The sequence below is a fragment of the Embleya hyalina genome (assembly GCF_003967355.1).
GTDB lineage: Bacteria > Actinomycetota > Actinomycetes > Streptomycetales > Streptomycetaceae > Embleya > Embleya hyalina.
In genome coordinates, this window is sequence record NZ_BIFH01000015.1 from 357,082 (window position 1) to 471,229 (window position 114,148).

At 71.1% G+C, this 114,148-nt stretch carries 107 protein-coding genes, 1 tRNA gene and 1 riboswitch (2 of these 109 running past the window's edge); of the genes, 43 read left to right on the forward strand and 65 right to left on the reverse strand.

Annotated features, from left to right (window positions below; genetic code table 11):
• Together EMA17_RS09225 and EMA17_RS09230 are read right to left on the reverse strand one after the other, a co-directional pair.
• A protein-coding gene (locus tag EMA17_RS09225) for a YidB family protein (RefSeq protein WP_160161352.1) crosses the window boundary here: on the reverse strand, positions 1-83 show its 5' portion. 1,117 nt of this gene lie to the left of the window's left edge; the window shows 83 of its 1,200 coding nt (coding positions 1-83); it begins with the start codon at positions 81-83; its stop codon lies beyond the left edge, outside the window.
• A gap of 108 nt (positions 84-191) precedes the next feature.
• Entirely contained in the window at positions 192-1,235 is a 1,044-nt protein-coding gene (locus tag EMA17_RS09230) for a zinc-binding dehydrogenase (protein WP_126636425.1), read from the reverse strand.
• A 173-nt stretch (positions 1,236-1,408) separates the two neighbouring features.
• On the opposite strand from EMA17_RS09230, the gene EMA17_RS09235 reads away from it, so the two are divergent.
• Positions 1,409-2,140 (forward strand): acyltransferase, encoded by a 732-nt coding sequence (locus tag EMA17_RS09235; protein WP_126636426.1) that lies wholly within the window; start codon positions 1,409-1,411, stop codon positions 2,138-2,140.
• Positions 2,141-2,306: 166 nt separating this feature from the next.
• Here EMA17_RS09235 and surE read toward each other — a convergent pair whose 3' ends face one another.
• A complete protein-coding gene (surE, locus tag EMA17_RS09240; protein ID WP_126636427.1) occupies positions 2,307-3,260 on the reverse strand; it encodes a 5'/3'-nucleotidase SurE in 954 nt (317 codons plus the stop codon).
• Between the two features lie 697 nt (positions 3,261-3,957).
• Between surE and EMA17_RS09245 the strand changes: the two genes are divergently transcribed.
• The 5 genes from EMA17_RS09245 to EMA17_RS09265 all read left to right on the forward strand — a co-directional run bounded on the left by EMA17_RS09245 (position 3,958) and on the right by EMA17_RS09265 (position 8,852).
• The gene (locus tag EMA17_RS09245; RefSeq protein WP_126636428.1) at positions 3,958-4,761 is read left to right on the forward strand and encodes an HAD family hydrolase; all 804 of its coding nucleotides are present in this window, start codon (positions 3,958-3,960) and stop codon (positions 4,759-4,761) included.
• On the forward strand, positions 4,758-7,142 hold the full coding sequence (locus EMA17_RS09250; protein WP_126636429.1) for a glycoside hydrolase family 65 protein: 2,385 nt from the start codon (positions 4,758-4,760) through the stop codon (positions 7,140-7,142). The genes EMA17_RS09245 and EMA17_RS09250 overlap by 4 nt, the downstream gene beginning before the upstream one ends.
• 88 nt (positions 7,143-7,230) lie before the next feature.
• The gene (locus tag EMA17_RS09255) at positions 7,231-7,731 is read left to right on the forward strand and encodes a MerR family transcriptional regulator (RefSeq protein ID WP_126636430.1); all 501 of its coding nucleotides are present in this window, start codon (positions 7,231-7,233) and stop codon (positions 7,729-7,731) included.
• The gene (locus EMA17_RS09260; protein WP_126636431.1) at positions 7,728-8,075 is read left to right on the forward strand and encodes a thioredoxin family protein; all 348 of its coding nucleotides are present in this window, start codon (positions 7,728-7,730) and stop codon (positions 8,073-8,075) included. Before EMA17_RS09255 ends, EMA17_RS09260 begins: the two co-directional genes overlap by 4 nt.
• 9 nt (positions 8,076-8,084) lie before the next feature.
• The gene (locus EMA17_RS09265) at positions 8,085-8,852 is read left to right on the forward strand and encodes an SAM hydrolase/SAM-dependent halogenase family protein (protein ID WP_126636432.1); all 768 of its coding nucleotides are present in this window, start codon (positions 8,085-8,087) and stop codon (positions 8,850-8,852) included.
• A 7-nt stretch (positions 8,853-8,859) separates the two neighbouring features.
• On the opposite strand, the gene EMA17_RS09270 is transcribed toward EMA17_RS09265, so the two are convergent.
• Both EMA17_RS09270 and EMA17_RS09275 read right to left on the reverse strand, forming a co-directional pair.
• The gene (locus EMA17_RS09270) at positions 8,860-9,588 is read right to left on the reverse strand and encodes a carbohydrate-binding protein (protein WP_160161353.1); all 729 of its coding nucleotides are present in this window, start codon (positions 9,586-9,588) and stop codon (positions 8,860-8,862) included.
• A gap of 492 nt (positions 9,589-10,080) precedes the next feature.
• Positions 10,081-11,700: a sensor domain-containing diguanylate cyclase gene (locus EMA17_RS09275; protein WP_126636434.1), complete on the reverse strand. Its 1,620-nt coding sequence runs from the start codon at positions 11,698-11,700 to the stop codon at positions 10,081-10,083.
• Positions 11,701-12,277: 577 nt separating this feature from the next.
• Here EMA17_RS09275 and EMA17_RS09280 point away from each other — a divergent pair.
• Positions 12,278-12,757 (forward strand): flavin reductase family protein, encoded by a 480-nt coding sequence (locus EMA17_RS09280; protein ID WP_170222145.1) that lies wholly within the window; start codon positions 12,278-12,280, stop codon positions 12,755-12,757.
• A gap of 8 nt (positions 12,758-12,765) precedes the next feature.
• Here EMA17_RS09280 and EMA17_RS09285 read toward each other — a convergent pair whose 3' ends face one another.
• Both EMA17_RS09285 and EMA17_RS09290 read right to left on the reverse strand, forming a co-directional pair.
• Positions 12,766-13,659, reverse strand: coding sequence for an acyl-CoA thioesterase (locus EMA17_RS09285; RefSeq protein WP_246126549.1), 894 nt, complete (start codon positions 13,657-13,659; stop codon positions 12,766-12,768).
• A gap of 57 nt (positions 13,660-13,716) precedes the next feature.
• Entirely contained in the window at positions 13,717-13,980 is a 264-nt protein-coding gene (locus EMA17_RS09290; RefSeq protein WP_126636436.1) for a GlsB/YeaQ/YmgE family stress response membrane protein, read from the reverse strand.
• 172 nt (positions 13,981-14,152) lie between these two features.
• Between EMA17_RS09290 and EMA17_RS09295 the strand changes: the two genes are divergently transcribed.
• Positions 14,153-14,226: transfer RNA gene (locus tag EMA17_RS09295), tRNA-Thr, on the forward strand.
• A 94-nt stretch (positions 14,227-14,320) separates the two neighbouring features.
• Here the strand turns inward: EMA17_RS09295 and EMA17_RS09300 are convergent.
• On the reverse strand, positions 14,321-15,340 hold the full coding sequence (locus EMA17_RS09300; RefSeq protein WP_126636437.1) for a LacI family DNA-binding transcriptional regulator: 1,020 nt from the start codon (positions 15,338-15,340) through the stop codon (positions 14,321-14,323).
• A 233-nt stretch (positions 15,341-15,573) separates the two neighbouring features.
• On the opposite strand from EMA17_RS09300, the gene EMA17_RS09305 reads away from it, so the two are divergent.
• Both EMA17_RS09305 and EMA17_RS09310 read left to right on the forward strand, forming a co-directional pair.
• On the forward strand, positions 15,574-16,683 hold the full coding sequence (locus tag EMA17_RS09305; RefSeq protein ID WP_126636671.1) for an ABC transporter ATP-binding protein: 1,110 nt from the start codon (positions 15,574-15,576) through the stop codon (positions 16,681-16,683).
• 90 nt (positions 16,684-16,773) lie between these two features.
• The gene (locus EMA17_RS09310) at positions 16,774-17,205 is read left to right on the forward strand and encodes a PPOX class F420-dependent oxidoreductase (protein WP_126636438.1); all 432 of its coding nucleotides are present in this window, start codon (positions 16,774-16,776) and stop codon (positions 17,203-17,205) included.
• Between the two features lie 117 nt (positions 17,206-17,322).
• Here EMA17_RS09310 and EMA17_RS09315 read toward each other — a convergent pair whose 3' ends face one another.
• The 6 genes from EMA17_RS09315 to EMA17_RS09340 form a co-directional block, all read right to left on the reverse strand.
• Positions 17,323-18,603: a TQO small subunit DoxD gene (locus EMA17_RS09315; RefSeq protein ID WP_126636439.1), complete on the reverse strand. Its 1,281-nt coding sequence runs from the start codon at positions 18,601-18,603 to the stop codon at positions 17,323-17,325.
• Positions 18,604-19,552: 949 nt separating this feature from the next.
• Positions 19,553-20,533, reverse strand: a complete 981-nt coding sequence (gene rlmB / locus EMA17_RS09320) for a 23S rRNA (guanosine(2251)-2'-O)-methyltransferase RlmB (RefSeq protein WP_126636440.1) — start codon at positions 20,531-20,533, stop codon at positions 19,553-19,555.
• Between the two features lie 154 nt (positions 20,534-20,687).
• Entirely contained in the window at positions 20,688-22,097 is a 1,410-nt protein-coding gene (gene cysS, locus EMA17_RS09325) for a cysteine--tRNA ligase (protein WP_126636441.1), read from the reverse strand.
• Between the two features lie 120 nt (positions 22,098-22,217).
• Entirely contained in the window at positions 22,218-22,721 is a 504-nt protein-coding gene (gene ispF / locus EMA17_RS09330) for a 2-C-methyl-D-erythritol 2,4-cyclodiphosphate synthase (RefSeq protein WP_246126550.1), read from the reverse strand.
• Positions 22,711-23,523: a 2-C-methyl-D-erythritol 4-phosphate cytidylyltransferase gene (gene ispD / locus EMA17_RS09335; protein ID WP_170222134.1), complete on the reverse strand. Its 813-nt coding sequence runs from the start codon at positions 23,521-23,523 to the stop codon at positions 22,711-22,713. The genes ispF and ispD overlap by 11 nt, the downstream gene beginning before the upstream one ends.
• A gap of 57 nt (positions 23,524-23,580) precedes the next feature.
• A complete protein-coding gene (locus EMA17_RS09340) occupies positions 23,581-24,063 on the reverse strand; it encodes a CarD family transcriptional regulator (protein WP_020552233.1) in 483 nt (160 codons plus the stop codon).
• A 385-nt stretch (positions 24,064-24,448) separates the two neighbouring features.
• Here EMA17_RS09340 and EMA17_RS51680 point away from each other — a divergent pair, with 385 nt between their 5' ends.
• Positions 24,449-25,135, forward strand: a complete 687-nt coding sequence (locus tag EMA17_RS51680; RefSeq protein ID WP_160161354.1) for a hypothetical protein — start codon at positions 24,449-24,451, stop codon at positions 25,133-25,135.
• 119 nt (positions 25,136-25,254) lie between these two features.
• On the opposite strand, the gene EMA17_RS09350 is transcribed toward EMA17_RS51680, so the two are convergent.
• The 5 genes from EMA17_RS09350 to mshA all read right to left on the reverse strand — a co-directional run bounded on the left by EMA17_RS09350 (position 25,255) and on the right by mshA (position 30,233).
• On the reverse strand, positions 25,255-25,935 hold the full coding sequence (locus EMA17_RS09350; protein WP_078975976.1) for a response regulator: 681 nt from the start codon (positions 25,933-25,935) through the stop codon (positions 25,255-25,257).
• Positions 25,932-27,122, reverse strand: coding sequence for a sensor histidine kinase (locus EMA17_RS09355; protein WP_170222135.1), 1,191 nt, complete (start codon positions 27,120-27,122; stop codon positions 25,932-25,934). Before EMA17_RS09355 ends, EMA17_RS09350 begins: the two co-directional genes overlap by 4 nt.
• 354 nt (positions 27,123-27,476) lie before the next feature.
• Complete coding sequence (locus tag EMA17_RS09360; RefSeq protein ID WP_126636443.1) at positions 27,477-28,235, reverse strand: phosphoglyceromutase; 759 nt, start codon at positions 28,233-28,235, stop codon at positions 27,477-27,479.
• A 128-nt stretch (positions 28,236-28,363) separates the two neighbouring features.
• Positions 28,364-28,882, reverse strand: coding sequence for a type III secretion system chaperone family protein (locus EMA17_RS09365; RefSeq protein WP_126636444.1), 519 nt, complete (start codon positions 28,880-28,882; stop codon positions 28,364-28,366).
• A gap of 31 nt (positions 28,883-28,913) precedes the next feature.
• Positions 28,914-30,233, reverse strand: coding sequence for a D-inositol-3-phosphate glycosyltransferase (mshA, locus tag EMA17_RS09370; RefSeq protein WP_126636445.1), 1,320 nt, complete (start codon positions 30,231-30,233; stop codon positions 28,914-28,916).
• Positions 30,234-30,443: 210 nt separating this feature from the next.
• Between mshA and EMA17_RS09375 the strand changes: the two genes are divergently transcribed.
• Both EMA17_RS09375 and EMA17_RS09380 read left to right on the forward strand, forming a co-directional pair.
• Entirely contained in the window at positions 30,444-31,301 is an 858-nt protein-coding gene (locus EMA17_RS09375; RefSeq protein WP_126636446.1) for a class I SAM-dependent methyltransferase, read from the forward strand.
• 354 nt (positions 31,302-31,655) lie between these two features.
• Complete coding sequence (locus EMA17_RS09380) at positions 31,656-33,032, forward strand: C40 family peptidase (RefSeq protein WP_160161355.1); 1,377 nt, start codon at positions 31,656-31,658, stop codon at positions 33,030-33,032.
• 193 nt (positions 33,033-33,225) lie between these two features.
• Here EMA17_RS09380 and EMA17_RS09385 read toward each other — a convergent pair whose 3' ends face one another.
• The gene (locus EMA17_RS09385) at positions 33,226-33,741 is read right to left on the reverse strand and encodes an O-acetyl-ADP-ribose deacetylase (protein WP_126636448.1); all 516 of its coding nucleotides are present in this window, start codon (positions 33,739-33,741) and stop codon (positions 33,226-33,228) included.
• A gap of 211 nt (positions 33,742-33,952) precedes the next feature.
• Here EMA17_RS09385 and EMA17_RS09390 point away from each other — a divergent pair, with 211 nt between their 5' ends.
• Both EMA17_RS09390 and EMA17_RS09395 read left to right on the forward strand, forming a co-directional pair.
• A complete protein-coding gene (locus EMA17_RS09390) occupies positions 33,953-35,281 on the forward strand; it encodes a PP2C family protein-serine/threonine phosphatase (RefSeq protein WP_246126551.1) in 1,329 nt (442 codons plus the stop codon).
• Positions 35,282-35,319: 38 nt separating this feature from the next.
• Positions 35,320-36,837, forward strand: a complete 1,518-nt coding sequence (locus tag EMA17_RS09395; RefSeq protein WP_126636450.1) for a sensor histidine kinase — start codon at positions 35,320-35,322, stop codon at positions 36,835-36,837.
• Here the strand turns inward: EMA17_RS09395 and EMA17_RS09400 are convergent.
• The 4 genes from EMA17_RS09400 to EMA17_RS09415 form a co-directional block, all read right to left on the reverse strand.
• Complete coding sequence (locus EMA17_RS09400) at positions 36,822-37,160, reverse strand: DUF2516 family protein (protein ID WP_126636673.1); 339 nt, start codon at positions 37,158-37,160, stop codon at positions 36,822-36,824. The genes EMA17_RS09395 and EMA17_RS09400 overlap by 16 nt on opposite strands.
• 133 nt (positions 37,161-37,293) lie before the next feature.
• On the reverse strand, positions 37,294-37,743 hold the full coding sequence (locus EMA17_RS09405; RefSeq protein WP_126636451.1) for a hypothetical protein: 450 nt from the start codon (positions 37,741-37,743) through the stop codon (positions 37,294-37,296).
• 8 nt (positions 37,744-37,751) lie between these two features.
• Complete coding sequence (locus EMA17_RS09410; RefSeq protein ID WP_126636452.1) at positions 37,752-38,198, reverse strand: helix-turn-helix domain-containing protein; 447 nt, start codon at positions 38,196-38,198, stop codon at positions 37,752-37,754.
• 105 nt (positions 38,199-38,303) lie between these two features.
• Positions 38,304-38,825 carry an RsiG family protein gene (locus tag EMA17_RS09415; protein ID WP_126636453.1) on the reverse strand — a complete coding sequence of 174 codons (522 nt, stop codon included), beginning with the start codon at positions 38,823-38,825 and terminating at the stop codon, positions 38,304-38,306.
• An 82-nt stretch (positions 38,826-38,907) separates the two neighbouring features.
• Here EMA17_RS09415 and dtd point away from each other — a divergent pair, with 82 nt between their 5' ends.
• On the forward strand, positions 38,908-39,333 hold the full coding sequence (gene dtd, locus EMA17_RS09420; RefSeq protein WP_126636454.1) for a D-aminoacyl-tRNA deacylase: 426 nt from the start codon (positions 38,908-38,910) through the stop codon (positions 39,331-39,333).
• Positions 39,334-39,467: 134 nt separating this feature from the next.
• A complete protein-coding gene (locus EMA17_RS09425) occupies positions 39,468-39,656 on the forward strand; it encodes a tail-anchor membrane protein (protein WP_078979320.1) in 189 nt (62 codons plus the stop codon).
• Between the two features lie 42 nt (positions 39,657-39,698).
• Here the strand turns inward: EMA17_RS09425 and ygfZ are convergent, their stop codons facing one another.
• The 3 genes from ygfZ to EMA17_RS09440 are packed head-to-tail and all read right to left on the reverse strand — an operon-like array spanning position 39,699 to position 41,668.
• Positions 39,699-40,643, reverse strand: coding sequence for a CAF17-like 4Fe-4S cluster assembly/insertion protein YgfZ (ygfZ, locus tag EMA17_RS09430; RefSeq protein WP_126636455.1), 945 nt, complete (start codon positions 40,641-40,643; stop codon positions 39,699-39,701).
• Positions 40,644-40,675: 32 nt separating this feature from the next.
• Positions 40,676-41,101 carry a Fur family transcriptional regulator gene (locus tag EMA17_RS09435; protein WP_078975989.1) on the reverse strand — a complete coding sequence of 142 codons (426 nt, stop codon included), beginning with the start codon at positions 41,099-41,101 and terminating at the stop codon, positions 40,676-40,678.
• Between the two features lie 51 nt (positions 41,102-41,152).
• A complete protein-coding gene (locus tag EMA17_RS09440; RefSeq protein WP_126636456.1) occupies positions 41,153-41,668 on the reverse strand; it encodes a heme-binding beta-barrel domain-containing protein in 516 nt (171 codons plus the stop codon).
• Positions 41,669-41,911: 243 nt separating this feature from the next.
• Here EMA17_RS09440 and EMA17_RS09445 point away from each other — a divergent pair, with 243 nt between their 5' ends.
• Complete coding sequence (locus EMA17_RS09445) at positions 41,912-42,274, forward strand: DsrE family protein (RefSeq protein ID WP_170222136.1); 363 nt, start codon at positions 41,912-41,914, stop codon at positions 42,272-42,274.
• A gap of 25 nt (positions 42,275-42,299) precedes the next feature.
• Here EMA17_RS09445 and EMA17_RS09450 read toward each other — a convergent pair whose 3' ends face one another.
• From EMA17_RS09450 to EMA17_RS09485, 8 genes are all read right to left on the reverse strand, one after another.
• Positions 42,300-42,623: a DMT family transporter gene (locus tag EMA17_RS09450; RefSeq protein ID WP_126636457.1), complete on the reverse strand. Its 324-nt coding sequence runs from the start codon at positions 42,621-42,623 to the stop codon at positions 42,300-42,302.
• 229 nt (positions 42,624-42,852) lie between these two features.
• Complete coding sequence (locus tag EMA17_RS09455; protein WP_078975993.1) at positions 42,853-43,146, reverse strand: DUF1416 domain-containing protein; 294 nt, start codon at positions 43,144-43,146, stop codon at positions 42,853-42,855.
• A gap of 39 nt (positions 43,147-43,185) precedes the next feature.
• On the reverse strand, positions 43,186-44,025 hold the full coding sequence (locus EMA17_RS09460; RefSeq protein ID WP_078975994.1) for a sulfurtransferase: 840 nt from the start codon (positions 44,023-44,025) through the stop codon (positions 43,186-43,188).
• Between the two features lie 433 nt (positions 44,026-44,458).
• Positions 44,459-45,310, reverse strand: coding sequence for an anti-sigma factor family protein (locus tag EMA17_RS09465; protein WP_160161356.1), 852 nt, complete (start codon positions 45,308-45,310; stop codon positions 44,459-44,461).
• Positions 45,307-45,957, reverse strand: a complete 651-nt coding sequence (locus tag EMA17_RS09470; RefSeq protein ID WP_281290464.1) for a sigma-70 family RNA polymerase sigma factor — start codon at positions 45,955-45,957, stop codon at positions 45,307-45,309. The genes EMA17_RS09465 and EMA17_RS09470 overlap by 4 nt, the downstream gene beginning before the upstream one ends.
• 116 nt (positions 45,958-46,073) lie before the next feature.
• Entirely contained in the window at positions 46,074-47,606 is a 1,533-nt protein-coding gene (locus EMA17_RS09475; protein ID WP_126636459.1) for a hypothetical protein, read from the reverse strand.
• Positions 47,603-47,863, reverse strand: a complete 261-nt coding sequence (locus EMA17_RS09480; protein ID WP_126636460.1) for a MoaD/ThiS family protein — start codon at positions 47,861-47,863, stop codon at positions 47,603-47,605. Before EMA17_RS09480 ends, EMA17_RS09475 begins: the two co-directional genes overlap by 4 nt.
• Positions 47,864-48,020: 157 nt before the next feature.
• Positions 48,021-48,875: an alpha/beta hydrolase gene (locus EMA17_RS09485; RefSeq protein ID WP_170222137.1), complete on the reverse strand. Its 855-nt coding sequence runs from the start codon at positions 48,873-48,875 to the stop codon at positions 48,021-48,023.
• A 172-nt stretch (positions 48,876-49,047) separates the two neighbouring features.
• Here EMA17_RS09485 and EMA17_RS09490 point away from each other — a divergent pair, with 172 nt between their 5' ends.
• From EMA17_RS09490 to pstB, 10 genes are all read left to right on the forward strand, one after another.
• Positions 49,048-49,761 carry a response regulator transcription factor gene (locus EMA17_RS09490; RefSeq protein WP_078975999.1) on the forward strand — a complete coding sequence of 238 codons (714 nt, stop codon included), beginning with the start codon at positions 49,048-49,050 and terminating at the stop codon, positions 49,759-49,761.
• 232 nt (positions 49,762-49,993) lie between these two features.
• Positions 49,994-51,013: a LacI family DNA-binding transcriptional regulator gene (locus tag EMA17_RS09495; RefSeq protein ID WP_126636461.1), complete on the forward strand. Its 1,020-nt coding sequence runs from the start codon at positions 49,994-49,996 to the stop codon at positions 51,011-51,013.
• A 57-nt stretch (positions 51,014-51,070) separates the two neighbouring features.
• Complete coding sequence (gene mshD / locus EMA17_RS09500; RefSeq protein ID WP_126636462.1) at positions 51,071-52,012, forward strand: mycothiol synthase; 942 nt, start codon at positions 51,071-51,073, stop codon at positions 52,010-52,012.
• Positions 52,013-52,096: 84 nt separating this feature from the next.
• Positions 52,097-54,274, forward strand: a complete 2,178-nt coding sequence (locus EMA17_RS09505; protein WP_126636463.1) for an RNA degradosome polyphosphate kinase — start codon at positions 52,097-52,099, stop codon at positions 54,272-54,274.
• Complete coding sequence (locus EMA17_RS09510; protein ID WP_126636464.1) at positions 54,261-55,253, forward strand: CHAD domain-containing protein; 993 nt, start codon at positions 54,261-54,263, stop codon at positions 55,251-55,253. Before EMA17_RS09505 ends, EMA17_RS09510 begins: the two co-directional genes overlap by 14 nt.
• On the forward strand, positions 55,246-56,058 hold the full coding sequence (locus EMA17_RS53890) for an NUDIX hydrolase (RefSeq protein ID WP_126636465.1): 813 nt from the start codon (positions 55,246-55,248) through the stop codon (positions 56,056-56,058). Before EMA17_RS09510 ends, EMA17_RS53890 begins: the two co-directional genes overlap by 8 nt.
• 289 nt (positions 56,059-56,347) lie before the next feature.
• Positions 56,348-57,493, forward strand: a complete 1,146-nt coding sequence (gene pstS, locus EMA17_RS09520; protein ID WP_126636466.1) for a phosphate ABC transporter substrate-binding protein PstS — start codon at positions 56,348-56,350, stop codon at positions 57,491-57,493.
• A gap of 34 nt (positions 57,494-57,527) precedes the next feature.
• Positions 57,528-58,526 carry a phosphate ABC transporter permease subunit PstC gene (gene pstC, locus EMA17_RS09525; RefSeq protein WP_126636467.1) on the forward strand — a complete coding sequence of 333 codons (999 nt, stop codon included), beginning with the start codon at positions 57,528-57,530 and terminating at the stop codon, positions 58,524-58,526.
• Positions 58,523-59,632: a phosphate ABC transporter permease PstA gene (pstA, locus tag EMA17_RS09530; RefSeq protein WP_126636468.1), complete on the forward strand. Its 1,110-nt coding sequence runs from the start codon at positions 58,523-58,525 to the stop codon at positions 59,630-59,632. Before pstC ends, pstA begins: the two co-directional genes overlap by 4 nt.
• A 65-nt stretch (positions 59,633-59,697) precedes the next feature.
• Positions 59,698-60,474: a phosphate ABC transporter ATP-binding protein PstB gene (gene pstB, locus EMA17_RS09535; protein WP_078976006.1), complete on the forward strand. Its 777-nt coding sequence runs from the start codon at positions 59,698-59,700 to the stop codon at positions 60,472-60,474.
• Between the two features lie 184 nt (positions 60,475-60,658).
• Here pstB and EMA17_RS09540 read toward each other — a convergent pair whose 3' ends face one another.
• Together EMA17_RS09540 and EMA17_RS09545 are read right to left on the reverse strand one after the other, a co-directional pair.
• Positions 60,659-61,654 carry an inorganic phosphate transporter gene (locus EMA17_RS09540; RefSeq protein ID WP_126636469.1) on the reverse strand — a complete coding sequence of 332 codons (996 nt, stop codon included), beginning with the start codon at positions 61,652-61,654 and terminating at the stop codon, positions 60,659-60,661.
• A 4-nt stretch (positions 61,655-61,658) separates the two neighbouring features.
• The gene (locus EMA17_RS09545) at positions 61,659-62,279 is read right to left on the reverse strand and encodes a DUF47 domain-containing protein (RefSeq protein WP_020552276.1); all 621 of its coding nucleotides are present in this window, start codon (positions 62,277-62,279) and stop codon (positions 61,659-61,661) included.
• 386 nt (positions 62,280-62,665) lie between these two features.
• On the opposite strand from EMA17_RS09545, the gene EMA17_RS53255 reads away from it, so the two are divergent.
• Positions 62,666-63,070, forward strand: coding sequence for a metal-sensitive transcriptional regulator (locus EMA17_RS53255; RefSeq protein ID WP_218042739.1), 405 nt, complete (start codon positions 62,666-62,668; stop codon positions 63,068-63,070).
• A gap of 376 nt (positions 63,071-63,446) precedes the next feature.
• Here the strand turns inward: EMA17_RS53255 and EMA17_RS09560 are convergent, their stop codons facing one another.
• The 10 genes from EMA17_RS09560 to EMA17_RS09605 form a co-directional block, all read right to left on the reverse strand.
• Entirely contained in the window at positions 63,447-64,334 is an 888-nt protein-coding gene (locus EMA17_RS09560; RefSeq protein ID WP_126636471.1) for an SCO4651 family lipoprotein, read from the reverse strand.
• Positions 64,335-64,423: 89 nt separating this feature from the next.
• Positions 64,424-65,110 (reverse strand): GntR family transcriptional regulator, encoded by a 687-nt coding sequence (locus EMA17_RS09565; protein ID WP_126636472.1) that lies wholly within the window; start codon positions 65,108-65,110, stop codon positions 64,424-64,426.
• A 28-nt stretch (positions 65,111-65,138) separates the two neighbouring features.
• The gene (locus EMA17_RS09570; RefSeq protein ID WP_246126553.1) at positions 65,139-65,774 is read right to left on the reverse strand and encodes a phosphatase PAP2 family protein; all 636 of its coding nucleotides are present in this window, start codon (positions 65,772-65,774) and stop codon (positions 65,139-65,141) included.
• Between the two features lie 111 nt (positions 65,775-65,885).
• Positions 65,886-66,638 carry an ABC transporter ATP-binding protein gene (locus EMA17_RS09575; protein ID WP_246126578.1) on the reverse strand — a complete coding sequence of 251 codons (753 nt, stop codon included), beginning with the start codon at positions 66,636-66,638 and terminating at the stop codon, positions 65,886-65,888.
• A 103-nt stretch (positions 66,639-66,741) separates the two neighbouring features.
• A complete protein-coding gene (locus EMA17_RS09580; protein ID WP_126636473.1) occupies positions 66,742-67,662 on the reverse strand; it encodes an ABC transporter permease in 921 nt (306 codons plus the stop codon).
• A gap of 58 nt (positions 67,663-67,720) precedes the next feature.
• A complete protein-coding gene (locus EMA17_RS09585) occupies positions 67,721-68,584 on the reverse strand; it encodes a glycosyltransferase family 2 protein (RefSeq protein ID WP_126636679.1) in 864 nt (287 codons plus the stop codon).
• A gap of 71 nt (positions 68,585-68,655) precedes the next feature.
• Positions 68,656-69,438 (reverse strand): CDP-alcohol phosphatidyltransferase family protein, encoded by a 783-nt coding sequence (locus tag EMA17_RS09590; RefSeq protein WP_126636474.1) that lies wholly within the window; start codon positions 69,436-69,438, stop codon positions 68,656-68,658.
• Positions 69,416-70,486: an iron-containing alcohol dehydrogenase family protein gene (locus EMA17_RS09595; RefSeq protein WP_126636475.1), complete on the reverse strand. Its 1,071-nt coding sequence runs from the start codon at positions 70,484-70,486 to the stop codon at positions 69,416-69,418. Before EMA17_RS09595 ends, EMA17_RS09590 begins: the two co-directional genes overlap by 23 nt.
• On the reverse strand, positions 70,474-71,241 hold the full coding sequence (locus tag EMA17_RS09600) for a phosphocholine cytidylyltransferase family protein (protein WP_126636476.1): 768 nt from the start codon (positions 71,239-71,241) through the stop codon (positions 70,474-70,476). Before EMA17_RS09600 ends, EMA17_RS09595 begins: the two co-directional genes overlap by 13 nt.
• Positions 71,238-73,028: a DUF5941 domain-containing protein gene (locus EMA17_RS09605; protein ID WP_371862978.1), complete on the reverse strand. Its 1,791-nt coding sequence runs from the start codon at positions 73,026-73,028 to the stop codon at positions 71,238-71,240. Before EMA17_RS09605 ends, EMA17_RS09600 begins: the two co-directional genes overlap by 4 nt.
• A 432-nt stretch (positions 73,029-73,460) precedes the next feature.
• Here EMA17_RS09605 and EMA17_RS09610 point away from each other — a divergent pair, with 432 nt between their 5' ends.
• Together EMA17_RS09610 and EMA17_RS09615 are read left to right on the forward strand one after the other, a co-directional pair.
• Positions 73,461-76,304, forward strand: coding sequence for a bifunctional glycosyltransferase/CDP-glycerol:glycerophosphate glycerophosphotransferase (locus EMA17_RS09610; RefSeq protein ID WP_126636477.1), 2,844 nt, complete (start codon positions 73,461-73,463; stop codon positions 76,302-76,304).
• The gene (locus EMA17_RS09615; protein ID WP_246126554.1) at positions 76,301-77,467 is read left to right on the forward strand and encodes a glycosyltransferase; all 1,167 of its coding nucleotides are present in this window, start codon (positions 76,301-76,303) and stop codon (positions 77,465-77,467) included. The genes EMA17_RS09610 and EMA17_RS09615 overlap by 4 nt, the downstream gene beginning before the upstream one ends.
• Positions 77,468-77,485: 18 nt before the next feature.
• Here EMA17_RS09615 and EMA17_RS09620 read toward each other — a convergent pair whose 3' ends face one another.
• Positions 77,486-79,120 (reverse strand): glycosyltransferase family 2 protein, encoded by a 1,635-nt coding sequence (locus EMA17_RS09620; RefSeq protein WP_126636478.1) that lies wholly within the window; start codon positions 79,118-79,120, stop codon positions 77,486-77,488.
• On the reverse strand, positions 79,117-81,177 hold the full coding sequence (locus EMA17_RS09625) for a hypothetical protein (protein ID WP_126636479.1): 2,061 nt from the start codon (positions 81,175-81,177) through the stop codon (positions 79,117-79,119). Before EMA17_RS09625 ends, EMA17_RS09620 begins: the two co-directional genes overlap by 4 nt.
• Positions 81,178-81,910: 733 nt before the next feature.
• Between EMA17_RS09625 and EMA17_RS09630 the strand changes: the two genes are divergently transcribed.
• Together EMA17_RS09630 and EMA17_RS09635 are read left to right on the forward strand one after the other, a co-directional pair.
• Positions 81,911-83,464 (forward strand): DUF2142 domain-containing protein, encoded by a 1,554-nt coding sequence (locus tag EMA17_RS09630; protein ID WP_126636480.1) that lies wholly within the window; start codon positions 81,911-81,913, stop codon positions 83,462-83,464.
• Positions 83,465-83,598: 134 nt separating this feature from the next.
• On the forward strand, positions 83,599-85,260 hold the full coding sequence (locus EMA17_RS09635) for a hypothetical protein (RefSeq protein WP_126636481.1): 1,662 nt from the start codon (positions 83,599-83,601) through the stop codon (positions 85,258-85,260).
• 61 nt (positions 85,261-85,321) lie between these two features.
• Here the strand turns inward: EMA17_RS09635 and EMA17_RS09640 are convergent, their stop codons facing one another.
• The 11 genes from EMA17_RS09640 to rfbB form a co-directional block, all read right to left on the reverse strand.
• Positions 85,322-85,714 carry a DUF2304 domain-containing protein gene (locus EMA17_RS09640; RefSeq protein ID WP_126636482.1) on the reverse strand — a complete coding sequence of 131 codons (393 nt, stop codon included), beginning with the start codon at positions 85,712-85,714 and terminating at the stop codon, positions 85,322-85,324.
• A gap of 194 nt (positions 85,715-85,908) precedes the next feature.
• Positions 85,909-87,324, reverse strand: coding sequence for a PIG-L family deacetylase (locus tag EMA17_RS09645; RefSeq protein WP_126636483.1), 1,416 nt, complete (start codon positions 87,322-87,324; stop codon positions 85,909-85,911).
• A 116-nt stretch (positions 87,325-87,440) separates the two neighbouring features.
• Positions 87,441-89,516, reverse strand: coding sequence for a hypothetical protein (locus EMA17_RS09650; protein ID WP_126636484.1), 2,076 nt, complete (start codon positions 89,514-89,516; stop codon positions 87,441-87,443).
• Between the two features lie 6 nt (positions 89,517-89,522).
• Positions 89,523-90,425 (reverse strand): glycosyltransferase family 2 protein, encoded by a 903-nt coding sequence (locus EMA17_RS09655; protein ID WP_126636485.1) that lies wholly within the window; start codon positions 90,423-90,425, stop codon positions 89,523-89,525.
• A 6-nt stretch (positions 90,426-90,431) separates the two neighbouring features.
• On the reverse strand, positions 90,432-90,863 hold the full coding sequence (locus EMA17_RS09660; protein WP_126636486.1) for a DUF2304 domain-containing protein: 432 nt from the start codon (positions 90,861-90,863) through the stop codon (positions 90,432-90,434).
• A 4-nt stretch (positions 90,864-90,867) separates the two neighbouring features.
• Positions 90,868-91,554 carry a glycosyltransferase family 2 protein gene (locus EMA17_RS09665; protein ID WP_126636487.1) on the reverse strand — a complete coding sequence of 229 codons (687 nt, stop codon included), beginning with the start codon at positions 91,552-91,554 and terminating at the stop codon, positions 90,868-90,870.
• A 72-nt stretch (positions 91,555-91,626) separates the two neighbouring features.
• Entirely contained in the window at positions 91,627-92,496 is an 870-nt protein-coding gene (gene rfbD / locus EMA17_RS09670) for a dTDP-4-dehydrorhamnose reductase (protein WP_246126555.1), read from the reverse strand.
• 288 nt (positions 92,497-92,784) lie between these two features.
• Positions 92,785-93,768, reverse strand: coding sequence for an NAD-dependent epimerase/dehydratase family protein (locus EMA17_RS09675; protein WP_126636489.1), 984 nt, complete (start codon positions 93,766-93,768; stop codon positions 92,785-92,787).
• An 82-nt stretch (positions 93,769-93,850) separates the two neighbouring features.
• On the reverse strand, positions 93,851-94,759 hold the full coding sequence (locus EMA17_RS09680) for a glycosyltransferase family 2 protein (protein ID WP_126636490.1): 909 nt from the start codon (positions 94,757-94,759) through the stop codon (positions 93,851-93,853).
• Between the two features lie 63 nt (positions 94,760-94,822).
• Positions 94,823-96,160 carry a lipopolysaccharide biosynthesis protein gene (locus tag EMA17_RS09685; RefSeq protein ID WP_126636491.1) on the reverse strand — a complete coding sequence of 446 codons (1,338 nt, stop codon included), beginning with the start codon at positions 96,158-96,160 and terminating at the stop codon, positions 94,823-94,825.
• 63 nt (positions 96,161-96,223) lie between these two features.
• Entirely contained in the window at positions 96,224-97,207 is a 984-nt protein-coding gene (rfbB, locus tag EMA17_RS09690) for a dTDP-glucose 4,6-dehydratase (RefSeq protein WP_126636492.1), read from the reverse strand.
• Between the two features lie 50 nt (positions 97,208-97,257).
• Between rfbB and rfbA the strand changes: the two genes are divergently transcribed.
• The 4 genes from rfbA (at position 97,258) to EMA17_RS09710 (ending at position 101,977) form a co-directional block, all read left to right on the forward strand.
• The gene (gene rfbA, locus EMA17_RS09695; protein ID WP_126636493.1) at positions 97,258-98,154 is read left to right on the forward strand and encodes a glucose-1-phosphate thymidylyltransferase RfbA; all 897 of its coding nucleotides are present in this window, start codon (positions 97,258-97,260) and stop codon (positions 98,152-98,154) included.
• A 76-nt stretch (positions 98,155-98,230) separates the two neighbouring features.
• Positions 98,231-98,830, forward strand: a complete 600-nt coding sequence (gene rfbC / locus EMA17_RS09700) for a dTDP-4-dehydrorhamnose 3,5-epimerase (protein WP_126636494.1) — start codon at positions 98,231-98,233, stop codon at positions 98,828-98,830.
• Positions 98,831-98,919: 89 nt separating this feature from the next.
• The gene (gene galE, locus EMA17_RS09705) at positions 98,920-99,888 is read left to right on the forward strand and encodes a UDP-glucose 4-epimerase GalE (protein WP_126636495.1); all 969 of its coding nucleotides are present in this window, start codon (positions 98,920-98,922) and stop codon (positions 99,886-99,888) included.
• A 558-nt stretch (positions 99,889-100,446) separates the two neighbouring features.
• Positions 100,447-100,631, forward strand: a riboswitch (cyclic di-AMP (ydaO/yuaA leader).
• A gap of 2 nt (positions 100,632-100,633) precedes the next feature.
• Positions 100,634-101,977 (forward strand): transglycosylase family protein, encoded by a 1,344-nt coding sequence (locus tag EMA17_RS09710; RefSeq protein ID WP_126636496.1) that lies wholly within the window; start codon positions 100,634-100,636, stop codon positions 101,975-101,977.
• Between the two features lie 483 nt (positions 101,978-102,460).
• Here EMA17_RS09710 and EMA17_RS09715 read toward each other — a convergent pair whose 3' ends face one another.
• Complete coding sequence (locus EMA17_RS09715; protein WP_126636497.1) at positions 102,461-104,491, reverse strand: PIG-L family deacetylase; 2,031 nt, start codon at positions 104,489-104,491, stop codon at positions 102,461-102,463.
• A gap of 152 nt (positions 104,492-104,643) precedes the next feature.
• Entirely contained in the window at positions 104,644-105,831 is a 1,188-nt protein-coding gene (locus EMA17_RS09720) for a C40 family peptidase (protein WP_126636498.1), read from the reverse strand.
• 234 nt (positions 105,832-106,065) lie between these two features.
• Here EMA17_RS09720 and EMA17_RS09725 point away from each other — a divergent pair, with 234 nt between their 5' ends.
• The 6 genes from EMA17_RS09725 to EMA17_RS09750 all read left to right on the forward strand — a co-directional run bounded on the left by EMA17_RS09725 (position 106,066) and on the right by EMA17_RS09750 (position 112,225).
• A complete protein-coding gene (locus EMA17_RS09725; RefSeq protein WP_078979333.1) occupies positions 106,066-106,389 on the forward strand; it encodes a DUF8827 family protein in 324 nt (107 codons plus the stop codon).
• Positions 106,390-106,705: 316 nt separating this feature from the next.
• Positions 106,706-107,518 carry a DUF8175 domain-containg protein gene (locus EMA17_RS09730; RefSeq protein WP_126636499.1) on the forward strand — a complete coding sequence of 271 codons (813 nt, stop codon included), beginning with the start codon at positions 106,706-106,708 and terminating at the stop codon, positions 107,516-107,518.
• Complete coding sequence (locus EMA17_RS09735) at positions 107,508-108,851, forward strand: hypothetical protein (protein ID WP_126636500.1); 1,344 nt, start codon at positions 107,508-107,510, stop codon at positions 108,849-108,851. The genes EMA17_RS09730 and EMA17_RS09735 overlap by 11 nt, the downstream gene beginning before the upstream one ends.
• On the forward strand, positions 108,851-110,362 hold the full coding sequence (locus EMA17_RS09740; RefSeq protein ID WP_126636501.1) for an SCO6880 family protein: 1,512 nt from the start codon (positions 108,851-108,853) through the stop codon (positions 110,360-110,362). The genes EMA17_RS09735 and EMA17_RS09740 overlap by 1 nt, the downstream gene beginning before the upstream one ends.
• Before the next feature lie 42 nt (positions 110,363-110,404).
• Positions 110,405-111,760: an ATP-binding protein gene (locus EMA17_RS09745; protein ID WP_126636502.1), complete on the forward strand. Its 1,356-nt coding sequence runs from the start codon at positions 110,405-110,407 to the stop codon at positions 111,758-111,760.
• On the forward strand, positions 111,761-112,225 hold the full coding sequence (locus EMA17_RS09750) for a hypothetical protein (protein WP_126636503.1): 465 nt from the start codon (positions 111,761-111,763) through the stop codon (positions 112,223-112,225).
• A gap of 724 nt (positions 112,226-112,949) precedes the next feature.
• Here EMA17_RS09750 and EMA17_RS09755 read toward each other — a convergent pair.
• The 3 genes from EMA17_RS09755 to EMA17_RS09765 all read right to left on the reverse strand — a co-directional run.
• Positions 112,950-113,216, reverse strand: a complete 267-nt coding sequence (locus EMA17_RS09755; protein ID WP_126636504.1) for a hypothetical protein — start codon at positions 113,214-113,216, stop codon at positions 112,950-112,952.
• A gap of 91 nt (positions 113,217-113,307) precedes the next feature.
• Positions 113,308-113,592 (reverse strand): hypothetical protein, encoded by a 285-nt coding sequence (locus EMA17_RS09760; protein ID WP_126636505.1) that lies wholly within the window; start codon positions 113,590-113,592, stop codon positions 113,308-113,310.
• Positions 113,593-113,640: 48 nt separating this feature from the next.
• A protein-coding gene (locus EMA17_RS09765) for a MarR family winged helix-turn-helix transcriptional regulator (RefSeq protein ID WP_126636506.1) crosses the window boundary here: on the reverse strand, positions 113,641-114,148 show its 3' portion. 47 nt of this gene lie beyond the right edge of the window; the window shows 508 of its 555 coding nt (coding positions 48-555); its start codon lies off the right edge, out of view; it ends in the stop codon at positions 113,641-113,643.

Sequence of the window (114,148 nt, forward strand, 5' to 3'; positions counted from 1 at the left end):
CCGTTCCGACCGCCGCCCGGCCCACCGAGCAGGCCGCCCAGGATGCCGCCGAGTCCGCCGGGGAGGCCCATTCCGCCGCTCATCCGTCTTCTCCCTGCACAGGTAGCCCGATCAGGCTCCCATAGTGGGGTAAATAGGACAGTAGTTCGCGGTGGGCACGTCGGCAGTACGCCCATCGGGCGACGAGTCGATCAGCGGGTCGGGTCGAACAGCACCTTGAGGCAGCCGTCCGTGCGATCCGCGAAGGTGCGGTATCCGGCCGCCGCCTCGCTCAGCGGCATCCGGTGGGTGAACACGTCGACCGGGATCAGCCGGCCGTGCCGGATCAGCGGGATCAGCGTCGGCCAGGTGGCCGCCACCGGGGCCGTGGTGAAGCGCAGCGTGACATTGCGGATCAGCAGCAGCGGCACGGCGATCGGGAACGCGAAGTTCGCGTCCACCCCCACCACCGAGACGGTGCCCGAACTGCGCACCGACGCGATCGCCGCGCTCAGCGTCGCGTCCTGCCCGACCGCCTCGATCACCGCGTCCGCACCGAGCCCGCCGGTGGCCGCCCGCACCTGCTCGGCCACGTCGCCCCGGGTGGCGTCGATCGGCTCCGCGCCGAGGCGTTCGGCCATCGCGAGCCGTTCGGGCACCCGGTCCGCGGCCAGGATCCGCCCCGCGCCGAGCACCTGGGCCGCCTGGAGCGCGTACAGCCCCACCGGCCCGAGACCGATCACCAGCACCGTGGCGCCCGGGGTGATGTCGGCCCGGGTCGCCGCCGTCCAGCCGGTCGGCAGCGCGTCGGTGAGCAGCACCGCGTGGTCCGCGGAGACGTCCTCGGGCACCGGCAGGAGCCACGCGTCGGCGGCCGGCACCGCCACCGCCTCGGCATGCCCGCCCGGCAGCCCGACGTCGCCGCCCAGCACCCGCACACCACCACCCACACAGTCGATCGGATTGCCCGCCCGACACCCCGGACACCGCCCACAGCCGATCACCGGCGACACCAGCACCCGATCACCCACCGCGATCCGGCCCACGTCCGCACCGATCTCGACCACCGTGCCGACCACCTCGTGTCCCGGGCGCAGCCCGACGGCCGGGAACTCGCCCTCGTAGAAGTGCAGATCGGAGCCGCACAGGGCACTCGCGGTCACCTGGACGATCGCCCCGTCCGGACCGGCGAGCACCGGATCCGCGACCTTTTCCACGCTCACGTCCCGGGTTCCGTTGACGACGACGGCACGCATGGCCACTCCCTGGCTGGTTCGAGTACCCGACCTCCGGCGTCACACCCGACGCCCCCGGTAACACTGTTACAGAAGCCGTGTGAAGCCAACCCCCGACGGCCTCGAAACCGCCCGGCGTGACGTTCGTCCCACGGCCCGCCGAGCCGCGCGCGCACGTCGGTACGGTGATCTCCATGTCGCTGTCGCAAGCCCTGCGCGGGCACGCCCGGGGCGCCCTCTCGCGTGCCGCGCACCGAGGCTGGCGGGCGCTGCAGCGGGCGGGCGCGATCACCTCCGAGCAGCCCGGTCCGTACCGCTTCCGGCGACTGGGCGCGGACAGCAAACTGGCCTTCCCGGTCGGCTCGGTGTTCGGCGAGGAGTGGATCGCCGTGGGCGCCGGCTGCATCATCGGCGAGCACGTCACGCTGTCCGCCGGCCTGGCCCCGGGGCACGACCTGGGCAGCGCGGCGGTGGTCACCATCGGCGACCGGTGCACGATCGGGCGCGGAAGCCACATCGTCGGGCATCGCTCGATCACCATCGCCGACGACGTGTGGACCGGGCCGTACATCTACATCACCGACCAGAACCACAGCTACGCCGACCCGGATCGGCCGATCGGCACCCAGTGGCCGATCAACGACACCGTGGAGATCGGCCCGGGCAGTTGGCTGGGCGCGGGCGTGATCATCCTGCCCGGCGCCAAACTCGGCCGGAACGTGGTGGTCGCGGCCGGCTCCGTGGTGCGCGGCACGGTGCCCGACCACAGCGTGATCGCGGGCGTGCCCGCGAAGGTGGTCCGCCGGCGCACCGAAACCGGCTGGGACCCGCCGCTGCGGCACACCCCCACGCCGCTCCCGGACGGAATCACCCACGACGAGCTGGTCGCGCTGCTCACCGAGTACGACGCCTCCGGCGGCCAGTAGGCCCCGCCGGCCGATCCGCCGGTGGACCCACCGGGTTCCACGTGAAACCGCCGACCCGGGCCGGACGTACCGCGCCGGCGTGCGGGATCGACCACACGATCCGACCCCGCACGCCCGGCCCGACCCGGGTCACCCGGTCACGGGCTCACGAACTCGAAAACCCCGTTCACGCCTTCAGCCCCGACAACCGCAGCTGCACGCCCACCGCGTCCAGCACCCGTGACTGCTGCCCCCGCTGCCAACCCGGCACCGTCCAGTCGGCGTCGAGCATCGAGATCGACACCGACCCCTTGCCGATCGCGGTGGTGTCCGCGTTCCGCACCGGCTCGTTCACGTTCGGCGCCAGGCCCAGATCCAGCTTGTAGCAGGTGTCGCAGGACGGGTCCTTGACGTAGCTCACCGCCAGGAACTCGGCCTCGCCCACGTTCGTCATCTCCACCCGACCGGTCGGCTTCGCCGGGTAGTTCACGTTGAGCGTGGTGTGCGCGGGCAGCAGCGGGCCGTTCCCGCGCGCGGTGGCCGCCAGTCGGTTCACCAACTGCGTCGCGAAGGCCGTCGCCTGCGGCATCTGCGGGAACGGGTTGTGCGGATCGGCGGTGCTGTACTCGGCGCTGAACGCCACCGCCGGAATCCCCTTCTCCGCGGCGGTGATCGACGCGCCGACCGTGCCCGAGTGGTTCGTGGTGGCGCCGATGTTCTGCCCGGGGTTGATCCCGGTGACCACCAGGTCCGGCTTGCGGTCGCGGAAGACGTTCGCAAGCCCGAACGAGACCGAGTCGGCGGGCGTACCCGCGACCGACCAGATGCCGGGCTCCACCTCGGCCGCCTTGACGATCGAGCCCGGCGTGGCGTTGATCCCGGTGCCCTTGCCGGACTGGTCCGTGGCGGGCGCGACGATCACCGCGTCGTGCCCGGCCGCGCGCAGCGCCTTCTGCAGGGCCCGGATGAACGGACCCTGGTGCCCGTCGTCGTTGCTCATCAGGATGCTGAGCTTGCGGGGGGTCTGCGCACCACGCGCGTCGTCGCTCGCGACCGCCACGGGCGCGCTCGCCGCGAGCAGCGCGGCGGCGGTCGCCCCCACCGCGAGGGTCACCACACGTTTTCCACCGAATATGGCCATCTCGTCCTCCGTAGGCAAGAAGGTCTGCACGCGCCGAACCGCCCCGCACGACCGACGGGATCGGTGTCGCGGGTTCCCCGTGCGCAACGCGGAACGGCTGGGCGAAACCCGTGTCGACCCAACCTGGAACGGTGGGCGAAGTACGGGTCGCACGACGTGTACGGAGGGGTGAATCGGACGGAATGCACCCTGCGATTCGACACGTGTCAGCCGGCGGATAGCGAAAATAGGGTCATCGGTCGGACATTGCAATGGGCACGGGCGGGCGATTCGGCCCACCTTGCGCTTGGGGGCCGGACCGGCCGGGCCCGGCCGAAGTCCCGGCGAACCCGAGTGATCCGACGCCGCGTCAGCCGCGTCGGCCGACCGACGGGCCGACCGGACCCCGAGCGCACCCGCGCGCGCCGGGTCCGGCCGGCCCGTCGGCGTCGACGGTCCGGCCCGAAACGGTCACCGGCGCCGACGCCGACGTCCTCCTCCGCTCGGACCACGCCGAGGCCGGCACCGGCCGAATGCCTCCGGTCGATGCGGGCCGGGTGGTCCGGTAGCCGCCCCACGCGTGCCACTTCCGGAATTCAACATCATTTCGGTCAAAACGTGCTCAAGCACCACACGTGACACGCCATCTCGTCCCAGGTGTCATCCGAAAAGATCACCGCACGGATAACACCCCGGTATCGGGGGCAGTAAACCCGCCATGTTGGGGCTGCCGAACACCATCCACGCGCTTCTCTTCGACCTCGACGGGGTCCTCACCCAGACCGCCAAGGTGCACGGCGTCGCCTGGAAGGAGACCTTCGACCGCTTCCTGCGCGAACGCGACGGCGTCGGCTTCACCCCGTTCGATCCCAGACGCGACTACGACACGTTCGTGGACGGCAAGCCGCGCCTGGACGGCACCCGTTCCTTCCTGGAGTCGCGCGGCATCGAACTGCCCACGGGCGACGAGGGCGACCCGCCGGGAACCGCCACGGTGTACGGGATCAGCAACGCCAAGAACGATCTGGTGTTGCGGCTGATCCACGACGGGGGCGTGGAGGTCTATCCCGGCTCGGTGCGCTACGTGCACGCCGCCCGCGCCGCGAAGCTGCCGTGCGCCGTGGTGTCCTCCAGTGCCAACTGCGAGGACGTGCTGCGCGCCGCGGGCATCCACCACCTGTTCGACACGATCGTCGACGGCCTGGTGGCCAAGCGCGACCACCTCGAGGGCAAACCCGCGCCCGACACCTTCCTGGCCGGCGCGAAGGCGCTGGGCGTGGCCCCCGCGCACGCGGCCGTGTTCGAGGACGCGCTGGCCGGGGTCGCGGCGGGCCGGGCCGGCGATTTCGGCCACGTGGTGGGTGTGGATCGGGTCGGACAGGCCGAGGAACTGCGCGGGCACGGCGCGGACGTGGTGGTATCGGATCTCGACGAACTCCTCGACGACCCGAGCGGCGACACCGCCGGCGACCGAAGCGGTGACCCGGCGACCGGGCGACCCTCGGCGGAAGGCACGGCATGAGCACCGAACACCCCTACACCGTCGAGCCGTGGGGCATCACCGAACAGACCCTGGACCCGGACCACCTGCCCCAGTCCGAGTCGGTGTTCGCGCTCTCCAACGGCCACATCGGACTGCGCGCCAACCTCGACGAGGGCGAACCGCACGGCCTGCCCGGCACCTACCTCAACGGCGTCTTCGAACTGCGCCCGCTGCCCTACGCGGAGGCCGGATACGGCTACCCCGAGTCCGGCCAGAGCGTCATCAACGTCACCAACGGCAAGATCATCCGGCTCCTGGTCGACGACGAGCCGTTCGACCTGCGCTACGGGCAGATCCAGGACCACGAGCGCTCGATCGACTTCCGCGAGGGTGTGCTGCACCGCCGCGCGTTGTGGACCTCGCCCGCGGGCCGCACCGTCCGGGTCACCTCCAAACGACTGGTCTCGCTCACCCAGCGCTCGATCGCCGCGATCGAGTACGAGATCGAACCGATAGACGGCCCGGCCCGGATCGTGCTCCAGTCGGAACTGGTCACCAACGAGGAACTGCCGCTGCCGAACGCCGATCCGCGCGCCGCCGCCGTCCTGGAGGCGCCACTGCGCCCCGAGGAGCACACGCACAACGGCGGCAAGGCGATCCTGGTGCACCGCACCGAGCACAGCGGGTTGCGCGTCGCGGTCGGCATGGACCACGAGATCGACGGTCCCGAGGGCATGTACATGGAGACCGAGAGCGCCGCCGACCTGGCCCGGTTCAGCGTGACCACGGTGCTCGACCGGGGCGCCAAGCTGCGGATCGTCAAGTACATCGCCTACGGCTGGTCCTCCACCCGCTCGCTGCCCGCGCTGCGCGACCAGGTGGCCGCCGCGCTGACCGCCGCCCGCTACACCGGATGGGCCGGCCTGGTCGCCGAACAGTGCGGCTACCTCAAGGAGTTCTGGGACAACTCCGACATCGAGGTCGAGGGCGACGTCGAACTGCAGCAGGCGGTGCGCTTCGCCATGTTCCACGTGCTCCAGGCGGGCGCCCGGGCCGAGGAGCGGGCCATCCCGGCGAAGGGGCTGACCGGACCGGGCTACGACGGCCACTGCTTCTGGGACACCGAGGTGTTCGTCCTGCCCGTGCTCACGTACGGCCTCCCGCACGCGGTCGCCCAGGCACTGCGCTGGCGGCACTCGACACTGCCGCTGGCCCGCGAGCGCGCCGCCCAACTGGGCCTGCGGGGCGCGCTGTTCCCCTGGCGGACGATCCGCGGCGAGGAGTGCTCGGGCTACTGGCCCGCGGGCACCGCCGCGTTCCACATCGGCGCGGACATCGCGGTCGCCGTCGCGCGCTACGTCCGGGCCACCGGCGACCGGGACTTCGAGCGCGACTTCGGCTTGGAGATCCTGGTCGAGACCGCGCGGATGTGGCGCTCGCTGGGCCACCACGACGCGGAGGGCCGATTCCGGATCAACGGGGTCACCGGCCCGGACGAGTACAGCGCGCTCGCCGACAACAACGTCTACACCAACCTCATGGCCCAGTCGAACCTGCTCGCCGCGGCCGACTCGGTGGGACGCCACCCGCACGAGGCCCGCGCCCTGGAGGTGAACACCGAGGAGGCGGCGAGTTGGCGCGACGCGGCCGGCGCGATGTACATCCCCTACGACGAGGACCTGGGGGTGCACCCGCAGGCCGACGGCTTCACCAAGCACCGCGTCTGGGACTTCGAGAAGACCCCGCCGGACCACTACCCGCTGATGCTGCACTACCCGTACTTCGACATCTACCGCAAGCAGGTGGTCAAGCAGGCCGACCTGGTACTGGCCATGCAGGTGCGCGGGGACGCGTTCACCGACGAGCAAAAACGCCGCAACTTCGACTACTACGAGGCGCTGACGGTGCGCGACTCGTCCCTGTCGGCCTGCACCCAGGCGGTCATGGCGGCCGAGGTCGGCCATCTCGAACTGGCCTTGGACTACACCGCCGAAGCGGCCCTGATGGACCTGCACGACCTGGCCAAGAACACCAAGGACGGCCTGCACATGGCTTCCCTGGCGGGCACCTGCGTGGCGCTGGTCGCGGGCTTCGGCGGGCTGCGCGACCACGGCGAGTGCATGTCCTTCAAGCCGCGCCTTCCGGTCGGGCTGACCGCGCTGCGCTTCTCGTTGTCGGTGCGCGGCGCGCGGCTGCGGGTGGAGACCACTCACGAGCGCACCACGTACACGCTGCGCGAGGGCGCCGAGATCCCGTTCCTGCATCACGGCGAGGAGCACACGCTGATCCCCGGCAAGCCGATAACGCTCGACATCCCGGAGCTCACCCGCGACACCCCGCCGGGACAGCCCGCGGGTCGGGCCCCGGTGCGCCGCCAGGGCGTCCCGGACGCCCACCCCACCGGGCCCAGCCCGGGCTGATCGGGCCGGGGCCGGGACTCCGGCCGCGCCGGTCTCCACGCGCGCACCTCTGGCCTTGACGTCCGCGTCAAGGTCTACCGTTTCGAACATGCGCATCGGAGAACTGGCTGAGCGCGCGGGGACCAGCACGCGGGCCCTGCGCTACTACGAGCAACGCGGCCTGCTGTCGGCCCGTCGGACCAGCAGCGGCTATCGCGACTACGACGAGGACGACGCCCGACAGGTGCGCGAGATCCGCGCGCTCCTGGGCATCGGCTTCGACCTGGAGGAGACCCGGCCGTTCGTGGAGTGCCTGCGCGCCGGGCACGACGCGGGCGACGAGTGCCCGGCGTCGCTGGCGGTATACCGCCGCAAACTGGCCGAACTCGACGCGTGCATCGACCGCATGCAGGCCATCCGGGCGCACCTGGCCGGCCAACTCGAACAGACCGAGCGGGCGCACGCCGGCGGCTCCGCCGAGCGGGCGCCCGGGCCGGCCACGCCGGCGGTCACCGCCGCCGCGACGCTGCCCGAACCGCCGGAACCCCGCTGCGCGCTGACCTCCGGGCCGCCCGCCGCGCCCGCCGCATCCACCAAGGAGTCCCGATGAGTGCTCACGTCCCCGACGTCCAGGACGCCGACTTCGACACCGCCGTGCTGCGCGCCGACCGGCCGACCCTGGTCGAGTTCACCGCCGACTGGTGCCCGCCGTGCCGCCAGATGGCGCCGGTGCTCGAACAGATCGCGATCGAGCGGCCGAACCTGGGCGTGGTCAAGCTCGACGTCGACCGCAATCCGGCCACCGCGGCCCGCTACGGCGTGTTGTCCATGCCGACGTTCCTGCTCTTTCGCGACGGGGAGCCGGTGAAGCAGTTCGTCGGGGCCCGCCCCAAGCGCTGGATCCTGGCCGAACTCGCCGACGTGATCGACGCCGGGCCCGCCCGCGCCCGGTAGATTCCGAGGATGGCCGGCGCCCCCAGGATCACCTTCACCACCGACTACGGCCTCGCCGACGGTTTCGTGGCCGCGTGCCACGGGGTGATCGCCGGCATCGCGCCGGCCGTACCGGTGGTGGACGTGACCCACCAGGTGCCGCCCGGCGACATCCGGCGCGGCGCGCTGGTGCTGGCCCAGACGGTGCCGTGGTTCCCGGTGGGCAGCGTGCACCTCGCGGTGGTCGACCCCGGGGTGGGCACCGCCCGACGGGCGATCGTGCTGCGAGCGGGCGGGCACCTGCTGGTCGGACCGGACAACGGGCTGCTGATGTGGGCCGCGCGCGAACTCGGCGGGCCGACGGAGATCCGCGAGATCGCCGCCCCCGCGCTCACCCTGGCCCGGATCTCGCGCACCTTCCACGGCCGGGACGTGTTCGCGCCCGTCGCCGCCCACCTCGCGGCGGGCACCCCGTTCGCCGAGGTCGGGCCGGCCCTGACCGACCCGACCCGACCGGCCGAGCCCGTGCCGGGCGAGGTGTTGACCGTGGACCACTTCGGCAACGTGCAACTCGCGCATTCGACGGCCGAGTTCGCCGGCGCCGACACGTTGCGGATCGAGGTCGGCGGGCGCGTGCTCACGGTCCCCCTGCGCGGCACCTTCGGCGAGGTGGCCGCAGGGGAACTCGTCGCGTACGCGGACTCCGCCGGCTTCCTGGCGATCTCGCTCAACCGGGGCGACGCGGCGACCCTGCTCGGGGTCCGCGCCGGCGACCGGATCGACGTCCGTTCCGGGTGAGGTCCGCCTACTTCAGGCTGGGCTGCTGGTTCTCGAACCAGACCTGGTCCAGGGCCGCCTTGCAGCTCTCCCCGGGGGCACAGGTGAGCGCGACGTCGTTGGAACCCTCGTTGAGCTGCACCATGTTCCAGGTGCCGGTGACGGTGTTCGTGCCGTAGTTCTTGAGCCTGGCCTTGTTCGTCGTGTCCTTGCCGTTGACCAGGATCGACAGGTTCTGCTGCTCGGAGGTCGTGTTGAGGAACTTCACCGCCAGGTAGTAGGTGCCCTTCTTCGGCACCTCCACCTTCCAGGTGATCGTCGACCCGGGGGCGGACATGTCGATCAGGCCCTTGCCCGAGGACGACGCCACACCGGCCACCGCGACCGCCCCGCCTGAGGGCGAGGCGTCCTCCGCCTCCACCATCGCGAACTTGCCGCCGGGCGCGGTGGAGGGAGCCGAGGACGGCGACGAGGTCTGCGACGGGCCCGCGGTGGTCTGCGTGCCGGCGGTCGTGGCCGGCGTCTTCGCCTTGTCGCCCTTGTCGTTGTCGCGGGTCAGCAGCAGGCCGGCGACCACTCCGATCACCACCAGGACCGCCACCGCCGCGCCGATCATCACGCCGCGACCACCACCACCGCCGCCGCTGCCGCCGTGCGATTGCCGGGGCTGCTGCGGCGGCTGCGCGCCGCCCTGCTCGTGCTGGGCCGGGATCGCCGCCTGCGGCTGGGTGTGCGCGGGCGGCTGGGCGTAATTCATCTGCCCGACCTGCACATATTGCGGCATCATCCGATTGGCGGAAGAACCGTACGCACCGGTCGTCCCTGTCCCGTCGCCCGCTTCCTCACCCGGCGCCGGCCGATAGAGGTACCCGTACGGGTCTTCAGGTTCACCGTTGGTACCCGCCGTCATCGGGTAGTCCTCCCTACGTGCGCCAGGCCAAGCTTTGTCAATACCAGGCATCACACTAACGGGCGACGGGTGCGACAAGTGGTGTTGTCCGCGTGACGGGACTGTCACGAAAACGCCCTACTGAGGCGTACGGCAGCCGCCCGCCCCAAGAACACGGCGAAGCCACCGAACTCACGAAACCCACCCATCAGGTGACCGAATTCACCCATGATGACCAAAATCGCAAGGAAGTGAACGGCCCCGGCGGGTACGCCCGACGCCACGGACGGGGCGGGCGGGCACACCACATCGAGCCACCCGAAGCGCACCCGCGTCCCGCCCGGGCGACGAACGCCGTCCCTAACCGGCCCGCCGCTGCGCACGATCGCGCCGACGCTTGTTCGCGTACATGTGTTCATCGGCGATCCGCAGCAAGTCCTCGGGCTCGGCCGCCTCCTCGGCCCAGCCGATCCCGAAGCTGGCCCCCTCCAGCGGCACCGCCAACCCCTCGGCCGGAATCGGTACGGACAACGCCCGGCGCAACCGCACCGCCATCTCCTCCGCCTCTTCCCGCCCGATCCCATCGGCCAGCACCACGAACTCGTCGCCGCCGAGCCGGGCCACCGTGTCCCCCTCGCGCACCGCGGCCGTCAGCCGCTCGGCGACCGCCTTGAGCACCACGTCGCCGATGTGGTGGCCGAAGTTGTCGTTGATGTGCTTGAACCCGTCCAGGTCGCAGAACAGCAGCGCGACGCCGCGACGCTCGGCGGCCGGCGGCTCGTCGACGACCACCACCGCGCCCTCGGGCATGCTCAGGATCGCGCCGGTGGGCACGGCCCACTCGTCCGCGTACGGCTCGTGCATGTCGCCGCCCGGACCGGCGGCCGGGAGCCCGGCCTTGAGGCCGAACCGGGCGGCGAGCCGGGCCCGCAGCTCGCGCCCGTTCGGCAGCCCGGTGAGCGGATCGTGGCTGGCCTCGTGCACCAGCGCCTGCTCGCGCTGCTTGCGGTCCTCGATGTCCTCCACGTGGGTCAGCCCGAACCGCAGGTCGCCGAGCCCGTCGGCGACCTGGGAGGTGCGCAGCGAAACCCACCGGTACGTTCCGTCGCTGCGGGCCAGCCGCAGCTCGGTACAGCCCGCCACCGGCACCGTCCCGCCCAGGTGCCCGCCGAGCAGCGGCCGATCCTCCGGGTGCGCCAACGCGCCGAGCCCGAGCCGCTTGAGCACCGGCGCCGGGTAGCCCAGCATCCGGCACAGCGCGTCGTTGGCGCGCAGCAGCTGGCCCTGCTCGTGGCCGCGCACGCCGGTCATCACCATGCCGCTGGGCGCGTATTCGAAGGCCTGCCGAAAACTCTCCTCGCTGGCCCGCAGCGCGAGCTGCTCGCGCTCCAGGCGGGCCACCGCGCGCTGCATGTCGCTGCGCAGACGCGCGTTGTCCACCGCGATCGCCGCCTGCGCGGCGAACATGCCCAGCACCTCGCGCCGCCACGGGGCGGGCCGCAGACCGTCCACCGGCAGGTCCACCGACAACACGCCGACCAGGTCGCCCTCGGGCGTGTGCAGCGGCGCGAGCAGCGCGTCGCGCGGATGCCACGCCTCGGGGTGGTCGGCGATCGGCAGGTCGGGTATCCAGCTCGGGATGTCGCCCACGTCGGCCTGCCCCGAGCGGTGCCCGAGGAAGCGCAGCGGCCCCCAGGGCTCGGCGGCGGCCAGGATGCGGTCCCAGCCCTCGCGCGAGCCGATCTGGCCGGCCATCGCCTTGCGCAACTCGTCGTTGCCGGCCACCGCGGCGACCTCCAGATCGGCGTCGGCGCGGACGAGATTGACCGCTGCCACGCCGAACCCCAGGCCCGAGACCACGCCGTCGACGACGGCCTGCAGGGTGTCCTTGAGGTCACGCGTGGCGTTGAGGTCGGCGACGACGCGGTTCAAAAGGCGCAAAGTCGCCAACCGGACGTGGGTCTCCGTCTCGGCTGTCATGGGTCTCCCCCAGGGGTCGACGCCGGTGTCTTCTGAACAGATATCGTCCGTTTACCAGAGAAACTGAATCACAGCGGGCTTCGCGTTGGCGACGTTCCGTCATCGATCAGACTGTCACTGTGAGCCACCTCACGCTTCATACCGTATCGAGTCGGACCCCCGAGCCGCCCCGGAATCGCATCCTCCGCCGGCATCCATGGCGCATCGTACGAGGCCGGCGCCCATTTACGGGAAATAACCCCAGGGTTCGCGGGATATACCTGACGACCAATCAGAAACCAATCGGAAACCGATCGGGCGCTCGGGTGTGCGTCAGCACATTGATGCACAGCACATCCGGGGCGCACCCTCGAGGGACCTACCGCACGGGACCTCGCGAGGCGCCCGGCGAGCCGCCCGCGGCCCGGACCGCCGAGGCCGCCGGGACCGCCCGGGGGGAAACGCCCGGCCCGCCGGCGGGCACGCGCGGACCGCGCCGCGACGGCGCGCGGGTCGGGCCCGGTCCGACGCCGCATACCCTTGACCCGTGTCCCCGCCACTCCCGCCCCCCGTCGATCCGGCCGACTTCAAGGCCGCGATGTCCCGATTCGCCGCCGGCGTGGTGCTGATCACCGCGATCGAGGGCGACCCCGACGACGGCGGGCCCGTCGACGACGTGGGGATGACCGCGACCGCGTTCATGTCGGTGTCCCTGGAACCCCCACTGGTGCTGATCAGCCTGCGCCGCGAGGCGCGGATGCGCGACGTGCTGGACGAACAACCGCTGTGGGCGGTGTCCCTGCTCTCGCAGAGCCAGCGCCATGTCGCCGGCCGCTTCGCCATCCCCGGCCGGATCAGCGACCGGCTGATGTTCGCCGACATCCCGCACCGCCGCGGCCCGGTGTCCGGCGCGGCCCTGGTCGGCGGCGCGCTGGCGACCCTGGAGTGCCGCACCGACCAGGTCGTCGAGGCGGGCGATCACATCCTGTACGTCGGCGAGGTGCTGCGCGTGGACCTGCCCAGCCCCGAGGGCCTGCCCCTGGCGCACTTCCGGGGCCGCTACCGAAGCCTGGGCTGACCGCGCCGCTACGCGCCCGGTCGCGGCCCCGGGCGCATCAGCCCGTCGGCGCTCACCGAGGCGACCGGTCGGCCGGCGCGGGTGAACACCCGGATCCGCCCGTGCATGCGCCCGTCGCCCGCGTACTCGCTCGCGCAGCGCAGCAGCAGCCACTCGTGCGCCGAGAACGGCTCGTGGAAGGTGATGTTCTGGGACAGCGCCACCGACATCGACCGCCCGCCGCGCCGCTCCAGTTCGGCGCGCGAGTACGGCCGCAGCGCGACCGGGCCCAGGAAGCCCTCGGTGGACCAGGCCAGGATCGCCCGGGCGGCGGTCGCGGTGTCCGGGACCGCCGTACAGCGCGTCCACAGGTCCAGGCGCGGCGGCCCCACCGCGTCCGGGGACAGTGCCGCCGCGCCGCCGGCCGTACGCGTCTCCCACGGCAACATCGGCACCGACACCTCGGCGCACTCCTCCGGCCCGGGCACCCCGGCCGGCAACGCATCGGCGTGCCGCACCAGTTCGGGGCCGGCCACGCCCAGCGTCACGAACGCCCGGTAGTGCTCGGCGGCGCCCTGCCGGAAACCCACCTGGAGGATCGCCGCCGACCGCCCCTCGTGCAGCCGCTCGACCCGTACGTCCACCGGCGCGGTCGGATCCCCGGCCCGGGGGAAGACTCCCTGGAGGGTCTGCACCGCCATGTGCGGGACCACCCGCTCGGCGGCCACCACCGTCTGCGCGAGCACCTGCGCGCCGAGCGTGCGCGGGATCGGGGTCACCAGGTTGCGCGCCCGGAACCGGGTGATCGCCGCGTCCGGGTCGGCGGAATCCGCCGGATCCGCCGCCGTGGGGCGCTCCAGGTCCAGCACGTCCACCAGGTCGGCCGCCGCGATCGTCGGCCATGTCGCCACTCCACCGGTCATCCGCGCATGATCGCAGTCCGCGGCCGGATCTGATAGACCGTCAGCTGCGCTGAACGATCACCGCGTGGCGCCCTTCCCGGTGAACTTGACCACCAGCGAGACCAGGAACGCCGAGACCGCGATGCTGATGATCCAGCGGAGCCAGTCGATCCCCCTGGTCTCCTCCACGCCGAGCGCGGCCGCGATGCCGTAGCCGATCAGGGTGCCCACGATGCCGACCGCCATCGTGGCCAGGAAGCCGATCTTCTGTTTGCCCGGCAGAAACAACCGGCCCAGCGCGCCGATGATGATGCCGGCGATGATCAGACCTACGAACGTCATGGGATTCCTCCAGCCGCCGGCAGTCGTACAAAGTACGACGACCCGGACTTTTCCGGGCAGGTGTCTCCTGTTCCCCACGTTCCCCGCGCGTTAACGCGAACGCACCCACGTCACAAAGCTCTAAGGTGGTTGCGTCCGCCGGGTGGCCACGGTGCAAAATGGTCCGGTACACGCCCCGATAGCTCAGTTGGCCAGAGCACGCGCCTTGTAAGCGCGGGGTCGTCGGTTCGAACCCGACTCGGGGCTCCCAGGGGCCGTCATCCGCGCGATCGCCGGATGGCGGCCCGCTCTCGTGGGCCCGGTGGGTGCGACGGGGCCGTTCGGCGGTCGGCGGCGGGGCTCAGCGGCGGCGGTCCGGCGCCGGACCGGTCGAGCCGCGGACCACCAGTTCGGGACGGTAGATCAACTCGGTACGCGGTGCCCGCCCGCCGCCGATCTCGTCGAGCAACGCGCGCACCGCCGCCGCGCCCATCGCCTGTACCGCCTGGCGCACCGTGGTCAGCGGCGGATCGGTGAAGGCCACCAGCGGCGAGTCGTCGTAGCCCACCACGGAGACGTCCTGCGGCACCCGCAACCCCCGCTCGCGCGCGGCCCGTACCGCGCCGAGCGCCATCAGGTCGCTGCCGCACACGACCGCGGTCGCCCCCCGGTCCAGCAGCGCGCCCGCCGCCGCCTGGCCGCCCTCCACCGAGAACAACGACCGCTCGATCCAACCGTCGGCCTCCGTGACCCCGAACCGCTCGGCGAGCCCGCGCCGAAAACCCGCGATCTTGCGCGCGGTGGGCACATACCGCTCGGGTCCGACCGCGAGCCCGATCGCGGTGTGCCGCAGGGAGGCCAGGTGCCCTATCGCCAACTCCACCGCGACCGCCTCGTCGCTGGAGATGAACGGCGCGTCCACGCCCGGCGCGAAGCCGTTGACGAACACCATCGGCAGGCCGCGCTCGACCAGTCGCAGGTAGCGCGACATGTCCGCGCCCGAGTCCGAGTGCAGGCTGGAGACGAAGACGATGCCCGACACCCCCCGTTCCAGGAGCAGTTCGGTGTAGTCGTCCTCGGTGACCCCGCCCGGGGTCTGGGTGCACAACACCGGGGTGTACCCGTGATGGGCCAGCGCCCGCTCGATGACCTGCGCGAACGCCGGGAAGATCGGGTTGTCCAACTCCGGGAGCAGCAGCCCCACCAGGCCCGCGCTGCGCCGGCGCAGCCGGGCGGGCCGCTCGTATCCGAGCACGTCGAGAGCGGTCAGGACGGCCCGCCGAGTATCGTCCGCAACCCCGGGTTTGCTGTTCAGAACCCGGCTCACGGTCGCCTCGCTGACCCCTGCCTGCGTTGCGATGTCCGCCAGCCGAGCCTTCATACGCAGAGCCTAGTGACAGTTTCAGCAGGATTTCGCAGGGCTTTGCGGGTCCCGCAAAACATTTCGGGCGAAGCCGACTGCTGACAGATCACGTGCGCCCGGGTACGGTGAAGCGCAGTCCGTCCTTGAATGGACTAGACCACTGTCCGCCGTCACGGACAGGCACCGCACGGGTACTTCACCCTCCACTCGGATCGTCCGGCACGTTCCTGCCGGTGGAAGGACACATCACCATGGCCACGGTCAGCTACAAGCAGGCGACCTGTACCTACAAGGGCGCCGAGCGCCCGTCCGTCAACGCGCTCGACCTGGAGATCGCGGACGGCGAGTTCCTGGTCCTGGTCGGCCCCTCCGGTTGCGGCAAGTCCACCTCCCTGCGCATGCTCGCGGGTCTCGAGGAGGTCACCGGGGGCTCGATCCACATCGGCGACCGCGAGGTCACCAACCTGGAGCCCAAGGACCGCGACATCGCGATGGTGTTCCAGAACTACGCGCTCTACCCGCACATGACGGTCGCCGAGAACATGGGCTTCGCGCTGAAGATCGCGGGCGTCGACAAGAAGCAGATCCGGGCCAAGGTCGAAGAGGCCGCGAAGATCCTGGACCTCACCGAATACCTGGACCGCAAGCCGAAGGCCCTGTCCGGCGGTCAGCGCCAGCGTGTCGCGATGGGCCGCGCGATCGTCCGCGAGCCCCAGGTCTTCCTGATGGACGAGCCGCTGTCCAACCTCGACGCCAAGCTCCGCGTCCAGACCCGCACCCAGATCGCCGGCCTCCAGCGCCGCCTGGGCATCACCACCGTCTACGTCACGCACGACCAGGTCGAGGCGATGACCATGGGCGACCGCGTCGCGGTGCTCAAGGACGGCCTGCTCCAGCAGGTGGACACCCCGCGCAACATGTACGACCGCCCGGCCAACGTGTTCGTGGCCGGCTTCATCGGCTCGCCCGCGATGAACCTGATCGAGGTCGACCTGACCGAGGACGGCATCCGCTTCGGCGACGCGGTCGTCCCGGTCTCGCGCGAGGCCCGCGAGGCGGCGGTGGCCGAGGGCACGGGCAAGGTGACCCTGGGCGTGCGCCCCGAGCACCTGAAGATCGACTCGGCCGAGGGGCTGAGCAAGGAGGGCAAGGGCCTCGCGGTCTCCGTCGACGTGGTCGAGGAACTCGGCTCCGACGCCTTCGTCTACGGCTCGGTCACCCTCGACGGCGAGGACAAGCCCCTGGTGGTCCGCGTCCCGGGCCGCAGCGTTCCGGAAAAGGGCTCGGTCCTGCACGTGGTCCCGACGGTGGGCGAGACCCACCTGTTCTCCACGAAGAGCGGCGAGCGACTGCACGACTGACCGACCCGGCACGATCGCCGGCGGCGCCCGACGGGGCCGCCGGCGAGTGTCGTCCCGGGCCGGCGGGCCGTCAGGGGTGAGACTCGGTCCATGGAGCGTATGACCGAGACCGAATGGCGGGGCTTTCTGTTGGCGGGGCCGCCGCGCACCGGAAAACTTGCCACCGTACGTCCCGACGGTCGGCCGCACGTGGCGCCGGTCTGGTTCGACCTGGACGATCGCGGCGACACGGTGGAGTTGGTGTTCACCACGTTCGCGTCCTCGGTCAAGGGGCGCAACCTCGCCAACGATCCGCGCGTGAGCCTGTGTGTGGACGACGAACGGCCGCCGTACGCCTACGTGGTGATCGAGGGCGAGGCCCGACTCTCGGTCGACCCGGTCGACCTGCGCGTCTGGCCGAGCCGGATCGCCGCCCGCTACATGGGCGCCGACAAGGTGGTCGAGCGCGAGCCCGTGGAGGGCGAGCAGGTGGTGCACGTACACATCCACCACGTGGTGGCGGACCGGAACATCACGGGCTGAGCCGTCCGTTCGCGCATCCCCCCGGGGGCGCGCGCATCTCGTCTCGCACGCCACAGGACCCGCACGTGTCGTGCGGGTCCTGTGGGTGGGGGTGGGCTCCCGATGCCCGGGGGGCGGTCAGCCCAGCAGGCCGCCCAGGGGCTTGGCACCGCTCCCGCCGGATTTGGGGGCGCCGCCGGAGCCGCCGGTGTTCGAACCGACCGAGCCGGTGGAGCCGGACGCGCTCGGGGCCGAGGCCGAGGTCGGCTTCCGGTCCGTGGCGTCGGCCGGGGTGGACTTGGCCGCGCCGATGTGGGCGCTCGGCTGCGGCGTGGTCGCCGCGCGCGGGGTGGCCTGCACGGCGGTGCCCTCCTTGACCGGGCCGGCCGGCGCCGAGGGTTCGACCATCGGCGGACGGGGTTGACCGGCCACCGCTCCGGACGGTTGTCCGGCGGCGGGGACGACCGGGGCCGCGGATCCGGCGGGGCGATCCGGCTCGCCGCTCCGGCCGGTGTCCGACTCGTCGGGGTGCCGGTGGCCGCCGCCGAGCAGGGAGCCCGCGAGCAGCGTCGCGCCGACGCCGGCGAACGCCAGCATCGAGCCGTAGCCGAGCTTGCGCCGCCGGGCCCGGACGGGGGTGACGATCGGACCGCGCCAGGTCCGCAACGACAACCACGCGTCCGCCGAGTACATCGGCGCGCCCGCGAGCGCCAGCGGGCTGAACGCGGCCAGGAAGACCAGGTAGGGCGCGTGGTACGGCGAGGACCCGGTGCCCACCGCGATCAGCACGCCGAGCGAGAGCAACATCCCGAGCAGCCCGGCCAGCCGGGTCCACAGCCCGAGCACCACCGCGAAGCCGACCACCACCTGGCCGAAGGCGAACAGCAGGCCCGCCCCGATCGCGTGGTCGGCGGCCAGATCCATCACCGACGGCGACAGACTGCCGTCCCGCAGCACGCCGATGCGATGCCCGAACGAAGCGCTCGACCCCGGATCCAGGAAGCCCGGCGCATAGAGCTTGCGCAGCCCCTCGACCAGGAACGCCCCGCCCAGGAACAGCCGCAACGGCAACAACACGGTGCCGGCCTGCACACTCCCCCGGCGCGCGTGCGTGGGCGCCGCGGCGGTCCCGTCCCGCTCACGCACACCCGCCCCCGAGCCACGCCGGGCAGGCTGCACCCGCCGCCGGGGCCCGTCGTCACGAATCACCGGGAGTCGTGTGGTGGCGTCGTCGTCCGCCCGGCCACGCGGCCCGGGCACAGGATTGGGGGCGGTGCCGATCCGGGGGCCGGCGATCACCACCCGCAGGGTCTTCGTGGGGGTGGCGACCGCCGCCGGATCGCCGGGGTCGCGCACCGCCGCGGGCGAGGGCAACAGCCCGACAGCACCGCCGAAGCTGCCTTCCGATCTGGTGTCCACGCACCACTAACCGCCCAAGGTCCCCCAAGGATGCGGCCCACCACGTATTACCCCATGCAACCCCCAAACCCCCAAACCTCCCACTACACTCCGCCCCGCAAAACGACTCGACAGAGCAGTCAGGGCACGTACGACCCCCCAAGCCGAAGACTTCCACCGAGACGAACACACCACCCGGCGGGAAACCCGGCGCGTGGGGGCGGGGTGGGGGCAGGGATGGGTCGAGTCCGGTGGGCGCGTTCCCGGGTGGGTCGGGTGTTTCCGGCGGACGTTGCGCTTTCGGCTGCGGGGGTGGCGGGTGCGGGGCCGGTCCGGGTCGTGGGGTGGGCCGCCGCCGGCGTGCGGGGCTCGGGGGCGGTGGGCTTGCGGCGAGACGGGGGTGTTGGTCGGCGAAAACCGGCCTGCAGCGGCGGACGGGGTGGGTGGTCGGGTCGAGTCTGCCGGGCGTGCCTTCCCGGGTGGGCCGGCTTGGGGGCGGCGAGAGTTGCGCTTTCGGCTGCGGGCCGGCCGGTGCGGGGCCGGTCCGGCACGCGTGGTGGGCCGCCGCCGGCGTGCGGGGCTCCGAGACGGGAGCTTCCGGCGAGACGAGGGTGTTGCTTGGCGAAAACCGGCCTGCAGCGGCGGACCGGGAGGGCGGTCCGGTCGAGTCTGCCGGGCGTGCCTTCCCGAGTGGGCCGGCTTGGGGGCGGCGAGAGTTGCGCTTTCGGCTGCGGGCCGGCCGGTGCGGGGCCGGTTTTCGCCGACCGACACCCCCGTCTCGCCGCAAGCCCGACGTCTCGGAGCCCCCGCACGCCGGCGGCGGCCCACCACGCGTGCCGGACAGGCCCCGCACCGGCCGGCCCGCAGCCGAAAGCGCAACGCCCGCCGGAAGCAGCAGCCCACCCGGCCCGGCTGGCCCCGGCGCTTCCGAGCCGCCGGGCCGAACCGCCTTGCCCGTCTGCTCTCCCGCCTACTCCGCTCCCCGCCGGCGGGCCACCTCGTACAGCACGATGCTTGCGGCCACTCCCGCGTTCAGGGACTCGTTGCCGCCGGCCATCGGGATTCGGACCGTGATGTCGCAGGTTTCCTGGACCAGGCGGCCCAGGCCCTTGCCCTCGGAGCCGACGACCACCACCAGCGGCTCGGTTGCCGCGACCAGTTCGTCCAGGGTGATGTCGCCGTCGGCGGCCAGGCCGACCACGGTCAGGCCCGCCTTCTTGTAGGCCTCGAGGGCTCGGGTGAGGTTGGCCGCCCGGGCCACCGGCATGCGGGAGGCCGCGCCTGCCGAGGACTTCCAGGCGCCGGCGGTCATTCCGGCCGCGCGGCGCTCGGGGACGACCACGCCGTGTCCGCCGAAGGCCGCCGCGGAGCGGATCACCGCGCCGAGGTTGCGCGGGTCGGTGACGCTGTCGAGCGCGACGACGAGGGGCGTTTCGGCGCGGTCGTGCGCCTCCACCACGAGGTCGTCCGGGTGGGCGTACTCGTACGGCGGCATCTGGAGCACCAGGCCCTGGTGGATCGCGCCGTCGGTCATCCGGTCCAGTTCGGGGCGCGGGATCTCCATCAGCGGGATGCCCCGCGTGTTGGCGATCTTCATCGCCTCGCGCACCCGGTCGTCGCTGTCGATGTACTGCGCGATGAACAACGACGTGGCCGGCGCGGCCGCGCGCAGCACCTCGAGCACCGAGTTGCGGCCCGCGACCAGCTCGGACGCGCTCTTCCCACCGCGTCCGGGACGCCCGCCCGCGGGACGCCGGGCCGCGGGCGCGGCGGCCTTGCGCTTGGCCGCGGCGTTGGCGGCGCGCTGCTTCGCGTGCCCCTTGCGCATCTCCGCGGGCGGCGTCGGCCCCTTGCCCTTCAGCGCCCGGCGGCTGTGCCCACCAGTACCGACCGAGGGCCCCTTCTTGCTTCCCTCGTTGCGCTTGTTACGGCGCTCCGTGTTGCCGGCCATGACGGGTACATCCCTTCGATTGCTTCATGTTGCGATCCCCGGTCGCCCGAGGGGCAACCGCTCCAGCCGTTACAACCGTACGGCCGGTCCGCCACCTCGTGGCGTTCCGGCCGTACGGCACGTTCTCGTCGGGCCCTGCCGGGCCCTTGTCGCCTCAGTCCCGGTGCAGCGTCCACCGGGGGCCGTGCGGCGTGTCCTCCACCACGATCCCGGCCGCCGTGAGGCTGTCCCGGACCGCGTCGGCGGCCGCGTAGTCCTTGCGTGCCCGGGCCGCCTCGCGCTGCCCGAGGGCGAGCTTGACCAGGTGGTCGACCACCCCGCGCAGCTCGTCGGAGCGACCGGTGGAGGCGCCCGCCGTCCACTGCTCCGACAGCGGGTCCATGCCGAGCACGCCCAGCATCGCCCGCACGTCGGCCGCGTGCCGTACGACCGCGTCCTTGTCGCCCGCCGCCAGCGCGGTGTTGCCGTCGCGCACGGTGTTGTGCACGACCGCCATCGCCTGCGGCACGCCCAGGTCGTCGTCCATCGCGGCGGCGAACACCGCCGGCACGTCGGCCGTCGGTTCGATCGCCCCGGTCTGTTCGCCGGCCCGCTCCAGGAAGCCCTCGATCCGCCCGAAGGAGACCTCGGCCTCGCGCAGCGCCTCCTCGCTGTACTCGATCATCGACCGGTAGTGCGGGGTGGCCAGGTAGTAGCGCAGGACCAGCGGCGACCAGCGCTTGAGCATCTCGGAGACGAGCACCGAGTTGCCGAGCGACTTGCTCATCTTCTCACCGCTGAGGGTGACCCAGGCGTTGTGCATCCAGTAGCCGGCGAACGCGTCGCCCGCCGCCTTGGACTGGGCGATCTCGTTCTCGTGGTGCGGGAACACCAGATCCAGCCCGCCGCCGTGGATGTCGAACGCCGCGCCCAGGTACTTGTGCGCCATCGCGGAGCACTCCAGATGCCACCCCGGACGACCGTGTCCCCACGGCGTCTCCCACGACGGCTCGCCGGGCTTGGCCGCCTTCCACAGCGCGAAGTCGCGCCGGTCCCGCTTGCCCGCCGCGCCCGTGCCCGCGTCCTCCGCCTCGCGCATCGCGTCGGGCTTCTGGCCGGACAGCGCGCCGTAGGCCGGGAACGAGGAGACGTCGAAGTACACGTCGCCGCCGGACGGATAGGCGTGCCCCGTGGCGATCAGCCGATCCATCATCGCGACCATCTCGGGGATGTGCCCGGTCGCCCGGGGCTCCACGGTCGACGGCAGGCAGCCGAGCGCGGTGTACGCGTCGGCGAAGGCCCGCTCGTTGGTCTGCGAGACCTGCCACCACGGCACGCCCTCGGTACGGGACTTGGCGATGATCTTGTCGTCGATGTCGGTGACGTTGCGGCAGAACACGACGTCGTTGCCGCGGTGGGCGAACCACCGGCGCAGCACGTCGAAGTTCAGCCCCGATCGGATGTGCCCGATGTGCGGAGGTGCCTGCACGGTGGCACCACACAAGTAGATCGAGACCTGTCCCTCGACAAGCGGCACGAAGTCCCGGACCGTGCGGGTGCTGGTGTCGTACAGGCGCATGCTCACACGCGCAAGCTTAGAGCGTCGGGACGGCGCGGCGTGCGCCGTTATCCCTCGGTTCCACCGGGGATCGCCGCCCGGTCACCACCCGAACGCCACACCCACCGCCGCCCGATCGGCCGGCGATCACGGCCCGACCGGCACCACGAGCGCGGTGGCGATCGCGGCCACTCCCTCGGCCCGGCCGGTCAGCCCCAGACCGTCGGTGGTGGTCCCGGACACCGACACCGGCGCGCCGGCCGCGGCCGACAGCGCGGCCTCCGCCTCGGCCCGCCGCCGCCCGACCTTCGGCCGCACCCCGATCACCTGCACCGCGATGTTGCCGATCTCGAATCCGGCCGCGCGCACCAGCCGCGCGGCCTCGGTCAGCAGGGTCACCCCCGACGCCCCGGACCACTGCGGCCGCGAGGTGCCGAAGTGTGCGCCCAGATCGCCGATGCCCGCCGCCGAGAACAACGCGTCGCACGCGGCGTGCGCGACCACGTCGGCGTCGGAGTGCCCGGCCAACCCGGTCTCCCCGGGCCAGAACAACCCGGCCACCCACAACTCGCGCCCCGCCTCGAAGGCGTGGACGTCCACACCGATTCCGGTACGGGGCAGGACCACCCGAGCCGCGTGCTCACCGGACAACGTCGGTCTCCGTACTCTCCGCGGCGGCATCCGCCCCGTCGGCGCGCGACCGCGCCGCCCGCTCCGCTCGACGCTCCAAAAGCGCGCGGGCGAGCAGCAGGTCGAACGGTCGGGTCACCTTGAACGCCTCTTCGGAACCGGGCACCACCACGACCGTGCCGCCGGTGCGCTCGACCATCCCGGCGTCGTCGGTCGCGCCCTCCGCGCCGAACCCGCCGGCCTCGGCGTGGGCGCGCGCCAACACCGCCCGCCGAAAGCCCTGAGGGGTCTGTACGGCGCGCAACAACGATCGATCGACCGTGCGCACCACGGTCTCCGCGCCGTTCGCCGCGGCGACCTCCTTGACCGTGTCGACCACGGGCAACGCGGGCACCACCGCGTCGGCCCCGTCGGCGACGGCGGCGATCACCGCCTCGACCACATGGGCCGGCACGAACGGACGCGCGGCATCGTGCACGAGCACGATGTCGTGATCGGCCGGCACCGCCGCGAGAGCGAGCCGCACCGATTCCTGGCGTGTCGCACCGCCCGCGACCACCCACACGGGTGATTCCGCGGACAATTGCGCACGCAAAAGATCCCGGACACCGGCGACACCGTCCGGCGGTGCCGCGACCACGACCGCGGTTACCCCGCGGGCGGCCAACAGCGACCGGACGGCGTGCACCAGCATCGGGATGTCCCCAAGCTCACGCAACGCCTTGGGCGCACCGGGACCGAGCCGTTCACCACGCCCTGCAGCGGGCACAAGGACCGCAGTGTTCAACGAAGTCCCCTCAAACCACCCGGGCGCCGACGCCACATGGCGCCGACACCGCACCGGCGGATCCGTCCGTCATCGACGGGCGGATCCTACGGCTCAGGAAGCCAGGACCTCGTCGAGGATGGCCTCGGCCTTGTCCTCGTTCGTGTTCTCGGCGAGCGCCAACTCGCTCACCAAGATCTGCCGAGCCTTCGCCAGCATGCGCTTTTCGCCTGCCGACAGGCCGCGGTCACGCTCGCGGCGCCATAGATCGCGCACGACCTCCGCGACCTTGATAACGTCACCGGAGGCGAGCTTTTCCAAGTTCGCCTTGTAACGTCGTGACCAGTTCGTCGGTTCTTCGGTGTGCGGAGCACGCAGTACCTCGAAGACGCGGTCGAGCCCTTCCTGGCCCACCACGTCCCGGACACCGACGAATTCCGCGTTGTCCGCAGGCACGCGGACGGTCAAATCACCCTGGGCGACCTTCAACACCAAATAGGTCTTGTCCACACCCTTGATCGTGCGCTGCTCGATCGCCTCGATCAGCGCGGCCCCGTGATGGGGGTAGACCACGGTGTCGCCAACCTTGAACGTCATGTGACAGGTACCCCTTCCGTGGCTTTCTAGGGTAACACGGGACACGCCCCTACTGAATGACGTTTCCGCAGGTCAGGGCCTTAGTCGGGGCTTGACAAGCGACCTGTGGGCGTGCTGGGACAGGGAACCCCACACCCGTAGGACTCGAACAAATAGGACAAACAGCTCGTCTTGAGGGTGCGTCGCACGCTCTCGCGCGACCCATATGTCCCACCCACCTCACCGGAGTCGGGTCGATCCCGACGGCCGTCCGCCGACTCCGCCCCGGCGAAGCCGCCGCTCGGCGCGGTGAGCCGCGTACAAGTCGTCCTCCCGGCCTGAGTACGCTGTCCCCGGTCATCGTGACCGGTCCAGGATCCGAGATCTTCAAGGAGATGCCGCCGCCGTGAGCCGCAGCCTTCGACGCGGCGCCCTCGCCGCCACCGTCGCCGTCGTCCTTCCTCTGGCCGCGGGCTGCGCCAGTGGCAAGGAAGCCGAGACCAGCAAGATCCAACCCGACACGGCCAACGCGGCGTTCGGTTCGTTCAAGATCCAGAACGTCCAGCTGGTGACGAGCGACCCGGGCAAGAACCTGGTCTCGCTCGGCGGCGCGCTGTTCAACGAGGGCACCACGCCCGAGACGATCACCAAGGTGACGGTGGACGGCGCGGGACAGGCCCTCGGCGGCCCGCTGACCATCCCGGCGGGCGGCGCCGCGTACCTGGTCGACCGCCCCCAGGGCATGGCCGCCGACGACCCGCAGGGGCGCGTCTACATCGGTCCGCTGGTCTTCCCGAACGCCGCCAAGGTCGAGGCCGGTTCGTTCCGCCGGGTGACCTTCGCGTTCGGCACCGCCGGCGAGACCTCGCTGGACGTCTCGGTGCACGCTCCGTCGGGCTACTTCGCGCAGCTGAAGCCGACCCCCGCGTTCACCCCGGCGCCGCCCGCGCCGCCCACCGCCTCGGCGCCGACCACCGCGCCGCCGAGCACCACGCCCGCCACCGCCAACACGGGCGGTGCCACGGCCCCGGCGAGCGGCAACGGCGCCTCCGGTACCCCGCGCAACAGCGCGTCGGCCCCGGCCGGCGGCTGACGCCCCACCCGCGCCACGGGACACGACGGCACATACGACGGCGCCCGCGCCGCCTCCCGGACATCGGGGGCGGCGCGGGCGCCGTCGTCGTTACGGGGGCCGGGGCGGCCCCGGCCCGATCAGGGCTCGAACTTGTACCCGAGACCGCGCACGGTGACCAGGTAACGCGGGGCACCCGGGTCCGGCTCGATCTTGGCCCGCAGTCGCTTCACGTGCACGTCCAGCGTCTTGGTGTCGCCCACGTAGCCGACACCCCAGACCCGGTCGATCAACTGCATCCGGGTGAGCACCCGGCCCGCGTTGCGCAGCAGCACCTCGAGCAGGTCGAACTCCTTGAGCGGGAGATCGATCCGCCGACCCTCCACGGTGACCCGGTGCGCCTCGACGTCGAGCCGGACCGGACCCGCCTCGATCGCGCGCGGCTCGTCCGTCTCCACCCCGCCCTGGCGGCGCAGCACGGCACGGATCCGGGCGATCAGCTCGCGAGTCGAGTACGGCTTGGTGACGTAGTCGTCGGCGCCGATCTCCAGGCCGACCACCTTGTCGACCTCGCTGTCCTTGGCGGTCACCATGATGACCGGCACATTGGACTTGGCCCGCAGCCCGCGGAAGACCTCCGTGCCCGGCAGACCGGGCAGCATCAGGTCGAGCAGGACCAGATCGGCGCCGCCCTGGTCGAACAGCTCCAACGCCTCGGGGCCGGTGGCGGCGACCGCCACCTCGAAGCCTTCCTTGCGAAGCATGTACGACAGCGCGTCGCTGAAGGACTCTTCATCTTCGACGACGAGCACACGGGTCATCGTGATGCCTCCATGGATGGGGTCGACGATGTCATCGACATCGATTGAGAGGTACTGGACTTGAAGGGCAGCACAAGGGTGAAGGTGGATCCCACACCCTCCAGGCTGCGCACGGTTACCTCTCCCCCGTGGCCCGCCGCGATGTGCTTGACGATGGACAGGCCCAAGCCGGTACCGCCGGTGGCCCGCGAACGGGCCGGATCGACACGGTAGAACCGCTCGAAGATGCGATCCAGGTCACGCTGGGGAATCCCCAGGCCCTGGTCGGAAACGGTGATGACGGCCATCCGTGCCTCTGCTCTGACCTCGATGTCGACCCTCGTCCGCGCAGGACTGTAGTTGACCGCGTTCTCGACCAGATTGCCCAGAGCCATCACCAGTTGATTGTGGTCCCCCGGCACGATCAACTCACGATCGCCCCCGATCGCGAGGGTGATCTGCTTCGACTCCGCCGCCTGCCGGCAGCGGTCGGCGGCCTCGGCCACCAGGTCGTCGAGCGGGACCGGGCCCACGTGGTGCAGCGGATGGTCGTTCTGCACCCGGGACAGGTCGATCAGCTCCTGGACCAGATTGGTCAGCCGGGCCGACTCGATCTGCATCCGGCCCGCGAAGCGGATGATCGCCTCGGGGTCGTCGCTGGCGTCCATGACCGCCTCGGCCAGCAGCGAGAGCGCGCCGACCGGGGTCTTGAGCTCGTGGCTCACGTTGGCCACGAAGTCGCGGCGCACCGCGTCCACCCGGCGCGCCTCGGTACGGTCCTCGACCAGCAGCAGCACCAGCCGGGAGCCCAGCGGCGCCACCCGCGCGGACACCTCGAACTCGTGCGCCTCGCCGTCGGCCCGGGCGAGCAGCAGGTCGCGCTGCCTTATCTCGCCGTCGCGCCTGGTCTCCTTGGCCATCGCCAGCAGGTCCTCGGGCACCAGTTGATCCCCGCGGACCAGGCCGAACTTGTAGGCCGCGGAGGACGCCTTGACGACGGTGTCGAACTCGTCGAGGACCACGGCGGAGGAACGCAGCACGGACAGCACTGTGGCCACTCCGGGCGGCAGGGAAGGGGCCGCGGCGGGCGCCGCGGCCGCACCTCTGCCCTGGGCCCGCTCACTCCAGCGGAAGGCCAGGGTGCCGGCCACACCGACGGCCAATCCGGATACGGCGGCCAAAGCGGCGGCGGCAACGTTCACGTCCACATGTTCCAGGGTAGAGCTGACCCGAACGGGTGAAACCGTCCAGAGGGTCCGTCGTGCAGATCTTCATGTGTCGTTCATCCGTGCGCCACGCCTGTCACCGGTGATCGTTCGGAGGTCGTCATGTCCGACCCGCAGACCCCGCCCCAGCCGAGGGCTCCCGTGCCGGGCTGCAACTGCCCGTCCAGTTGTGGTTGTGGCTGTAAGTCCGGTTCCGCGTGCAATTGCGGCGGCAGTTGCGGCCGCTGAAACCGGCGCACGGGTCGACGAGCCCGGCCCGTGCGGAGCGCCCGGCCCCTTCCGTGACAGTCGGGCGCTCCGCGCGGAGCCGATCGGACCTTCACCCGATGTTCGTGATCACTTCCGCCCCTGGTTCTTGACCGCTTCGATCGCGGCCGCCGCGGCCTCGGGGTCGAGGTAGCGGCCACCCGGGGTGACGGGGCGCAGATCCGCGTCCAGTTCGTACAGCAGCGGGATGCCGGTGGGGATGTTCAGGCCGGCGATGTCCGCGTCCGAGACGCCGTCCAGGTGCTTGACCAGCGCGCGCAGCGAGTTGCCGTGCGCGGCCACCAGGACCGTGTCGCCGCCGAGCAGGTCCGGCACGATCGCGTCGTACCAGTAGGGGAGCATGCGCTCCACGACGTCCTTGAGGCACTCGGTGCGCGGACGGATCTCCACCGGCAACGACGCGTAGCGCCGGTCGGCGAACTGCGAGTACTCGTCGTCGTCGGCCAGCGGCGGCGGCGGGGTGTCGTAGGAGCGGCGCCAGAGCATGAACTGCTCCTCGCCGAACTCCTCCAGGGTCTGCTTCTTGTCCTTGCCCTGGAGCGCGCCGTAGTGCCGCTCGTTGAGCCGCCAGGAACGCCGCACGGGCAGCCAGTTCAGGTCGGCCACGTCCAGCGCGAGCTGGGCGGTGCGGATCGCGCGGCGCTGGAGCGAGGTGTGCAGGACGTCGGGCAGCACCCCCGCGTCGAGCAGCAACTGCCCGCCGCGCGCGGCCTCCTTCTCCCCCTTGTCGGTCAGGTCGACGTCGACCCAGCCGGTGAAGAGTCCGGCTTCGTTCCACTTGCTTTCGCCGTGCCGCAGAAGGATCAGTTTGTAGAGAGCGTCAGCCATGCCCAGGAGCCTAATCGAGGCGATGCGGCGCCCGGGCACGGCCGTTTCCCCGCGAGCGCGGGCCCACGTCGCGTCCACGTCGAGCCGACCATCGAAGCGGTCGTCCCGTGCCGCCGTCCCGCGATCCGCTATTCGCGGTTCTCCGGGGCCGCGAAGCGGGCGAAGGCCTCCAGGTTGCGCAGGGATTCGCCGCGTTCGACGCGCCAGTCCCATTCCCGGCGGATCGAGGTCGCGAAGCCGATCTCCAGGAGGGTGTTGAAGCTGTCGTCGGCGCTCTGGAGCACCACGCCCAGGATCCGGTCGATCTCCTCGGCGCTCACCGCGGCCAGCGGGAGCCGACCGTTCAGGTACACGTCGCCGAGTTTGTCGACGGCGAAGGCCACCCCGTACATGCGCACGTTGCGCTCCAGCAGCCAGCGGTAGAAGGCGGCGTGGTTCTCGTCCGCGTGCCGGATCACGAACGCGCTCATGGTCAGGCTGTGCGCGCCCACGGTGAGGGCGAGCGCCGTCTTGAGCTTGCGGGTGCCCGGCAGCACCGCGACGAACGTGTACGGCGCCGACCGCTCCCACTCGACGCCGGCGTCCTCCAGGGCCGCGCGCACGGTGTCCGCGGCCCGCTCTCGTTCGGCTTCCACGACCTGCCCCATTCGTCGCCCGCTCGCCCCGATGGCCCCGACGCTACTGCCCGCCCACGACCTGCCCACGCGGGGCCGCGCTGCGGGCCAGCGTGTCGGCGTACACCTCGGCCATCGAACCGGCCGCCGCCGCCCAGCCGAAGGCGGCGGCGTGCCGCACCGCGCCCTCGGCGTAGTCCTCGCGCAGCCGGGGGGCCCGGATCAGGTCGCGCAGGGCCAGGCCGTAGTCGACCGGGTTGTGGCCGCGCACCAGGGTGCCGGAGACGCCGTCGCGCACGGCGGTGGGCAGTCCGCCGACCGCCGCCGCGACCACCGGCGTCCCGCACGCCTGGGCCTCGATGGCGACCAGGCCGAAGGACTCGTTGTAGGAGGGCACCACCGCGACGGTGGCCGCGCGGTACCAGTCGGCCAGCACGTCCTGGCGGACCGGGCGCTGGAAGCGGACCACGTCGTGGATGCCCAGCGTCGCGGCCAGCTTGTGCAGGTGCTCGGGCGCGGCCATGCCGTTTCCGCTGGGGCCGCCGACCACCGCGACCACCAGCGAGTCGCGCAGCGCGGGGTCGGCCTGGAGCAGGTGGGCGATCGCGTACAGCAGCACGTCGGGGGCCTTGAGCGGTTGGATCCGCCCGGCGAACAGGATCACCGTGGCGTCCTCGGGCACGTCCAGGCGGCGGCGCGCGGCGGCCATGTCGCCGGGGCGGAACGTCTCCAGGTCCACCCCGGGGTTGACCACCGCGACCTGATCGGGCTCCGCGTCGTAGAGGTCGATCAGCTGGTCGGCCTCCTCGACGGTGTTGGCCACCAGCCGATCGGCCGCCTCGACCACCTGGGACTCGCCGATCACCCGGGCCCGGGGCTCGGGGGCGTCGCCGCCGGCGAGGGAGGCGTTCTTGACCTTGGCCATCGTGTGCATCGTGTGCACGAGCGGCACGCCCCAGCGTTCCTTGGCGAGCCAGCCCACCTGGCCGGAGAGCCAGTAGTGCGAGTGCACCAGGTCGTAGTGTCCGGGGTCGCGCATCGCCTCGGTGCGCAGCACACCGGAGGTGAAGGCGCACAGCTGGGCGGGCAGGTCCTCTTTGGACAACCCCTCGTAGGGCCCGGCGGTGACGTGCCGCACCAGGACGCCCGGGGCCATCTCGACGACCGGCGGCAGGTCGCTGCCGGTGGCTCGGGTGAATATCTCCACCTCGATGCCGAGCGCGGCCAGCCGCTTGCTCAGCTCGACGATGTAGACGTTCATCCCCCCGGCGTCGCCGGTGCCGGGTTGGTGCAGCGGGGAGGTGTGAACGCTCAGTGTCGCGATTCGACGAGGTGCCCCCCGGCGCGCTCCCAACGTGATCGCGCGCTGGACGTGGTGGCTCACTCGTTGACCTCCCTGGCCGGCCCCGTGCCCTGTCGTTCTGTTGTTGTGCGGAACTACCAGTTGTACCGAGCCGTCGCGGACGAGGTCCGCCCGGCCCGCCGTCGCGGCCCAACTCAAGTCCCAACCCATCGTGGTCGGGCGGGATTCCCGGGTGGGGTGTGATCCACGCCCCGCCGTGGACGCACGGGGGTGTTCGCCTACCCTGCGAGCATGGGCACGCGCGGCAAACCGGGCATCGGCGCCCCGGGGACGGGAGCGGGGTCCCGGTCGCGGCCGGCCGGGGTGATCACCCGGGGTACCACCAACGCGAACCGGTTGCGCCGGGTCGACCGGTGGCTGACCGGCGTACACGGGCGGCTGCTGCGGACGGCGGCGGATCCGCTGGTGGTCGACGTCGGCTACGGGGCGTCACCGGTGACCACGGTCGAGTTGTCGCGCCGGCTGCGCACGGTGCGGACCGATGTCGCGGTGGTCGGCTTCGAGATCGACCCGGAGCGGGTGGCCGCCGCGCTGCCGTACGCCGGGAACGGGCTGACCTTCGCCCGGGGCGGCTTCGAGGTGCCGCTGCCGGCCGGCCGCTCGGCGACCGCGATCCGGGCGTTCAACGTGCTGCGGCAGTACGACGAGGACGCGGTGCCGGCGGCCTGGGCGCGGATGTGCGCCCGCCTCGCACCCGACGGGTTGCTGGTCGAGGGCACGTGCGACGAGTTGGGTCGGCGTGCGGTGTGGCTGGGCATCGGATCGGACGCCCGGCCGCGCACGGTCACCTTCGCCGCCCGGTTGGCGGGTCTGGGGCGGCCGTCCGAGTTGGCCGAGCGGTTGCCGAAGGCGCTGATCCACCGCAATGTGCCGGGCGAGCCGGTACACGCTTTCCTGACCGCGTTCGACCGGGCCTGGGACCTGCACGCGCCGCTGGCCGCGTTCGGCGCCCGGCAGCGCTGGCTCGCGGCGACCGCGACGCTGGCCCGGGACTGGCCGGTGTGCGACGGCCCGGCGCGCCGGCGGCAGGGCGAGGTGACCGTGGCGTGGTCGGCGGTGGCGCCGTCGGGGCGGGTCCTGACGCCGTGAAGCGTTTCCGCGATCCCTCGCCGATCCCGGCGATCCCCCGCCCACTGTATTGATACATTCTGGTGACTCGTGTCCGATCCGAAACGGCACATGAAATCTTGAACACACCGCGTTGATCCGAACGTGGAACACCCCGGCGTGTCGTCCGGGATTGGCCTGATACGCCCGTTCCGATATCCGGACGATCTCGAATAGTCCCCTGCCGATCACAGCCGGAACATGCAAGGATCCGACGCTGAACCGGTCCTCGGGAACTGCCGTCCCGAAAGCGCGGGTTCCGGTTCGAATCGGCGTCGCCGCATGGAATCGTCCGCAGCGTCTCCAGGACAAGCCGTTTTCCGAAAGGGCGAAAGCATGGTGAAACTCGGGGGCCGGATCGGTCTGCGAACCCGGGCCGTGACCAGCTGCGGAGCGGCGCTGTTGTGCGCGGTCCTGTTCGGCGGCAACGCGTGGGCGGCTCCCGATACGCCGCCGGTACCGCCGCCCGCCAACACCGCGATCACCTCGGTCCAGGATCTGCTGGCCGCCCAGGCCCGGGTGCAGGAGTTGTACCGCCAGGCCGAGCAGGCCACCGAGCGATTCAACGCCACCACCGAGCAGTTGGGTCGCACCCAGGTCAAGGCCAACGACGTGAACGCGGGCGTGGTGTGGGCCCGGCAGAACGTCGAGAAGGCCAAGGAGGATCTGGGCCGACTGGCCCGACTCCAGTACACGACGCGGGGCATGGACCCGCTGCTGACCCTGATGTTGTCCGCGGATCCCGCGCAGTTCCTGCGCGACGCGCCCACGTACGAGCGGGTCTCGCAGTCGCAGTTGGACACCATCGCCCGCGCCAAGCAGGCCGAACTCCAGCTCACCGCGATGCAGAAGAGCGCGGACGCCCAGCTCGCCGAGAGCCGTCGGCTGGAGCAGGAAGCCGCCACCACCCGGACCGACATCCAGTCCCGGATCACCGAGGCCGAGAAGATACTCGCCGGCCTCACCCCCGAGCAGTTGGCCGAACTCGCCCGGATGGAGGCGCTGTCCGCGGAGGCCGGTCAGGCCCAGCTGAACACCCTGATCGGCAAGCCCGACCAGCAGACCACGCCCAAGGCGGCGTTGGCCATCGCGTTCGCGATCGACAAGATCGGCAAGCCGTACATCTGGGGCGGCGTCGGCCCCGACGGCTACGACTGCTCCGGCCTGACCTCGAAGGCCTGGGCGTTCGCGGGCGTGCCGATCCGCCGCACCTCCCAGGAGCAGTGGGCTTCGCTGCCGCGCGTACCGCTGGCCGACATGCGCCCCGGCGACCTGATCGTCTACTACTCCGACGCGAGCCACATCGGCATGTACCTGGGCAACGGCAAGATCGTGCACGCGCCCCGTCCGGGCCGCACGATCACCGTCGCCAACGCCGGTTCGATGCCGATCCTGGGCGTGGTCCGACCCGACGCGGGCGCGGGGACGGTGAACGCCCCGGCGATCCCGAACGTGCCGACCCCGCCGGTCACGCCGCCGGTGACGCCTCCGGTCACGCCGCCCGTGACTCCGCCGGTGACCACGCCGCCCGTGACCACACCTCCGGTGACCACTCCGCCGGTGACCACGCCTCCGGTGACCACTCCGCCGCCGACGACGCCACCGGCGAGCACGACCCCGCCGGCGACACCACCGGCGACGGGGACGGGAACGCCGAGCGGGTCGAAGTCGGGAACGCCGGCACGTGGGTCGGGGACGCCTTCGGGCGGGTGATCGCGGGTTGCGAACGAGCGTGGTGAACGGGTCTCGTGAGCGGGATCGCGTGCACTCGTCGAAGGGGCCGGGCCTGCGGGCTCGGCCCCTTCGCGTAGGCGGTCGGGCGCGGGACGGGGCGGCGAAGTCGCGCGCCGAGCCGACCGGGCACCCGGGGTCGCGCCGTGCGTGTCCCCGGCGACCCGACCGGCGCCTACAGCGCGGCCGCCGCCGCTTCGAAGGCGATGTGGGCCCGGGCCTCGAACAGCACGAAGCGGGCCTCCGTCACGGCCGACGGTGTGCCGTGGACCGTCTCCACGGCGATGCGCGCCGCGTCGTCCATCGGCCAGCCGTAGATGCCCGCCGAGACCGCCGGGAAGGCCACCGTCGACGCGCCGAGGTCGTCGGCCACGCGCAGGGACTCGCGATAGCAGGAGGCGAGCAGGGCGGAGCGGTCCTCGGTGTGGCTGTACACCGGGCCCACCGTGTGGATGACCCAGCGGGCCGGGAGGCGGCCCGCGGTGGTGGCCACCGCGGCGCCGGTGGCCAGGCCGCGCCCCAGCCGGGCCGCGCGCAGCGCCCGGCATTCGGCCAGGATCTCCGGGCCGCCCCGGCGGTGGATCGCTCCGTCGACGCCGCCGCCGCCCATCAGGGAGGAGTTCGCCGCGTTCACGATCGCGTCCGCGTGTTGCTCGGTGATGTCGCCGCGAACCAACGTGATCCGTGTCATGTCGACCAGCCTGCCGGCCGGGCCGCTCGCGCCGCCGGCGCATTTCCTCGCGGGGCCGACGCCGCGGACCGGGGGCGGGCCGGGGTCCGGGCCGGGGGCCGTACGGTTATCGGCTCGGGCCGGCCCGCGCTATCGTCCCTTTTCGATTGCCGAACTTCGATTGCCGAACGACGTCGCGTGGGTGCGGCGGCATCATTCCGGAGGTGGTGGCGTGCGCCCCGCGTACGGCGGCGACGGCGGAGCGGTCGAACGGACCGGCTACCGCGCGGGACCGGTGTCCGTCCCCTCGGCATCGGGTCCGGTCGCCCACGTGGCGCGTCCGCTGCGCGTCCTGCTGATCGAGGACGACGCCGGGGACGCCTTCCTGGTCGAGGAGCTGCTGGCCGATTCGCCGGATCCGATGGAGATCGTCTGGGCCCGCTCGATGGCCGAGGCGATGGTCGGGCTCGGCGAGGACGTCGGGTGTGTACTGCTCGACCTCGGGCTGCCGGACGCCGAGGGGCTCAACGGGCTGCACCGGCTGTTGGCGTTCGCGCCGCGGACCGCGGTGATCGTGCTGACCGGGTTGTCCGACGCGCATCGCGGGTCGGCCGCGGTGGCCGCCGGCGCCCAGGACTACCTGGTCAAGCAGGAGATCGACGGCTCGCTGCTGTCCCGGGCGATCCGCTACGCCCTGGAACGCAAGCGGGCCGACGAGTCGCAGCGCCGGCTGGTCGAGTCGGAGCTGCGCGCGCAGGAGAACGCCCGTCTCGAACGCGGCCTGCTGCCCGCCCCGATCCTGCGCGACCCGTCGCTGGACTTCCTCGCCCGCTACCGCCCCGGTCGACAGCGCGCGCTGCTCGGCGGCGACCTGTACGACGCGGTGCAGACCGCCGACGGGCGGGTGCACGTGATGATCGGCGACGTCTGCGGGCACGGCCCGGACGAGGCCGCGCTCGGGGTCAACCTGCGGATCGCCTGGCGCTCGCTGATCTTCGCCGGACTCACCGGCGGCGACCTGCTCACCACGCTGGAACGAATCTTCGAACACGAGCGACGCTCGGACGAGATGTTCGCCACGCTGTGCATGACCATCATCGAGCCGGATCGCCGCCGGGGTCGGGTCTACCTCGCGGGCCACCCGGCACCGCTGCTGATCACCCCCGAGGGCGTGGCACCGCTGTCCGAGGGCGCCACCGGACCGGCGCTCGGGTTGTTCCCCGACGGCCGGTGGGGGTACGAGCCGATCGACCTCGGCCCGGACTGGTCGCTCCTGCTCTACACCGACGGACTGATCGAGGGCCGGATCGGGCGGGGCCCGGAACGCCTGGGCACCGACGGCCTGTTGCCGCTGATCACCCGTCTGCTCGCGGCCGGGGGCACCGGCTACGACCTGATCGACTCCGCCGTCGCCGCGGTGGAGGACCTGCACGGGGACAGCCTCAACGACGACGTCGCGGTGTTGTTGCTCCGGCACGATCCGAACCATCCGCCGCACGGCGCCCCGGGCGAGCGCCCGGTGTTGCCCGGCCCGGCGACCGGCGAGGGCCGGACGGCGTGAGTCGACGCGAGCCACGAAAGCGGCCCACGGGCCCCCGCATGCGCCAGGTCGTCGGCCTGGGGCTGGGCCTGCTCGCGCTGGTCATCGTGATCTCCGCGGTGATCGGCGCCCTGGCCATATCCCGGCTGAACGATTCCCGCCACACCGTCCTGGAGCGGCTCGAACCGGCCGCCAACGCCGCACTGCGCCTGGAGAACGCGCTGGTCGACCAGGAGACCGGGGTGCGCGGCTGGATCCTCAGCGGCGACCCGAGCTTCCACGAGTCGTACGCGCAGGCACGGTCCGAGGAGGACCGGGCCTACGCGGCGCTGGAGCGGCTGCTGCCGAACTCGGCGGACGGGGACCGGCTGCGCGCCGACCTGGTCGAGGTGGGCGCCCGGGCCCGCGCCTGGCGGATGGGGTACGCGGAGCCGGCCTTCGCCGATCGCCTGGGCATCGTGGCGGTGCCCGACCAGGGCAAGGGCCTGTTCGACGCGGTGCGGGCGAGGACCTCGGTCCAGCAGGCCGATCTGGGCGACGAGCGGGCCACCGCGCGGGACGCGCTGTCGCGCGACTCCACCATGCTGACCGCGACGCTGATCGCGGTGGCGGTGTTGTTCGCCGGGCTGCTGATCGCCATCGCGGTGTTGTTCCGCCGCATGGTCACCAGCCCCCTGGAGCATCTGGGCGAGCAGGTCCGGCGGGTCACCGAGGGCGAGTACGGCCACGCGCTGACCGGGCGCGGCCCGGCCGAGGTCGCCGCGCTCGCGCAGGACGTGAACTCGATGCGCGACCGCATTCTGGAGGAGTTGCACAGCACCGAGGCGGCCCGCGCGCTGATCGACGAACAGGCCGAGGACCTGCGTCGATCCAACGCCGAGTTGGAGCAGTTCGCCTACGTGGCCTCGCACGACCTGCAGGAACCCCTGCGCAAGGTGGCCAGCTTCTGTCAGCTCCTGGAGAAGCGGTACCAGGGCCGACTGGACGAACGGGCCGACCAGTACATCGCCTTCGCGGTGGACGGCGCCAAGCGTATGCAGACGCTGATCAACGACCTGCTCGCGTTCTCCCGGGTGGGCCGGTTGGACACCGAGCTGGGCGAGGTCGATCTGCGGGAGAGTCTGGAGCGCGCGCTGCACGCGCTGGCCGCGGCCCGCGAGGAGAGCGGCGCGGAGGTCACCGCGGATCCGCTGCCCACCGTGCCGGGCGACGGGGTGCTGCTCGGGCAATTGGTGCAGAACGTGGTCGGCAACGCGATCAAGTTCCGCGCCGGGGAGGTCCCGAGGGTGCACGTGGGAGCCCGCTGGGACGGCGAGCACTGGGAGTTCGCCTGTGTCGACAACGGCATCGGGATCGAGCCGCAGTACGCCGACCGGATCTTCGTGATCTTCCAGCGCCTGCATCCGAAGGACGCCTACGGCGGCACCGGCATCGGGCTGGCCATGTGCAAGAAGATCGTCGAGTATCACGGCGGTCGGATCTGGCTGGACACCGAGGTCACCGCCGGCACCACGATCCGTTGGACCCTGCCCGGCCCGCCGCCCGCCTCGGACGAGGCGGCTCACCAGGGGCCGTAGGGCCCCATGTTGTTGCGGCCGCCGCCGCGCCGGCCGCCGACCTCCTTGAGCGCGGGGCGCACGTCGACCAGGTAGACGATCGCCGCGACCAGGCCCGCGAGGGTGAACATCAGACCCAAGCCGCCGGTCGGCAGCACGTCGACCACGACCGCGATGCCCAGCAGGATCAGCCAGAAGGACTTCTTCTTCTTGTCGGCGGCGCGGTACGCGTCCTCGCGGCGGAAGGCCGCGTCGAACAGGCAGAAGACCTTGAGCAGGAGAATGCCGAGGAAAAGCCAGGTCAGCGCCTGGTCGAACTTGGCCGTCAGCAGACCATCGGCCATGTCCATGCCCATCGATCCTCCTCTGCGCGGCCGCCGGGTGCCGCCACGTCGTGCGGGGGATTCCAGTCTGGCACGCCGGGCGCGGCCTCGGGGATTCCCGAGGCCGCGCCCCGACGATCGTGACGCGGACGGATCAGGCGCCGGAACCGGTGGTCGGCTCGGCGCCGGTCCCGGCGGCGGGCTTGGTCCGCGGCTTGGCGTCGGCCCGCCCGGTCGCGGTCGCACCGGCCTTCGCCCGGCTCGCGGCCGGCGCGGCCGGGGGTTCGGCGACGGGCGTGGTGTCGTCGTGCCGGTCGCCCCGCTTGACCAGCTTCTCGCCGCGGGCGGCGAGGTCGTCGTAGATCTCCCGGGCCCGGTCGACCTGCGACCTGGCGAAGTCCACCCGGGCCCGGGCGAAGGTCTGGGTACGGTCCGGGAGCGCCTGGATGCGCTCGCGGAGCACCTTCGGGTCGGTGACGACCTCGGTCCGCAACCGCTCGGGCAACTCGCGCAGCTTCTCCACCACCAGGTCGCCCGCGCCGGCGACGGCGTAGAACGGGGTGGTCTCGGTCAGGGTCTTCCTCAGTTCCGTGGCGATCGCCATGGTGTTCCTCACTCCTCATGCCCGTGGATCGAGGTATCGGTGACGGCCCGGCCGGCCTTGCCGTTCTCGCTTGCGTCGGCGGCGCCCGGTACGTCCCGCGCGGCACCGTCCTGTGCGTTCTCCTTGCGGAATGCCTCGTAGATCTCCACGAGCACCCGCTTCTGACGGTCGTTGATCGCCGGATCCGCCATGATCGCGGTGCGCACCTCGCGGTCGCCGTCCTCGCGTTCGTCGAGGATGCCCGCCTGCACGTAGAGCGTTTCGGCCGAGATGCGCAGCGCCTTGGCGATCTGCTGGAGGATCTCCGCGCTCGGCCGGCGCAGACCGCGCTCGATCTGGCTCAGGTAGGGGTTGGAGACCCCGGCCACCTCGGCGAGTTGCCGAAGCGAATATTGCGCGTTGCGGCGTTGCTCCCGGATGTATTCACCCAGCGAGCCGACGTTCAGACCTGCCATGCCCCCAGCATGCACACATCGTGCTTGCTCCTGCAAGCACGATGCTGACAATCGTGAGCACGCTCCCGGACTCGGGGGCCGACCGGCTTCGCCGGCCCCGAGGGATCAGCGCCCGGAAAGCAGGTCCTCCACCTTGGCCTCTCCCTCGCGGTAGCGCCGGGTGATCTCGGCGGCGCAGTCGTCGGCCGTGCGCTGGAGGCGGTGCCGGCGGGAGGACACCTCCTGCTCGTGGCCGGCGAGCTTGTCCAGCGCCTCGCCCAGTTCCGCGTCGGTGTGCGCGGCGAGGTCGGACAGGCCCACGTCGGCGAGCAGTCGCTCGATCCAACTCCGGTATCGATCGGTGCGCGGCGGCTGCACGTTGACGTGCCGGGCGCCCCGGGCGGGCGGTCTGGATTCGGACAGGATCTCGGGCAGTCGGCCCACCACCGGCGATTTCGGCTCGGCGCCGTCCCGGCCGGATCGCCGGGCCAGTTCGGCGCGCAGGATGTCGATTCGCCCCTGGAGCAACCTCCGCAGATAGGACAGATCGTTCTCCTCGCGCTGGGCGTCACGCATGAGTTCGCGAACCCGGCTCAGCGTGAGGGCACGGATGGCCTCCGGGGCCACTCCGTCGGGAAGATCCACCATGAGACGCATCGTGTCATGTCGGGCAGACCGTCGCGTGCCACATGGCGCGGAATCGATCCGGACGGGTGTGCAGAATGGGCCCATGCGTGCCGTCCTGCAAGTGGTGACCGAGGCTTCCGTGACCGTCGACGGGGAGGTGGTCGGCTCGATCGTGGGACCCGGGCTGTGCGTCCTGGTCGGGGTCACGCACACCGACACCCCGGAGATCGCCCGTCGACTGGCCGCCAAGCTGTGGAGCCTGCGCGTGCTGGACGGCGAGAAGTCCTGCTCCGATCTGGCGGCACCACTTCTGGTGATCTCGCAATTCACGCTTTACGGCGACGCCCGCAAGGGTCGTCGGCCCACCTGGAACGAGGCCGCGCCCGGGCCGGTGGCCGAACCGCTGGTGGCCGAGGTGGTCGCGGCGCTGCGGAAGCTGGGCGCCGAGGTGGCCACCGGCGTCTTCGGCGCCGACATGCGCGTCGCGCTGGTCAACGACGGCCCGATGACCCTCGTCGTCGACATGTGAGCCCGGTCGCCACGACGGCGACCCCGAGAAATCCCGGGGTCGCCGGCCGCGCTTCCCGGGGGTTCTCCCCATGTTCCCGGGCTTCGCGGGGAAGGAGAATGGCGACAGGTTCACCGATCGAAGGGGGTTGGACCATGTCGCATCGCGGGCCGTACATCGCGGCCGGGATCGTCGTCGCCATCATCGCGCTGATCGTGCTGCCGTCGTGGATCGCCTGGACCATCGTGGCGGTCGCGATCGGCCTGCCCGTCGTCGCCTACTTCACCCTGGACCGCTCGCAGCGGCGGCGCCTGCACCGCATCCGCCGCCGCGAGATCCGCTAGCGCGTCCGCGCCCGGTCCCCGCGGGGCACGGGCGCGGGGGCGCTACGCGGGGACCACGACCTCCTGCGTCGCCGGCACCCCGCCGGCCAGGAGTTCGGCGTCCACGGCGGTGTTGCGCTTGATCAGCGCGAGCGCGATCGGGCCGAGTTCGTGGTGGCGCGCCGCGCTGGTGACGAACCCGACCTGGCGGCCCGCGAGTTCCACCGGCGCGCCGTGCGCCGGCAGCGTCTCCTGGGTGCCGTCCAGGTGCAGGAAGACCAGGCGCCGCGGCGGGCGACCCAGGTTGTGCACGCGCGCGACCGTCTCCTGCCCCCGGTAGCAACCCTTGTCCAGGTGCACGGCGGTGTCGATCAGGCCCAGCTCGTGCACGATCGTGCGGTGGTCGGTCTCCAGGCCGCGCCGGGGCCGGTGTGCGGCGATCCGCAACGCCTCGTACGCCCACATGCCCGCCGGATGCGCGTGCTCGCGTCCGTACGCCGCCAACCGCTCGCGGGGCAGGAACACCTCGCGGCCGTACTCGGTCGCGCGGATCAGCACATCGTCGGGAGCGTCCCCGCCCGCCTCGTGCACGACGGCGAAGTCGGCGGACACGTCGGCGACCTCGACCCGCAGCATGAAGCGCATCCGGTCCAGGAATTCGACCAGGGCCGGCGCCTCGCCGGGCTCGACGTGGGCCCAGAACGCCTCGCCGTCGTCCACCCCGTACAGCGCGTGCTCGATGTGCCCGTGCGGGCTCAGCACCAGCGTCAGCGTGGCCTCGTGCGGCTTCAGGTCGGTCAGGTGTTGCGTGGTCAGCGAGTGCAGCCAGCTCAGCCGGTCCGGGCCGAGGACCCGGATCACGTCGCGGTGCGACAGGTCGACGAAGCCCTCGCCCGCCTCCAGCCGACGTTGTTCGCGCAGGGGGTCGCCGTAGTGCGCGGCGACGCCGACGTCGGGGGCTTCCGCGGCGACCGCGCCGGGCAGGGTCAACAAAGGGCTCGTGGGCATGTCCCCACAGTACGAGACCCGTCGGATGAACCTCAGTTCGCCCGGGCCGCCGTGCACTCCGCGCAGCGGCCGAAGATCGCGAAGTGCGCGAGGTCGATGTCGAACCCGTGCTCGACGCGCAGCCGCTCGCCCATGCCGGCGGCGACCTCCGTGCCCACCTCGATCACCCGGCGGCAGTCCCGGCAGACCAGGTGCAGATGGCCGCCGGCGTCCGCCGGGTGGTAGGTCGGCGCACCGTGCCCGAGGTGGGTGTGGGTGACCAGGTCGAGCTGTTCGAGCAGTTCGAGAGTGCGGTAGACCGTCGAGATGTTGATCCCGCCCGCGGTCTTGTGCACCTCCACCAGGATCTCGTCCGGTGTCGCGTGGCCCAGGGCGTTCACCGCTTCGAGGACGAGTTGGCGCTGCGGCGTGAGCCGGTAGCCCTTCTCGCGAAGCTCGTGCTTCCAGTCAGTGCTCACGCAGGGAAGTTTACGAGTGCGCGGCGCCCGCCGGACCGGCCGACCGGGCGACTACTCGGCCGCGAGTTCCGCGTCGACCCGCTTGAGCTGGGCGGAGACGTGCGCCTGGAGCGGGTGTCCCATCGCGGCCATGTCGTAGGCGTACATCAACTCGCCCTTGACCAGGCCGTAGAGCCGGTGTCCGGCCGTGTAGTCCTTGGCGTCCTCGGTGCGCGCGACCACGTCGGTGCGCATCTCCAGGCGCGGGCCCTCCACCTTGCCGAGCCAGATCTCCACGATGCCGGTCGGGTGGGCGAGCGTGACGTCGACCGATCCGTCCAGCTTGGAGCGCCAGAAGCCGGTCTCGGTGGCCAACGGGCGCACCCGCTCCCCCGCGTCGTCGAGCAGCCAGGTCCGCGACGTGTAGGTCAGGAACGGCTTGTTCGCGATGTAGCCGAAGGTGACCTGCTGGCCGAAGCGGAACGCCTCGATCGTCGGGTAGTCGCCGACACCGGCGCCTTCCCAGGTGCCGAGCAGGAACGCGAGGGGGACGGCGTCGAAGTGCAGGTCGTCCGGAATTTCGATCATGGTGGGGAGGGCCGCTTCCGAGGGTCGGGTACGGCCGGTCAGCCTACCGGGCGTGGGCTCAGTTCTGGCCCTTGTACAGCTTGGACACGGTCAGCGCGGCGAACCACGCGACGAGGACGCCGACCACGGCCAGCAGCGCAATGAAGAAGATGTGCATCGCCCGGGTGCTCCTCGTGCTTCGTACGGGGCGGCCGGATCGCCCCGGCCGGGTGCCAAACGGCCTCAGTGTATAGGCTGCGGGCCGTGAAGCGATCTCTCGTGGTCAAGGTCACCGCAGGTCAGGACGCGCCGGAGCGCTGCTCCCAGGCGTTCACCGTGGCGTCGGTGGCGCTCGCGTCGGGGGTCGACGTGTCGCTGTGGCTCACCGGCGAGTCGTCCTGGTTCGCGCTGCCCGGGCGGGCCGCCGAGTTCGAACTCCCGCACGCCGCGCCGCTGCCGGATCTGCTCGACGCGCTGCTCGCGGGCGGGCGGGTGACGCTGTGCACGCAGTGCGCGGCGCGGCGCGGGATCACCGGGGACGACGTGCTGCCGGGGGTGCGGATCGCGGGCGCCCAGGTGTTCGTGCAGGAGGCGCTCGCCGACGGGGCCCAGGCGCTGGTGTACTGACCGGCCGGGCCCCGACGCGCCGGTGTCAGTGGCTGATCCCGGAGATGTTCAGGCCGATCACGCCGAGCAGGACCAGGCCGATCGAGATCAGCTTGAGCGGGGACGAGCCCTCGTTCAGCAGCCAGATGCCCACGAGCGCGGTGCCCGCCGCGCCGATCCCGGTCCACACCGCGTAGGCGGGGCCGACCTCCAGGGACTTGAGCGCGTAGGTGAGCAGTCCGAAGCTGCCCAGCGCGCAGACGGCGAAGCCGATGGTGGGCCACAACCGGGTGAATCCGTGACTCTGCTTGAGCATGATGGCGAAGCCGGTCTCCAGGACTCCCGCGATGATCACAATCGCCCATGCCACGTGTTGCCTCCCGGCGTCGCGCCTTGCTCCGGTGCCCCGATGCGCCGGGCGGTTCCCCCCGACGATACGGAAACCTTTCTGCCCCGACGACGGGCGGGACACACCGGGCGCACGACCGGACGGACCGCGCCCCTCCCCCGAGCACGTGGGGAGGGGCGCGGCCGTATCGCACCGAGCGGTGACGGATTCCGTGGGTGTACGTCCGAAGGAGATCCGCCCCGTCGGGGTGTCAGACCGCGATCTCGACCTCGGCGACGGTGCCCTTCTCGGACACCACCACACTGCGGTCCACGGTCGCGCCGGGTACCAGGGCCCGGACAGTCCAGTTGCCGGGGGCCGCGAAGAACCGGAACTCGCCGGTCGCGGACGTGGGCACCTCGGCGGTGAAGTCGCCACCCGCGTCGAGCAGGCGCACGTAACCGTTGATGGGCTGCCCGCCCTTGGTCACCGCCCCCTGGATGATGGTTTCCTTCGCCACGTCAACTCCTGCCAGATCCGGGCCGCCGGCCTTCGCACCGCACATCGTTCCTGCTCCCTGCGTTCGGGTGGGTGTAGCCGTCGGTCACTTGCCGTCGCCGAGCTCGATCGGCACGCCGACCAGCGCGCCGTACTCGGTCCACGAGCCGTCGTAGTTGCGCACGTTGCCCTGCTCGAGCAGCTCGTGCAGGACGAACCACGTGTGCGCGGAGCGCTCGCCGATCCGGCAGTAGGCGATGGTGTCCTTCGCCAGGTCCACACCCTCGCCCTCGTACAGCGCGGTGAGCTCCTCGTTGGTCTTGAAGGTGCCGTCGTCGTTGGCGGCCTTCGACCACGGGATGTTCTTCGCGGTCGGCACGTGGCCGGCCTTCTGCGACTGCTCCTGCGGCAGGTGCGCCGGGGCGAGCAGCTTGCCGGAGAACTCGTCGGGCGAACGCACGTCGACCAGGTTCAGCGAACCGATCGCGGCGAGCACGTCGTCGCGCCAGGCGCGGATCGAGGTGTCCTGCGGCTTGGCCGTGTAGGTGGTCGCGGCGCGCTCGGGCACCTCGACGACCAGCTCGCGGGAGTCGAGCTCCCACTTCTTGCGACCGCCGTCGAGCAGCTTGACGTCGCCGTGACCGTAGAGCTTGAAGTACCAGTAGGCGTAGGACGCGAACCAGTTGTTGTTGCCGCCGTAGAGCACGACGGTGTCGTCGTTGGCGATGCCCTTGGCGGACAGCAGCGCCGAGAAGCCGGCCTCGTCGACGAAGTCGCGCTTGACCGGGTCCTGCAGGTCGTCGCGCCAGTCGATGCGCACCGCACCGCGGATGTGGTTCTTGACGTAGGCGCTGGTGTCCTCGTCGACCTCGACGAGGACGACCTTCGGGTCGTCCAGGTGGGCCTGGACCCAGTCGGCGTCTACCAGAACGTCGGAGCGGCTCATGGGATACCTCCGGTGCAGAAGTGCGCGGGATCTCGCGGATGTCGGGATGCACGTTCGCGACACACGTTCGCGACACACCCGGGCATGCCGCGGCGCCGCCGCATGCGGGGGTGTACGTGTGTCAGGGGTGTTTCACGCGGGAGCCGGGTGCCCGTTCCGCCGTGTCGTCACACGGCTCGGGTCCCGGGGCCGACGGTCGGTCGCGATCCACCGCGGGTGGATCGCCGAACGACGACTGTCGACAAGTCAGTCAGCGCAACACAGGCAGGTCTGCGTGCGGCACAGGTCCACTGCGCGCCGCTTGGTGAGGTCATCCGCCTGTCGCTTCACATCACGATCGTAGGGACGGATGACCGCCGCTGTCATGCATGTCCCATCATGCGAGACAAATGTGTCCGTACTTCGAGACGACCAGGGGATTGATCCCTGTTTGTCATGGTTGTGCGAGTGGAATCTCGATGAGTTGCTCGCCGCCGACGACGGTCCTGACGCTGAAGCGGGTGATCTCGCCGACGGGAATGCCGGTCGCGCCCCGGATCGGATCGGCCGGCGGGTAGTCGCCGTCGGGCACCACCCACGAGGACGCGGTCTCCACCCGGCCCTTGGTGCCGTAGACGTCCAACCGGCAGCGGGTGCCGGGGCGGATCCCGGACAGCGACAGGTCCACGCTGCTGCCCCACGCGGTGGGCGCGTAGCGCAGTTCGGCGCCCGCGCCGGAGCGTGGATCACCCGCGCGCACGGTACGGCCGCCCGGTTGCGCGGGCGGCGTCGCGGTGCCGGGCGGGGTGGCCGGCGCGGTCGGCGGGCCCGGGACCGCGCCCGTCGGCGCCGCCGCGGTGTCCCCGTCGCCGCCGGTGTCGCCGAGCGCCCAGCCGGTGAGGCCCGCCAGCAGCACCAGCACCGCTGCGGCCGCGGCGGCCAGCGAGCGCAGCCGCCGACCCCGGTCGGCCCGCACGGCGGCGGCGGACAACAACCGCGCGGGGGCCGCCCCCTGCGCCGCCGCGCCGCTGGCCCGCGCCTCCGGCTCGCTCAGCCGGGCCAGCATCCGGGGCAGGCCGGCCAGTTCCTCGTACTCGGCCCGGCAGCGCGGGCAGCCGGCCACGTGGGTGCGCACCCGGGCGGCCTCGTCCTCGTCCAGCGCGCCGACCACGAACGCCCCGAGGTCCAGGCGCGCGACCGCACAGCCCAGCGGGGCGGGCGATCCCGGCGGCCGGGCGGGCGGCGGCGGGTTCGTGTCGGGAGTGGTGCCGTTCGTCGTCGTGCCCTCGTCCCCGATGTCCGTCACGGGACCAACCCCCTTTCCTCCAAGGCCACGCGCAGCGCTCGCAGCGCGTAGTACGTCCGTGATTTGACCGTGCCCTCCGGCACGCCGAGGGTCTTGGCCGCGTCGGCCACCGAACTGCCCCGGTAGTAGGTCTCCAGCAACACCGCGCGGTGCTCGGGGCTCAGCGCGGCCATCGCGTCGGCGACGTCCCAGGCGAGCACGGCCCGGTCGAACTCCGCCTCCGCGCCCTCGTCGGGCACCGTCGCGAGCACCGCGTCGCCGGTCTCGGGCGGCCGGGCGCGCCGGGCGCGGCCGACGTCGATCACCACGTTGCGGGCCACGGTGCACAACCAGCCGCGGACCGAGCCCCGGCCGGGGTCGAGGGCCTCGGGGTGGCGCCAGGCCCGCAACAGGGTCTCCTGCACCACGTCCTCGGCCCAGGCCCGGTCACCACCGGTCAGCCGCAGCGCGAACCCCAGGAGGGGGCCGCCGTGTTCGAGGTAGAGGGTGCGGATGACCGCCTCGTCGGCGGTGGATATTCGGGACGCCGAGTGCAGCGGGTCGGCGGCCGGTCGGTCGTCCTCGGGGGCGGTGCGCGCGAGGAAGGCGCGAGCCGCCGCCGGGTCCGCCTGCGCCTCGGCGCCGAGCACGTCCGAACGTTGCAACACACCCGCTTCACGAGCGGACGGGCCCGGCGGTTCATCCCGTGTCCCGGGACGGGACCGGCGGCGTATCCACGGCATGGCCGCATCCTCCCGTGACGAGGCCGCCGATGCACGGTTAATCAGCCGATCATGACCCGGCCCAACAGATACGCGGCCGGCGCGGCGAGCGCGAGCGGCAGGGACACACCGGCGGTGAAGTGCACGAACCGGGACGGATGGTCGTAGCCGGCCACCCGCCGACCGAGCAGCGCGAGCGCCGCCGCACCGGCCCCGAGCAGCGCGGCGTACGGCGCCTCGCCGCCGAGCGAGATCGCCGCCGCCGCGCCCGCCGCGGCGCCGAGCAGCCAGGACGGGATCGGCGCGATCGCCGGGGGCAGCGGAACCGCCCGGACCAGCGTCGCGACACCCGCCGCCAGCACCGCCGGCACCACCGCCGCGCCCGCGTCGATCGGCCCGCCCGACAGATCGCCCGCGACCAGATAGGCCACGTCGAAGGCGGTGATCAACGCGGCCGAGGTGGTCACCGTCAGCGCCGGCAACAACTCGCCCGGCCGGGCCCCGCTCCGGGCCTGCAGGGCCAACGTCACCAACAACGCGCCGGCGAGCACCGCCGGCACACTCGCCAGCCCCTGCTCGCCCTTGGCGTAGACCGCCGCGTCGGTACCGAACGCGACCAGCACCACCAGCGCGATGCCCTGGCGCGCCGGCCACATGCCGTTCAGCCGGAACCACCCGACGGCGGTGAGCACCTGGAGGAACGCGACCCCCAGGAGCAGGGCGGGCTTCCCGGCGATCGCGGTGACCGCGAGCGCGCCGGCCAGCCCGACCGTGCACAGTCCCGGCAGCAGGCCGGGCGGATCCCAGATCGGCGTCGCGGTCGACCGCGAGGCGCGCGTGGGCGAGTCGCCGCGCCGGGGCGCGGGCACCGGGAGCGACGCGCGGTCGGGATCGGACTTTGTCCCGACCCGGAGGTCGAGCTCGGCCGCGTGGTCGACGCCCGGATCGAACTCGACACCGGGATCGAAGTCGGTGCCGGGATCGAAGTCGGTGCCGGCGGCGAAGTCCGTGCCCGCCCCCACACCGAACTCGGCGCCGTAGTCGGCCCCCGGCGCGAACTCCGGCTCGAAGCCGGTCTCGTAGCCGCCGTGCCCACCCGCGTCGTCCACGATGGCCGGCATCACCTCGGTCGCGCCGGCGTACTCGCCCCGGCCGTGTTCGCCGTAGTGGGGCTCGCCCTGGTGCGGGACCCCGCCGTACCCGTCGCCGCCGTAACCCCCGAATCCGGGTTCGGTGATCGCGGGCAGTACGTCGGTCGCGCCGTCGTAGCCGTAGCCGCCGCCCGGAGCCGGCACACCCGGCGGATCCGGATAGCCGTAGCCGCCGCCCGCCGGGCCCGCCGTCGGGTCCTGGTAGCCCTGCGGATACTGCTCCGCCCCGTAGCCGTAGGCCCCGTGGTCGGTCTGCTGCGGGTGCGGCTGTCCGTACTGCCCCGCCTGCGCCGGGACACCGCCGTAGGGCTCGACGGGCTGCCCGCCGTACGGCTGCCCCGGATAACCCTGGGCGAGCTGCTCCCCCGGGTATCCGGCGGCCGGGTCGTAGCCGCCCTGCTCCTCGTATCGGTCGCCCGTCGGGCGCCCGTCCGGGCCGCTCATCCGCCGGCGAAGGGGGGCAGGACCTCGACGGTGCCGCCCTCGGTCAGGACGACCGCCGCGTGGTCACGCCGGCCGACCGGGTCCCCGTCCACCACGAACGAGCAGTTCGCGACCACCGCGTCGAAGCGGGTCGAGCCGCCGTGGAGCTCCCGGGCCCGGCGCAGCGCCTCGGCGAGGGTGGCCGCGTCGTACGGCTCCTCCGGCGTGCCCGCGGCCTCCTTCGCCGCGGCCCAGTACCGCATGGTGCCGACCGCCATCGCGCGCCCTCCCGTGTGTCTGCGTCGTGTGTTGGGTGTCCCGGTGTGCCGGTGTCCCGGTGTGTCGATGCGCCGTCCCGGTGCCGACCGGCGCCGAGGCGTGCAGCATCCATGATGACGCCTCGGGACGAGCCCTTCGGTCCGCCCGGCGCGCGGATCACCCTTCGGTGCGCGCCCGGGCCCACCGGCCGATCCGGTCCACCAGCTCGGCGTCGACCGCGTTCTCGGCGTGCCCGAGGCCGGGTTCGATCCACAACTCCTTCGGCGACCGGGCCGCGGCGTGGATCTGCCGGGGGTGGTCGAGCGGGAAATAGGGGTCGCGATCGCCGTGCACCACGAGCAGCGGCGTGGGCGTGAGCGCGGCGGCGGCCTCGAACGGGGCGAGCGGGACCGGATGCCAGGGCTCGGCGGAGATCCGGGTGCCGAGCGCGAGCCGGGCGAGCACCCGGCCGGTCGGGCGTTCGATCGCGAAGTGCACCCGGCGCATCGGCGCGGTCCCCCGGTAGTACCAGCGGGCGGGCGCGCTGACCGCGACCACCGCCGCGGGCCCGGTGTACAGCGCCGCGTGCCGCAGCACGACGCCGCCGCCCATCGAGAAGCCGACGGTGACCACTCGGCGGTAGCCGAGCCGACGGCCCCAGCCGATCGCGGCCTCCAGGTCGCGCACCTCGCGGTCGCCGACCGTGCTCAGCCCGGTGGACGCGCCGTGTCCGCGAAAGTCGAACCCGATCACCCCGCCGTGCCGGCGCAGGCCGCGCAGCACCGCGCGGACCGCCGGTCGCCGCCACGATCCGGTGAACCCGTGGGCGACCACGAAGACCCGATCGAGTGCCCCGGAGCCCACCGCGGATTCGGCCGCGGGCCCGTGTACGGCGCTGATCCGCACGTCGTCGTCGGTGCACAACACGGCCTGCTCGGGTGCAGGCATTCCGGTGAACGGCGGGTCGTCGGATGTCCGGTGGGGTGTCCGCAGTGCGGGAAGATCCCCGGGTGGGTCGGTTCCTCGAGACATGTTCGCTATCCTGGCCCCGCAGGCTCTCCTCCGATGACGGGCACACCCCAAGGACCCCGGTAGTGGTTCCCCAACGGTTACGGAATCGGACGAGTCGGCGACCGATGAAGGATCCGGGCGACGATGCCCCGGGTCCTTTCGTGTTTTGTGCCTGTTTTTGGGAGGTGTCCCGTTGAGTGCCCTGCTGCTGCTCACGAACGCGCTCCAGCCGTCTGCCGAGGTGCTGCCCGCGCTCGGACTGCTGCTGCACCAGGTACGGGTGGCCCCGGCCGAGGCCTCCGCCCTGGTCGACGCGCCCGCCGCCGACGTCATCCTGGTCGACGGCAGGCGTGACCTCCCCCAGGTGCGCAGTCTGTGTCGGGTCCTGCGGACCACCGGGGTCGGCGCCCCCCTGGTCCTGGTGGCCACCGAGGGCGGCCTGGCCGCGCTGACCGCCGACTGGGGCGTCGACGACGTGCTCCTGGACACCGCCGGGCCGGCCGAGGTCGAGGCCCGCCTGCGTCTGGCGATCGGCCGGCTCCAGGCGGCCCAGGGCGCGGAGGACGAGCCCACCGAGATCCGCAACGGCGACCTGAGCATCGACGAGGCCACCTACAGCGCGAAGCTGCGCGGACGGGTGCTCGATCTGACGTTCAAGGAGTTCGAGTTGATCAAGTACCTCGCGCAGCACCCGGGCCGGGTGTTCACCCGGGCCCAGTTGCTGCAGGAGGTGTGGGGATACGACTACTTCGGCGGCACCCGCACGGTGGACGTGCACGTGCGCCGACTGCGGGCCAAGCTCGGGCCGGAGCACGAGTCGCTGATCGGCACCGTGCGCAACGTCGGCTACCGGTTCGTGGTGCCCGACCGGGGTGTCGGGGACGTAGCGGTCGCCGAGCGGGTGTGAGTCCGCACACCCGAGCGACACGCGTCCGCGCACCCGGGCGACCGGCCCGTTGCGACCGCCGCCGACCGACATCCGCAAGTGAACCCCGCCCAGTCGGCCGACGAGGCGGCACATCCGACGCCCATACCTACAAAACAGACTTATCCGGAAGAACGCGGAGGACCGTCCCGTTGCCGCGTCCAGGTTGTGAACTCCCGTGAGCCGCGCCGGTCCTCGTCCCTACAATGACCGCGTGCCCAAAGTGACCCGCGACGACGTCGCCCGCCTCGCGGGGACCTCCACCGCGGTGGTCTCCTACGTCGTCAACAACGGCCCGCGCCCGGTCGCCCCGGCCACGCGCGAGCGTGTACTCGCGGCCATAGACAAGCTCGGCTACCGCCCCGACAGCGTGGCCCAGGCGATGGCCAGCCGCCGCACGAACCTGATCGGATTGGTGCTGCCCGACGCCCGGCAGGCGTTCTTCGCCGAACTCGCGCACACCGTCGAGCAGGCCGCGTTCGAGCAGGGCCGGCTGGTGCTGATCGGCAACTCCGACTACGAGGACGACCGCGAACTGCACTACGTGCGCGCGTTCCTCGGCATGCAGGTGTCCGGCCTCGTGCTGGTCAGCCAGGGCCCGTCCGAACGCGCCGCGCGCGAGATCGCCACCCGCGACGTGCGGGTGGTGCTGATGCACCGCCAACCCGACGCGCTGGGCGGCGACGCGGTCATCCTGGACGACGTCCAGGGCGCCTACACGGCGGTCCGGCACCTGGTGGACACGCACGGCTTCACCCGGGTGGACTGCCTCGGCGGACCGCCCACCACCCCCGACTCGGGCGACCCGGTCACCGACCACGTCACCGGCTGGCGGCGGGCGCTGGCCGAGCGCGGACTGCCCACCGAGGGCCTGCTGCACGAGGCGCCCTTCGGCCGCTTCGGCGCCTACCAGGTCGCGCTGTCCCTGCTGTCCGGGCCGGACCGGCCCCGGGCGCTGTTCTGCTCGACCGACGACCAGGCGATGGGCGTGCTGCACGCGGCGCGCGAGGTGGGCCTGCGGGTGCCGGACGACCTCGCGGTGGTCGGCTTCGACGACATCGCCGAGGCGGCCATCGCCGACCCGCCGCTGACCACGGTCACCTCCGACCGGCCGGGCATGGCCCGCGCCGCGGTGGAGCTGGCGCTCGAACGCGAACCGGCCGCGGCCGGCGACCCTCGGGTGCGCACCTTCCCCTCCACGCTGGTGGTCCGGCGCAGCTGCGGCTGCGGCTGACCGCCGCGCCCGACGGCCCCGCGACGCCCTTCGGCGCCGCTCAGTACCGTGGACGTCATGGACCTCGCGGATGTGTCGATCGAGACGGTGAATCGGGCCTCGGCGGATGACGCCGCCGCCGTACTGGCCCTTGCGGAGGCGGCGGCCGGCGTCGACGGCGCGGCGCCGCTGTCCGAGCAGTCCCGGCTGGAGCTGCGCCACGGCGCGCCCTCGGCCCGCGAACTGCTGGCCCGCGACGCCTCGGGGATCGTCGGCTTCGCGCATCTCGACGGCGCGGACCCGGTGGACGGACCCGCCGCCGAACTGTTCGTGGTGCCGGCCGCGCGCGGCGCGGGCCTGGGGCGGGCGCTGCTCGAAGCCGTGCTCGCCGAGGCCGCGCGGGTCGACGAGCGGGGCCGGCTGCGGGTGTGGGCGCACGGCAAGCTGCCGGCGGCCGGGCGGCTGGCCGAGGCGCTGGACTTCACCGCGTTCCGCGAGTTGTGGCAGATGCGCCGGGTGGCCGACACCCCGGTGCCCGAGGTCGCCACGCCCGCCGACGTCCGGCTGCGCACCTTCCGCCCGGGCGTGGACGACCGGGCCTGGCTCGCGCTGAACGCGAAGGCGTTCGCCCACCACCCGGAGCAGGGCGCGTGGACCGCCGAGGACCTGACCCGGCGGTTCGCCGAGCCGTGGTTCGACCCGGCCGGCTTCTTCCTCGCCGAGGACGCGGGCACCGGCGAGCCGCTCGGGTTCCACTGGACCAAGACGCACCCCGCGACGGCGGACTCGGGCCCGCTGGGCGAGGTGTACGTGGTCGGCGTCGACCCGGCCGCGCAGGGTCGCGGCCTGGGCGCGCTGCTGACCGCGGTGGGCCTGCGACACCTGGCCGAGCGCACCGTCGACGGTGTGCCGCTCGCCGAAATATTGCTCTATGTGGACGCGGACAACGAGCCGGCGGTCAAGGTCTATACCCGTTTGGGCTTTCGTGTGCATACAGTCGATGTGATGTACCGACGTTGAACACCGTGTGAAACCTGGCGAACAACTGTTTCGGGTCGCCTTCGTACAGGTGCACATAGACCGTCGCGAAAAGACAATGGTCTGATGAACGCCGAGACGCCCGCCGCACGATCCTCCCGACACCTCACCGTCGCCGTGCCGCCGGCGAAGACCGGCGGCACCGTGGCCGTCACCACGGCTCCGGCGCACGCGGAGTCCGAGCTGCCCCCGGACCGGTTCCTGGACCGCGAGGGCAGCTGGCTGGCGTTCAACGAGCGGGTGCTCGAACTCGCCGAGGATCCGAGTACCCCGCTGCTGGAGCGGGCTCGATATCTGGCCATCTTCGCGTCCAACCTCGACGAGTTCTTCATGGTCCGGGTGGCCGGCCTCAAGCGCCGGATCGCCACCGGCCTGGCCGTGCGCGCGGCGAGCGGACTGCAGCCGCGCGAGGTGCTGGAGAACATCTGGTCGCGCAGCCGCGCGCTGATGGCCCGCCACTCCACCTGCTTCCACCACGACGTGCTGCCCGCGCTCGGCGAGGCCGACATCCAGCTGCTGCGCTTCGACGACCTCACCGACGGCGAGCGGCAGTCGCTCTACGCGCTCTTTCGCGAGCGGGTCTTCCCGGTGCTCACCCCGTTGGCGGTCGACCCGGCGCACCCCTTCCCGTACATCTCCGGCCTGTCGCTGAACCTGGCCGTGATCGTGCGCAACCCGCGCTCGGGCAACGAGCACTTCGCCCGGGTCAAGGTGCCGCCGCTGCTGCCGCGTTTCGTGGAGACCTCGCCGGCCCGCTTCGTGCCGCTGGAGGAGGTGATCGCCGAGTTCCTGGGCGATCTGTTCCCGGGCATGGACGTGCTCGGCCACCACGCGTTCCGGGTCACCCGCAACGAGGACCTGGAGGTGGAGGAGGACGACGCGGAGAACCTGCTCCAGGCGCTGGAGCGGGAGCTGATGCGCCGCCGGTTCGGCCCGCCGGTCCGGCTCGAGGTCGAGGAGACCATCGACCCGCACGTGCTGGACCTGCTGGTGCGGGAGTTGGGCGTGGGCGAGAAGGAGGTCTACCCGCTGCCGGGGCCGCTGGACCTGACCGGGCTGCACGCGATCGCCGACCTGGACCGGCCGGAGCTGAAGTTCGGCCGCTTCGTCGCCGGCACCCACCGCGACCTGGCCGAGGTGGAGACCGCGCAGGCCGCCGACGTGTTCGCCGCGATGCGCAAGCGCGACATCCTGGTCCACCACCCCTACGACTCGTTCGCGACCTCGGTCCAGGCCTTCCTGGAGCAGGCCGCGGCCGATCCGAACGTGCTCGCGATCAAGCAGACCCTGTACCGCACCTCGGGCGACTCGCCGATCGTGGACGCGCTGGTGGACGCGGCCGAATCGGGCAAGCAGGTACTGGTCCTGGTCGAGCTCAAGGCCCGCTTCGACGAGCACGCCAACATCACCTGGGCGCGCAAGCTGGAGCAGGCCGGCTGCCACGTCGTGCACGGCGTGGTGGGCCTGAAGACGCACTCCAAGCTGTGCCTGGTGGTGCGCCAGGAGGGCGACGCGCTGCGCCGCTACTGCCACATCGGCACCGGCAACTACAACCCGAAGACCGCCCGGCTCTACGAGGACCTGGGCCTGCTGACCGCCGACCCGCAGGTCGGCGAGGACATGTCGAACCTGTTCAACCGGCTCTCCGGCTACTCGCGCGCGCAGTCCTTCCGGCGCCTGCTGGTCGCGCCGCACTCGCTGCGCAACGGACTGGTCGAGCGGATAGAGCGGGAGGTGGCCAACCACGAGGCGGGCCTGCCCGCCTACGTCCGGCTGAAGTCCAATTCGCTGGTGGACGAGCTGGTGATCGACGCGCTGTACCGCGCCTCGCAGGCGGGCGTCCCGGTGGACCTGTGGATCCGCGGCATCTGCGCGCTGCGGCCGGGCGTTCCCGGGTTGTCCGAGACCATTCGAGTGCGCAGTATTCTCGGCCGATTTTTGGAACACTCGAGGGTGTGGGTCTTCGCCGGCGGCGGCGAGCCCGAGGTGTGGATCGGCAGCGCCGACCTGATGCACCGCAACCTCGACCGCAGGGTCGAGGCCGCGGTGCGGCTGCGCGGCGATCGACACCGCGACGAGATGACGTCCTTCATGGACCTGGGGATGAGCGCGGAGACCGCGTCCTGGCACCTCGACCGGGACGGTACGTGGACCAGGCACGCGACGGCGGCCGACGGCACCCGGCTTCGCGACGTGCAGGAGCACCTCATCGAGACCCGGAGGCGCAGACGTGGGCCGGAGTAGCAAGCAGGCGACGACCATTCCCCGACCCCGCGCGGCGGCCGAGGACACCTCCGCCGGCGAGATCCTGCTCGCCCACCTGGTGGGCGAGGCGGGCGCGTTCATCGACCAGTTGCCCTGCCTGGGCGCCGGCGAGGAGGACGCCGCGCACCAGGCGCGGGTGGCCGCCAGACGCATCCGCAGCGCGCTGGCCACCTGCGCGCCGCTGCTCGACCCGGAGCCCGCCGGCCGCCTGCGCACCCGGCTGCGCGAGGCCGCTGACGCGCTGGCCGGCGAGCGCGACTCCGAGGTATTGCTCGAGCGGCTGCTCGCGGACCTGGACGCGTTGCCCGAGCGGCCGGGGACGGTCCGGGCCCGGGCGCTGGCCGAGCGCCGACTGCGCGGCGACCTGGGCTCCGGACGGGCCCGGGCGCTGGCCGCGCTCGACTCGGGACTGTTCACCACGCTGTCCGCCGAATTGGTGGAGCCGGCCCTGGGGCTGACCTTCACCGCCCGGGCGGCGGACCCGGGCGCCGAGGTGGTGCCGAAGCTGGTGGCCCGCACGCTGCGCCGACTCGACCGGGCCGCCGACGCGCTGCCACTGGTCGCGGCGGGGGTGCCGTATCCGGACCCGGTGGACGATCCCGGCTTCTCCCCGTACGCGGGCAGCGACGACGAGGCGTGGCACCGGGTGCGGATCCTGGCCAAGCGGGCCCGCTACGCCGCCGACATGTGCGTGCCCGCGTTCGGCGCGCCCGCCGCCCGGCTGGCCCGGCGGCTCAAGGCGGTCACCGAGGTCCTGGGCATCCACCAGGACGCCTGCATCGCGGCCGACGCGGTGGCCGACCTGGCGGCCACGCCCCGGATCGGCGGGCCCGCCTCGTTCGTGCTCGGCGAGTTGTACGCCCGCGAGCGGTGGGCGGCGACGGCGCAGCGCTACGCCTTCACCCGGGTCTGGCCGGGGGCCTACGCGCACGACGTCAGGTCGTGGCTCGATGGATGACCCACCCGGGGCGGCCGAGCCCGCGCACGATCCGGTGCTCGCCGCGGGTGGGGTGTTGTGGCGGCGGACCCCCGACGGGACGCAGGTGGCGCTGGTGCACCGGCCGCGCTACGACGACTGGTCCTTCCCCAAGGGCAAGCTGGAGCCCGGTGAGCCCGCGGTGGTCGCCGCGGTGCGCGAGATCGCCGAGGAGACCGGTTTCCGGGCCGTGCTGGGCCGGGAGTTGGGGGTGCGCAGCTATCCGATGCGCTCGCGCGGTCGGATCAAGATCAACCGCTACTGGGTGGCGGAGGCGGTGTCGGGCGGGTTCACCCCCAATCACGAGGTGGACCGGATGTGGTGGGGCGCGCCGGAGGAGGCCGCGGAGCGGAGCGGGACGCCGGACTACACCGTGTCGTTGACCGAGGCGTTTCGCACCGGGCCGCCGCCGGCGACGGTGCCGGTCGTGGTGTTGCGCGCGGGCCCGGCGTTCGCCCTCGATCTGGTGCCGATGCTGGCCGCGTTCGCGCCGGTCGAGGTGTACGGGTGCGCGGAGCCGGACGCCGCCGCGACGGTGGCGCCGTATGTGGCGGCGGCCGGGGCGCGGGTGCGCGCGGCCGCCGCGTCGCCCGCCGAGGCGGTGCGCGCGGGTCGGCCCGCGCTGCTGTGTACGCCCGTCCCGGACCTGCCCGCGACCGTCTCCGGGGCCGGCTCGCCCCGGCTGCCGGCGGAGCCGTTGTTGCCCGGCGAATTCGCCGTGTTGCACACGTGGGCGGGGCGGGTGGTGGCCGCGGGCCGATACGCCCCCTATCCGACGGGAAGCTGAGCGCTTGGTCAAGCCGTGATCACGGTTTACCGAACGTCACTCGGCGTCCATCTGAACGCGGGATGAACGTCGTTCAGGCGTCACCACAAAGCCCCAGTTCGCGGGTAGTAAATGGCTACATGAACGGACAATTCATCCAGCGGTCGGCTTATCTGACTCGACCGTTCGAGTTCACCCTCGGTTCACTTTCCGCGGCGGATCGCTTCATTCACACGGCCTAACTTCATGCATGACGGCGACCGCTCGGGTCGTCGCGACCACGAGCAGAGTTCGATCGAAAGGGAGCGCCGTGACCATTCGGCCCCGCAGTGTCCGTCGCGGTATCGGCTTCACCGGCCTGGCACTCGCCGGCGCGCTCACGCTGGCCGCGTGTGGCTCCGACGACAACAGCTCGGGTGACGACAAGAAGTCGTCCACGAAGGCTGCGTCCGCCCCCGGCGCGGAGGCCCCCAAGGGTGACTGCGGCACCGGCAAGCTCGCCGCCGCCGGCTCCAGTGCCCAGAAGAACGCGATGGACGAGTGGATCAAGGCGTACCAGGCCAAGTGCTCGGGTGCCACGATCGACTACGCGTCCTCGGGTTCGGGCACCGGCCGCCAGTCGTTCTTCGACAAGCAGGTCACCTTCGCGGGCTCCGACTCGGCGCTCAAGCCGGAAGAGGTCACCAAGGCCGCCGCCGCGTGCGCGCCGGGCCAGGCGATCAACCTCCCGATGGTGACCGGCCCGATCGCGGTCGCGTACAACGTCTCCGGCGCCAAGGACCTGGTCCTGGACGCGAAGACGATCGCCGGCATCTTCTCCGGCAAGATCACCAAGTGGGACGCCGCCGAGATCAAGGCGCTGAACCCGAACGCGCAGCTGCCCGGCACCGCGATCCAGCCCGTGCACCGGTCCGAGGCCTCCGGCACCACCGAGAACTTCACCAAGTACCTCAAGGCCGCCGCCGGCGCCGACTGGACCTTCGACGCGGCCCAGGACTGGAAGGCCCCGGGCGGCCAGGGCGCCAAGGGCAGCGAGGGCGTCGCGCAGATCGTGAAGTCGACGCAGGGCGCGATCACCTACGTGGAGCAGTCCTACGCGGAGAACGCGGGTCTGAGCATCGCCGCGATCAACACGGGCGCGTCGGCTCCGGTCAAGCTCACCCCCGAGGCCGCGGGCAAGGCCGTCGAGGCGGCCAAGATCGCGGGCACGGGCAACGACCTGAAGCTGTCGGTCGACTACGCGACCAAGGCCGAGGGCGCCTACCCGATCATCCTCGTCACCTACGAGATCGTGTGCGAGAAGGGCACCGCGGCGGACAAGCTCCCGCTGATGAAGTCCTTCCTCACCTACACCTCCAGCGTCGAAGGCCAGAAGGTCCTGGCGGGCATCGGCTACGCGCCGCTCCCGACGACGGTCGCGGACAAGGTTCGCGCCGCCGTGGCCGGTCTGTCCTAGTTCGATTCCGAGCGACCGACTCGTACGGAGAGAGATGTCCACCACCACCCCCACCGCACCGGCGGACCCCGAGCGCAAGGCCCCACCGGCCAAGCAGCGCACGAAGGTTCGGCTCGGCGACCGGATCTTCTCCGGCGCCGCGCGCGGTGCCGGCATCAGCCTGCTCGTCATCATGGCCGCGATCGCGATCTTCCTCGTGGTCAAGGCGACGGACGCACTGTCGGAGAACAACGGCAGCTTCCTGACCGACCAGGGCTGGGACCCGAACGCGGCGAAGCCCGCCTTCGGTGTCGTCACACTGGTGTTCGGCACGGTTGTCAGCGCCACCATCGCGATGATCATCGCGGTGCCGGTCGCGGTGGGGGTGGCGCTGTTCATCACGCACTACGCACCCCGGCGGATCGCCCAGACGCTCGGCTACATCGTCGACCTGCTGGCCGCGGTGCCCAGCGTGGTCTACGGCCTGTGGGGCTACATCTTCCTGGCGCCCAAGCTGCTCGGCCTGCACTCGTGGCTGGCCGACTACCTCGGTTGGATCCCGATCTTCGACAAGGAGCAGGCGGGCGTCACCGCACGCACCCTGTTCACCGTCGGCATCGTGCTGGCCATCATGATCCTGCCGATCATCGCGGCGGTCACCCGTGAGGTCTTCCTCCAGGTGCCCCGCGCCCACGAGGAGGCCGCGCTCGCGCTCGGCGCCACCCGCTGGGAGATGATCCGGGTCGCGGTACTGCCCTACGGCAAGCCCGGCATCATCAGCGCCTCGATGCTCGGCCTCGGCCGCGCGGTCGGCGAGACCATCGCGGTCGCGATGGTGCTCTCCCCCAGCTTCGAGGTCTCGGTCCACATCCTGGACCCGGGCAACAACACGATCGCGGCCAACATCGCGAACCAGTTCGGCGAGTCGGGCGACATCGGCCGCGGCGCGTTGATCGCCTCCGGCCTCGTCCTGTTCATCATGACGCTGCTCGTCAACGGCGCCGCGCGCGTCGTCATCAACCGGCGCAAGGCGTTCTCTGGAGCGAACTCATGACCGTCCTGGACACGGGCGACAAGCGCCCGGGCATCGGCACGGACGCGGCCGAGGGCGGTCGCGGGGGTCTGGCCGATCCGCGCGCGGCGTCGCTGACCCGGCGCACCCTGCCGCGTCAGGTGCCGTGGGCGATCGCCGGCGGCGGCGTGCTGCTGACCATCGTGTTCAAGCTGACCCTGGACAACTGGGCGCTCGCGGTCTTCCTCGCCGGCGTGATCTTCATCGTCGCGCTCTCCGCCGTCTCGTGGCGCTTCGAGGACGCGCGGCGGGCCCGGGACCGGTTCGCCACCAGCCTGATCTCCACCACGTTCGTGCTCGCCGTGCTTCCGCTGGTCTCGCTGCTCGGCTACACGATCCAGCGCGGCGTCGACAAGCTCACCCCGTACTTCCTGTCCCACTCGATGCGCGGCGTGGGCGCCCGGGACGACACCGGCGGCGTGTACCACGCGATCATCGGCACCCTGGAGCAGGTCGGCCTGGCCACCCTGATCGCGGTCCCGATCGGTCTGCTCACCGCGATCTACCTGGTCGAGTACGGGCGCGGCCGGCTGGCCAAGACGGTGACCTTCTTCGTCGACGTGATGACCGGTCTGCCGTCGATCGTCGCGGGTCTGTTCATCTACGCCTTCTGGATCCTGATGCTCGGCTTCGAGGCCTCCGGCTTCGCCGGGTCGCTGGCGCTGATGATCCTGATGTTGCCGACGGTGGTGCGCTCCGCCGAGGAGATGCTCAAGCTCGTCCCGAACGAGCTGCGCGAGGCCAGCCTGGCGCTCGGCATCCCGAAGTGGCGCACCGTGCTCAAGGTCGTGCTGCCCACCGCGTTCGGCGGCATCGTCACCGGCGTGATGCTCTCCATCGCCCGCGTGATCGGCGAGACCGCCCCGCTGCTGCTGCTCGTCGGGCTCACCCAGTCGATCAACACCGACCCCTTCTCGGGGTGGCAATCGGCGCTGCCGCTCTACGTGTTCGACCAGAACCACGCCGGCAACAAGTTCGCCGAGGAACGGGCCTGGGCCGCGGCACTCACGCTGATCCTCATCGTGATGATCCTCAACCTGGCGGCGCGGCTGATCGCCCGCTGGAAGGCACCGAAGGCGGGCCGATGAAGGCCACGACGAGGACCCGTACGGCCGACCGCGGCACCGACATCCGCACCGATCCAGAGGCAGGAATGACCAAGCGCATCGAAGTTGCCGGGCTCAACGCCTACTACGGCTCGCACAAGGCCGTCGAGGACATCTCGATGACCATGGAGCCGCGTTCGGTCACGGCCTTCATCGGTCCCTCCGGCTGCGGCAAGTCCACCTTCATCCGCACCCTGAACCGGATGCACGAGTTGATCCCGGGCGCCTCCGTGGACGGCTCGGTCGCGCTCGACGGGCAGGACCTGTACGGCAGCGACATCGACCCGGTGGCGGTGCGCCGCACGGTCGGCATGGTGTTCCAGCGGCCCAACCCCTTCCCGACCATGTCGATCTACGACAACGTCGCGGCCGGGCTCAAGCTCGCCGGGATCAAGCGCAAGGGCGACCTGGACGCGATCGTCGAGCGGTCGCTGCGCGGCGCCAACCTGTGGACCGAGGTCAAGGACCGGCTGAACAAGCCCGGCGCGGGCCTGTCCGGTGGCCAGCAGCAGCGACTGTGCATCGCGCGCGCGATCGCGGTCGAGCCGCAGGTGCTGCTGATGGACGAGCCGTGCTCGGCCCTGGACCCGATCTCCACGCTGGCGATCGAGGACCTGATCGCGCTGCTCAAGGAGCGCTACACGATCGTGATCGTGACACACAACATGCAGCAGGCGGCCCGTGTCTCGGACAAGACCGCGTTCTTCAACCTGGCCGGCCCGGGTCAGCCCGGCAAGCTGGTGGAGATCGGCGACACCGAGACGATCTTCTCCGCGCCGACCGAGGAATCCACCGCCGACTACATCGCCGGCCGGTTCGGCTGACGGATCGACGCACCGAGCGACGAGTCGACGGACCGCCGACATGGACACGCGAGAGGGCCCGCACCGGATTCGGTGCGGGCCCTCTCGTCCGTTATGCAACGCTTGTGCCACCTGTGGCATCCGCGCCGTCCGGGCCGAATACCGCGTGCGTCCTGCATTACGCGCGCGGCGCGCGGCCCCGGGGTCAGCCCACGATCAGGTGGGCGATCCCGTAGGTGCCCGCCGCGACCAGACCCGCGGCCGGCATCGTGGTGAACCAGCCGATCAGGATGTTCTTGGCGACGCCCCAGCGCACCGCCTTGACCCGCTTGGTCGCGCCCACGCCCATGATCGCCGAGGTGATGATGTGCGTGGTGGAGATCGGCGCCTTGAAAACGTAGGCCGTGGTGTACAGGATCGACGCGGCCGTGGTCTCGGCGGCGAAGCCCTGCGGCGGATCCAGCTCGATGATCTTGCGGCCGAGGGTGCGCATGATCCGCCATCCGCCCGCGTAGGTGCCGGCCGAGAGCGTGATGGCGCAGGCGAGCTTGACCCACACCGGAATGCCGTCGCCCTCGTGGTGCCCGCTGATCACCAGCGCCATCACCACGATGCCCATCGTCTTCTGGGCGTCCTGGATGCCGTGCCCGAGCGCCATGCCGGCCGCCGAGACGGTCTGCGCGAGCCGGAATCCGCGCTTGGCCTTGTGCGGGTTGGACCTGCGGAACAGCCAGATGATCCCGACCATCACCAGATAGCCGGCCACCAGGCCGACCACCGGCGACAGGAACATCGGGATGACCACTTTTTCCAGCACGCCGTCCCAGTAGACGGTGCTGGAGCCCGCGAGCGCGGCGCCGACCAGGCCACCGAACAGTGCGTGCGACGAGGACGAGGGCAGTCCGAAGTACCAGGTCAGCAGGTTCCAGAAGATCGCGCCGACCAGCGCCGCGAACAGGATGACCAGACCTTGATGGCCCTCGGGGGTGGAGATCAGCCCTTCGCTGACGGTCTTCGCGACACCTTCGCCGAGGAAGGCGCCGGCGAGGTTCATCACCGCGGCCATGGCCAGCGCCGCCCGCGGGGTCAGTGCCCGGGTGGACACCGAGGTGGCGATGGCGTTGGCCGAGTCGTGGAAGCCGTTGGTGTAGGTGAAGAAGAGCGCGACGCCGATGACGATGATCAGACCAGTGAGTTCCACTGGGTCAGGACTCCTTGACGGCGATCGTCTCGACCGTGTTCGCCACGTGCTCGAACCCGTCGGCGGCCTCTTCGAGCACGTCGACGATGCCCTTGAGCTTGAGCACGGTCAGCGCGTCGTACGCCCCGCTGAACAGGTGCGCCAGCAACTTGCGGTGGATCTGGTCGGCCTGGTTCTCGAGTCGGTTGATCTCGATCCAGTACTCGGTCAGGTCCTTCATCGTGCGCAGCCGGGGCATCGCCTCGGCGGTCAGCTCCGAGGCCCGCACGAGCACCTCGATCTGGTCCGCGACCTGGGGCGGGAGTTCGTCGAGCTGGTACAGCACGACCAGGTCGACCGCCTCTTCCATGTAGTCCATGACGTCGTCGAGTTGCGAGGCGAGCGCGTAGATGTCCTCGCGGTCGAACGGCGTGATGAAGGAGGCGTTGAGCTGGCGCATGATCGCATGCGTGGTGTCGTCACCGGCATGCTCGGCCGCGCGCATCCGTTCGGCGATCTCCGGACGAGCGGAGACCTCTGCGCCGAGCAACTCCGTCAGGAGCTTGGATGCGGTGACCAGGTTGCTCGCCGCTGCGGCGAACATGTCGTAGAAGCTCGTCTCCCTGGGGGTCAGACGCAATCGCACTTGAGGTCTCCGGGATAATGAAGGTGGTCGGCGTCGATGCTAGGCGCTCTTGCGGTCCTGCACGCAAACCGGGGAGTCGACGCGAACCCCGGCCGTACCCGGCGGTAATGAGACACACGCGCACAGCGACGAACGGGCATGCGGAACCGCCCGTTCCGCCGTCGAGGACGCCCGTCACACGGCCAGAGTATGGGTCCGCGCACCATTCGAATGACAGAGCGGCCTACCCTCGATCCATGTCGCCCACATCACACGAACCGGATCCGGCGATCGACCGGCACGGCGCCGGTCGGGGTCGGTCCGGCACGGGCGGGGCGATCGGAACGCTTGCCGGATATACCCCCCGGGGGTAAATTCGAAGACGTGGACGGTCACCCGATCGGGCCATGGACAGGTGGGAAACGGCCGCACGGACACGGGAGACGACGGTGGAACAGGATCCGCAGACGCCCAACACGAAGGCGACATCCGGTGCGTCGGGGCACGAAACCTCGGGACACGGCGCGTCGGGGCACGGCTACAGCGGGCGCAAGGACGAGCACCTGAAGCGGCTGCGTCGGGTCGAGGGGCAGATTCGCGGCCTGCAGCGCATGGTCTCCGAGGACGAGTACTGCATCGACATCCTCACCCAGGTCTCGGCGGCGACCAAGGCGCTGCAGTCCTTCGCGCTCAGCCTGCTGGAGGAACACCTCGGGCACTGCGTGGCGAACGCGGTGGAAAAGGGCGGTCCGGAGGCGGAGGAGAAGGTCAAGGAGGCGTCCCAGGCGATCGCACGCCTGGTGCGCTCCTGAGGCCGCGGCGACGGGGGCCGGCCCTGCCGTGGGCGCCCGACCCCCAGCCGCCGGCCAGACCGAGCACGGCGTCGATCTGCGCCTGGGTGAGCGGACCCTCGCTCGCCGAGGCCGCGATCATCAGGTCCCCGTAGAGCTCGATCTCGTCGAGGACGACGTGGTCGTGCACGCGGCGATCGGAGAATCGTGACACCCCCATCACCTCCTCGCGGCACACCTCGGACGGTCCTTCGGCCCATCCAGCGTAGAGGCGGCTCCTCGGCGCGAACATGACACGCCTGGGTCATTTGGGAACCGCCCGGAACGACGCCGCGGATGTGACCGGGGCCGCCCGGCGGACCGGGCCCGGGCCCGGTCCGGCCGATGCCGGCAAGGTCTAGCCGCGTTTCGCGGGGGTGCCCGGTGGGGCCGCGGGCGGAGCCGGTGGCACGTAGAGGTCCTTGGCCTCGGGCGGTTTGACGTCGACCACGACGCCGAAGTCGTACAGCTCCGCGGCGGAGAGCACCTTCGTCGTCGGCGCGGACTTGGCCTCGTCCGGGCCCATCACGAACACGAACGACTCCTCGACCTTGCGCAGTCGACCGGCCTCGTCGAGGTAGGCGTCGAACGGGATCGGCGCGCCCTCGAAGGTCTTCAGCGCGGCGGCCAGCGGGCCGCGCACCTCCGGCGCGGTCAGGTCGTGCGCCTTGCGGATGTCCAGGGTGCCCTTGTAGTGCCGCACGGTGTCCGGGCCCAGCTTCTCGGTGCCCACCAGGACCACGTCGTCGTTGACCCCGCGCAGTATCTCGAAGGACGTCCCGGGGTCGGTGCCGCCGCCGCTGACCAGGTTGCCGTCGGCCAGCCCGTCGATCGCGAGGCGCACCCACTTGTCCTTGGGGATGCCGGGCGAGCCGTTCTTCATGTAGAGCGCTTCGGGGGTCAGGATCTCCTGGAGCGGCCCGGCGATGCCGGAGTCCTTGGGCGCGTCCACCGTGAGCGAACCGATGTGCCGGACGTAGTCGAACATGCCCTGGCCGGTGAGCTTCACGACGCGGTTGTCGCTCTGCATCGTCATCGTGGTGCGGGTGCGCGAACTCTTCGCGCCCGTGGTGACGTCGGCCGCCTTGCGCACGGCGGCGACCGCTTCCGACGGGCCGCCGCTCGCGGCCCCGCCACTGCCCTTGACCTGCGCTCCCTGCGGTTGCACGTCGTCGCCCTGACAGCCGGCGACGCCGGCCAGGACGAGGGCGCAACAGGCACTCGTGAGCGCGGTGCGGACCAACATGTGGGGTTCTCCCGGATGCTCGGAATCCTCGCGTGACGGCCGGCCACGCGGCGGCGGCTCGACGGGACAACGAGCGAGCCGACGCCGGGTTACGGCCGTTCGGGGGATGCCGGGGCGGGCGGGCGCGATCGGGCCAGGTGTCGGCGGGTCGCCTCCTCGGCGCCCGCCGCGTCGCGGGCCTCGATCAGGTCGAGCAGCCGGTGGAACTCGGCGGCGATCGAGCCGTGTTCGGCCGCGTCCGGCGCCGGGCCGGGACCGTACAGCCGGGCCTGGGCCCGCAGTTCGGCGACCACCTTGACCAGGCGCGCGTTTCCGGCCAGGCCGAGCAGGTGCGCGTGGAAGCGGTCCTCGGCGTCCACGCGGTCCGCCACGTCGGCCCGCTCCGACGCGTCGGCGAGGTCGTCGACCAGCGCGCGCAGGCGCGGCAGTTCGTCCGCGCAGCCGTCCCGGGCGAGCCGGGCGACGGTCGGTATCTCCAGGAGTTCGCGCAGGTCGTGCACGTCGGCCAGGTCCGCGGCGGACATCGCGCGCACCCGGAAGCCCTTGTTGCGGACCGGTTCGACGAGGCCGTCCTTGGCCAGGTCGAGCAGTGCCTCGCGCACCGGCGTGGCGGACACCCCGAACCGGCCAGCCAGGGCCGGCGCCGAGTAGACCACCCCCGGCCGCATCCGGCCGGCCACCAGCGCGGCCCGGATCGCCCGCGCGACCTGTTCGCGCAGGCTCAGCCGCTCGCCCAGTCGGCCCGCGTCCCGGCCGCCCTCGGTGTCGCTCCCCATCGTGTCCGCCCCCTCGGCCGCGCCGCCGTCATCCCGCCGGACGCGGCTCGGCCGTGACCAGTGGCCGCAGCGGTCCGCGTTCGACCATCCGCACCACCGGCTCCAGGAGGCGGCCCACGAACATCGAGCCGACCAGCGCGACCAGCGCGCCGAGCGCGAACCCGGCGAGCACGTCGGTCGGGTAGTGCACGCCCACGTAGAGCCGGGCGAAGCCGGTGAACACCGCGGCGAGCACCGCGAGGACGCCGATCCGGCGGTCCACCAGCAGGATCCCGACCGCGAGCGCCATCGTGGTCAGCGCGTGGTCGGAGGCGAACGACGGGTCGGTCTTGCCCTGCACGAGCACGTGCAACCCGTCGTGGCTCAGGAAGGGGCGCGGCCGGTCCACCCAGTCGCGCAGCGGCGCGTTGGCCAACTCCGCCACCAGGGCCGCGAGCGGGGCCCACACGAGGCCGGCCACGGCCGCGACGTGGTCCGGCCGGGAGCGTATCCGCCACCACGCGAGCAGGCCGAGCACGGCGAGTACGGCGAACATGCCGTACTCGCCCATGAACTCCATGCCGCCGTGCGCCCAGGAGGTGTGTTCGGTGAGTCCGTTGACGTCCCGCAGGACCTCGATGTCGAGGTTGTCGTCCGTACTCTCCGCCAGGACCTGCAAGGACACCGGTGAACCCCTTTGCGTGGTGCGTGTGGTGCTTGTGGTGCGGGTGGTGCGTGTCGTACCGGCGTTGCCGCCGTGGTGCCGCTGCCGCCTGGACCCGGGTGGGGCCGGGGGCTACTTGCCCTCGTAGGCGTCGACGACCTCCGTCGTCGGACCGTCCATCTTGATCACGCCCTGGTCGAGCCAGATCACCCGATCGCAGGTGTCCCGGATCGACTTCATGCTGTGGCTGACCAGGAAGACCGTGCCCGCCTCCTCGCGGAGCCGGCGGATCCGCGCCTCGCTCTTGAGCTGGAAGTCGCGGTCGCCGGTGGCCAGCGCCTCGTCGATCATCAGCACGTCGTGCGTGCGCGCGGCCGCGATGGAGAACCGCAGGCGGGAGGCCATGCCGGACGAGTACGTCCGCATCGGCAGCCGGAGGAAGTCCTTGCCGTTGTAGTTGTTCAGCCCGGAGAACGTGGCGATGTCGTCGTACTTGTCGTCGGCCTCGCGCTGGGTCATGCCCATCGCCAGGCAGCCCAGGATGATGTTCCGCTCACCGGTGAGGTCGTTCATCATCGCGGCGTTGACGCCCAGGAGCGACGGCTGGCCGTCGCTGTAGATCTTGCCGGTGGTGGGCGGCAACAGGCCGGCGATGCAGCGCAGGATCGTGCTCTTGCCCGAACCGTTGCGCCCGATCAGGCCGATCGCCTGACCCTTGTAGGCGACGAAGCTGACGCCGCGCACGGCGTGCACCTCGGTGATGCCCGCCGCCTTCTTGCGCAGCGCGAGCCGGGACAGCGCGGAGGTGGCGCTGCCCTTGCCCGCGGCGGCGCCGTGCACCCGGTAGATCAGGTGCACGTCGTCGACCACCACGGTCGGCGGCATCTCCTCCTGCGGCTGCTGCGCGGCACCCTGCTCGGGCACGTCGACCTCGGACTTCGCTTCGGACTTCGCGCCGGCCTCGGCCAAACTCATGATCGCGGGCTGCTCAGCCACTGCCGTACCTCTCTTCCGCCTTCCAGAAGTACACGTATCCGCCGATGCCCATCACCAGCGCCCAGCCCACCGCGTAGCCCCACACGTGCAGCGGCAGGGTGTGGTGGCTGTCGATGAGCGAGTCGCGGATCACCTCGATGTAGACCGCTCCCGGGTTCGCCTCCAGCACCCGGGCCACCCAGCCGGGCGCCTTGTCGGTGTAGGAGTCCAGGCTGTAGAACACGCCGCTGAGGTACAGCCAGGTGCGCAGCACGAACGGCAGCAGCTGCTTGATGTCCACCAGCACCGCGCCGATCCGGGCCAGGACCAGGCTCAGACCGACGTTGAAGACGAACTGCAGCACCAGCGCGGGCACCACCAGGAGCCACTTCAGGGTGAGCGGCTCGCCGGTGCCCAGCACGATCGCGCACAGCACGACCATCGAGAACAGCAGCTGCTGGAGCTGAACGATGGTGAACGAGATCGGCAGGCACGCGCGGGGGAAGTGCAGTGCCCGGATCAGATTGAGCTGGTCGCTGATCGCCCGGCTGCCCGCGAGCACCGCGCTCTGCGTGAAGGTGAACACGAAGACGCCGGTGACCAGGAAGGCGACGTAGTTGTCGATGCCCTCCTTGGTCTGCACCAGGTAGCCGAAGATCAGGTAGTACACGGCCGCGTTCATCAGCGGCGTGAGCACCTGCCACACCTGGCCGAGCTTGGCCGTGCTGTAGGTGGCCCGGGTCTTGGCGTTGGCGAAGGCCACGATGAAGTGGCGCCGGGCCCAGAGCTGCCCGCTGTACGCGAACAGCCCGGGGCGGGCACCACTGACCGTCAGCTTGTAGCGGGCGGCGAGGTCCGCCAGTGGTTCGCTGGAACCGGGGGGTGCCGACGTCCCCTGTGGGCTAAGGGTGTCGGCCTGCACGCTGTTGGCCACGTTGACACTTTCATGTGCGTCGGGTCGAAATCGATACGGTACGGGGAATTCCAGCCTGTCAGATCACGGGCGGACGGCCGAGCCTGGTCATCCGCCAGACCGTTCGCCAGGACATCGGTCGGCGCGGGCCGGCGGGGGTCCGCCAGCCCTCCCGGAAGCCGGCCGCCCAGGCCCTGGCGTTCTCCTTGGACGGTCGGCGGGCGGCGGTGAGCACCACCCAGGTACCCAGGTAGGCGGGCACGATCGGCCACGGCAGATTGCGCCGGGCCAGGTAGACGCGGTTGCGCGCGTTCATCCGGAAGTAGGAGGCGTGCCGGGCCGGGCTGGTCTTGGGGTGCTCCAGCACGATGTCGGCGCGGTACTCGATCTCCCAGCCCGCGTCGAGCGTGCGCCAGGCCAGGTCGGTCTCCTCGTGCGCGTAGAAGAAGTCGTCGGGCAGCCCGCCGACCTCGCGCAGCACCGCGGCGCGCACCGCGGCGGCGCCGCCCAGGAAGGTGGTCACCGGGCCGGAGTGCAGCGGGTCGCCGACCCGGATCCGGGGCACGTGCCGGCGCTGGGTCTCGCCGCTGTCCGGATCCACGATGCGGAAGGAGACGATGCCCAGGCGCGGGTTGGCCGCGAACGCCTCGCGCAGCAGGCGGCCGGCGTCGGTGCCGCCGAGCCTGCCGTCGTCGTCGAGGAAGAGCACCACGTCGGTGTCGGCCGGCAGGGCGTCGGTGCCGACGTTGCGGCCGGCGGGGATGCCCACGTTCTTCGGCAGGGCGACGCCCACCGCGCCCTCGGGCAGCTCCGGCAGCGGCCCGCCGTTGGCCACCACGACCACGGCCATCGACTCGCCGTCCTGGTCGGCGACCGAGCGCAGCAGTCGGTCCAGCTCGTGCGGGCGGTCGCCCATGGTCAGCACCACCGCGCCGAGCGCCAGGTGGCCGGCGTCGGGGGTGCCGGGCCGGTCGCCGGCGCCGTCGGCCCGCTGCCCCTCGGCAGCCTCGGCGGTCACCGGAGCCTGCTCGACATGAGCACGCTGACCAGGTGCAGCACGGTCTGCAGGAGGGCGATGGCGGCCAGCGCGGTGACCGCGATCCGGCTGTAGAGCAGGCCGCCGTCGTCGGCCACCAGGTCGAGCACGCCGGCCAGGAGCAGGAAGATCGACGCCTCGACGGCGCCGACCAGGCGGTGGAACTTGAGCGAGGCGACCACCTTGCGCGCGCTCGCCGCGCCCGAGGAGCGCGGCACGGCGGCGGCGTCCTGTACGGGCGGCAGGCCGCTCTTCGCGCGGGCGCCGTCGACCAGGTCGGTCTCGGACTTGATCAGGATCGCGCCGAGGGCGGCGACCACGCCGAGCGTGGCGTAGCCGTTGAAGCCGCCGCCGTCCAGGACGCCCGCCGCGTGCAGGCCGGCGCCGGAGAGCAGCGCGGCCTCGGACAGGTAGTGGCCGACCCGGTCGAGGTAGACCCCGGTGACCGAGGTCTGCCGGCGCCAGCGGGCCACCTCGCCGTCGACGCAGTCGAGCAGCAGGTAGAGCTGCACCAGGATCAGCGCGGCGAGCGGTCCGGCGATGCCGGGCAGGATCAGCGCGGCGCCGGCGGCGATGCCCGCGAGGATCATCATGTAGGTGAGCCCGTTGGGCGTCACCCGGGTCCCGACGATGCGTCGGGTGACCTGGAGGGAGATCTGCCGCATGTAGATGCGGCCGGCCCAGTGTTCGCCACTGCGCCGGTCGAGCAGTCCCTCGGGGTGTACGACCGAGCGAAGCTCAGCCGCCGTAGGTGTGGACATATTCGGTCACCGAATCCCGGATGGCGTCGTGGTCGAGGTCGAGATGTTCGAGGATGGTGAAACGTCCCGGGCGGGTCTGCGGCGCGTGACTCACCACCGCCGTGAACTCGTCGATGGTCAGGCCGAGATGCTCCGGCACGACCGGCAGCCTGTGCCGATCGAGGGTGCTCGTCAAGAGCCTGGTCAGCGCCTCGTCGCCGCGCAGGTGGGTGGCGAACGCGGCGCCCAGGCCGACCTGTTCGCCGTGCAGCCCGTCGTGTCCGTCGCGCTCGCCGTAGAGCAGGTCGATGGCGTGCGAGATCTCGTGGCAGGCACCGCTGCACGGGCGGGTGGTGCCGGCCACCGACATCGCTATCCCGGAGAGCACCAGGCCCTCGGTCAGCGCGACCAGGAAGTCGTCGTCCTCGATGCCGCCCGGGCGGTGCAGCATCGAGTCGCCGGAGGTACGGGCCAGCGCGACCGCGAGGCCGTCCAGCGGCTCGCCGGTGATCCGGTGGGACAACTCCCAGTCGGCCACCGCGCACAGGTTCGACAACGACTCGCCGATCCCGGAGCGCACGAAGCGCTGCGGCGCGGCCCGGACCAGGTCCAGGTCGACCACCAGCGCGATCGGCGTGGGCACGCCGTAGGAACCGCGGCCCGCGTCGTTGTCGAGGATGCTCACCGGCGAGGCGATGCCGTCGTGGGCGAGGTTGGTGGCGACCGCGACCATGGGCAGGCCCACGCGCGCGGCGGCGTACTTGGTGGCGTCCAGGACCCGGCCGCCGCCGAGGCCGACCACCGCGTCGTAGGCGCCGCCGCGCATGCGGTCGGCCAGGTCGACCGCCGCGGTCAGCGTGCCGCCGCCCACCGAGTACCACTCGGCCCCCGGCAGTTGCGGGGCGAACCGCTCGCGCAGCCCGGCGCCGGAGCCCTCGCTGACCACGACCGCGATCCGCCCCGAGGTGGAGACCCGACGGTCGGCCAGGATGCCGGCCAGGTCGGCGACCGCGCCCGCGCGGATGTCGACGGTGAGCGGTGTGGGGACCAGTCGGGTCAGTACCGGCACGCGATCTCCCGGGCGACCGTCAGGTCCTCGGTGGTGTCGATCTCGGTCCACGGCACCCGGGTGTCGGGCGCGCCGATCGGCTGCACGTCGACCCGGCCGCCGCGGTTCACCAACTCCTGGTAGCCGTCCTCGTAGTACAGCTGCGGGTCGCGCTCGAAGGTGGCCCGGAGCGCGTCGACCAGCGCGGGCGCGGCGTGGCCCTCGATCAGCGTGACGCCGATGTACTCGCCGGCCGCCTCGGCCGGGTCCATCAGCTTGGTGATCCGGCGCATCCGGCCGTCGTCGCCGAGGGTGACCTTCATTTCCTCGTCGGCGAGCGGCTTGGCGGTGTCCAGGGCCAGGATGATGCCCTTGTCGCCGCCCCGCGCGGCCAGCATGGTCTCCTGTACCGAGAGCGGGTGCAGCGTGTCGCCGTTGGCGAGCAGCACGCCGTCGGCGAGGTGGTCGCGGGCGCACCACAGGGAGTAGGCGTTGTTCCACTCCTCGGCCTTGTCGTTGTCGACCAGGTGCAGTTCGAGGCCGTACCGACGCTCCAGCAGGCCCTGCCGCTCGCGGATCGCGTCGCCGCAGTAGCCGATCACGATCGCGGCCTCGGTCAGGCCGACCGCGGCGTAGTGGGAGAGCGTGACCTCCAGGATCGAGCGCTCGCTGTCCGGCGCACCGGGCGCGCCCACCGGCACCAGGGCCTTGGGCAGCGTGTCGGTGTGCGGGCGCAGCCGGCGGCCGGCGCCGGCGGCGAGAACGAGGCCGATCATGAAAGGTCTCCAGTTCGATCGGTGGCCGCCGCGACGACGGCCTCCAGGGGGCGGTACGACGATGTGGAGGCCGAGGGGGCGGGGCCCACCGGGGTGGCGTCGTCGATGTCCGGGCGCGCGCCGCGCACCCAGAAGGCGACACTCTCGGCGAGCACGATCGCCGCCAGCACGCCGGCCGTGACGATCAGACCGGTGCGCAGGGTGTCCGAGCCCGCCGCGGCCAGCACGGTCACCAGGAGCACACGTCCCTCGTGACCGAGCACCGCCCACACCAGCGCCCGGGGCGGGGCCCCGTAGCCGCCGCGCAGGCGATACACCGTGTCGTAGTGATGGTAGGCGGTGGCCGCGACCAAACCGAATGCCGCGGCCACCGCGGTGGGCACCACCCGCGCGGCCAGGACGGTGATCGCGGCGTATTCGGCGGCCCGGAAGATCGGCGGCACCACCCAGTCGAGCCGGCGCACGAGCGGGCGGCCGATCGCCACCCCGGCGCACAGCACGTAGGCGCCCGCGCCGGCCAGGCCCCACCACTCGCCCGCGCCACCCGCCAGCAGCACGGCGAGCAGGGCGGCGGTACCGAGCAGCGCGGCCGCCGGGGCGGGCACGCGCAGGCGCAGCCGGGCGACGAGTTCGGCGAGGGGGCCGCTGTCGGCGAGCGCGGCCAGGTGCTCGCCGACCTGCGGGGCGGCCGGGGTGCGGCGCGGCAGCGAGCGCAGGATGCGGCCGAGCGAGGTGTAGCAGGCGGCGAGCACGCAGCCGGTGATCAGCACGACGAAGGTGATGCGCGGTGTGGTGGTCGCGGTGAGCACGGCGATCAGCGCCCAGCGCTCGCCGATCGGCAGGATGATCATCCGCCGGGCCCACACGGTCCAGCCGACCGTGTTCAGCTTGCCGGACAGCTTGGCGCCCGCGCCGCCGTCCGCGCTCTCGTCGTCCCCGCCGCCGATGCCGCGCCGGGTCTCGTTGAACGCGAAGTCGACGATGTGCCGGGTGGTCATCACCACCATCGCGACCAGCGCGAGGGTCCACACGTCGTCGTCGTGCCGGGCGGCGCCGAGCGCCAAGCCCGCGTAGACGGCGTACTCCTTGGCCCGGTCGAAGGTGGCGTCCAGCCACGAGCCGATCCGCGAATAGCTCACCGCGTAGCGGGCGAGTTGGCCGTCGGTGCAGTCGAGCACGAAGGAGAAGTACAGGCCCAGGGCCGCGCCGATGTAGCCGGCGCGGGTGCCGGTGGCCGCGCCCGCCGCCGCGGCGAGCGCGACGAACAGCGAGGCGACGGTGACCTGATTGGGCGTCAGGCCCCGGCGCGCGCACCAGCGGGCCAGGTAGCGCGACCAGGTGCTGACCGCGAACGTGGTGAAGAAGCCGTCCCGGGCCTTGACCGCCGAGGTCAGTCGGACGCGCTCGTCGTCCACCGCGGCCACCGCGGCCACCGCCCGGGCGCGGGCGTCCTCGTCGCGCGGCACCTCGGCGAGCAGTTCGCCCAGCGGCACCTCACGCAGCGAGACGCCCGCCGCGGCCAGCCGCTCGGCGATCAGGTCGGGCACGCAGGTGTCGGCGGCGGGCCGGTCGAGTCCGGCCACGATCCGGGCCGCCTCGGCCCTGGCCTCGCCCTCGACGGCGAGCACGCCGGGTACGTGTGCGGCCGGGAAGCGGGTGTCGGCAATCACCAGGCGCAGCGCGTGCCGGTGGCCGACGAAACGCGCGTCGACGAGGGTGATCCGGTCCTCCCCCGCGGCCAACGCGGCACGCAGCGCGTCCGGGGCCGCCACCTCGATCTCCGGCACACTGCGATCGAGCGCCGACAACTCGGCGAGCAGTGGGGCCGGATCGACCCGAGCCGTCGAACCGGGGGCAGCGGGCGCTGTGACGACCAGGGCGGTGGACAGGCGCCATCACTCCTTTGCGTGCTCGCCTCGTGAGGCGATCGCCGCGGCAACGCCGATCGGGTTCGAGCCGATCCGACGGAGGGTATGGGGGATTCCCCGAAACAACGAGACAGGTTAACGGATCACCCGGCGTCGTCCGCCACCTGCGACGGGGATCGTTTCCGACCCGGCTCGCGAACCCGGGCCCGCGGAACCGCCGACCGCCCGTTTCGCGTCCGTATGCTCCCGACGGTCGCCGGACGCCCGTATCCGGCGGGAATTGGCCCGCCGATCCGCCCCCTGGCTAAGCTCGAGGCACCGTTCTCGAGTCCCGCCCACGGAGGTGGTCGCATGAGTGTGTCCCGCGCACCCGACGTGAGCGTGATCGTGATCGTCTACAACGACGCGACGCGACTGCCCCGCGCGGTGGACTCGGTCCTGCGGCAGACCCTGGACAACCTCGAGATCCTGATCGTCGACGACGCCAGCACCGACGACAGTTTCGCGGTGGCGGAGCGGTTCGCGGCCGAACATCCGGGCAAGGTGCGCGCGATTCGGCTGGAGCACAACAGCGGCGGGTGCAGCCGGCCCCGCAACGAGGGCATCGACCGGGCCCTCGGCACGTTCGTGATGTTCCTCGACAGCGACGACACCCTCGACCGGCACGCGTGCAAGAACATGCTGGTGGCCGCCGAGGAGACCGGGGCGGACCTGATCTCCGGGCTGTGTGTGCGCCTGCACGAGGGCCGCAACGGCAAGATCACCCCGTGGTATCCCGAGCTCTACGCGGAGCGCGCGGTCCTGGAGTCGGCGAGCGAGCGTCCGGAGCTGCTCTACGACACGTTGTCGACGAACAAGTGCTACCGCCGGACCTTCCTGAACGACCACGAACTGCGGTTCCCCGAGGGCCTGCACTACGAGGACCTGCTGTTCTCGGCGCGCGCCTACCTGGGGGCGAACCGGATCACCCTGATCCCGAACACCGTCTACCAGTGGCGGGTGGTCAAGGACGCGAAGGTGCGGTCGATCTCCAACCGACGCGGGGAGTTGCGCAACTTCACCGATCGGCTCGCGATCCACCGCCGGATCGACGAGGAGTTGCAGACCGAGGAACTGCGGTCGCTGAAGCTGCTGAAGGACGTCAAGTTCCTCCAGCACGACCTGGTCCTCTACCTGTGGGGCCTGCCGTTCCAAACCGAGGAATTCCGCCGCGAGTTCATCCCGTTGGCCCAGGAATACCTGGCCACGCTCGACCCTCGGGCCTTCCGCGAGGCCAAGCACATCCCGGCGCTCGCCGCCTATCTGGTGCTGCGCGACGACTGGCCGAACCTGCTGACCGCGATCGACCTCGTGTTGAACCGCAGCAAGGTGGCGGCGCCGCTGCACCGACAGGACGGCCGGGTCTACTGGTGCGCGGAGCACCTGGACGACGAACTCGGCCGCGCGATCCTGGACGTCACCGACCTGGTGACCTGGGCGAAGCCGCTGGACCAGGTCTGGCTCGGCAACGACCTCGTGCACTACTCGTCCACCGGCGGTTCGGTGCGCCTCGCCGGTCTGATCGTCAATCCGCTCGACCGCATCGAGCCGACCGCGCGGCTCTCGGCGCGCCTGGAGTTCCGTTCCCGGCGCAAGAAGCTGGCGATGACCGCGGTGCACGTGCCGGTGGACTCGATCCGGCACACCCCCGAGGGCCTGGCCTGGGAAACCACCGTCGACCTCACCCGCACGCTGCATCCGGTCGGCGTACTCGACCCGGTGTGGGACGTCTGGATGGACCTGACCGTCGACGGCGTGGTCAGCACCAGTCGCCTCTTCGCCACCTCGCTGCCGGAGGACGCCCGTTCGATCCCGATCCGGCCCCGGTTGGGCAAGGCGGTCGGTGACCACGTGCTCCCGTTCATCACGGACAAGGGCCATCTGTCCTTCACCGTCACGCACGAGGGGACGATCGCCCGCAAGGGCCGCGAACTGGTGCTGCGCACGGCCGACAGCGCCTTCGGCCACAAGCTGGTCTCGACCGCCCGCAAACAGATAACCCGTACGGGCGCCCGCAAGCGGGAGGCGTTCCGGCTGGCGCGGACCGCGCTGGCCAAGCTGCCGGTACGCAAGGGCCTGGTCGTCTTCGAAAGCCACCTCGGCCTCCAGTACAGCGACAACCCGCGCTACATCCACGAGGAACTGCGGCGCTCCGGGGCCCGGTTCGAGGCGGTGTGGGTGTACGCGGAGAGCCGGGCGGGCTTCCCCAAGGACGCCACCCTGGTCAAGCGCGGCTCGTGGGCGCACTACAAGGCGCTCGCCCAGGCCGAGTTCTGGATCGACAACCAGGGTGTGCTCGGCGACGCGGTGAAGAACCCCGGCACCACCTACATCCAGACCTGGCACGGCTCCGCGCTCAAGCGCATGGGCTTCGACATGCCCTCGGTCAAGCAGTCCGACGCGGCCGCGCAGGCCCGGCTGCAAAAGGGGGTGGACCGCTTCGACTACTTCGTGGTCCGGTCCGAGCACGACGTGGAGACGCTGATGGCCGCCTACCGGCTGCGGGCCGAGCCGCTGCGCACCGGCTATCCGCGCAACGACGCGCTGGCCGACGCGGACGCGCCGACGGCCGACGTGGAGGCGTTGCGGGCCGAGTTGGGCCTGGTCGGCGATCCGCGCCGGATCGTGTTGTACGCACCGACGTTCCGGCCTCGCGAGGAGGACGAGGAGTTCGAGATGCCGTTCGATCTCGAGCGCTGGGTGCGGGAGTTGGGCGAGGAGTTCGTGCTGCTCGTGCGCACGCACTACCTCGACGCCGTGGACCTGCCGCCGTCGCTGGCGAAGGACGTGCGCGACGCGTCCGCCACGCACGACGTCACACCGCTGCTGCGGCTGGCCGACGTGTTGATCACCGACTACTCGTCGCTGATGTTCGACTACGCGCTCCTGGACCGGCCGATGGTGTTCTACACCTACGACTACGAGGCCTACACGCGGCAGTCGCGCGGGGCCTACTTCGAGTTGGCCGACCGGGCGCCCGGTCCGCTGGCCGCGGATCAGGACGCGTTGTTCGCCGCGGTGCGCGAGTCGGGCGCCGAACACGGGCACTACGCGGACCTGCGCCGGGCGTTCGTGAAGTCCTACGGCGAGTACGACCGGGGCACCGCGGCCAGGCAGATCGTCGAACGCTTCTTCCCGACGGGGGGCGCGCAGTGAGCGGGACCATCGTGACGCGCACACCGCGCGACATCTTCATCGTCTGCAACAACATCGAGGAACTCGGCGGGCTCCAGCGCTGGGCGCACCACACCGCGGGGATGCTGGAGGCGAGCGGCCACGCGGTGCACCTGATCGGTGTCGTGCACCCTGAGAGCGTGCACGACTACGGCCGCGACCTGCCGTACCGCACGAGCGTCCTGCACCGGGTGCATCCGCCGTCGGCCTGGGGCCCGCGCACGGTCCGCGATCGGCTCGACGTGGTCGCCCGGCGTCGGGAGGCGCTGCGCAAGGCGTCGGTGCGGCAGGCGGCCGACCGGCTCACCGCGCTGTTCCGCGCGGCCCGGCCCGGGGCGATCGTGATCGTCCCGCAGGTGTGGGCGATGGAGTGGGTCGCCGCGGCCGACACCTCCGGGTTGCGGGTGATCGGGATGAGCCACGAGTCGTTCGAGGCGTCGGCGAACTCCTCGCGGGCCCGCCGGGTGCGCCGCTGGTTCGCCGACGTCGACCGGCTGCTGCTGCTGACGGTCGAGGACGCGGACGCGTGGAGTCGGGACGGGCTCAACAACGTCGACGTGCTGCCGAACCCGCTGCCGATCACGCCCGAGACGACCTCGGAGCGGACCGCTCCGCTGGTGGTCGCGCTGGGCCGGCTCTCCTTCGAGAAGGGATACGACCTGCTCCTGGAGGCGTGGGTCGACGTGGCGCGGCGCCGGCCCGACTGGCGACTGCGGCTGTACGGCTCGGGGCCCGAGGAGGCGCGGTTGCGCGCCCGGGCGAGCACGCTGGGGTTGACCGACGGCGTCGAGTTCGCGGGCCGCACCGCCGACGTCGAGGGCGCGTTGCGCGAGGCCTCGGTGTTTGCGGCGCCCTCGCGCGCCGAGGGCTTTCCGATCTCGCTGATGGAGGCGATGGCCATGGGCGTGCCCAGCGTCGCGTTCGACTGCGCGCCCGGCGTCCGCGAGATCGTCGCGCACGAGCGGAACGGCCTGCTGGTGCCGCGCGGCAACACCCGGGAGTTCACCGTCGCGTTGGAGCGGCTGATCACCGACCGGGCGTTGCGCGACCGGCTCGGCGAACAGGGCCTCGAGGACGTCACCCGGTTCGCGCCGGAGGCGGTCCTGGAGCGCTGGGAACAGATCTTCGGATACGTCTACCGCTAGCGCGCGTCCGGCCCGGGATCACCCTCGCCGGCGGCGCAGTCGGGCGCCCAGGACCTCGCGGATGCCCGCACCGCCGCCGGCGTAGCGGATCGCCAACGACCGGCTCGCGGTCGCGTGGAACTGCACGAACGCGAGTCCGTTGCGCAGATCGGGCCGCATCCGCCGGCCCAGGCCCCGCCCGGCGCGCACCTTGGTGACGATCGGCGCGCCGGCCGCGTGATGCACCCGGACCCACACGTCCCAGACCGCGAACGGCTCCAGGCCCGCCACGTGCAGCGCCTCGACCGTGACCCGGCCGGTCCACGCGCCGGCGCCGGGCACCGCGCGCAGCCGGCCCTCCCGGACGCCGAGGACCCGGACCTCGTCACCGTGGCGATCGCGCAACTCCACGTCGATCCGGCTCGGTTCGACCTCGGCCAACCGCCCGTGGAGGTCGTGCACGGTGAGGTCCAGGACGTTGCCGCGCGGGCCGAGCACATCCGCCTCGACCACCACCGGCAGTTCGGCCGGCGCGAGGTCCGCGAGGCCCGTCAGCCACACCTCGGGCGCCGCGTCGTCCCACACCGCGACCCCCTCGCGAGTGGCGTACGGACCGATCAACCGCGGCGGCTCGGCGGCCAGTTCGGCCAACCGCGCCAGGTCGGTCGGCTCCGGCCGGGCGGCGAGCACGGCGGCGGCCCAGCGCGCGGCCGGGAACGCGGCCCGTACCGCGTCGGCGTCCAGGCCCGCCAGGTGCCCGCGGGCCGCGTGCCACCACGGATCCCGGTACTCGGCCGGGCGCTTGTGCAGGTCGCGCAGGTAGAGCCGCAGGTCGTGCTCGACGAACTTGGTCTGCGCCGCCGCCCGCAGCGCGGGCTCGTCCGCCTCGGTGAGGATGTCCACGACCTGTCGGTGCGCGTCGAGGCGATCCAGCCAGTTGCCGATCCGGTCCCGACGCAGCGAGATCGACGGATCGCCGGCCTCGCGACGCACGTGCCAGGTGTAGACGTGATCGGGGATCACCGCGAAGCGCGGGCCGGCCGCGTACACCCGGGCGGTGAACACGAAGTCCTCGTAGTGCCCGGCGCCGTCGGGGAAGCGGATGTCGTGCCCGAGCAGGAACGCCCGGTCGTAGAGCTTGTTGACGGACAGGGTGTCCCACACCGTCTCGGGCCGCTCGGCCACATTCGTGTAGCCGACCTCGGCGGTGAACAGGTGCGGCTGCCACGGCACATCGCGCGTGCGCGGCAACTCCCGCCGCACACACAGGCCGGCGACCACGTGGGCGTCGTGCCGATCGGCCGCGGCGGCCAGCGCGTCGACCGCGCCGGGCGGGAACACGTCGTCGCTGTCCAGGAAGACGATCCGAGCCGCGCGCGCGGCCGCCATCCCGTCGTTGCGCGGGGTGCCGCACCCACCGCTGTTGTCCGCGCGGCGCACGACCCGCACGCGCGGATCCTCGGCCGCCAGCCGCGCGCAGACGGCCGGGGTGTCGTCGGTCGAGGCGTCGTCCACGACCACGACCTCGCCGACGATCGCGCCCTGGGCGAGCGCCGAACGCACGGCGTCGGCGAGTCGGTCGGCGTCGTTGTACACGATCACCACCACGCCGACCGATCCGGCGTCCGACCCGGGCCCGACACCGTCGTCGACCCGCGCGCTCCGCGGACTCACTTCTTCGCTCCCTTGGCCGGCGACTTGCAGCCGTTCTGGGGGTAGGGGATCGTCGGGATCGGCGCGGGCTTGGCACCGGGCGGGAGCACCGGCTGCGGTCGGAGGTCGTAGACGCACAGGCTGGGGTTGGTGAACAGGACTTCCAGGCGCAACTCCGGGCGCTCGGTGCGCAGCCGCTGAACGGTGTTCAGGGTCTCGGGGTCGTTGGTGATCACCCGGATCGGGACGTCCTTGTACTTCAGGATCCGCGCGGTCAGTTCCTTCGGGCTCTCCTGGTTGTGCGAGCCGTACGGCGGCTTCTTCGGCCAGGCCAGGCCGAGGTTGCGCGAGAGCGCGTCGACCCAGAGCGTGGAGAAGTAGTTGGCCTGCCAGTTGTCCTTGAACTGCAGGAAGTTGACCCTGTCGTCCGCCGGCTTGGCCCGCATCGTCGCCGTGACGGCCTTCGCGAGCTTGAGTTCCTCGAAGCGTCGGGCGAAGAAGGCGACCCCCCAACTCAGGTCCCTGCTCGGTTTGCGCCAGACCTCGCGGTCGGGGTTGGCGTTCGCCGCGATGCCGGCGACCAGCGCGAGGGACAACACGACGGCCGAGATCGGGGTGACCGCGTGCGGAACGCGAACCGGCGCGCCCTCGACCGGTTCACTCGGGGCGGGGGCCACGAGCGTGGTCCCGCCGAGCGCGATCAGGGCGACCACGATCAACTGGTGCAGCAACTTCTCGTAGTAGTAGGAGGTCTCCCCCACCATCGCCGTCTGGTACAGGAACATCAGCACCACCGCGGCCGCCGCGGCTACGGTCCACAGACCCGCGACCCGGCGCACCGGGTCACGCCACGCGGCCCGGTTGGCGAAGGCGAATCCGACGACGAACAGCAGCAGGGTCAGCAGATGCCGGTTGACCGGGCTGATCCCGCCGCCGGAGTTGAGCGTCTCCGCGTCGCTGGTGTACTTCCAGTTCGCCAACGGCACCACCAGGCTCAACGCGAAGGTGAACACCGTGGCGATCGCCGTCCAGAGCCACTGCTTCCGCAGTTCCTCGCGGTGCAGGACGAGCCAGATCAGCACCATCACGCCCGCCAGGGGCAACAGCAGGTAGTAGACGAAGGACACCGAGATCACGAGCGCGGACAGCATGCACACCTGTTCGCGCAGTCGCGGAAACGGGCGGGCGGTAATCGCGCCGGTAATGGCCAGCAAACCGAGGCCGATGAACTCGCTGGAGAAACCCCGGACGAACATCGCCGTGCCGTCGCCGAAGTAAAGGTAGGCGGCCACCCCGGAGCCCACCGCGAGGTAGCGCCAAACGGACAGCCGCGGGCCCGCGATCCAGCGAATCGACCACAACACCGCGAAGATCATGAAGACGAACGTCGCGATGTAATAGACGACGAAATGGTCGAATCCGCTCTGCGCCGACCCCATGCCCGTGCCGGAGCGCAGGAAGTTGTCGAAGAGCCCCATCGCCAGGTGGCTGCCCTGGGGGTAGGCGGTCAGTTCGTCGGGGAGCATGACCCCGAGTTCCGAGTGGTGCAGGAACGTGTAGCCGCCCACCTCGCGAATGCTGTCGTACAGGGCGAAGTGCCTGGCCAGGTCCTCCGCGACGACCAGCAGGGACAAGCGCCCCGTCGCGTCGCGTCCGACGAACGGTTCCACCACGGCCAGGGCGGCGATCGTGGTGAAGCCGGCGAGGAACAGATCGGACGTCGTGCCGAAAGCGGGCATTTCGGGCCGACGTCCCGTGAGCACGGCGACGGCGCACAGCAGGCTGAGGCCGACCCCGCCCACGGCGACCGGGTGCAATCCCCAGGGCCAGACGGAGAAGACCAGCCCGCCGATGCACACCGCGCCGAAGATCACCACGAGAGCGGGAACCAGCCGGTCCATCAACGTGGTCCCACATCGCAACAGGGAAACCACGCCGAACAGGAAGACGAACGGCAGGATCACCGCGGCGTGCGCGAAGTAGGCGGCGAGCGTCAGCAGCCAGGAGAGGGCGACCGCCACCACGAGCAGGACGGCCGGGCGGCGGCCGGGACGGGAGGCGGTCGGGGCATTCGTCATGCGCACGGGCGCCTTCGGCTTCGCTGAGACGGGCACGGCTCCTCGATTCGGAAATCCGGTGCTCGGGCACTGGTCGGATCGTGTTCACGTCGAATACACCCGGGGTGCCATCCGGGTCCGAGATACGACGGAGGATCGTCCCGCAGCATATCCCACGGGCCTGCGCCGCCCTCAAATCCGGTGCCGGTGGGCGGTGATTGCCGAGATCGATGCGCGTCCGCCCGAAACCCGCCCCGGGCCCGATCGGCGGGTCGGCCGTCCGGAAGGTACAAGTCGACGTTCCCTCGGATTCTCCGTCCCGACCCACCGGAACGGCGTCCTTACCGACCGGACGACACCCCGGGATAATCCCCGTGAGCGCGGCCATCGATATCGTTGGCCATCGCTCCCGGTATAAGTACTCGAATGGATTCGGCGCGCCGAAAATCAGCTCTCCCGAAACGTCGACGAATAGCCCGGGCCGACACCGCGGCGCCTCGCCCGGATCGTGGGCGTCGATTAACCCGGTGTTCACATCCGGCGGTTGCGCGGAACGGGCGGAGCCCGCCGACGGATCGGTGGCGAGGGCGCCACGTCGCGTGACCAAGGGCGACATGTCCCGCGCCGTCCGAAGGATGAAGCCGGATGAGTGCCCTCGGCGAGGCGTGCAGTACCGCGCACCGAGCATCCCTCTGGACTCACTGTATTGTGCGTACCCGTGACCCCAGGAATTCCAAGCCTCAAGGCCCCCGAGATGACCGCTCCGGAAGCGCGCACGAGAACAAGCCGCTTCCACGCGCCCCGGTGGCTGCGTCGATGGCTGACAGCTTTCCTCGGCTTCTTTCTACTCGGTGCGGGCTGGGCACTCGCCACTCCATATGACGGGGCGCCGGACGAGCTTCAGCACATCATCCGCGCTTCCGGTGTCGCCTACGGCGAGATCGCGCCCGAACTGACGGTCAACGGGAAGTTCACGGGGTCCAACCAAAGCGCCGCGGCCGGATTGTGGCGGGAGAACTGCTGGGCGTTCGAAACCGGGCGGAGCGCCGCGTGTTCCAAGGAACCGGGTGGCGACAACACCGTCCATCCGACACCGACCCGGGCCGGGCGCTACAACCCGATCTACTACGCTTTCATCGGTTTGCCCATCAGGTTCGCGCCGAACTGGACGGGCATCGAAATCGCCCGCCTGATCAGCGCGGCGATGGTCGCGGCCATGTTGGCGTCCGCCGCGTACGCGCTGACCTATTGGACGCGCCATCGATTCATGCTGGCGGGGCTGGTCGTCGCAACGACGCCGATCACCATGCACCTGTCCGGCTCGATCAATCCGAACGCGCTGGAAATCGCCGCAGGCACCGCGCTGTTCGCCGCGTTGATCCCGGTCTGTCTGGAACACACACCCGGACGACGACCACCCAAGGCACCACTCGTGCTCGCGGCCGTCTCCGGTTCGATCCTGGTCAGCGTGCGCGCCGCGGGGCCGCTGTGGGCGCTGACCATCATCGGCGTGCTCCTGGTCCCGAACTCGCGTGATCTGTTCATGACACTGCTCAAGTCGGTCGCGGCACGGGTCACCGCGATCGTCCTGACCGTGGCCACCATCTCCGCCGTCGCCTGGACCGTGATCATGAAGGCCGGCGAGGCCGGCGAGGACGCGGGCGGCGCCGGGATCAGCTTCAAGCAGGCGGCGGCATTCGAGGTCGTCGGTCGCTGGGGCAAGTACATCGACGAGATGGTCGGCGTGATGTCGTGGCTCGACGCCCGCCCGCCCGTCCCCGCCTACACCCTGTGGTTCATGTCCTTCGGGATGCTCGTGTTCACCGCGTTCGTGATGGCGCCCTGGGTGGATCGCTGGCGGTTGTTCGCGCTGATCTTCGTGGTCTTCATGTTCCCGACGCTCTCCGACGCCTGGAACGTCGAGACGTACGGTTTCATCTCCCAGGGTCGCTACATGCTGCCCGTGGCGGTGGGCATCCCGTTGCTGGCCGCGTTCGTGATCTCCCGCGACAACCTGTTCGGCCGGGCCCGCGAGATCACGATGACCAGGTTCCTGCTCATCGTCCTCCTGCCCCTGCACTTCGTCTTCCTGTGGTTCACGATGATCCGCTGGCAACAGGGTGCCAAGCAGACCCCCTACCGGGTCCGCCTCAACGCCTTCGCGGGCGCGTGGCATCCGCCGCTGGGTTCGGTGTTGCCGATCCTCCTCGCGCTGATCGGTATCACCGTCATCGGAGCCTACGTATGGCTGGCCTCCCGGTTGGAGAAGCTGCCGGAAATCCCGGAGAACGCCGTCCGGGCAGCCTGAGAACCCCTTCACGCGCGGTGCCGGTACCGTCATTCCGACAGTGGAAGCGACGGCGCCGGCTCCGTGCGTTCGCGGCGCACCACATACCGCCTCGACCGTACTCCCGATGACCACATCCCTCTGAGGAGAAGACCTTGAACACCGCCGTCACGGCGCCTCCGTACTCAGAGCCGCGGTCGGTCGCCCGCGTCACGCCCTGGCAGGGTTGGTGGGAACGCAAACGCTGGTTGCTGATCACGGCCGAGGCGTTCGTCGCCTTCGTCAGTTGCCTGATCCTGCCGTTCCTGGTGCGCGGACTGAACGTCAACCCGGTCAAGCGCACCGGCGCGGTCAGCGGCCTCGCCGCGCTGCAGTTCCGGTTCACCGCGCTGGGCATCCTGCTGATCGTCGCGATCATCGTGTCCCAGCGGGTGGCCTCGGGGCGGTACTACAAGGTCGTCACGCGACTCTCGGCGGCGTCGGTGGCCGGGCTCGCGAGCGGATTCGTGGCCGGCGGGACGGTCATCGCGCTCCTGGGCACTCCCTGGCCGATCTCCGGCACCTACGGCGACGCCGGCTCCCTGGCCACCTGGGCGCACAGCATGCAGCACGGCCTGCCGGTCAACAAGGCCGGATCCGTGTACCCGCCGCTACCGCCCCGCACCATCGCGCTCTGGGCGGACCTGTTCCACGACGGGAACACGCTGTACGCGTTCAAGGACCTGCAGATCATCGGCGGCGCGGCGACCGGGCCCCTGACCTACCTGGCCTGGCGGCTGCACCTGTCGCCGGTGTGGGCCCTCGCGGTCGGCGTGCTCCCGGCGCTCAGCCTGATGGACACCTTCAAGCCGTACGGTCAGACCACGTTGCTGATCCTGCTGCCGATCCTGGCCAAGTGCCTCCAGTGGCTGCATCGCATCGGCGACGCCTCGTATCGACAGATCCTGATCCTGTCCGCGGCGTTCGGCGTGACCTTCGGTCTGATCTTCCTCACCTACTCCGGCTGGTTCGTCTTCTCGGCCCTGGGCACGGTGGCCGCGGTGGGGATCCTGTTCCCGTGGCGTACGGCCCTGCGCAAGGGACTGATCTTCGTCGGCGCGACCGGCGCGATCTTCCTCGCCGTGTGCGGGTTCTACCTGGTCGACCTGCTGAGGGGAGCCGGAACCAAGGACCAGGCGTACGGCTTCGACGCGTACGTCGACCCGGCCTTCTTCCAGCTGTGGCGCACCGACATGCCCGGCCCGGTGACCCTGTGGCCGCCGCCCGGTGAACTCGGCGGCGTGGGCGTCTGGACGATCCTGGTGTTCCTGGGGCTCGGGCTCGCCCTCTGGCTGGGCTTCCGCAAGCCGATAGTGATCACCTTCGTCTGCTTCTTCGGCAGCGCCTGGCTGATGCGCATGTGGTTCGCGTCGAAGATGTTCGTCACCGAGTCCGTGCAGTTGTGGCCGCGCACCGGCAATCAACTCGTGTACACGTCGTTCGTGTTGACCGCGCTGGCCATCTACCTGTTCCAGGCCCGCATCCGAACCCTGTGGTCGGATGTGTCCGCCCGCTTCACGGACGGCACCGCACGCGCGCTGCCCGGCTCGAAGTCCGCGGTCATCGGCGCGATGGTCACCCTGATGTTGCTGTTCGGCACGATGGCCTCGTCCATCTCCGACCGGTACATGCCCTCCGACGAGAACACGTATCGGAAGTTGACCTACATCTCGCAGACCCTGGAGAAGGTCAACGGCAAGTGCCCCAAGTACGCGCCGAAGGGCAAGTGCGTCTCGCTCGACCCCCAGTGGCGGAAGATGCTCACCGACAAGAAGTGAGCGACCGCGACGACCGCACCGCCCACCCGGGAACCCCGGGTGGGCGGTGTTCGTCAATCGCTCAGCGAGTCCCGGGACGACGTGCGGTGCGCAGGTCGATCGCCGGCAGTCCCACCCGACCCGCGTTCAGTTCCCTCGCGTCGCGCAGCGCCACGTTGCGGGCCAACTCGGTGAGCTTGCGCTCCAGGGACCGAAATCGCAGATAGGTGTTCAGCGTCATGAACGCGACGCCGACGACCAGGAGATAGATGATCAGGTCGGTGCCCCGGCCCACCCCGACCCGGTTCGCCATCCACGTTATGTCGTTCGGCCGCAGCACCGCGTAGACGTTGGTGCCGACGAAGAGCAGGAAGGCTATGCGCTTCCAGGCCCGGGTGCGGACCCGGTCCCATTGCAGGACGAAGGTCGTCAGCAGCCCCGCCGCGCACAGCAGCAGGAAAATCTGGATCACCATGAGATCGACCTCCCCTGTGCCTGCGACCCCTCACCCGCGAACTCGACCACGACCGTCCGGTGCCGGGGGCCGCGGGAAGGTCGCGTACCACCTTAACCATGTCACGACGGACATCCGCGCTCTTCCCCATCCGTTCGGCCGAGCCGGTCGAAGGATTCGCGCGGACCGGGAATCCGGGGTCGCGCGGGCGTCGATCACACCGGCGCGAACCGCCAGCACTGCTCCGGGGAACCGACCTCGGGCTGTTGGGACACGGTGCCCAGGCGGGCGTCGGCGGTCAGCGCCGCGCCGGATCCGGCCACCGTGACGAGGTATCCGCCGCGACCCGCCCGGATGCGGAAGACCAGCGCCGGATCGTGCCGGCACTCGGACACCGTCGGCGCCCCCTGCGGCTCCTTCGCGGGGTCCGGGGTGGCCAGACACCCGGATCCGTCCTTGGTCACCAGTCGCCAGCCGAAGCGAACGGCCTGGGTGCGAAAGACGGTTCCGTGTGACTCCGGCTTCAGGGTCAGCGCGCCGCCCGCCCCGGAGGCGGCCGCCACGGCCAACCCGGAGGCCGGATTGACCAGCCGGTACTCCCGGGCGAGCAACGGCGCGTCGGACGGGTTGCCGGTGGGCCCCGGCCGCAGTGGCGGCGGCAACGGCACCACGAGCCCGGCCCGCCACCGCTCGTCGACCTGATAGGTCTTCGGATACCAGGTCCGGTAGACCCTGCTGCGCTGCGCGTCGGGATCGAACTCGGTGTAGACCTTGAAACACGCCGCCTTCGCCCGCGTCGCCGCGGGCGAGAGGTTGTCCGGCTCACTGGTGATCGTGTAGTCGCGGTAGTAGGAGACCGGCAGGTCCGGGGTTCCCTCGAAGACGTACATGACCATGCGCGCCACCGAGATGTGGTCCTGATGGATGCCGCCCGTGGGCATCGGCGAGCCGTGCAGGTCGGCCGTGGGGTCGAGGGTGTTGACGCAGGTGGGACGGAACTCGTCCCGCACACCCTGGAGGAAGGCGACCATGGCGGTGCGGTCGATGTGCTGCGCGGGAAAGGTGTCCCCGTCCCGCGTCTGCACGCTCCCGCCGTCCGCGTACAGCGCCCACATCCGCTTGGCGCCGGGGTCGGTGAGCATGTGGCCGTCCGGGATGCGCGTCTCCAGTACCGACACCCGCTCGTCGAGCGTCCACAGCGTGGCCTGCACGCCGCCGGCCGCGTACGGCCGGCTGGTCCATTCGCTCGGCTTGCGCCCGAGCGCGAAGGCGTACGCCGCCCGTACCCCGGCCTCGCGGTCGCGCATGTACTTCGGGTAGCCGACGTAGTCCGAGGCCATCAGGTACACGGTGCGCACGTGCGCCCCGGACTCGAGATCGCTGAGCAGGTCCGGGCTCAGGAAGAGAAGGTCGTCGTCGTGGTGCGCGACCACGTTGAGCACCCTGCGCTCCTGCTGCGGGACCCGGTCCTTCGAGGGCCAGGCCCTGGCCACGTCCCGGGGCCGCGGGGTCGACCCGTCGTCGGCCCAGTCCACGGCGGCGGCGCCGCCGAGGACGGCCAGGACTCCGCCCGTGGCGGCCAGGGCCCTGCGTCGGGAAATCACCGAAGCGGGCCCCCGTTCGGCTGACATTCGGTACTGCACCGCCTCTTCGTGTGCCGGTACGGGCTGGGCATCCGATGGGAAGACGTGTGCCGCACGGCCCGGGTTGCATGATTACGCGTGCGATTCAGGGGCGCTCCTGCGATTCAGGGGCGCTCCGTCGACGGCCCGGCGCAACCGTTCTGCGGGAACGGCACCTTCGGCGGCACGTAGGGCGACGCGAGGATCGCCGGTGGGGGCACCGACTCGAACCGGAGTTTGCAGCGGGTCGGATTGCTGAACAACAGTTCCAGCCCGATTCCCGGATTCTCGGCCCGAATGAGCTGGATCGAGTCGTAGGTCTTCGGGTCGTCGGTGACCACCCGAATCCTGCGGTCCGCGAAATCCCGCGTGATTCGGGTCCGGAGGAGTTCGGTCGTCTGCGGGGCCTTCGACAGCGGGTTGACCGCCCAGGCGGTGCCGAGGTTACGCGCGAGCACGTCGACCCACAGCGTGCTGTAGTAGTTGCCCGCCCAAGTACCGCGCATACGGAGGAAGTTGACCCGGTCGCCCGGGTTCGGCATTCCGTCGAGCGTGGCGGTCACCAACTGCGCGAAAATCGGCTCGTCGGTCTTCCCGATGAAATACGCGGTACCCCAGGAACGATCGCGGGCGGGCGGATGGCCGCCCTGGCGGTCCGGCCCGGAGTTGTAGACGAAGGCCATGACCAGGCAACCGGTCACGACCATCGCGGGCAACGGCCTGGTGAAGGCCGGTCGGCCGCCCGCCGGCACCGGATCCGGGGCGGCCAGACTCGTCGCCCCCAGGCAGACCAGTCCGACCACGAACAGTTGGTGCAGGAGTTTCTCGTAGTAGTAGGACGTCTCGCCCACCAGCGCCGTCTGATAGACGAACATCAGCCCCACCGTGCCGCCCCCGACGAGCAACCACAGGGCCGCCATGACACGCTCCGGCCTGCGCAGGGTCTCCCGCCCGATCAGGCACAACGCGAGCACGAACATCAGCAACATCAGCAGGTGCCGGTTGACCGGGTCGATGCCGCCGGGTGCGTTTATCGCCTCGGCGTTGCTCGCGTACTTCCAGTTGACCAGCGGAAGCACCGCGGAGCACACCGCGGTGACCGTGATCGCGCCGACCGCCCACAGTCTGGCCCGCAGCAGCCGCGCTCGGGTCCGCCACACCCAGGCCAGCACGAGCAGTCCACCGGCGGGCAGGAAGAGGTAGTAGGTGTATCCGAGCGCGATGAGGAGCGCGGCCGAGAGGCACAGTTGCTCACGCAGCCGATGCACCGGCCGTACCGTGACGGCCACCAGGATCGCGAGCAGGCCGAGACCGGCGAACTCGCTGAGGAAGCCGTGCAGGAACATCGACGTGCCGTCGCCGAAGTACAGGTACGCCGCCGCCGAACCGGCCACCGCCAGGTAGCGCCACGGCGCGAGCCGGGGGCCCGCCACCCAGCGGATCGCCCACAACACGGCGACGATCATGAACATGTACATACCGGCGTAGTAGAAGATGAAGCGGTTCAACTCACCCTGCGCGGGCCCGGGGTCGGTGGTCGAGCGCAGGAAGTTGTCGAACAGCGCCAGCCCGAGGTGGCTGCCCTGCGGATAGGAAACCAGGTCCTTGGTGACGATCGTCGCCACCTCGGAACGGTGCAGGAAGTTGTAGCCGCCGCCGAACCGGATGCCCTCGAAGATCGCGAAATGCCGGGCCAGGTCCTCCGCGGTGACCACATGCGCCAACCGGCCGGCGAACCCCCGGCCCAACAACGGCCACACCACCAGGGCCGAGGTGAACGCGCCGATCCCGACGGTGAACAGCGCCGACAGGCCGCCCGTGCCGGAAATCGCCGGACGGCGATCCGCCAACGCCGCGCACCCGAGCAGGACGGTGAACCCCAGGCCCGCCACCGGCACCGGGTGCAGCCCCCACGGCCAGACCGAGAACAGCAGGGCCACACCGCACAGCGCCCCGGCGGTCAGCGTGAACGCGAAAACGAGTCGATCCAGGATCGAGCGGCCGGACCGCAGGAGCGAGGCCAGGAGCGCCAGGAAGACGAAGGGCAGCACCACCGCCGTTCCGGTGCGGTAGCACAGCACCGGAACGGCCCAGGCGAGCACGAGCGCGCCGAGCAGGATCCACGGCCGAAGCGGTCGGCGACGCCGTTGTATGGGCTCGGCGACCGGGACGGCCGCCGCCGTTTCCTCCGACAGGGTCACGATTCCTCAGTCCGAGGTCCGCTTGGACGGGCCGAACACGTGCCGGCCCAGGACGCGCCCCCCCACGTGGTTGCCCTTGCGCAGGACCGCCGGAAGCATCGTCAGCGCGTGCAACCTCGAGGACATGTGGGACCGCGCCGTCTTCGCGGCATGGTGCCACCCCAGTGCGTCCATCCGGTCCGCGACGTCGAGGAAGTAGTTGCGCTCCTCGGTGAACCGTCGACCGTTGAACGCCTGCAACGACGACTCGCTGATCGCGTGTCGGCGGTACTGGAAGCACACGGTCTCGTCGATCACCATGTCCTCGCCGGCCTCCAGGAGGTCGATCACGAGGGCGAGGTCGAGAACCACCTCCAGGCCGCTGCGGAACCCGGCCGCCTTGATCGCGTCGGCCCGCCAGCAGATCGACGGGAAGTAGAGCCAGTTACCGCGCAGCACGCTGTTGGCCAACTCCTCGCCACCCATCACCCGGCGACCGGTGAACTTGGGGGTGTAGAGCTTGCGCTTGGTGACGTCGACGAGCGAGGTGCTGCGATTGCCGCCGCTGTCGATCACCTCCACCCCGGGCTGGACCATCCCGACCCCGGGATACTCGCGCAGCGCGGCCCGCACGGTGTGCAGGTAGTTCGGCAGCATCACGTCGTCGCAGCCCATGATGACCACGCGGTCGTACTCCGCGAGGTCCACACAACGCTGGAAGTTGCGGGTGATGCCGAGGTTCTCCGGGTTGCGGAAGTACCGGATCCGGGGCTCCTGGAGCGTGTCGATCCACTCCTCGATGCCCTCGGCCCGGCTGTCGTCGACCACCGTCAGGCGCCAGTCGGTGTCCAGTTGCGCGATGACACTGCGTACGGCCGTCTTCATCAGGAAGACGTCGCCGTAGAACGGCAGCATGATGTCGATGGTCATGGCGTATCAGGAACCCGGAGAGTGTGCGTGCTCGACCTCGGGGGTCGGAGCCTGGGCGGCGGCGGACGAGACGCGCATCGTGTCGTTCAGCAGACTTATCCGGTCCTGGTTGAGCACCTGGGCGTCGCGAATGGCGATGGTGCGGGCAAGATCGGTGATCTTCTTCTCCATCGAGCGAAAACGCATGTAGGTGTTCAGCGTTATGAACGCGACACCGATGACCAGCAGATACAGGATGAGGTCGGTACCCCGGCCCACTCCCATCTGCTTCGCCACCCAGGTGGTGTCCTGCGGACGCACGATGGCGTACACGTTCGCGCCCACGAAGGCCAGAAACGCCAGGCGCTTCCACGCGCGCGTACGCACGCGGTCCCACTGCCGCACGAACACGGTCAATAGGAGTATGGCTCCCGCGAGCAGAATGATCTGAATCACCATCTGGTCACATACCCCGCTGTCGAATGGAGATATCGAAGAGGATGTTTACGCCGTTGATCAGCGATTGACCCTTGGCCTTGGAGTAGTCGGTGTATCGAACCGTCACCGGCGCCTCCTGGATTCTCAGGCCGGAACGTGCGAGAAAGGCCACGATCTCCGAGGCGTGTGCCATGCCGTTCATGGTGATCTGCAGCATCGAAGCAGCCTTGCGGTTCATTACCCGAAGGCCGTTGTGCGCGTCGGTCAACTTCAGTTTGCGCGAGGTCGGGCTCAATGCGGCGGCCGTACGCAGTACGACACGCTTGATCCACGGAATACCGGTGTTCGCATTCAGGAATCGGGAACCGAGAACAACGTCGAGATCCCCGGCGGCGGCAATTTCCAGCATATTTATCGCATCCTCGACACGGTGCTGTCCGTCCGCGTCGAAGGTGATCACGTATTTCATCCCGGGTTGTGCCAGCGCGTACGCGATGCCGGTCTGCAGCGCGGCACCCTGGCCCAGGTTGATCGGATGCTTGATCAGATGGGCCTTGGAGCCGTAGATCTGCTCCTCGGTATTATCGGAGCTTCCATCATCCACGCACACGATGTTCGGGAAGACCGCGGCGGTTTCCTCGACAACCTGAGCGATGACCCGGTCCTCGTTGAAGACCGGAATCACAATCCAGGCGGTGCTGACGTCATGCACCTAACGCTCCAGGATGACATAGGTAAGGATTTGGCAATACTAGCGAACGCAGCCCGGCTCGCGGCCTCGCGATCATCGTCGGGTGTGCGCCGGGCCGATCTCCCGCAGGGCCTCGGCAAGCATCGTTCGCCAGTCTTCGAGCGGTTTCAAGTCTGCGGCCTCCCAGCGCCGATGACCGAGGATGCTATAGGCCGGTCGACGCGCCTTGCGCGCGTAGGCCGCCGATGAAACGGGACGCACCCGATCCGCGTCCAAGCCCGAGAGCTCGAAGACGGCCCGGGCGAGGTCGTACCAGGTGGCCGCGCCGGAAGCGGTGCCATGATAGCGGCCCGCCGGCGCGGTACCCGCCAGCGCGGAGTACCCCAGCAGCGCCAGTCGCTCGGCCAGCGCGTACGACCAAGTGGGTTGGCCCCATTGGTCGTCGACCACATCCACGAACTCCTGCCTGGCAGCCAGATCCGTCATGGTCGCGACGAAATTGGAGCCTCGAGCACCGTACAACCAGGCCGTGCGAACCACATAGCCGGCGTCGGGCAGCAGCTCGGCGATCGCCGCCTCGCCCACCGCCTTGCTCCGTCCGTAGGCGTTGACCGGGTCGGCCGGGGCGTCCTCGTCGTAGGGCTCGGTGCCGTGACCGGAGAACACGTAGTCCGTGGAGATGTGCAGCAGTCGCGCTCCGTGCTCGCGGCAGGCGAGCGCGACGTTGCGGGTGCCGTGGCCGTTGACCGCGGTCGCCTCCTCCTCGCAGTCCTCGGCACGATCGACATCGGTCCAGGCCGCCGCGTTGACCACCACGTCGTGCCCGGCGACGGCATCGCTCACGGCCGCGGCGTCGGAGACGTCCAGGAGGGCGTGGGGAAGTGCCGTCACGACCGCGTCCGGTTGCCGAGAGAGCACGGCGACAAGGTCGTGTCCGAGCATTCCGCCGCTTCCGGTGATCATCCACCGAGTCGTGCCGTTCGCACGATCGCGTCCATATGTGCTCATGAGATTGTGACCGCTTCCGGTTTCACAGCCGACATCAGGCCCTGTCGCCGGGCTTCCGGAGGCGCCGCACTCCGGAACCTCGGCAAACACGTCGATGCTAGCGAACCTTTGTCGCTGGGATTGATATCGAGGTCGCCCACTCTCGATGGCGGATTGCCCATCGCGAGACGACGACAGGACTCACCCGACACATCGAGTGGGTGCGGTGATCTCGCTGGGCGGATCGTACGAAGGAGTCTCACGTCAGGGAGCCGGCTCGATCCGCTCCGTCGCGATGTACGCGTCCCACAGGGAACCGATCGCCTCGGACAACTCGTAGCCGGGCTTCCAACCGAGTGAACGCGCGGCGTTCGCCACGTTCATCTGCTGCCACGTGGTCTCCGGCGCCGTGACGGGTCCCTCGACGACCTCGGCCCGGACTCCGCTGGCCTCGATCAGCAGGTCGACCACGACCCGCGCCGTCACCGCCTCGCCCCGACCGATGTTGACCACCTGTCCGGAGACGTCCGACCCGGCCGCGGCGACGATCGCCTTGACCGCGTCGCGCATGTCCACGAAGTCGCGGGCAGACTGGAGGGAGGCGAACTCGAGCGACGCCGTCCGGTCGGCGCGCAGGGCGTCACCGAGCTTCGCGGCCACCGCGCCGAGCAGGCTGGTGACCGGCAGACCGGGGCCGATCGTGTTGCTGATCCGCAGGATCACCGCGTCGACGTCACCACGTTCGCACGCGGCGAGCACCAACTCGGTCCCGCGAAGCTTGGTCTTGCCGTAGCCCATCTCCGGCGCGGGCTCGGTCGACTCGTCGATCGACACGCCGACCGGCACGAGTCCGTACTCGTGCACGCTGCCGAGGTGGACCAGGCGCGGGCGGTCGGCCATCCGGGCGAGCGCCTCGAGCAGCCGCTCGACGACCGTGATGTTGGCCCGCACCATGCCCTCTTCGGGGACCGACCACACTCCGCCGATGGCGTTGACGACGACATCGAAGCGTTCCGCTTCGAGGACGGCGGCGAGTTCCTCGGGCTTGGTGTCGACCACGTCCAGCGGAATGAAACGAACGCCGGTCGGCCGTGTGGGCACGGTGCGGGCGAAGGCGACGACGACGTCTCCGCGTTCGGCGAACGAATCGCACAGCACTCGGCCGATGTGGCCGGTGCCGCCCAGCACGGCGACCCGGCGAGGACCGTTGGAGTCCGTCCGAGGGGTACGCGGCGAAACAGATGGCACTGGTCAGTCTCCTGAGCTGCTGATGTGGATGGTCGGATCGGCGTGAACGCCATGCCATCTCATGATTTCACCGACGAGACGACTACTGGGTCGGCCGGCGGATGGGTCCCAGCGCATGCCGCGCCAGGGCGCGAACGCCGTCCGGTTGTTTGGTGCGTACTGCTCCCGGAACCAGGCTCGCCGCGTGGATTCTCGAAGATACGTGCAGTCTCGCCGCCTTCGCCGCCTTGGGCCAACCGTGCTCGTCGAGCCGATCCGCGACATCGAGGAAGTATTCGCGAGCCTCCGTGAATCGACTGCCGTTGAAGGCCCGCACGGAGGAAAGGCTCACCTTGTGCCGACGGTATTGGAAGCACACCGTGTCGTCGAGCAACATCCACGCCCCGCTCTGGAGCACGTCCACGACCAGCGCGAGGTCCTGGATGACGTCGTAGCCGTCCCGGAAGGACACCGACTTCAGGACGTCGGCCCGCCAGCAGATCGAGGAGAAGTAGAGCCAGTTACCACGCAGCAGGCTGGTGGCCAGCTCCTCGCCGCCCATCAGTCGGCGGCCCCGCACCTTGGGCGAGTAGAGCCGACGCTTGGTCTGGTCCACCATCGTGTGGATGCGGTCGCCGTTCCCGTCGATGACCTCGACACCGGGTTCGACCATCGCGACGTCCGGATACTGGCGAAGCCCCGAGCGGACCACCGCGAGGTAGTTCGGCAGCATGATGTCGTCGGTGCCCATGAGGACGACGTGCTCGTGCTCGACCAACCCGACGCATTTTCGGTAGTTGTCGGTGACGCCCAGATTGCGCTCGTTACGGAAGTAGCGAATGCGTTTGTCACCGAGTTCCGCGAACCATTCCGGGACGCCGGGCTCGGTTCCGTCGTCCACCACCGTGAGACGCCAGTCCGGATCGGTCTGATCCTGAATGCTGCGCACCGCGGCCTGCATCAGGGAGACGTCGCCGTAATACGGCAACATGATGTCGAATGTTGTACTCATCGCTCGACGCACCTACACCCAAGAAAGTAGCAGCAGGATCGAAACTGCTCCGCGTGGCGCATTTTATCGGGATCCCGGTGCGGACGACACCGACAGCGAGGTGGGCGGCAGTACCCCGGAACCGTCCGCGGACCGGGACCCGGCGCCGCCCCTGGCGGGCAGGCGCAGGGCCAGGGCCATCACCAGGGCCACCGCGAACGAGCCTGCGGCGTACGCGATCTCGACTCGGAGCTTGATGTCCCCGGGCAGGAACGTCACCCCGAGGAGAACCGCCGTGCCGACGATCCACGCGACCAACTGGAATCTGTGACGGGCCATGGTCATCAGACCCTGACCCAATACCATCGCCAGCATGTAGCAGATGGTTCCGGCGGAGAACCAGAAGAAGTCCGCGTAGTCGAGGACATTCTTCGGGGCGTCGAAAAGAATCGTGACGAGCCACGGCCCGAGCGCGGTCGCGACGAGCCCGCCCGCCACACCGAGCGCCGTCACGAGCAGCGCGCCGCGCTTCATCAGGTTGCGAAAGCCGGCCAGGTCGCCGCTCGCGTAGATCGAGGCCAACCCGGGCAGCAGCGACGCCTGGAGCGCGCCGAACACGAACAGCGGGACACGGGCCAGGATCAGCGCCGACAACAGCGCGTTGATCAACGCGGTCGCCTCGGGTTCGAGGAGCTTGACGTTGATGACGGCCATGTTGACCACCATCTGCGCCAGCAGCGTGGAGACCACCAGGAGGGACAGCCCGCCGCACAACTCGCGCCAGGCCACCTGCCGACCCGGCCGCGCCGCCCGCAGTACGGGCACCGCGATGATCAGCGTGGCCAGCAGCGGCGCGACGGTCAGCACGAGGCTGAACATCAGCGGCGACCGGGTGCCCGTGACGCCCAGGCCGACGGCGAACACGATGCGCAGACCGCCGTCGAGCGCCAGGCTCGCGCCGTACGCCTTGAACATCTTCAGGCCGGCCAGGGTGCCCCGGGTGACCGATACCGCCACCAGCCCCGCGAGCGCGCCGGCCAACGCGGTCAGCAGGGTCTTGTCACCGTCGAAGAGCTTGTCGGCCAGCGGACCGGACGCCGCGGCGATCACGGCGACCACCACCGCGAGCATCCCGCACGCCAGCACGGTGCCGCGACGCAGGACCGGACCCGCGCCCTCGCCCTCCACCGAACGGGCCGCGACGATGCGCGCGATCTCCTGCTCGACCGGGAAGAACAGCCCCAGGCCCACCGAGAAGATGATCGTCCACAACACCGACACCCCGGACATGTCGTCGGCGTCGAGCGTGTGCCCCGCGACCGCGAGGTGGATGTACGAGGCCGCACCGACCACGGCGGTGCCCGCGCCCACCAAGAGCGTCCCGGGTGGAAGGCTGCCGACAGCGCGCGTCAGTATTCTCATCGCTCACTCGTAGGTTGGTTGTGATGCGGAGCGTGCGCCGGGGGCCGGAGCGGCCACTCGGGTTCAGAGTGCGGCGGCCGCCTTGAGCGGTTCCCACCAGGTGCGATTCTTCCCGAACCAGGAGACCGTCGCGGCCAGACCTTCCTCGAAGCTCATCTGCGGGGCGTAGCCCAACTCCTCGCCGATCTTGTCGATGTTCAGCGAGTAGCGGCGGTCGTGGCCCTTGCGGTCCTGGACGTGGTCCACCATCTCCCAGCCGACACCGCACGCGTCGAGCAGCAGTTCGGTCAGTTCCTTGTTGGTCATCTCGGTGCCGCCGCCGATGTTGTAGACCTCGCCCGGGCGACCCGAGCGCATCGCCAGGTCGATGCCCCTGCAGTGGTCCGAGACGTGCAGCCAGTCACGGATGTTGCCGCCGTCGCCGTACAACGGGATCCGCCGGCCGTCCAGCAGGTTCGTCACGAAGAGCGGGATGACCTTCTCGGGGAACTGGTAGTGCCCGTAGTTGTTCGAGCAGCGGGTGACCACCACGTCCATGCCGTGCGTGCGGTGGTAGGCCAGGGCGAGCAGGTCCGACGCGGCCTTGCTGGCCGAGTAGGGCGAGTTCGGCGCCAGCGGCCACTCCTCGGTCCAGGACCCCTCGTCGATCGAACCGTAGACCTCGTCCGTGGACACGTGCACGAAGCGACCGACCCCGTGCTTGCGCGCGGCGTCCAGCAGCACCTGGGTGCCCAGCACGTTGGTGGTCACGAACGGTCCGGCGCCGGCGATGGAGCGGTCCACGTGCGACTCGGCGGCGAAATGCACGATGACGTCCTGCCCGGACACCACGTCGTCCACGACCTCCTCGTCGCAGATGTCGCCGCGAACGAAGGTGTAGCCGGGGTGCTCCGCGACCGAGGCGAGATTGGCCTCGTTGCCCGAGTAGGTCAGCTTGTCGAGCACGGTCACCTGTGGCGCGGGTGCCGAGGGCGCCTCACCGGAGAGCAGGTTGCGGACGTACTCCGAGCCGATGAATCCGGCTCCACCGGTGATCAGGATCCTCATGGACACGGGATTGTACTCACCCGCCGTGAGGCACCGCTTAAGGTGATGGCATGCGTGGCATCCTTCTTGCGGGCGGTACCGGCTCCCGCCTCTGGCCCATCACCCAGGCCGTCTCCAAGCAACTCATGCCAGTGTTCGACAAACCGATGGTCTACTACCCCTTGACCACGTTGATCACGGCGGGCGTCCGTGAGGTGCTGGTCATCACCACGCCTCAGGACCAGGCACACTTCCAGCGCCTCCTCGGCGACGGTTCCCAGTTGGGCATGCGTCTCGAATACGCGGCGCAGGAGAGCCCCGACGGCATCGCCCAGGCGTTCCTGATCGGCGAGAAGTTCATCGGCGACCAGTCGGTGGCACTGATCCTCGGCGACAACATCTTCCACGGCGTCGGGCTCGGTCGGCGCCTGCGCGAGGACAGCGAACCTCGGGGCGGACGCGTCTTCGCCTACCCCGTGGCCGATCCCACCGCCTACGGCGTCGTCGAGTTCGGGCCGGACGGCCGGGCCCGCTCCATCGAGGAGAAGCCGACCAGGCCCAAGTCCCGCTACGCCGTCCCCGGGCTCTACTTCTACGACAACCGCGTCGTGGAGATCGCGAAGGGCCTCGAGCCCAGCGCCCGCGGCGAGTTGGAGATCACCGGCGTCAACGCCGCCTATCTCGAACAGGGCGAGTTGCACGTCAGCGTGTTGGACCGGGGCACCGCCTGGCTGGACACGGGTACCTTCTCCTCACTCGTACACGCCGCCGAATTCGTCCGCGTGATCGAGGAACGACAGGGACTCAAGATCGGTTGTATCGAGGAAGCCGCCTGGCGCGCGGGTTTCATCGACTCCGATCGCATGCGCGAACTCGCGGGCCCACTGCTCAAGAGCGGCTACGGGCAGTATCTGCTCGATCTGCTCACCTACGGTGACGGACTGGCCCCGGCGGACGGCACGCACTGAGTCACGCACCCGCAAACGAGATCGCCGCCGGCCGAACCGTCCGACGGCGAATCCATCCCGATTCGAGGACCAACGCATGAAGATCCGTCCCCTGTCCATCGAGGGCGCATGGGAGATCGCTCCTCAGTTGCACGGCGACCCGCGAGGCATGTTCACCGAGTGGTACCGCTTCGACCGCCTCGCCGAGGAGATCGGTCATCCCATGCGGCTGGCCCAGGCCAACATGTCGGTCTCCGCGCAGGGGGTGGTCCGCGGGATCCACTTCGCCGATGTGCCGCCGAGCCAGGCCAAGTACGTCTCGTGCGTCAAGGGCGCGGTCCTGGACGTCGTGGTGGACCTTCGGATCGGTTCGCCCACCTTCGGCAAGTGGGAAGGTGTGCAGCTGGACGACGTGGAGCGCCGTTCGTTGTACATCTCCGAGGGCCTGGGCCACGGCTTCTGCGCACTCACCGAGGGTGCGACGGTCAGCTACCTGTGCTCCGAGACGTTCGCGCCCACGCGCGAGCGGGCCGTGCACGCGCTGGACCCGGAGCTGGCCATCTCGTGGCCGGCGGAGACCCCGCAGTTGTCCGACCGCGACGCCGCGGCGCCGACGCTGGCCGAGATGATCGCCGACGGGCTCCTTCCCGACTACGCCGCCTGTGTCGCGTTCCGGTCCACGCAGACCCGGGACTGACCGGCCGGAGACGGGGTCGGGACGGAGTCGGGACGGAAGGCGCCGTCGCAGAGCCGGGCCGAGCCCGATCGGCCGGATAGGCTCGCGTCATGAAGTGGCTTGTCACCGGCGGTGCCGGATACATCGGGACGCATGTCGTGCGAGTGTTGCTCGCGGCCGGTGAGGACGTGGTCGTCGTCGACGACCTCTCCACGGGTGAGCGGAAGCGGGTGCCCGACGGGGTGCCGCTGATCGTCGGGTCGGTCCTGGATCGGGCGCTCCTCGACGAGACGTTCCGGGCGCACGGGGTCGACGGCGTGGTGCACATCGCGGCGAAGAAGCAGGTGCCGGAGTCGGTCGCGCGTCCCCTCTATTACTACGAGGAGAACGTCGAGGGCCTGCGCACGCTGCTCGCGGCGATGGTCGCGGCCGAGGTGCCCCGGATCGTGTTCTCCTCCAGCGCCGCCGTCTACGGGATGCCCGACGTGGACCTGGTCGACGAGGACACCCCGTGCCTGCCGATCAACCCGTACGGCGAGAGCAAGTTGGTCGGCGAGTGGCTGATCAAGGCCACGGCGCGGGCGCACGGGATCGCCTACGCCTCGCTGCGCTACTTCAACGTCGCGGGTGCCGGCGCGCCGGAGCTCGCGGACGGGGGCGTGTTCAACCTCGTGCCGATGGTGCTGGAGAAGCTGACGGCGGGTCGGGCGCCGGTGATCTTCGGCGACGACTACGACACCCCCGACGGCACCTGCGTACGCGACTTCATCCACGTGGTGGACCTGGCCGAGGCGCACGTGGCCGCCGCCCGCCGGCTCGCCGCCGACCCGGACGCGCGCCTGGCGCTCAACGTCGGTCGCGGTAGGGGTACTTCCGTCCGCGAGATGGTCGACCTCATCCGCGAGGTCACCGGTTTGCGCGAGTTCGCGCCGGAAACGCTGCCCCGGCGCGCCGGCGACCCGGCCCGCGTGGTCGCGAGCGCCGAGCGGATCGCGGCCGAACTGGACTGGAAGGCCCGCCTGGACGTCTCCGACATGGTGGAGAGCGCGTGGGCGGGGTGGCGGGCGCAGCGCGGGTGACGGGTGCGGGACGCACCGCGCGGTGAGCGCCGGGCCGTCCGGACGTGTGCCGCACGTCCCGTGCCCCCGAATCACCCCGAGTGCCTTCGAATGCCCCGAACGCCTCGACGCGACGCCGGCTGTCGAGTCGGCGTCGCGGGGCGCGTGTGGGGTGAAGTGCGCCGGGACGAATCGGACTTGGGGCTTTTGTCCTGTGGTTCGAATCACCCCGACGGCGGGTGCGGACATGCGCCTCGACGGGTAACGGCGCCATTTCGGACACGAGACGCGCGATGCGCCTGTGACGAACGGGACTTCGGTGATCATTCCGAGGTGATCCACACGAGGCTCGATCAAGGTTCTTTGTCACTCGATCCGGCCGGATCCACCACGGAACGCCAACTACGGTCCTTTCCGTAAGGGATCATCTACATTGCGCTCAACCGCAAAACGGATAATCGGCTTCTATCCGACACAGACTTGTGATCTTCGCCGGAGCCTGCTTAGCGTTCGATCCGTCCGTATCCCACACGGACCCCGATCGCCGGTACGCCGAATCCTGTCGCCGGCCGTTCGGGAGGCTGACGAGCACCACACGACAGGAGCGGGGGAACCACAGGTGAACCGCCGCGAACGGCACCGATCGTAACGATCGGCGGCCGCGAACGGCTTGGGGTGAAGCCACGTTCTTCGGGACGTGGCCGGGCTATCGATCTCCGGCCCGAATCCGACAGCTCACCTCGTAGGCGTGGGAGAGGATCCAGCCATGCTGTCCGGAACCGGGCGTCATCGCCGTCGCAGCACCAGTAGGACCACGCGTCTGATCGCCGCGGCCGGCGTCGCCGGTGTCGGCGTCGCCATGCCGATCATCGGGGCGGGCACGGCTCAGGCCGCGTCCGTGAGCACCTGGGACAAGGTCGCCCAGTGCGAGAGCACGGGCAACTGGAAGATCAACACCGGCAACGGCTTCTACGGCGGCCTCCAGTTCACCCAGAGCACCTGGAACGAGTTCGGCGGCTCGCAGTACGCCGCGCGCGCCGACCAGGCGACCAAGAGCCAGCAGATCGCGATCGCCGAGAAGGTGCTCAAGAGCCAGGGCCCCGGCGCCTGGCCGGTCTGCTCGGTCAAGGCGGGCCTGACCCGCGGCGGTGCCGCTCCGGACCTCGACACGGGCTCGGCGGGCGGCAAGACCGCGCCGAAGACCGCGCCGAAGACGGAGAGCGCCAAGCCGGCGCCGAAGACCGAAGCCGCCAAGCCGAAGATCGAGGTCAAGAGCGAGGCGCCGAAGACCGAGGCGCCCAAGGAGGAGACCCCGAAGACCGAGGCCCCCAAGGCCGCCGAGACGACCGCCAAGACCGACGCGGGCACCGGCTCCTACGTCGTGGTCGCCGGCGACACGCTGTCGCAGATCGCGAACGCCCGGAACGTGCCCGGTGGTTGGCCGAAGCTGTACGAGGCCAACAAGAGCGTGGTCGGCGAGAACCCGGACCTGATCTTCCCGGGCCAGCGGCTGACGGTCGACGGCAAGGCCGCGCCGGCCGCCGAGACCAAGGCCGAGGCACCGAAGGCCGAGGCACCGAAGGCGGAGACGCCCAAGGCCGAGGCCAAGACCGAGGTCAAGCCGGCCGCCGCGCCGAAGACCGCGGTCAAGACCGAGAGCGCCAAGGCCGACTCCTCGGCCAAGGGCTCCGAGCAGGCCTCCGGTTCGTACGTCGCCCCGGTCTCCGGCGCCACCCTGACCGCGAGCTTCGGCTCGGGTGGGTCGCGCTGGTCCAGCGGCCACCACACCGGCCAGGACTTCGCCGTCTCGACCGGCACCACGGTGCGCGCGGTCACCTCCGGCACGGTCGTCTCGGCCAGCTGGGGCGGCGCGTACGGCAACGAGGTCGTGATCCGGCACGCGGACGGCAAGTACACCCAGTACGCGCACCTGTCCTCGATCTCGGTCAAGGCCGGGATGAAGGTGCAGACCGGCCAGAAGATCGCGCTCTCCGGCGCGACCGGCAACGTCACCGGCCCGCACCTGCACTTCGAGGTCCGCACCACGCCGAACTACGGCTCCGCGGTCAACCCGATGACGTGGCTGCGCAGCCACGGCGTGAACGTCTGATCCACCGCACTCCCGCGCCGAACGGCGGGCGTCCCCTCCGGGGGACGCCCGCCGTTCGCGTGTGCGGGGCGGCGCGGGGCGGGTTGGTGGCGGGCCCGGGGGCGGGCGCGAGGCGGGGCGGGTGGGCGACAGGCACGCGACGGGCCGGGTGGGCGCGGGGCGCGGGGCGCGGGGCGCGGACCCTCGGCCGGGTCGGCGCGGGTGCGTCGGTGGCGGGCTCGGGGCAAGCGGAGGCGGGCCGAGGAATCGACGGGCACGGGGCGCGTGGGGGCAGGCCCGGGGGCCGAGTGGACACAGGTGCATCCCGTGGCAGGTCCGGGGCCGGGTGGACGCGGGCGCGTCCCGGGGCAGGCCCGGGTCCGGGTGGACGGGGGCTGGGCGGTCGGCGGGCGCGGGGGCCGAGTGGACACAGGTGCGTCCCGGGGCGGGTTCGGGGCCGGGTGGACGGGGGCCGGGCGGTTGGTGGGCGCGGGGCGGGTGGGGTCAGGGGAGGCGGGTCGTGTGCAGTGTGCCGTTCGCGGCGAGCCATAGGGCCGTCGTTCGGCCCGCGCCGTCGAGCGCGATGGTCGCGCCGGTCGGGGTCGGGCGGTCGTCGAGCACGAGCGGCGTGGGAGTCGCGCCGAGCAGCACCGGTCGGCCCTCGGCGTCCCGGGTCGAGGTGAGCAGCGTGCCGTCGGGGCGGGGCAGTTGCCACAGCGGCTCGTAGCCGGCCCCGGCCGCCGTGCGCGCGGCCGTGGGGATCCACGTGTCGGGACCGGCCTCGGTCGTGCCCGCGATCTCCGCCGTCCCGGCCCGCCGGTAGCCGACCGTGACCCGGCCGTCGGCGCCGACCGACGCCGCGGGCGGCCCGACCGGGTGATCCGCCGCGATCGTGCGTGGCGGCCCGGACCGGTCGCCGACCACGTCCCAGGCGCGGATGCCCTCGCGGGCCGTGCCGAACACGGTGATCCGGCCGTCGGGGCGGGTGACCGCGGTCGGACCCTCGACGATCTCGGCGCCGCCGAGGTCGCGCCACGGCGACCACACCGTGCTCCCGGCGGGCAGGTACCGGGTGTCGATGCCCTTGGCCCGATCGCGCGCGAACAGGTGCAACCCACCCGCGCCGTCGGCCCGGACCACCGGTGGGCCCAGACCCGTCGCGCCGTCGTCCGGGCCGCCCAGGTCCTGCCACGGGCCCAGGTCGCCGCCGGGCGTCGACTCGATCGCGGTGACGATCGCGAGCCGGTCCCGATCGGCCCGATCCGCGCCGCCGATCCGCAGCGCGAACACCCGGATCCGCCCGTCCGCCGTGCGCACCACGGCCGGAGCCGGGGCGAGTTCGCCATCGCCCGGAGCGCCCAGGTCGCGCGCGGCGGACCAGACACCCGCGCCGTCCTCGGCCCAGCGGGTGATCCGGCCGCCGAGCACCGACCAGGCGGTCGATCGGCCGTCCGCGCCGAGCACCGGCACCGGGCCCGGGTCGGGGAAGCGGTAGGTGGTGCTCTGCGGCCAGTTGCTGCGGGACGCGGTGTCGCGCACCTTGAGGTCGCCGCAGTCCGCCCGGCCCGGGCAGTGGTGCTCGCGGTCGGTCCAGCCGTAGACCCGGGTGACGGCGTCCTTGCGCTCACGGGCGGCCGGCTCCAGATTGTGCGGCCAGCGCTCGTTGTAGTAGCCGCGATACGCGATCGCCGCGGCGGCCCCGGCGGGCCGGTCGGTGTTGTAGCGGCGCAGCGCCTCCCAGGTGAACCGCGCGGCGGCGGTGTGGTCCTGGTGGTCGGAGACGCCGTTGTGGTCCGCGTGCGCCGGGTGCCTCGCGTCGTGCTTCTGGCGATCGGGGTCCGGGTCCAGCGTGCGCACCACGGTCGGCGCCTGGGCCCGCATCAGGTCGGTCAGGGACCGGATCAGCCCGTCGCGGGTGTACGCGTACGGTCCGCCCGCCGGCTCGTCGAGCGGGGCCAGCGTGTCGAGTTCGCGCTCCTGTCCGTTCCACAGGGTGCGCAGCCGCCCCTTCGCGCCGATGCCCTCCTCCTTGCGGGTGTTGAGGAACACCAGCTTGATGTTGGGGGCGTCGACGAGGCGGTCGAATTCGGCGTGCGCGCCGTCGCGCAGGCGGATGCTGTGTCGTTCCCAGCGCGCCGCGCGGTCCCCGAGCGCCATGAACGCGTAGGCGGCGCGCGAGCCGTTGTTGCGCGCGGCCGCGTACGCCCGCACGTCCGGGCGGCTCCCGGGGCCGTTGCGGCCGTCCGCCTCCCCCGCGGTGAGGAAGACGGTCACGTTGTCCGTGCCGGCGCGCACCGCGCGGTCGATGTCGGGGTTCATGAAGTAGAGGTCGTCGTCCTGATGGGCCACCACCTGCATCACCGCGCCGCCGACGCCGGGCGCCGGGGCCAGCGCCTCGATCCCGATCGGCAGGGTCGGCGCGTAGCGGGTCGGCGATCCGTAGGGGCCGGTCAGCTGTACCACCGCAGCGGTGAACGCGGCGGCCAGCACGGCGACCACCGCGGTGAACCTGCCGGTGCCGGGGATCATCGCCATCTCGACCGGGCCTTTCTGCCGTCGGGCCCGTCCGGAACGCCTCGGCGGATCGGGTCGCGTCGTCTGCCCCAGGGCGGACCCGCCCCATCATCGCCGGTCACCCGCACCCGGCCGCACCCGGCTCGGCCGCGCGGCTCGGCGAACCCCGCCCGTCAGCGCGCGCGGGTGTCGCCCGCGGTCGCCGCGCGCGGCCGGTCGGCGGCGGGCAGGCGCGGCTGCGGGACGCCGGCCGCGCTCCCCGCCTTGCCCGCGCCCGTCGAACTCGCGTTCCCGGTCCCGGTCTTGCCCGGGTCGGCGGCCGGACTGCCCGCGCCCGAGTCGTTGTTCGCCGAGCCGGGGCTGCGATCGGGCAGCGACTTGGCGCCCTCGGGGGTGACCCGGGTCGCGCCGATGTAGTCGGGCTTGTCTATCGGGCCGAACTTGATCACCGTGCCGGTGTACGGCGCGTGGATCATCTGGCCGTTGCCGACGTACATCCCCACGTGGTGGATGCTGCGCGGGTCGCGCAGGTCGGTGGCGAAGAACACCAGGTCGCCCGGCAGGAGTTGGTCGCGCGAGGGGTGTCGTCCCGCGTTCCACTGGTCGTTGGCCACCCGGGGCAGCTTGATGCCCACCGTCTCGTAGGCGGCCTGGGTCAGCCCCGAGCAGTCGAACCGGCCGCCGTCGGCGACGGTGCCCTCGCCGCCCCACAGGTACTCGGTGCCGAGCTTGGTCTGCGCCCAGTTGACCGCGCCGGCCGCGAGCGCCATCGGCTGCAGCGGTGTCTGGACCACGCCGAAACTCTGTTCCAGGGCCCGGATGTTCTTCACGTAGTCCTGGGTCTGCGTGTACGGCGGGATGCCCTTGTACTGCATCACCCGGTACGCGCCCGCGTTGTACGCGGCGAGCATGTTGTTGGTGCGATCCCCCGGCACGGAGGCGACGTACTTGGCGAGCGAGCAGTCGTAGCGCGCGGCGGCCGGGATCGCGTCGGCCGGATCCCACGGGCTCGCCTTGCCGTCACCGTTGCCGTCGGTGGCCCACTCCGGCCAGGTGGTGGGCATGAACTGGGCGATGCCCTGGGCCCCGACGTTGCTGACCGCGGTCGGGTCGAAGCCGCTCTCCTGGTACAGCTGCGCGGCGAGCAGCGCCGGCGAGATCTCCGGGCACAGCCGCCCCCACTTGTCGATCGAGGCCGCGTACGCGGCCGGCACCGTGCCGGGGGCGAGCGCCATCGTGCCGCCGGCGCCGGCCGGCCCGCCGGAGGCGGACTGCATCGCGCCGACGCCCACCGTGAGCAGGCCGACCAGACCGAAGGGGATCGCGAATACGATGCCACCGGCGACCCAGGCTTTGCGCATCGCGGGTACCCCCCGATTCTCCGCGGTCGGGCGGGACCGCGACGGACGCTCCGAGCTCATTGTGCGCGTCACGATTGCTCAGCGCAATCACCCGTGATACACACAGTAAGCAGACACACTTGCCGAGGTGGTAGCCCGATCGGCTTCCCCACAGCACAATAAACGAACGACCCACTCCTGCCGTCGAATGTGACGGCAGGCGACCAAAGCCCGACCTCGGGGGCGGTGAAAGACGTGTTTCTTGCAGAAGGCAAAGGCAACGGCGGCAACGGCGACATCAATACGATCATCGGCGGGATAGCTCCGAACTGGGGCCCGTTCGCAAGGCTGGGCGGCGAGGCCCGGATCATGGTCGAGGTGATCATGGCCGTGGCGCTGCTGCTCTGCCTGGCGATCGCGATCTGGGGCGCGGCGAAGCAGCGCATAGGAGCGACCGCGATGCGCGACACGTTCAGCGCGGAGCAGGGCAAGGGCCTCATCATCGCCGGTCTGACCGGTGTCTTCATCATCGGATCGCTCGGGACGCTGTTCACGATTGTGTACGGAATGGCGATCTAGACCGGTTCGCACCCTGCCGTCCCCAAGGTGGCGAATCCCGTGGTGTTTTATCCCGGGCGCGGCGCACTCCGGCGCGTCGTGCGCCCCGAAAACGGAATGCCCCATTCCGCATTCGGGGCACAGCAGCAATTCCGGTTCCTTTCCCGGACAATCGAGCCTGTGTTCACGCAACAGCGCGGTGCCACCGGTATGACCTCCCGTCTGGGAAGATCGTTCCGGCTGCAACCGAACCCCGCGGCGCTCGGCCGTCGGGGACTGTGTTGTGCGCGCAGGTCGTCCGCGACGTCCGGCCTGCCGCGGTAAGGGGGGACAGGCCATGAGCGACGAGGAACCCGCCACGCGTACCCGCCTGCCCAGACCCACCACCTCACCGGAGGGTCCGGAGCCCAGGCGCAACCCCATACTGTCCGGGATCGGCGTCGTGGTGGTGATCGCCGTGGTCATCGTGTCGCTGCTCTTCGCCGCGAACCGCTCCGACGACGGCGACAAGGGCGGCGCGGACGACACCGCGAAAAGTTCCTCCGCCGAGCCCGAAACCCCGGCGGGCGGACCGCCGTTGTCCGCCGCGCAGGTGCCGGAGCGCACCGAGTCCGGCGTGCCCGTCGGCTACCCGCAGACCGCCGAGGGTGCCCAGTCCGCCGCGGCCAACTTCGTCGTCGCGTACGGCTCGGCCCGGATGTTCCGCGCCCAGCCGCGCACGGCGATCATCACCACCATCACCGATCCGGCCGTGCGCGACGGCCTGCTTGCCCGGGCCGACCAGGCGTTCCGGACGCAGACCACCGTGTTCGGCCTCCAGCCCGACGGCACCGCGCCCAAGGGGCGCACGTTCGTCTGCCGGGCCGTGCCGATGGGTACCAAGTCCATTGCCTACACCCCCGCTTCCGCCACCGTCGAGGTGTGGAGCGTGGGCGTGGTGGGGCTGGCCGGGTCCGATTCCACCAGGCCCGTGGCCGAGGCGTGGAACACCACCACGATGCGTCTGTCGTGGGTGAACGGGGACTGGAAGCTGACCGAGTTCAGCCAGAAGGAGGGTCCGACACCGGTGTCCGGACTGCAGGATCCGTCCGGCGCCAACGACATCGCCAAGGCCGACGGGGAGTTCGGGGAATTGCGCCATGCACGCTGACCGGGAACACCGCAGCCTTCGCACCCGATTCCTGACCGCCGGCGGGGTGTTCGCCACACTCCAGGCCGTGCTCGTACTCGGCGCCACACGCGTGTGGGCCGATCCCACGCCCGGCGCCACCGCCTCCCCGGGAGCCACCGCCTCCCCCGGCGCCTCCACGAGCCCCAGCGCGCCGGCGAGCAAGCCGGAGTGCGATCTGCTCACCGGCCCCGCCAAGGACATCTGCAACAACGGCGGCCCGGGCGCCCCGGGTTCGGGCCCGCTCGGCACCGTGACCGACCCGCTCGGCTCGATCGCCAAGGGCTGCGCCGACGCGGCCACCTGGATCATCGACAAGCTGGCCGGCGCGGTCAACGACACCACCCAGGTCGACTTCACCAACCCGGGCTTCCTGCGCCAATACGCGGTGGTGTTCGCCGCGTCCACCTTCCTCACCCTGATCCTGTGGATCCTGGCGGTGGCCAAGCGCGCCGTGCGCGGCGTCCCGATAGGCACCGCGATCAGCGAGGCGATCGGCTACCTGTGGCTGGCGGTGATCGCGTCCGCGTTCACCCCGCTGGTGCTGTACTTGGCGGTCTCGATGACCGACGCGATCACCGCGGCCATCGCGACCGGCACCCAACAGGACACCAACAAGTTCCTCGGCGGCTTCTCCAAGGCCCTCGATCCGGCGAGCGATCTCGGCGGCGGCCCGGTCATGCTGATCTTCGTGTCGCTGCTGTCGATGGCGGCGGCGGCCGTGTTGTGGGTCGAACTCCTGGTCCGCGCCGCGATGTTGTACGTCGGCGCGATCCTGGGCACGGCGGTGTACTCGGGTCTGGTGGACAAGGCGATGTGGCACCACGTGCGGCGCTGGGCCGGGATCATGATCGCGGTGCTGCTGGCCAAACCGGTGATCGTGATAGTCCTCGGCCTGGCCACCGCGGTCACCACGGGCGGCAAGGACGACGCGTTCTCCGCGGTGCTCTCGGGCCTGGCGATCCTGTTCCTCTCCATTTTCGCCAGTGTGCTCATCTACCGGTTCGTGCCCAGCATCGGCGACGACATGGCCGCGCTGCACAGCAGCCGCAAGGCGATGCAGTCCGCCGGACCGGCCTCGGCGGTCAACGGACCGGCCACGTACATGAAGCAGGGCATCCAGGCACACGCCTCGCGCGGATCGACCGGTTCCGGCGCAGGCTCTGCCCCGGTGACCGCGAACGCCGTATCGTCGGGCATTGCGGCCCATGGCACCAGGGGCGGGGGATCGGGCGGCGCTCCGGCTCCGACGCCGACCCAACCGCCCAAGGCCAGTCCCGCGGCAACGCCTCACGCGAGGAACGGTAAAGAGTAATGACAACGCAACCGGTCGCCCGACGCCGGACCTTCCTGATCGGCAAGGCCAAACCCACCGCGGTCATCGGCAAGAACCGCGAGCCCGGCGAGATCTTCCTGATCATCGCGGCGGGCGGCCTCGCCCTGCTCTGGGGCCTGGTGGTGCCGATCCTGGTGCTGCGGATCGCGGGTCTGGTCGGTTTCCCGTTGCTCGCCTTCGCCGCGGTGTACATGCCGTACAAGAAGCGCACGTTCTACCGGTGGTGGGAGATCAACCGGACCTACAAGCGCACCATCAAGCGGGGCGCGAAGTATCGTTCGGCGGTCACCGAGGCGGGCACCAGGCTGACCGGGCAGGGCGTCGCGGTGGGCGCGCCGCCCGGGGTCGGCCGGGTGGCCTGGGCGAGTGTGCCGTTCGGTCCCGACGACCTGACCGTGCTGATGCACCTGGAGCGGCGCACCGTCACCGCCGCGATCGAGATCGAGGGCCCGGGCGTGGGGCTGCGCGACTCGGAGGACCAGGAGGCGCTGGTCGAGCGGTTCGGCACGCTGCTCAAGCACGTGGCCAACGGCGACGGCTTCGTCACCCGCCTCCAGGTGCTGGCCCGCACGCTGCCGGCCGACCCCGACGCGCACGCCAAGGACGTGGCCCGGCGCGGCGACCACCAGGCGCCGGCGTGGGTGCAGGACTCCTACGAGCAGTTGCAGTCGATGGTGTCCACCTCCTCCGAGCAGCACCGCGCCTACCTGATCGCGTGCATGCACTACACGCGCGAGCTGGCCGCCGAGGCGAACGTGATGGGCAAGGGCGACAAGGGCATCGGCGTGGTGATGGCGCGCGAACTCACCGACGTGTGCGCCCGGTTGACCGAGGCCGACATCCGGGTGCGACAGCCGCTGAACGAGGCCAGGCTGGCCTCGTTGATCCATTCGATGTACGACCCCGAACACCAGATCGACGCGTTCGAGGGCATGCAGCCCCGCTACGCCTGGCCCGCGGAGTTGGACGCGACGCACCCGAACTACCTGGAGGCCAAGACCCGCGAGTCGGACTCGGCCGAACCGTGGTGCCACGCCACGGCCTGGATCAAGGAGTGGCCGCTGACCCCGGTCGGGGTCAACTTCCTCGCCCCGCTCCTGGTGCACACCCCCGACGTGATCCGTACCGTCGCGGTGACGATGGACCTGGAGCCGACCGACGTCGCGATCGAGCGCATGCTCACCGAGAAGACCAACGACGACGCCGACGCGGCGCGCGCGGCCAAGATGAACCGGGTGGTCGACCCGCGCGACATGGCCCACACGGGCCGGGTCGACCAGCGCGGCGAGGACCTGGCGGGGGGCGCGGCGGGGGTGAACATCGTCGGCTACATCACGGTGTCCTCGCGCAATCCGGACCAGCTCTCCCGGGACAAGCGCACGATCCGGGCCTCGGCGGGCAAGTGTTTCCTCAAACTGGAGTGGTGCGACCGCGAGCAGCACCGCGCGTTCGTCAACACGCTGCCGTTCGCGACGGGTATCCGCAAGTGAGCGCGGCCGGTTCGGCCGCCCGGGACGGGAAGGGGTGAGCGCATGCCGGGTCTGATCTCGACGTTGACCCAGGGCTTCGCCGGCATGATCTTCGGCCGGGGCGAGACCCAGCGGTTGCCGGTACGCACGTCCACCGGCCAGGCCCAGGCGATCTACCTGCCGACCGCCGCGCCCGGGCTCGGCGACTCGGGCGTGATCATCGGGCGCGAGGTGTACTCGGGCAAGGGCTACATCTACGACCCGTTCCAGCTGTACGGCCAGCAACTGCCCGCACCGCACTGGCTGGTGCTCGGCGAGTCCGGCAACGGCAAGTCGGCCCTGGAGAAGACGTACGTACTGCGCCAGTTGCGCTTTCGCGACCGCCAGGTGGTGGTCCTGGACGCACAGGGCGAGGACGGCGTCGGCGAGTGGAACCTGATCGCCGAGGCGCTGGGGGTCAAGCCGATCCGGCTCGACCCGAACGACCTCTCCGGCGACGCGGTGCGGCTGAACCCGCTGGACCCGGCGATCGCGGTGACCGGCCAGCTGGCACTGCTGCGCACGATCATCGAGGTGGCGATGGGCCACGCGCTCCAGGAGCGCGCGGGCTACGCGCTCAAGGCGGCCCACACGCACGTGATGCGCACCGTGTCGGGACGCCAGCCGATACTCCCGGACATCGTCGAGGCACTGCGCAATCCGACGCCGGAGTCGTGCGAGTTGCTCAGCCTGGACGTCAAGGACGTCCGGGTCTGGGGCCTCGACGTGGCACTCGTGCTCGACCGGCTCACCGACGGCGACCTCAAGGGCATGTTCGAGGGCCCGACCACGGACGGCATCGACCTCGACTCGCCACTGATCATCTTCGACCTCTCGCACATCGACCGGAACTCGATCGCGATGCCGATCCTGATGGCGATCGTGGGGGTGTGGCTGGAGCACACCTGGATCCGGCCGGACCGGGTCAAGCGCATCTTCCTGGTGGAAGAGGCGTGGCACATCATCAACAGCCCGTTCGTGGCCCAACTCTTCCAGCGCCTGCTCAAGTTCGGCCGACGGCTCGGCCTGTCCTTCGTGGCGGTCGTGCACCACCTGTCCGACGTGGTCGACGGAGCGGCCGCCAAGGAGGCGTCGGCGATCCTGAAGATGGCGTCGACCCGCACCGTCTACATGCAGAAGGCGGACGAGGCGCGTGCCACGGGAAAGGTGCTCGGCCTGCCCAGATGGGCGGTGGAGATCATCCCGACGCTGACCCCGGGCATCGCGGTCTGGGACGTGAACGGCAACGTACAGGTGGTCAAGCACCTGATCACCGACACCGAACGCCCGATGGTCTACACGGACCGGGCGATGACCGAGGACGCGGTGGAGGAACGGGTGCGGGCCGAGGCGGCGTTGGCCGACGATCCGGCGGCGTAGATGGCGGGGTCGGGAGGGCTGCCGGTACCGCGCGAGCCCACCCCGGGGCGGGTGCCGTCGCGGGGCGTACCGGACGGCCTGCTGCTCGCGGGGCTGCTGTTGCTCGTGGCCGGCACCACGGTGATCTGGCTGTCCACGGGACTGGCCGCGCTCGGGTCCGGCAAGGACTGGCCGGACCGGGTCACGTATCACGGCTCGGCGCTGGCGGTGCACCCGCTCTTCACCCGCCCGGACGACCTCGCGCACGCCTGGCCGGACACACCACCGGGCCAACTGCCCTCCCCCACCGCGTTCTGGGTGGCATTCGGCCTGGTGTGGCTGGTGCTGCTGACCGCGGCGGCGTGGATATTCCGCTGGTGGCTGCGCCGGTTGCGGCGACGCGCGGAGGGGGCGGCGAACACTCCGCCGGAATCCCCGAATTCCCCCACCCCGAAGCGGAATCACCAGCTCCCGAACGGGGAATGATGCACTCGCGCGTCCCGCGTCGGAGGCGCCCTCGCCCGTGGCCGGGCCTGGTCGCCGCGTGGCCGTAGGGTCACCCGACGATCGGCCCGACCCACCAAGCTCGCGGCCGCATGGCCCTGTCGGGTCTCCGCCGCACCCCTGGCCGCGCCCGCGCTGGGCGGCCTCAAACGCCGGCCGGGCTGAAGGTGGCGCCGTCCACGTTCCGGCTCGCGCCCGGAGTGGACGCGCGTTCAGCCCGACCAGCGCTCAAGGCCACCCGACACAGGCACGGCCCACCTTCAGCCCGGCCAGCGCTTGAGGCCACCCCACGCAGGCACGGCCAGAAGCAAGCCGAAACGCGAACGGAACCCACCTTCAGCCCGGCCGGCGCTTGAGGCCACCCGGCGCGGGCGCGGCCCACCTTCAGCCCGGCTGGCGTTTGAGGCCACCCCACGCAAGCACGGCCAGAAGCAAGCCGAAACGCGAACGGAACCCAGCTTCAGCCCGGCCAGCGTTTGAGGCCACCCGGCGCGGGCGCGGCCAGGAGCGAGCCGAAACACGGACGGAACCCACCTTCAGCCCGGCCGGCGTTTGAGGCCACCCCACGCAAGCGCGGCCAGAAGCGAGCCGAAACGCGAACGGAACCCAGCTTCAGCCCGGCCGGCGTTTGAGGCCACCCGGCGCGGGCGCGGCCAGGGGCGCGGCGGAGACCCGACAGGGCCATGCGGCCACGAGCATCGCGGGCTCAGTCCGTCCAGGTCATGCATTCTTCGCAGCGGTAGGCCCGGGGACCGGACTTGTATTCGACCTTGTCGGACCTTCGGTAGTACTTACAGGCGCGGTTCTTGCAGACCACCGGATGCCCGTCGACCGCGTCCGGGGGCAACGGCGTCGTTTCGTACGTGCAGGGCGTCGGTGGCAACTTCTTGTAGTAACCCCCCGTCGCCGGCAGCGCCGTCGGGTCGAACGGGGCGTACGCGGCTCCGTCGGACACACCCTCGGATACGGCCATCCACACGCCTCCCGTGACTCCCGTGTCCTGGGGACGCTAGCCGAGAAACCCACCCGGTACGGAGGCTTCGGGAGGGTTCACCCCGAAGGGTTCACGCCCGCTCGGGCCGGATCCAGTCCAGCAACCGCGCCGCGTGCGCCCGCACCGGACACGGCGACGGCACCCCGCACACGCAGGTCCCCTCCCCCGTGGGCCGATGCCGACCCAGGGTCCGGGCCACCACCAGCCGGTAGTCCAGCAGCGCGTCCTCGGCCGACCGCGCACCACGAGGCCGAGGCGCGCGCAGCACCCGCGGCGCCGGTCGCGGCAGCCCCGCCGGCAGCGGGCGGTCCAGCCGCTCGATGTCCGTACGCTGCCTCGGAATACGCACTCGCATCCGCCCTGGTCCTCTTCTCGTCCGCCGGCCCGCCGCAGGCGAACCGCATCACTCCGTGTCGAGTCGCCCACCGGCGTCCGGCTGGGATTCCTCGACCCGCGTCAACATCCCGCGCAACCCCGCGGCCAGCGCGTGCCGCTCGGCCGGACCCAGGTCCTGGAGCAGACCCGCCTCGAAGACCGCGGCCTCGCGGACCACCCGCAGCCACACGTCGCGACCCGTACCGGTCAGCTCGACGATCACCCGCACCCGGTTCTGCTCGTCGCGGGTCCGGGTGACCAACTCCTCGGCGACCATCCGGTCCAGCCGGTGCGTCATCGCCGCGGGGGTCAGGCCGAGCCGACGGGCCAGGTCGCCGGGGCTGAGCCGATAGGGCCGGCCGACCAGGACGAGGGCCTTGAGCACCTCCCACTCGGCGTTGGTGATGCCGAGCGCCGTCAGCTGGCGGCCGTAGGCCACGCTCATCCGGCGGTTGAGTTTGGACATCGCCGCCACGATCGTCTCGACCAGCGGGTCCACCTCGGGGAATTCGCGCTGGAAGACGGCGAGGTATTCC

Coding starts and splice junctions, on each gene's coding strand:
- EMA17_RS09230 (WP_126636425.1), bottom strand. CDS start 1,235: ATGCGTGCCGTCGTCGTCAACGGAACCCGGGACGTGAGCGTGGAAAAG.
- EMA17_RS09235 (WP_126636426.1), top strand. CDS start 1,409: ATGTCGCTGTCGCAAGCCCTGCGCGGGCACGCCCGGGGCGCCCTCTCG.
- surE (WP_126636427.1), bottom strand. CDS start 3,260: ATGGCCATATTCGGTGGAAAACGTGTGGTGACCCTCGCGGTGGGGGCG.
- EMA17_RS09245 (WP_126636428.1), top strand. CDS start 3,958: ATGTTGGGGCTGCCGAACACCATCCACGCGCTTCTCTTCGACCTCGAC.
- EMA17_RS09250 (WP_126636429.1), top strand. CDS start 4,758: ATGAGCACCGAACACCCCTACACCGTCGAGCCGTGGGGCATCACCGAA.
- EMA17_RS09255 (WP_126636430.1), top strand. CDS start 7,231: ATGCGCATCGGAGAACTGGCTGAGCGCGCGGGGACCAGCACGCGGGCC.
- EMA17_RS09260 (WP_126636431.1), top strand. CDS start 7,728: ATGAGTGCTCACGTCCCCGACGTCCAGGACGCCGACTTCGACACCGCC.
- EMA17_RS09265 (WP_126636432.1), top strand. CDS start 8,085: ATGGCCGGCGCCCCCAGGATCACCTTCACCACCGACTACGGCCTCGCC.
- EMA17_RS09270 (WP_160161353.1), bottom strand. CDS start 9,588: ATGAATTACGCCCAGCCGCCCGCGCACACCCAGCCGCAGGCGGCGATC.
- EMA17_RS09275 (WP_126636434.1), bottom strand. CDS start 11,700: ATGACAGCCGAGACGGAGACCCACGTCCGGTTGGCGACTTTGCGCCTT.
- EMA17_RS09280 (WP_170222145.1), top strand. CDS start 12,278: ATGTCCCGATTCGCCGCCGGCGTGGTGCTGATCACCGCGATCGAGGGC.
- EMA17_RS09285 (WP_246126549.1), bottom strand. CDS start 13,659: ATGACCGGTGGAGTGGCGACATGGCCGACGATCGCGGCGGCCGACCTG.
- EMA17_RS09290 (WP_126636436.1), bottom strand. CDS start 13,980: ATGACGTTCGTAGGTCTGATCATCGCCGGCATCATCATCGGCGCGCTG.
- EMA17_RS09300 (WP_126636437.1), bottom strand. CDS start 15,340: ATGAAGGCTCGGCTGGCGGACATCGCAACGCAGGCAGGGGTCAGCGAG.
- EMA17_RS09305 (WP_126636671.1), top strand. CDS start 15,574: ATGGCCACGGTCAGCTACAAGCAGGCGACCTGTACCTACAAGGGCGCC.
- EMA17_RS09310 (WP_126636438.1), top strand. CDS start 16,774: ATGGAGCGTATGACCGAGACCGAATGGCGGGGCTTTCTGTTGGCGGGG.
- rlmB (WP_126636440.1), bottom strand. CDS start 20,533: ATGGCCGGCAACACGGAGCGCCGTAACAAGCGCAACGAGGGAAGCAAG.
- EMA17_RS09340 (WP_020552233.1), bottom strand. CDS start 24,063: ATGACGTTCAAGGTTGGCGACACCGTGGTCTACCCCCATCACGGGGCC.
- EMA17_RS09350 (WP_078975976.1), bottom strand. CDS start 25,935: ATGACCCGTGTGCTCGTCGTCGAAGATGAAGAGTCCTTCAGCGACGCG.
- EMA17_RS09360 (WP_126636443.1), bottom strand. CDS start 28,235: ATGGCTGACGCTCTCTACAAACTGATCCTTCTGCGGCACGGCGAAAGC.
- EMA17_RS09365 (WP_126636444.1), bottom strand. CDS start 28,882: ATGGGGCAGGTCGTGGAAGCCGAACGAGAGCGGGCCGCGGACACCGTG.
- EMA17_RS09375 (WP_126636446.1), top strand. CDS start 30,444: ATGGGCACGCGCGGCAAACCGGGCATCGGCGCCCCGGGGACGGGAGCG.
- EMA17_RS09380 (WP_160161355.1), top strand. CDS start 31,656: ATGGTGAAACTCGGGGGCCGGATCGGTCTGCGAACCCGGGCCGTGACC.
- EMA17_RS09385 (WP_126636448.1), bottom strand. CDS start 33,741: ATGACACGGATCACGTTGGTTCGCGGCGACATCACCGAGCAACACGCG.
- EMA17_RS09395 (WP_126636450.1), top strand. CDS start 35,320: ATGCGCCAGGTCGTCGGCCTGGGGCTGGGCCTGCTCGCGCTGGTCATC.
- EMA17_RS09400 (WP_126636673.1), bottom strand. CDS start 37,160: ATGGCCGATGGTCTGCTGACGGCCAAGTTCGACCAGGCGCTGACCTGG.
- EMA17_RS09405 (WP_126636451.1), bottom strand. CDS start 37,743: ATGGCGATCGCCACGGAACTGAGGAAGACCCTGACCGAGACCACCCCG.
- EMA17_RS09410 (WP_126636452.1), bottom strand. CDS start 38,198: ATGGCAGGTCTGAACGTCGGCTCGCTGGGTGAATACATCCGGGAGCAA.
- EMA17_RS09415 (WP_126636453.1), bottom strand. CDS start 38,825: ATGGTGGATCTTCCCGACGGAGTGGCCCCGGAGGCCATCCGTGCCCTC.
- dtd (WP_126636454.1), top strand. CDS start 38,908: ATGCGTGCCGTCCTGCAAGTGGTGACCGAGGCTTCCGTGACCGTCGAC.
- EMA17_RS09425 (WP_078979320.1), top strand. CDS start 39,468: ATGTCGCATCGCGGGCCGTACATCGCGGCCGGGATCGTCGTCGCCATC.
- ygfZ (WP_126636455.1), bottom strand. CDS start 40,643: ATGCCCACGAGCCCTTTGTTGACCCTGCCCGGCGCGGTCGCCGCGGAA.
- EMA17_RS09440 (WP_126636456.1), bottom strand. CDS start 41,668: ATGATCGAAATTCCGGACGACCTGCACTTCGACGCCGTCCCCCTCGCG.
- EMA17_RS09455 (WP_078975993.1), bottom strand. CDS start 43,146: ATGTGCGGTGCGAAGGCCGGCGGCCCGGATCTGGCAGGAGTTGACGTG.
- EMA17_RS09460 (WP_078975994.1), bottom strand. CDS start 44,025: ATGAGCCGCTCCGACGTTCTGGTAGACGCCGACTGGGTCCAGGCCCAC.
- EMA17_RS09475 (WP_126636459.1), bottom strand. CDS start 47,606: ATGAGCGGCCCGGACGGGCGCCCGACGGGCGACCGATACGAGGAGCAG.
- EMA17_RS09480 (WP_126636460.1), bottom strand. CDS start 47,863: ATGGCGGTCGGCACCATGCGGTACTGGGCCGCGGCGAAGGAGGCCGCG.
- EMA17_RS09485 (WP_170222137.1), bottom strand. CDS start 48,875: ATGTCTCGAGGAACCGACCCACCCGGGGATCTTCCCGCACTGCGGACA.
- mshD (WP_126636462.1), top strand. CDS start 51,071: ATGGACCTCGCGGATGTGTCGATCGAGACGGTGAATCGGGCCTCGGCG.
- EMA17_RS09505 (WP_126636463.1), top strand. CDS start 52,097: ATGAACGCCGAGACGCCCGCCGCACGATCCTCCCGACACCTCACCGTC.
- EMA17_RS53890 (WP_126636465.1), top strand. CDS start 55,246: ATGGATGACCCACCCGGGGCGGCCGAGCCCGCGCACGATCCGGTGCTC.
- pstC (WP_126636467.1), top strand. CDS start 57,528: ATGTCCACCACCACCCCCACCGCACCGGCGGACCCCGAGCGCAAGGCC.
- pstA (WP_126636468.1), top strand. CDS start 58,523: ATGACCGTCCTGGACACGGGCGACAAGCGCCCGGGCATCGGCACGGAC.
- pstB (WP_078976006.1), top strand. CDS start 59,698: ATGACCAAGCGCATCGAAGTTGCCGGGCTCAACGCCTACTACGGCTCG.
- EMA17_RS53255 (WP_218042739.1), top strand. CDS start 62,666: ATGGACAGGTGGGAAACGGCCGCACGGACACGGGAGACGACGGTGGAA.
- EMA17_RS09560 (WP_126636471.1), bottom strand. CDS start 64,334: ATGTTGGTCCGCACCGCGCTCACGAGTGCCTGTTGCGCCCTCGTCCTG.
- EMA17_RS09565 (WP_126636472.1), bottom strand. CDS start 65,110: ATGGGGAGCGACACCGAGGGCGGCCGGGACGCGGGCCGACTGGGCGAG.
- EMA17_RS09575 (WP_246126578.1), bottom strand. CDS start 66,638: ATGCCGCCGACCGTGGTGGTCGACGACGTGCACCTGATCTACCGGGTG.
- EMA17_RS09590 (WP_126636474.1), bottom strand. CDS start 69,438: ATGTCCACACCTACGGCGGCTGAGCTTCGCTCGGTCGTACACCCCGAG.
- EMA17_RS09600 (WP_126636476.1), bottom strand. CDS start 71,241: ATGATCGGCCTCGTTCTCGCCGCCGGCGCCGGCCGCCGGCTGCGCCCG.
- EMA17_RS09610 (WP_126636477.1), top strand. CDS start 73,461: ATGAGTGTGTCCCGCGCACCCGACGTGAGCGTGATCGTGATCGTCTAC.
- EMA17_RS09625 (WP_126636479.1), bottom strand. CDS start 81,177: ATGACGAATGCCCCGACCGCCTCCCGTCCCGGCCGCCGCCCGGCCGTC.
- EMA17_RS09630 (WP_126636480.1), top strand. CDS start 81,911: ATGACCGCTCCGGAAGCGCGCACGAGAACAAGCCGCTTCCACGCGCCC.
- EMA17_RS09640 (WP_126636482.1), bottom strand. CDS start 85,714: ATGGTGATCCAGATTTTCCTGCTGCTGTGCGCGGCGGGGCTGCTGACG.
- EMA17_RS09645 (WP_126636483.1), bottom strand. CDS start 87,324: ATGTCAGCCGAACGGGGGCCCGCTTCGGTGATTTCCCGACGCAGGGCC.
- EMA17_RS09655 (WP_126636485.1), bottom strand. CDS start 90,425: ATGACCATCGACATCATGCTGCCGTTCTACGGCGACGTCTTCCTGATG.
- EMA17_RS09660 (WP_126636486.1), bottom strand. CDS start 90,863: ATGGTGATTCAGATCATTCTGCTCGCGGGAGCCATACTCCTATTGACC.
- rfbD (WP_246126555.1), bottom strand. CDS start 92,496: ATGATCACCGGAAGCGGCGGAATGCTCGGACACGACCTTGTCGCCGTG.
- EMA17_RS09680 (WP_126636490.1), bottom strand. CDS start 94,759: ATGAGTACAACATTCGACATCATGTTGCCGTATTACGGCGACGTCTCC.
- EMA17_RS09685 (WP_126636491.1), bottom strand. CDS start 96,160: ATGAGAATACTGACGCGCGCTGTCGGCAGCCTTCCACCCGGGACGCTC.
- rfbB (WP_126636492.1), bottom strand. CDS start 97,207: ATGAGGATCCTGATCACCGGTGGAGCCGGATTCATCGGCTCGGAGTAC.
- rfbA (WP_126636493.1), top strand. CDS start 97,258: ATGCGTGGCATCCTTCTTGCGGGCGGTACCGGCTCCCGCCTCTGGCCC.
- rfbC (WP_126636494.1), top strand. CDS start 98,231: ATGAAGATCCGTCCCCTGTCCATCGAGGGCGCATGGGAGATCGCTCCT.
- galE (WP_126636495.1), top strand. CDS start 98,920: ATGAAGTGGCTTGTCACCGGCGGTGCCGGATACATCGGGACGCATGTC.
- EMA17_RS09710 (WP_126636496.1), top strand. CDS start 100,634: ATGCTGTCCGGAACCGGGCGTCATCGCCGTCGCAGCACCAGTAGGACC.
- EMA17_RS09715 (WP_126636497.1), bottom strand. CDS start 104,491: ATGGCGATGATCCCCGGCACCGGCAGGTTCACCGCGGTGGTCGCCGTG.
- EMA17_RS09720 (WP_126636498.1), bottom strand. CDS start 105,831: ATGCGCAAAGCCTGGGTCGCCGGTGGCATCGTATTCGCGATCCCCTTC.
- EMA17_RS09730 (WP_126636499.1), top strand. CDS start 106,706: ATGAGCGACGAGGAACCCGCCACGCGTACCCGCCTGCCCAGACCCACC.
- EMA17_RS09735 (WP_126636500.1), top strand. CDS start 107,508: ATGCACGCTGACCGGGAACACCGCAGCCTTCGCACCCGATTCCTGACC.
- EMA17_RS09740 (WP_126636501.1), top strand. CDS start 108,851: ATGACAACGCAACCGGTCGCCCGACGCCGGACCTTCCTGATCGGCAAG.
- EMA17_RS09745 (WP_126636502.1), top strand. CDS start 110,405: ATGCCGGGTCTGATCTCGACGTTGACCCAGGGCTTCGCCGGCATGATC.
- EMA17_RS09750 (WP_126636503.1), top strand. CDS start 111,761: ATGGCGGGGTCGGGAGGGCTGCCGGTACCGCGCGAGCCCACCCCGGGG.
- EMA17_RS09755 (WP_126636504.1), bottom strand. CDS start 113,216: ATGGCCGTATCCGAGGGTGTGTCCGACGGAGCCGCGTACGCCCCGTTC.
- EMA17_RS09760 (WP_126636505.1), bottom strand. CDS start 113,592: ATGCGAGTGCGTATTCCGAGGCAGCGTACGGACATCGAGCGGCTGGAC.